The organism is Caulobacter sp. FWC2, from assembly GCF_002742625.1.
GTDB lineage: Bacteria > Pseudomonadota > Alphaproteobacteria > Caulobacterales > Caulobacteraceae > Caulobacter.
The window spans coordinates 1,845,448-1,958,062 of record NZ_PEBF01000001.1; the positions used below are offsets into that span (position 1 = coordinate 1,845,448).

Here is a 112,615-nt window from a genome sequence, read left to right on the forward strand (position 1 = left end):
GCCCGAGGGCTCCCAAGCCTGGCACGCGGCGTCTTGGCCGTACCAGAGGATGGCGCGGTTCTGCAGCAGGTCGAAGAAGCCCTGGTTGTCGGTCATCACCGCGTACTCGGTGGCCAGGACCAGCGCGAAAGCTGTGTTGAAGTGCGTTCCGGTGCGGACCGGGTAGTCGGCGATGGGCAGGAAGCTCTCGAACCGCTGGCGGAAGGCGGCGGCCAGGGGCGTGTGCGTGGCGGCCCAGGGGCGATCCTTGTGGCGCAGCAGTTCGGCCTGCAGCATCAGGCTCCAGGCCCAGCCGTAAGGACGCTCGAAGCCGCGGCTTTCGGGGCGGGCCAGATAGGCGGTCTCGACCTCGACCTTCTCGGACGTGAAGGCGTCGTCGAACAGGGCGATGATGGTCTCGGCCTCGGGCATCTCCGGGCGCAGGCGCAGCAGCGTCGCCAGCAGCCAGTAGCCGTGCACGCACGAGTGCCAGTCGAAACTGCCGTAGAAGATCGGGTGCAGATCGCGCGGCGAGCGGACATCGCCGGCGTCCGCCATCACGTGGTCCAGCTTGTTCGGATACTCGCGGGTCAGGTGGCCCAGGGCGATCTTGGCGAAGCGCGAGGCGGTGGAGCGGGCGAGGCTCATTTATGCCAATTCTCAAGCATGGAAGGCCAGGGCGTTCATCAGGACCACATTGACGATCAGCATCAGGATCGCGGTCGGCGCCTGGGCGCGGATCACGGCGTAGCGGTCCTTCAACTGCAGCAGCGCGGCTGGCACAAGGTTGAAATTGGCGGCCAGCGGCGTCAGCAACGTGCCGCAGAAGCCCGACAGCATCCCGATGGCGCAGACCACGGCCGGATCGCCGCCGAAACGGCCGATGACCAGGGGCAGGGCGATGCCGCCCGTCATCACCGGAAAGGCTGCGAAGGCGTTGCCCATCATCACGGTGAACACGGCCATGCCCAGGCAATAGGCGGCGATGGCGGCGAAGCGGCTGTCGACGGGGGTGATCATCACCGCCAGCTCGCCGATCGTCTTGCCGACCCCGGCCAGGGCGAAGACCGCGCCGAGAGCAGCCAGCATCTGCGGGAGCAGGGCGGCCCAGCCGACCAGGTCCATCAGTCGCCGGCCCTCCTGCAGAGGCGCGGAGGCCGGCTGGCGGAACATCACCTGGGCCAGGATCGCCGCGACCACGGCGGCCAGGGCCAGCGAGACCAGGGTCGCCTGCTTGGGATCGACCAGCGGCGCGCCGTGCAGGGTCAGGCGTTTGAAGGCCAGGGTTCCGACGAGAACCAGGACCGGGATGACCAGGGCGGGGATGAACAGACGCGCGCCATAGGTCGCCGCCAGGCCCTCGCGTTCGGCGGGCGAGGTCGTCCTGGGCGCGCCGACGCCGAGTTGGCCGGTCCCGGCGATCAGGGCCAGGGCCAGCGCCAGGAAGCCGTTGCCCAGGTCGCCGAAGTGATCGCCGAACAGGAAGCTCAGCGCGAACAGGCCCCAGAAGGCGGCGTTGCCGAAGCGTTTGCGGTTCTCGCGGTCGAGGGCGCTCAGCACCGCGAAGGCGCCGAACATCAGGCCGGCCAGCAGATAGACAAGCGGCAGGCCGATCATCGCCCGGCCTCCGGCTTGGCAAGTTTGCGGTCGAACAGCAGCAGCCGGGCGCCATGGACGAAGAAGGCGGCGATGGCCGACGGGATGGCCCACATGGAGAGGTGCAGGGGCTCGACCGTGATGCCGCTCTGATCCAGGAAGCCGACGATCAGAAGGATCGAGCCGATGGCCAGGAAGATGTCCTCGCCGAAGAACAGGCCGACATTGTCGGTGGCCGCGCTCATGGCTTTGACGTCCTCGCGCCGCTGATCGGAAAGCGGTTCCGACGCCGCCTCCGCCATAGGGGCGAGCAGCGGGCGAACGGTCTGGGCCTGGCCGGCGATCGACACCAGGCCAAGGGCGGCGCTCAACTGGCGCAGGATCAGGTAGACCAGCAGGATCCGCCCGGCGCTGGCGGCGCGGATCGAGCGGATCGTGGCGCGGGCCTTCTCCTGCAGGCCGGCCCGCTCCAGCAGGCCGATGGCGGGCAGCACCAGCCAGGCGACGGTGACATAGCGGTTGGTGTTGAACGCCTTGCCGAAGGCGGCCAGCACCTCGAGCGGCGGCAGACCGGCCGCCAGCCCCGAGGTCAGGGCGGCGGCGATGACGACCAGCAGCGGATTGAAGCGCAGGGCGAAGCCCAGCACGATCACCGCCACGCCCAGCAGCGTCAGCATTTCGTCTCGATTCCCCCGCGTTCGCGGGGACGGTCCGACGCCGGCGTGCGATTGGCAAGCGATGAGGCCTGCAAAGCGCCTCTTGACGCTGGAACGCCCCGGCGCGACGCTAACTCAACAACGATAACTTACGGGAGGCTACCCATGGCCGATGGCGCTCTGCCGATTTCATCCTTGAAGGGCAAGGTCAGCGAAGCCGAATGGCAGGCGCGCGTCGATCTGGCCGCCCTCTATCGTCTCGTGGCCCTGCATGGCTGGGACGACATGATCTTCACCCACATCTCGGCGCGCGTTCCGGGGCCCGAGCATCACTTCCTGATCAATCCCTACGGCATGTTCTTCGGCGAGATGACCGCCTCGTGCCTGGTCAAGGTCGACCTGGACGGCAATGTCGTCGACAAGACGCCGTACTTCATCAATCCGGCGGGCTTCACGATCCACTCGGCCATCCACGCCGCGCGCGAGGACGCCCATTTCGTGATGCACCTGCACAGCGACCAGGGCGTCGCCGTCTCGGCCCACGCCGAAGGCCTGCTGCCGCTGAGCCAGCACGCACTAATCGTCTTGCCTCAACTCGCCTATCACGACTATGAAGGCATTGCTCTCAACTTGGACGAGCGGGAACGGCTGGTGGCCGACCTAGGCGAGACCAAGAGGCTGATGATGCTGCGCAACCACGGCACGCTGTCGGTGGGCGGCACCGCGGCCGAGTGCTGGTTGGGGATGTTCTTCCTGGAGCGGGCGTGCGCGCAGCAGGTGATGGCTCTGTCGATCGGACGCGACAACGTCCTCTTGGCGCCCGAGGCGGCCCAGGCGGAGGTCCGCAAGCAGACCGGCATGGGCATGGGCATGATCGGCGGTCTGGCCTGGCCGGGCTGCCTGCGAAAGCTGGACCGCGAGCTGCCGGGCTACGCGGACTAGGCGCCTATTCCGTCGTCACGAGAGCCGTCGCGATCCCGGTGATCGCGGCGGCTTTTTCGTGTCTGGCGACCAACGCCGCTCGGGCCGGAGCCTGGCCGATGGCGCCCGGCCGCACCCAGGTGATCGCCAAGTACGAAAGGTCGGACGCCAAGCAAGGTTACGATCCGGCTACAGTCCTGGTCGACATCGACCCGCGCCGCGACGAGAGCCTGTCGGTGTTCGTCGAGCACGGCCTGACGCCGCGCCTGACCCTGCAGGCCAAGGCTGGCGTCACGCGGGGCCATGACCGTTGGGCGGACTATTCCGGGCGCGGACCGATCGAGCTGGGCGTGCGCTGGGCGGCCTATCGCGACGACCGCTCGTCCCTGGCCGTCTATGTCGGCGCGGGCGAGGCGGGGGGCGGCCGCAACGCCGGCTATGCCGCGCCGGGGCAGGGGAGCCTGGACCTGGAGGCGCGCGTGCTTTACGGCCGCTCGGCCTTGTGGAAGGGGCGCGAGGTGTTCATCGACCTCGAGGCCGCGCGGCTGAAGCGCCAGGGCCTTGCCGACGAAACGCGCATCGACGCCACCCTTGGGGTCAGGCCCGCCAAGAAGTGGCTGATCCTGGCCCAGACCTATGCCGGCCAGGCCGACCGCAGCCCTGTCCGCTCGCGCTGGGTAAAGAGCGAGTTGTCCATCGTCCGGGCGTTCGGAGCCTGGAGCGTGCAGGCCGGCTGGCGCGATACGCCCATGGGACGAGAGACCACCCGAGATCGCGGCTACGTCCTCGGTCTGTGGCGGAACTTATAGCTTGTTTCAGGATTGCAACATTCGGTCATCCGGCTGTCACTGGACGCCGCTTTAGGCTGCGGTCATATCTTCGCCGAATTCCGCCGACTCCTCCCGGCGTGCTGGAGCCGTTTTCTTGATCCGTAGGCACTTCTTCCTCGTGGTGGCCCTGGTCGCCGTTGTCCTGATGCTGGTCGTCGGGGGGCTGAAGCTGGCCTTCGGCAAACAGGACGCCAGCAAGGCTGGCGGCGGCGGTCGTGCGACCAACGTCTCGCAGATGGTGGTCGGCGAGCGTCCGTTCACCGATCGCATCGAGGTGCTGGGCGCGGCCAAGGGACGGCAGTCGGTGACGATCACCTCCAACACGCCCGAGCTGATCACCGCCGTGCACTTCACGGACGGCGAGACGGTGCGCAAGGGCCAGGTGCTGGTCGAGCTGAAGGCTGACCAGGAAGACGCCGGGATCTCGGAAGCCAAGGCGCGCCTGGCCCAGGCCGAGCGCGACTACGCCCGGTGGAAGACCTTGGCCGACAAAGGCATCGCCCCGCGCGCCACGGCCGAGCAGTATCTGTCGGCCCTGGACGTCGCCAAGGCCTCGGTCGGCACGGCGCAGGCCCAGAAGCTGGACCGCGTGCTGCGCGCGCCGTTCTCGGGTCGCGTCGGCATTTCGGACGTCGCGCCGGGCATGCTGATCGCCGCCGGCACCCCGATCGTCAGCCTGGACGACGCCTCGATCATCCGCGTCGATTTCTCGGTGCCGGACCGCTATCTGCAGACCATCCGCATCGGCCTTCCGATCGCCGCGCGCCCCGACGCCCTGCCGGGCGAGACCTTCCAGGGCAAGATCGCCCAGATCGACACCCGCATCGATCCTGCCACCCGCGCCATCAAGGCCCGCGCCGAATTCCCGAACGCCGGCGGCCGCCTGAAGCCGGGCATGCTGGTCAAGGTCTCCATCGACCAAGGCGAGCGCACCGGCGTCGCCGTGCCGGAAGCGGCGGTTCAGTTCGAAGGCACCCAGGCCTCGGTCTACCGCATCGCCAAGGGTCCGAAGGGCATGGTCGCCCGCCGCACCGATGTCGACACCGGCATCAGCGAAGGCGGCTTCGTCGAGATCCGCGCCGGGCTGAAGAAGGGCGACAGGATCGTCGCCGATGGCCTCAACCGCATCCAGGACGGCGCCCCGATCGGCGGCGGCAAGGGCAAGCCCGGCGACAAAAAGGGCGACAAGGCCGGCGAAAAGGGCGGCGCTGACCGCAAGGCCGGCTGATGCTGTCCGACCTTTCCGTCCGTCGCCCCGTCTTCGCCGCCGTCGCGGCGATCATCCTCTGCGTCATCGGCCTGGCGGCCTATACCTCGCTGCCGATCCGTGAGCTGCCCAGTGTCGATCCGCCCGTGGTGTCGGTCTCGACCACCTATCGCGGCGCCTCGGCCGAAGTCATCGAAGAGCGCATCACCCAGGTGATCGAGCGCCAGGTGGCCGGCATCCAGGGCATCGATCGCGTGAACTCCAGCAGCCGTGACGGCCGCTCGCAGATCACCATCACCTTCAATCTCGACCGCGACCTCGACGCGGCCGCCAACGACGTGCGCGACGCCGTCAGCCGGGTGACGGCTAACCTGCCCGACCAGGCCGACCCGCCGCAGATCGCCAAGGCCAACGCCGACGCCTCGCCGATCATCATCCTGAACCTGACCTCGACCACGCTGGATCCGCTGCAGCTGGCGGACTACGCCGACCGCTATCTGGTCGAGCGGATGTCGACCATCGACGGCGTGGCCCAGGCCAACCTGTTCGGGGCCAAGATCTACGCCATGCGGATCTGGCTGGACGCCAGCCAGATGGCCGCCCGCGGCGTCTCGGTCGACGACGTCGAGAACGCCCTGAACGCCCAGAACCTGGAACTGCCGGCCGGCTCGCTGGAGAGCATGTCCAAGGACTTCACGATCCGCGTGGCCCGCAGCTACGCCAAGCCCGAGGACTTCGCGCGCCTGCCGCTGCGGCCGGCCGACGCCTCCGGCTTCGTGCTGCGCCTGGGCGACGTGGCCCGCATCGAGGAAGGCGCCGACGAGCGCCGGCGCCTGTTCCGAGGCAATGGCATCGACCAGGTCGGCATCGGCCTGACCCGTCAGTCGCAGGCCAATGACGTCGCGATTTCCGAGGCCGTCCGCAAGGAAGTCGCCACGATCAACGAGAGCCTGCCGCCCGGCACCAAGATGGTCGTGGCCGTGGACAACTCGGTGTTCACCGCCGAAGCCATCCACGAGGTCTGGATCACCATGGCCATGTCGATCGGCCTGGTCGTGCTGGTCAACCTGATCTTCCTGGGCAGCTGGCGGTCGGCGATGATCCCCTCGATCGTCGCGCCGATCTGCATCCTGTCGACCTTCATCGTGTTGGCCCCGTTGGGCTTCTCGCTGAACCTGCTGACCCTGCTGGCCCTGGTGCTGGCCGTCGGCCTGGTCGTCGACGACGCCATCGTCGTGGTCGAGAACATCCAGCGACGCGTGGACGAGGGCGAGCCCGCCCTGGTCGCCGCCGAGCGCGGCACCCGCCAGGTGTTCTTCGCCGTCGTGGCGACCACCATCGTGCTGATCTCGGTGTTTGCGCCGCTGATGTTCCTGCCCGGCTATATCGGTCGCCTGTTCGTCGAGCTGGCCGTGGCTATCGCCGCCGCCGTCGGCTTCTCGGCCCTGCTGGCCCTGACTCTGTCGCCGATGATGGCGTCCAAGCTGCTGCGGCCCGCGCATGGCGAAGGCTGGCTGGCCAAGCGCGTCGACCGGGCCATGGACGCCCTGAAGAACTCGTACCGCGCCTCGCTGGAAAGCATCCTGGGCGGCTGGTCGGCGGCCATCGCCGGCGTGATGGTCGTCGTGCTGGCGGCCTTCGCGGGGCTGCTGTTCGTCAGCCTGCCGAAGGAGCTGGTGCCGCCGGAAGACCGCGGCCGGGTCGACGTATCCATCAGCGGCCCCGAAGGCGCCGGCTACGACTACACCCTGGGCATCGGCCTGAAGGTCGAGAAGATCGTCGACCGCTACCGCCAGGAAGGCGTCGCCGAGCGCATCCTGCTGACGATCCCGCGTTTCGGCGGCAACTCGTTCAACAGCGGCAACAGCGTCGTCGTGATGAAGCCGTGGGGCGAGCGCAAGAAGACCGCCGACCAGGTCGCGGCCGAGCTCAACAAGGACCTCTCGAAGATCACCAGCGTGCGGGCCATCGCCAGCGTGCGCGGGCCGTTCCAGCGCGGCGGCGGTGGTGGCGGGGGCGGCGGCACCAATGTCGACCTGATCGCCGTCGGCAACGACTACGTCCAGCTGGCCGAGTGGCTGAAGCCGATCCTGGTCGACGCCCAGGGCAATCCGGGCTTCGCGCGTCCGCGCCTCGACTACGAGCCGACCTCGCCGCGCCTGTCGGTGCAGATCGACCAGGACAAGGCCGCCACGCTGGGCGTCTCCGCTCAGTCGATCGGCCGGGCGCTGGAGACCATGTTCGGCTCGCGCAAGGCCACGACCTACATCAAGAACGGCCAGGAATACGACGTCATCCTGCAGACCAACCTGGACCAGCGCCGCAGCGTCGCGGACCTGAACCAGCTGCAGGTGCGCACCAGTTCCGGCGCGTTGGTGCCGTTGGCCACGGTGGTGACCACGCAGTTGCGCGGCGACACCCCCGATCGTCCGCGCGTCGATCGCCTGCGCTCCGTCACCCTGACCATGCAACTGAACCCCGGCTATACGGTCGAGGACGCCGTGCGCTTCCTCAAGGACGAGGCCGACCAGCGCCCGACGCCCGGGATCAGCATCAAGTGGGGCGGCCAGGCCAAGGACTATCTGGAAGGCTCGGGCGGCATCGCCGTCGCCTTCGGCCTGGCCCTGCTGCTGGTGTTCCTGGTGCTGGCGGCGCAGTTCGAAAGCTGGATCCACCCGGCCGTGATCATGCTGACCGTGCCGCTGGCGGCGCTGGGCGGCCTGTTCGGCCTGTTGGTGATGGGCTCGACCATCAACACCTACAGCCAGATCGGCCTGATCATCCTGATCGGCATCGCCACCAAGAACGGCATCCTGATCGTGGAGTTCGCCAACCAGCTGCGCGACGAGGGCCTGACCGTGCGCGAGGCGGTGATCGAGGCGGCGGCCCTGCGCCTGCGTCCGATCATCATGACCTCGATCTCGGCGGCCATGGGCGCTCTGCCGCTGATGCTGTGGGCCGGCGCCGGCGCGGGAAGCCGCAAGACCATCGGGTCGGTGATCTTCACCGGCTCGATCTTCGCGACCCTGCTGACGCTGTTCATCGTTCCGGTGTTCTATGACCTCCTGGCGCGCTTCACGAAGTCGCCGGAGTGGACGGCCCGGCAGATCGAAGAGTATGAAGCCCGGGAAAAGAGCGGTGAGGGGCAAACCTCACCGGTGTAGACGGGTGAGGAAGCATGGCTGACGGCTCTCTGACGGCCAGGCGGCAGGAAATCGCTCTGCTGCGCCGTCTCGAGGAACGGATTCTCTGGTTGGCGGCGTGGACGATCCACAACGCCAACCATATCCGTGAAAGCCGCGACGGCCTGAAGGTCGGCGGCCACCAAGCGTCCAGCGCCTCGTGCGCCACGATCATGACCGCCCTCTACATGAAGGCGCTGCGGCCGCAGGACCGCGTCGCGGTCAAGCCGCACGCCAGTCCGATCTTCCACGCCATCCAGCACCTGTTCGGCCGCCAGAGCCTTGAGAACCTTCAGCGCTTTCGGGCGCTGGGCGGGGCCCAGTCCTACCCCTCGCGCACCAAGGACGTGGACGACGTCGACTTCTCCACCGGCTCGGTGGGCCTGGGCGTGGCCATGACCGCCTTCGCCTCGCTGGCCCAGGACTATCTGGCGGCGCGCGGCTCGGTGAAGCCGGAGAAGATGGGCCGGATGATCTCGCTGCTTGGCGACGCCGAGCTGGACGAGGGCAACATCTACGAGGCCCTGATCGAGGCCTGCAAGCACGACATCCGCAACACCTGGTGGATCGTCGACTACAATCGCCAGAGCCTGGACGCGACCACCCAGGACCGGATGTTCACCCGCTATGGCGAGATCTTCGAGGCCGCCGGCTGGGCGGTCGAGACGCTGAAATGGTCCAAGCGCCAGCGCGAAGCCTTCGCCAAGCCGGGCGGTGAGGCGCTGCACGACTGGATCGAGACCGCGCCCAACGACCTGTTCGCGGCGCTCAGCTACCAGGGCGGAGCGGCCTGGCGCGAACGCCTGAACGCCGATCTCGCCGACAGCCCCGAGACCCTGGCCCTGATCGCCGCGTACAAGGACGTCGATCTGGCCGAGCTGATGACCGAGCTGGGCGGCCACTGCCTGGAGACCTTGCTGGAGGCCTTCGAGAAGGCGGGGCAGGACGACCGTCCGCGCTTCTTCATCGCCTATACCGTCAAGGGCCTGCGCCTGCCGTTCCAGGGCCACAAGGACAACCATGCCGGCCTGATGACCCCGGCCCAGATCGCCGAGCTGCGGGCGCGCCTCGGTGTCGTGGAGGGCGAGGAGTGGGACGCGCTGTCGGGCCTGTCGGCCGCCGAGCGCACGGCGTTGAAGGGCCTCGTCGCCCGCGCTCCGTTCGCCGCCGAGGTCGAGCGCAACCACGTCGCCCCGACCATCCAGACCCCGACCGCCGACGAGCTGCTGGCGGCCGTAACGAGCGGCAAGACCGATGGGGAGCAATCGACTCAGGCCGCGTTCGGCAAGGTGATGTTCGAGATCGCCGCCCGCAAGGACGAGTTCGCCGGCCACGTGGTCACCACCTCGCCGGATGTGACCGTCTCGACCAACCTCGGCGGCTTCGTGAACCGTCGCGGCGTCTTCCAGCGCCGCGCCCACGAGGACGTCTTCAAGCGCCGCCGCATTCCTTCGGCCCAGGTCTGGTCCAAGGGCGAGACTGGCCAGCATGTCGAGTTGGGCATCGCCGAGAACAACCTGTTCATCGCCCTGGCGGCCCTGGGCCTGACCGGCCCGCTGTTCGGCGAGCGCCTGTTCCCGGTCGGCACGCTGTACGACCCCTTCATCGCCCGGGGCCTCGATGCCCTGAACTACGCCTGTTACCAGGACGCCCGCTTCCTGCTGGTCGCCACGCCGTCGGGCCTGACGCTGGCGCCGGAGGGCGGCGCCCACCAGTCGATCAATGCGCCGGTCATCGGCATGGCCCAGCCGGGGCTGGACACCTATGAGCCGGCCTTCGCCGACGAGACGGCGGTGCTGATGGCCCACGCTTTCGAGCGGATCCAGGCCAAGGACGGCTGCTCGACCTATCTGCGCCTGTCGACCCGCGCCATCGCCCAGCCCGAACGGACCGACGACGCCTGGCGCCAGGGCGTGGTCGATGGCGCCTACTGGCTGAAGCCTCCGGCGCCCGGCGCGAAGCTCGCCCTGGTCTATAGCGGCGCGCTTGCCCCCGAGGCCCTGGCGGCGTTCGAGGCGCTGGCCGAGGACATGCCCGAAGCCGGTCTGCTGGCCGTCACCTCGGCCGACGTGCTGCATCGCGACTGGACCGCCTCAGGCCGGGCGCGCTGGACGGGGGAGGGGCGGGGGACCTCGACCATCGGGACCCTGCTGGCGCCGCTGGACCGCGACGCGGGCTTGGTGACCCTGACCGACGGCGCGCCGCTGGCCCTGTCCTGGCTGGGCTCGGTGCGCGGCCAGCGCGTGAGGGCCCTGGGCCTGGAGGCCTTCGGCCAGTCGGGTGATCTCCCGGACCTCTACGGCAAGTACCGATTGGACGCCGAGGCGATCCTCGACGCCTGCGCCGATCTGCTCACCTAGAGCATCGCGCGGAAAAGTGGCCGCCGGTTTTCCACAAAAGCGATGCGAAAACAAAGGCTAGAGCAAGCCGTGCGATTCTCGCATCGCGCGGCTTGCGCTAGAAACGAGCGACCTAGAACCCGCCCACGATCGTCATCCCGCTCAGCAGCCCGTCCTTGAAGTGATAGGTCAGGGAGGCGCGGGTGTCGGTCCAGACGTGGCCATCGGGACTTTCGACCGAGTACTGGGCCTCGACCGCCAGGCTGTCCGGAGTCTCTTCGAGGATCCGGATCAGGTGAATGTTGGCCAGGATGGTCGCGAACATGCGGGCGAAGTGGCCGATGACGGCTTCCTTGCCGACGATCGCCTGCTCGGCGTTATCCAGGGTGTCCGGCCAGACCACGTCGTCGTGGAACAGCGGGCGCAGGCGCGCCAGGTCGTGGGCGTTGAAGGCCTCGAAGGCTTCGTCCAGCACCGCCTCAAGCGCGCGCGGCTTGGCGATGCGATCCTCGTCCGGCGTCATGGGCCTGGATCCGCGTTCCCCGGGGAAGCGATATCCATGCGCCAGATCAGGCCGTCGCGAAGCGTGTAACAATGCCGCACGCAGATGTCCGACCACAGCGCGCCGGAGCGGTTCCAGATCACCTGGTTGGCGTCGACCACGATGCGACCGTCGTCGGTGACGTAAACCTCGACCGGGGTGATCTCCACCCGGATCGAGGCGTCGTTATAGGTCCAGTAGTCGCGTATCTGCTCTGGCGTGGTCAGCCAGCCGCCGCGCGTCACGTCCGGCCACTCCAGTCGAGGCGCGACAAGGGCGCGGAACGCCTCGAAGTCGCGTCGTCCGTTGGCGTCGTAGAGGCGCTGGATCAACGCCTCCACTTCTGGAGAGGCCGGGCGCATCCCTACGGCGCGGGCTTGTAGCCCGTCTCGACCTTCAGATACGCGATCAGGTCGATACGGTCCTTGGGATCGTGAATGCCCGCGAAGGTCATCTTGGTGCCCGGCAGGAAGCCGCGCGGGTCGGTCAGCCACTTGTCCAGGTGCTCGGCGTCCCAGGTAAAGCCGGCGTTCTGAAGCGCCTGCGAGTAGGCATAGCCCGGCTTCGAGCCGGCCTTGCGGCCGAATACGCCGTAGAGGTTGGGGCCGGTCAGGTCCGGACCGCCTTCGGTGGCGGTGTGGCACGAGCGGCAGAAGGCGAACTTGCTCTGGCCGTTCGACAGATCGCCGGTGTTGTAGGGCGCGGGGAGGGCGGCCAGGGCCGCGGCCTTGGCGGCGTCGGTTGGCGGAGCGGCGGCGGCAGGAGCATCAGCCGGAGCCGAGGCCGGCGCCTCGCCGGAACCGCCGCCGTCCTTCGAGCAGGCCGAGACGACGCAGAGAGCCGCGATGGCGGCCAGTTTCACGATACGCATGATGATCCCCGACTGACGTTTCGCCGCAGGTCCTGCGACGGCGCGACGCATTCCAAACCCTTATAAAATCAGGGTCGCAGCCCTGTCACGGAACAATGTTCCTTAAGGCTAGCTTGAGCAGGCCCCTGCGACAATCGTTGGTATCTACGTGATTCTTTTCGCAAAAAGTGAAATCGCAAACCGTGGGTCTGCACATAAACGTTTGACGCGCGTTAACCATAAAATCTACCAATTTCCTCACGGAGCGGGCTGGCTCCGGGCTGGGCTGGGAACACGATCATGGACTGGAGCGAAGAGCGCACCGCGACGCTGAAGAAGCTTTGGCTGGAGGGCCTCAGCGCCAGCCAGGTAGCGCGCCACCTGGGCGGCGTCAGCCGCAGCGCGGTGATCGGCAAGGTGCATCGCCTCGGCATCACCGTCCGCGAAATCCCCGTCCGTCAACGGGCCGGTGGGGTCCGCGCCCCGTCGCGGATCGCGGTCCGCCAGCGTCCGGTTCGCGAGACCACGGCCGCGCCCCACGTCGCCCCGCGCTACGAGCGCACCGAGGAAGACCTGCTGCCGACCTCAAGCATCCTGGAACTGGGGGCCCACTCTTGCCGCTGGCCGATCGGCAATCCGGAAGGCGACGATTTCGGCTTCTGCGGCCGTCCGAAGATGACCATGCGCGGCGCCTACTGCGAGCAGCACACCGCCGGCGCCTTCCGCCGCCTGGGCAATGGCCAGGCCGTTGAGGCCTGGGCTCTCAAGGGCCTCAAGGAACGCGTCCAGCCAAGCCAGGTCTAAGCCCGGCTTCGCCTGCTTCCTCCAACCGATTTTCCTTCTCCCTCGATATCCCCGAGCAGAACCCCATGAACATGGTCCTCATCGAGAACACCGCCGGCAGCAGCCAGGTCATCACCATCATCGAGGAGTTCGCCGGCCACTCGGTGTCGCGCGATCTGAACCCCGGCGACCACGCCAGCATCCCGGTCACCCAGTTCAAGTCGATCACCGTGCGCGAGACCTATCCCGACGATTGGTTGAGCCGCGGCCTGAGCCGAAATCGTGCCGCAGCGGCCTGAAGTTCCCGTTCAGATTGAAAGAGATGACCCCGCGAAGCCTTTCGCGGGGTTTTTCGTTTCTCCACAGGCTCCGTAGATTGCATGGCTGTTAACCGTGTGAGACACAGAGCGCCGTTTTGTGGGGGCGGAAAGCGACGATGTACCAGGGGGATGAGCGCGCCGACGTGGTCCAGGACCATGCGCTGCCGCTGCCGAGTTACCTGAGCTATCTACTCTATCAGACCGAACAGCATCGCCGCGCCATGGCGACCGATCTCCTGGCCCGGCACGGCCTGACGTTCGCCAAGTGGGTGGCGATGATCTCGCTGCGCCGGTTCGGCAATCTCTCCATGACCCGGCTGGCCAAGCTGGCGGCCACCGACCGCACGACCCTGACACGGTCCATCGACGGCCTGATCACCGACGGCCTGGTGGCGCGCCAGGCCTCGCCCGCCGACCGCCGGATCGTGGTCATCTGCCTGACCGACACCGGGCGCGCGCTGCTGGAAGCGATCCGCGCCGAAATCCGTCCACTGAACCGCGACATCTGCTCCAATCTGACCACGGAAGAACAGGCGGCCATGACCCGCTACCTGCAGAAGATGCTGTCGGGCCTGATCGTCGAGCCGGACTGGAAGCAGGACGTGATCGCGTTCTCGGCCCCGGCCCCGCCGGAGACGGTTTAGGATACGGCAACCTCGCCCTTCGACAGGCTCAGGGTGAGGTTTACCACCTGGGCCGCAAAAGTATCCTCATCCTGAGCTTGTCGAAGGACGAGGACGGTCCCTCAGTCGTCGAACTTCACCCGTCCGCGCCCGGATTTCACCGTCCCGCGCTTGGCCTTGCCGTCCAGCCGCTTGAGCTTGCTGGAATAGGTCGGCTTGGTCGGCCTGCGAGGCTTGGGCTTTTCGGTCGCGCGGCGGATCAGGTCGACGAGGCGCTCCTGGGCGTCCTGGCGGTTCATCTCCTGCGAGCGCGAGCCCTGCGAGAACAGGATCAGCACCCCGTCCTGGGTGAGGCGGCTGCCGGCCAGGGTCTCCAGCCGCGCCTTGACGTCTTCGGGCAGGGCCGGGGAGTTCCGAACGTCGAACCGCAGCTCGATCGCCGTCGAGGTCTTGTTGACGTGCTGGCCGCCGGGGCCGGAGGCGCGGGTGGCCTTCCAGACCAGTTCGTCCTCGTCGATCCGCAGCCAGGACGTGATCTCGATCATTTCGGGACCACACGCTTGGCCTTGACCACCAACTGATCCAAGGCCTGCAGGAACCGCGAGCGGTCGGCGTTGGCGAAGGCGGCGGGACCCTTGGTGACCTCGCCCATCGAGCGCAGGTGCTCGCCGATCGAGCGCGAGGCCAGGGCCACGCCGATCGTGTCATGGGTAAACACTCGCCCGTTCGGCGCGACGGCCGCGCCGCCGGCCTTCAGCACGCGATCCGCCAAGGGGATGTCGTTGGTCACCACCACGTCGCCCGGGCCGCAGCGCTCGGCGATCCAGTCGTCGGCGACGTCCGGACCGGCGTCGACCACGATCTGCTCGATGACCGGCGTCAGCGGCACGCGAATCCAGCTGTTGGACACCACGAAGGTCTTGAAGCCGTGGCGAGCGGCGACCTTGTAGGCCTCGTCCTTCACGGGGCAGGCGTCGGCGTCGATGAAGAGGATGGCGGTCATCGCGCGGGGCCTGAAGAGAAGAAAGACCTGAGGAAACTGGTGCCGGCGGAGAGGATCGAACTCCCGACCTTCGGTTTACAAAACCGCTGCACTACCGCTGTGCTACGCCGGCATGGGCCTGTGACCCGAGGTGAGGGCTTATGCCGTCTGCGAGGGCGGACGGCAAGGGCGCGCTAAAGATCGAACCGCACCCCCTGGGCCAGCGGCAGGGCGCCGGAGTAGTTCACCGTCGCCGTCTGCCGGCGCATGTACTGCTTCCAGCTGTCCGAGCCGCTCTCGCGACCACCGCCGGTCTCCTTCTCGCCGCCGAACGCGCCGCCGATCTCGGCGCCGGACGGACCGATATTGACGTTGGCGATGCCGCAGTCGCTGCCGGCGGCCGACAGGAAGCCCTCGGCCTCGCGGACGTCGTTGGTCATGACGCAGGACGACAGCCCCTGGGGGACGTCGTTCTGGATCGCGATGGCTTCGTCGAAATCCCCATAGGGCACGACGTGCAGCAGCGGGGCGAAGGTCTCGCGCTGCATGCAGGCGGTCGCGGCCGGCAGGCGCGCCAGGGCCGGGCGGACATAGTAGGCGTCCGGGTGCTCATCGATCAGCAGGCGCTCGCCGCCGGCGATGGTCCCGCCCTCGGCGCGGACCTGGTTCATGGCTTCGACGAAGGCGTCATAGGCGGCCTTGTCGATCAGCGGGCCGAGCAGCGTCGCAGGCTGGCGCGGATCGCCGACCGGCAGGCGCTGGAAGGCGGTCTCGACCGCGTCGGCGACCTTGTCGACCAGGCTCTCGTGGACGATCAGGCGACGCAGGGACGTGCAGCGCTGGCCCGCCGTGCCCGCCGCCGAGAAGACGATGGCGCGCAGGGCCAGCGACAGGTCGGCCGAAGGCGTGACGATCATGGCGTTGTTGCCGCCCAGCTCCAGGATCGAGCGGCCGAACCGCTCGGCCACCATCGGGGCCACGGCGCGGCCCATGCGGGTCGAGCCGGTGGCGCTGACCAGGGCGATGCGCGGGTCGCGGGCCAGGCGCTCGCCGGCGTCGCGGCCGCCCTGGATGACGGCGCAGAGACCGTCGGGGGCGTCCTCGAACCGGGCCAGGGCGCGCTGCAGGATGGCGTGGGTGGCGAGCGCGGTCAGCGGCGTCTTCTCGGACGGTTTCCAGATCACCGGATCGCCGCAGACCAGGGCCAGGCAGGCGTTCCACGCCCAGACGGCGACCGGGAAGTTGAAGGCGCTGATCACCGCCACCGGACCCAGCGGATGCCAGGTCTCGCGCATGGCGTGGCCGGGACGCTCCGAAGCGATGGTTAGGCCGTGCAGCTGGCGCGACAGGCCCACGGCGAAGTCGCAGATGTCGATCATCTCCTGGACCTCGCCGGCCGCCTCTGAGGCGATCTTGCCGGCTTCCAGGGTGACCAGGGCGGCAAGGTCCGCCTTGGCGGCGCGCAGTTCCTCACCGAACAGCCGGACCAGCTCGCCGCGACGCGGGGCGGGGACGACGCGCCAGGCGGCGAAGGCGCGGCAGGCCGCCGAGACCTTGGCCCCGATCTCGCGGGCGTCGTCGAAGGTGACCTGGGTCAGGACCTGGCCGTCGATCGGGCTGCGCGCCGCGTGACCGGCGTCGGCGGGCAGGGCTGGCACGCCGAGCCTGGCCAGCAGTTCGCGGGCATGGGCGGCGGGAGTCGGAAAAGACTGGGTCATGGCCTGAGCACACGCCGGGGCCGAACCTGGGTCAACCCCTCGACATTGCGAGTCTCGCCGCCAGCGTTTAGGGACGGGCCAGGCAGGAGAAGCACCATGGCGCAGGGCAAACTCATCGACGGCAAGGCCTTCGCGGCGGATCTGCGGGCGAAGATCGCCGTAGAGGTCGCGCAGCTGAAGGCCCAGCACGGGCTGACGCCAGGTCTGGCCGTGGTGCTGGTTGGCGAAGATCCCGCCAGCCAGGTCTATGTCCGCAACAAGGGCGAGCAGACCGAGGCCGCCGGCATGTATTCCGAGACCCACCGCCTGCCGGCCAACACCTCGCAGGACGACCTGCTGGCCGTGGTCGCCAGGCTCAACGCCGATCCGAAGATTCACGGCGTGCTGGTCCAGTTCCCGGTGCCGGCCCACATCAGCCAGATGGACGTCGTGGCGGCCCTGTCGCCGGACAAGGACGTCGACGGCCTGACCGTGACCAATGCCGGCCGCCTGGCCAGCGGCCTGCCGGCCCTGGCGCCCTGCACGCCGACCGGCTGCATGATGCTGCTGAAGGACGTGATCGGGGATCTCTCGGGCAAGACCGCCGTGGTCATCGGCCGCTCGAACCTGATGGGCAAGCCGATGGCCCAACTGCTGCTGGCCGCCGACTGCACCGTGACCATCGCCCACTCGCGCTCCAAGGACCTGCCGTCGATCGTTCGCCAGGCCGACATCGTCGTCGCCGCCGTCGGCCGGGCCGAGATGGTCAAGGCCGATTGGGTTAAGCCGGGCGCGGTGGTGATCGACGTCGGCATCAGCCGCTTCCCGGCCCGCGATCCTGAAACCGCCGCGGCCGGCAAGACCCGGCTCGTCGGCGACGTCGCCTTCGACGAGGTTCGTGAGGTCGCCGGCGCGATCACGCCGGTCCCCGGGGGCGTTGGGCCCATGACCATCGCGTGCCTGCTGGCCAACACCGTGACCGCGGCGAAGCGCCTGTCGGGGATCGCCTGATGCGGGTGGCGTTGGTCGCCGCCGCCCTGATCCTGTCGGCTTGCGGGGCCAAGACACCGCCGCCGCCGACACCAGAGCAGGCCCTGGCCTTGCGCCCGGCCGACGCGCGCCTGTCGGGCCTGTACGAGACCTCCTGCCACGCCTGCCACGCCATCCCGGGCACGGGCGCGCCTCTGGTCCACGACCGCGCCGCCTGGGACCCGCGCTGGAAGCAGGGCGAGGCGATGCTGCTGGACCACGCCATTCAGGGCTACAACGCCATGCCGGCGACCGGTCAGTGCGCGACTTGCACCCCGGCCGATTTCCAGGCCCTCATACGATTCATGGCGGGGCGCGAAGACTCCGCGAAATAGAGGCGGGGAAGCCATGATCTCCAGGCGCGGAGCCCTGATCGCGGGCGGGACGGGCGCGGCGGTAGTCGCAGGCGGCGGTGTCGCCGCCTATAAGGTCGCCACCGGAGACAAGCCGGAACCGCCGTCGCCGCCCTCGGTCGACGCCCAGGGCAAGCTGCTGTGGCGCAACTGGTCCGGCGTCCAGCACGCCTATCCCGCCGCCCGCCTGGCGCCCAAGGACGAGGACGAGCTGGCCACCGCGCTGAAGGTCGCCCAGGCCCCGATCCGCCCCGTCGGCGCGGGACACTCCTTTACCGCCCTGGCGCCCACCAACGGCACGCTGATCTCGCTGGATGCGATCTCCGGGATCGTCGGCTGGGAAGGTGACGAGGCGATCGTCCGCACCGGCACGCGGCTGGGCGCCCTGGGTCCCATGCTGGCCGAGAAGGGCCGGGCGCTGCCCAACCTGCCGGACATCAACAAGCAGTCGCTGGGCGGCGCGCTGGGCACGGCCACTCATGGCACGGGCGCCAGGATCCAGGCCATGCACGGCAGCGTCACGGGCCTGCGGCTGGTCACGCCCTCGGGCAAGGTCATCGACGCCGACGCGACCAAGAACCCCGAGGTGTTCCAGGCCGCGCGCGTCTCGCTGGGCGCGCTGGGCGTCATCACCCAGGTTCGGATCAAGACCAGCGCCAACCGGCGCCTGCGCCGCCGCGTCTGGCTGGAGCCGTTCGAGGAGGCCCTCGCCAAGGCCGACGAACGCTGGGCCCAGCACCGCAACTTCGAGTTCTACGCCGTGCCGTTCACGGGATTGGCGGCCAATATCAGCCACGACGAGACCGACGATCCGGCCGAACCGCGCGGCCCGGACCAGGACACCGAGTTCCTGCAGGCGCTGCGGGGACTACGCAACCTGCTGGGGTTCGCCACGCCGCTACGCAAGGCCGCCGCCCACGCGCTGCTATCGACGGCCAAGCCGGAGACGGCGGTCGACGAGGGCTGGAAGCTGCTGTCGACCGAGCGCCCCGTGCGCTTCAACGAGATGGAGTTCCACCTTCCCGTTGAGAACCAATTGAAGGCGCTGGAGGAGGTGGTTGGCGCCATCGAGAAGGAGCGCCCGGACGTCTTCTTTCCGATCGAGGTGCGCCGCATCGCGCCGGATGACGCCTGGCTGTCGCCGTTCCAGGGCGGGCCGCGCGGCTCGGTGGCGGTGCACGCCTATTACCGCGACGACTTCACGTTCCTGTACACCTTGATCGAGCCGATCTTCCGCCGCTACGACGGCCGCCCGCACTGGGGCAAGCTGCACACGCTGAACGGCGGCCAGCTGGAGGCGATCTATCCGCGCTGGAAGGATTTCCTGGCGGTCCGGCAGGAATTGGATCCGGACGGCCGTATGCTCAATCCCTACCTGAAGGGCCTGTTCGGCCTTTGAGCGACTACGCCGCGCTGCCCAGATACTCGGTGACGCGGGTTTCCAGCTCGGTGACCAGCGCCTTGCCGACCGGGTGCGTGTCGACCTTGATGTCGTCGCGCACGCAGGCCTTGATCGCGTCGATGTGGGCGTCGACCAGGAACATCGGCGCCGACAGGCGGGTGTCCGGATCATCGATCAGCTTGCAGAGCGAGGCGGCCAGACGGGTGATCAGCGGGAATTCGTAGGTGGCGCCCAAGCCCTTCAGGTCGTGGGCGCGCAGATAGAGGGTCTCGACCGTCTGGGCGTTGAGGCCCGCGGTGCGGACGTCCTGGCGAGCGGCCTCCAGCTTGACGATCTCGTCGTTCAGCCATTGGGCGAAGTTGCCGGACAGGCTCTTCAGAGCCGCCTCGGCCTTGGCGATGGCCGCCATGTCGATGCCGCCACGCCCGCCCACCTTGAGCTTGAGCATGTTCGGCACCTGGATCACTTCAGCGGTCTTGTTCGTCACGGGCGCCTCCCCCAGCGGCGGATCGTTGGGTAACGGCTAACATAGCAGGCGTTAATATTAGATGAGACGCCGCTTTCTGCGACCCAACGTCTCACGTACCAGACTTAGGCAGAGAACTGCTCGGCCAGAACTCTTTCCTCGAGGCTGCGGCCGGCGTCGAAAAGCATCGATAGAGAAGTGCCGCGATCTTCGGAGATGTGCACCTCCAGCACGTCGCGAACCTCGAAGTTGTCGGCCACGGCGCTGACCGGGCGCTTGTCGGCTTCCAGGATCTCGAAAGTGACCCGCGAGGACTGCGGCAGCAGGGCGCCGCGCCAGCGGCGGGGACGGAAGGCGCTGATGGGCGTCAGGGCCAGGACCCGGCCATCGATCGGGATGATCGGGCCGTGGGCCGAGAGATTGTAGGCCGTCGATCCGGCCGGGGTGGCCAGCAGGGCGCCGTCGCAGACCAGTTCGCCCATCCGCACCTTGCCGTCGATCGAGATGCGCAGCTTGGCGGTCTGGCGCGTCTGGCGCAGGAGCGAGACCTCGTTGATGGCCAAGGCTCGGTGCTGCTTCCGATTCGAATCGATGGCGACCATGGCCAGCGGATGGATGACGGCGCGTTCGGCGGCGTTGATCCGCTCCAGCAGGCCGTCCTCCGAATATTCGTTCATCAGGAATCCGACCGAGCCGCGGTTCATGCCGTAGATCGGCGTCTGGCTGGCGATCGCCTCGTGCAGGGTCTCCAGCATGAAACCGTCGCCGCCCAGCGCCACGATGACCTGGGCGTTCTGGTCGCCGACATCGCCATAGCGGGCCATCAGCCGTTCCCGCGCTTCCTGGGCTTCGGGTCGGTCGCTGGCCTTGAAGGACAGGCGAGTCACGAAGGGTTGCGCTTGGTACATGCGGCCAAGTGGCGGGAAGCCTACCGGCTTGTCAAACGACCGATGAGGCCGTCGGATCAGGCCTGGCCGACGGCCTGGCGGAAAGCCATGCCGGCGATATCCGGCGTGAAGGGGCCAAAGGCGCTGGCGGCGCGGCGTACGCCCTCATCGCCGCCGCCCGGACGGCCGCCGTTCAGCTGGCGGACATGCTCCAGGATCGTCGGGAAGACGCTGCGGTCGATGCCCACGGCCGAGCAGGCCAAGGCCAGCAGCTCGGGACGGCCGCTGTCTATGGCGCGGCGGATCTGCACAGGCTCGAACTTGCCCAGGCGCGCCAGGGCCATGACGAACAGCTGCAGCCGGCCTTCGCGCAGCACGCGCAGCAGGTAGCCTGGACGCAGCTGGCCGGCGGAATCGAGCTTCTCGATCAGCGAGCGCTCCATCTCCTCGCGGTCCTCGTCGAGCTCGACCGGGCCGATCGCCTCGCTATTGGCGTCGCCGCGATGGGCCGCGTGCAGGGCGTCGTGGACGGCGGCCTGCATCTTGGACGGATCCAGCTGGAAACGCGCCGTCAGGGCGTCGCGCAGCGCGCGGCCGACCAGCAGATAGAGCTGCTCGGCCAGATCGGTGGAAAGCTTCGGATGCCGGGCCAGGGGCGAGCGCAGGGCGACAACCTCGCGCGAGCGATTCACCAGCCGGCCCATGGCGTCGGGCGAGATCTGGGCGGTGTCGTTCGAGGCCAGGGCGGTCAGTACGGCCGGTTCGTCGCGGCTGATGATCGCCTCGACCACCTGCGCCTGCAGGTGCGGGCGGCGGGCGATCTCGATCTGATGCTCCAGCGTCGCCTGGACCAGCAGGCGGATCAGGTCGTGATCCTGCAGCACCGGGCTGCGGGCGATGATCGGGCGGGCGATGTCGATCTCGTCCAGCGCCATGATGTTGATCAGGGCCGAGGGCGCCCAGTCGGCGTCGGCCAGGCGTTCGGACAGCCGGTGGCGAATGTCGCGCTCGGCCTCGACCACCAGGGTCATGAAGATGGAATTGAGCAGGGCCTGGACGTCGGGGTCGGTCGGCTCGCCGCTGGCCTGGCCGGCCTCGCAGAGATCGATGATCCCGGTGAGCAAACGTTCACGATCGCCAGGCTCGCGACTGCGGGCCAGCTTCATGAGCGATGCTATCTCGACGGCTTGGATGGCCCGCCTCCTTCGAATCCGGAAGACCCGATCAGGATGACCTTGCGGCCCCCAAATGAAAACATGCTTAAACAGGCCAAGAACACCGATGCGTCCTTGCGCGTCGAGATGTCGCGAGCGCAAGCGGAGGATATGTGACTCAAGACCTGATCCTGGCCCTGGACCAGGGCACGACCAGCACCCGGGCCATCCTGTTCGACCGCGCGGGCCAATCCCTGGGTGAGGCCTCGCGTCCGCTGCGCCAGAGCTATCCGCACGACGGCTGGGTCGAGCATGACGCCGAGGAGATCTACGCCGCCTGCGTGGCGGTGCTGCGTGAGGTGGCCGAAACCTCGGGCAGGGCGGACGCCATCGCCGCCATCGGCATCACCAACCAGCGCGAGACGGTGGTGGTCTGGGACCGCGCCACGGGCCGTCCGATCCATCCGGCCGTCGTCTGGCAGGACCGCCGCACGGCCGAGGTCTGCGCCACGCTGAAGACGGCGGGCCACGAGCCGCGCGTCACCGAGGTCACGGGCCTGCTGCTGGATCCCTACTTTTCGGCCACCAAGATCGCCTGGATCCTCGACAGGGTTCCCGGCGCGCGGGCTCGGGCCGAGGCGGGCGGCTTGCTGTGCGGCACCATGGACTGCTGGGTGATCTGGCGGCTGACGGGCGGGGCGGTGCACGCCACCGACGCCACCAACGCCTCGCGCACCCTGTTGTTCGACATCGCCGCCCAGGACTGGTCGGCCGAGATGCTGGACCTGTTCAAGGTCCCCGCGCCGCTGCTTCCCAGGGTGCTGGACTGTGTCGACGACTATGGAGAGACGAGCACCGAGTTGCTGGGGCGCCCCGTTCCGATCCGCGGCGTGGCCGGCGACCAGCAGGCGGCGCTTATGGGGCAGGGCTGCGTCGCGCCAGGCCAGATGAAGGCCACCTACGGCACCGGCTGCTTCATGCTGATCAACACGGGCGAGGCGCGTCCGATCTCGCGCTCGCGCCTGCTGACCACCGTGGCGGCGCGGGTCGGCGGCAAGACGACCTACGCCCTGGAAGGCTCGATCTTCGTGGCCGGGGCGGCGATCCAGTGGCTGGGCGAGGGGCTGGGCGTCACGGGCGGCCCGCGCGCGGCCGAGGCGCTGGCCCGGGCGGCCAAGGCCGACCACGGCGTCGTGGTGGTGCCGGCCTTCACCGGCCTGGGCGCGCCCTGGTGGGACGCCAAGGCGCGGGGCGGCATCTTCGGCCTGACCCGCGACGCCGGCTTGCCGGAGATCGCCGCAGCGACCTTCGACGCGTGCGCCTTGCAGAGCCGCGACCTGATCGAAGCCATGCGCGCCGACGCGCCCTCGGCTTTCGGGGAAGCCGCGCAGCTACGCATCGACGGCGGCATGTCCAAGAGCGTCTGGTTCTCGCAGCGACTGGCCGACCTGACCGGAATGTCGGTGCGCCGCGCCAGCTACCAGGAGACCACGGCCCTGGGCGCGGCGTTGTTCGCCGGGGTGGGCGCGGGGCTCTATGCCTCGGTCGAGGAAGCGGCCGAGGCCAGTCCCGCCGCCGAAACCCTGTCGCCGTCGATCAAGGACCACGAGCGCGAGGCCGCCTACGCGCGTTGGCTGGATGCGGTGCCGCGTGTGCGACTTTAGTTGAACCTTGGTTGCGGTAACATCGACGTCGCCTCATAACCCTCTGACAAAGAAGAAGCGGAGATCGCCATGACCACCCGTCGCGCCGTACTGGGCGCCGGAGCCGCCCTGATCGCTGGCGGACAGGCCCTGGCCGCTTCGCCGGCCTATCCGAAGATCGGCAAGATCCGCCGCCTCTCGCCGGCGCTGGACGCCATCCTCGACGCCCATGCGCCGATCGAGCAGATCGCCGATGGGATCACCTGGGCCGAGGGGCCGGCCTGGCACTGGGAAAGCAAGTCCCTGCTGTTCTCGGATGTGCCCGGCAACGTCATGTACCGCTGGACGCCCAAGACCGGGAAGACCGAGTTCCTCAAGCCCTCGGGCTATGACGGCCCGCCGACCAAGATCTTCCGCGAGGCCGGCTCGAACGGCGCGATCATCACCCTGGCCGGGGACCTGGTCATCGCCGACTGCGGCAATCGCGGCCTGGCCAAGGTCGACCTGGCGACCAAGAAGAAGACGGTTCTGGCCAGCGTCTACAAGGGCAAGAAGTTCAACAGCCCCAACGACCTGGTCGAGGTCCGCGACGGGCCGCTGAAGGGCTCGCTCTACTTCACCGATCCGCCCTACGGCCTGGACGGCGGCGACGCCTCGCCGGCCAAGGAACTGGCGTTCAACGGCGTCTACCTGCTGCGTCCCAATGGCGAGGTGGCGCTGGTCGACGACACGCTGTCATTCCCCAACGGCGTGGGCCTGTCGCCGGATGGCAAGCGGCTCTACGTCTCGATCTCGGACCCCAAGCGGCCGGTGATCATGGCCTATGATCTTGGCGCGGACGGCCTGCCCAAGTCGTCAAAGGTGTTCTTCGACGCTGCGGAACTGCTGAAGGCCGGCGGGCCCGGGCTTCCCGACGGCATGAAGGTCGACGCCAAGGGCAACCTGTTCGCCAGCGGGCCGGGCGGGATCATGATCCTGACGCCGGAGGCCAAGCTGCTGGGCGTCATCGAGACCGGCGGGCCGGCCGCCAACTGCGCGTTCGGCGAGGACGGCAAGACGCTGTTCCTGACCTCCAATCACATCGTGGCGCGGGTGCGGACCAAGACGTCTGGCCTGGCCTGGTAGGAGAGAGAAGCATGGACGAGATCAGCAAGCGGACATTCCTGGCGGCTGGTCTCGCCGCCACGCTGCCCCTGAGCGCCCCCTCTCTTGAGGCAAGGGCAGCAGAGCCCGGCCGCAAGCTGGGCTACGCGATCCTGGGCCTGGGCTACTACGCCACCAAGATCATCATGCCCCACTTCGCCGAGTGTGAGCACTCCAAGCTGGTGGCCCTGGTCAGCGGCACGCCCGAAAAGCTGAAGACGTTCGGCGAGCAGTACGGCATCCCGGAAAGCCACCGCTACAGCTACGAGACCTTCGACAGGATCGCCGACAATCCGGACGTCGACATCGTCTACGTCATCACGCCCAACAGCCTGCACCGGGTGTTCACCGAGCGGGCCGCAAAGGCCGGCAAGCACGTGATGTGCGAGAAGCCGATGGCGACCACCTCGGCCGACGCCGAGGCGATGATCGCCGCCTGCAAGAAGGCCGGCCGCAAGCTGATGATCGGCTATCGCAGCCGCTTCCAGGCCCACAATATCGAGGCGATCAAGCTTTCACGTGACGGGGCCTTCGGGCCGGTGCGGACGGTGACGACCGACCACGGCTTCACGATCGGTAACCCGGAGCAATGGCGGCTGAAGCGGGCGCTGTCCGGCGGCGGCAGCCTGATGGACATCGGCATCTACAGCCTGAACGCCGCCCGCTACCTGACCGGCGAGGAGCCCGTGGCCGTCAACGCCATGGAGTCCACCGACCACGCCGATATCCGCTTCAAGGAGGTGGAAGACATCATCAGCTTCCAGCTGCTGTTCCCCTCCGGCGCGGTGGCCAACTGCTTTTCCACCTACAGCACCAACTTCAACCACTACCGCGTCAGCGGACCCAAGGGCTGGGTCGAGCTGGAGCCGGCCACCAGCTATCAGGGCCAGACGATGCGGGCGCAACTGAACGGCCAGACCGCCCCGCGCGAGCCGGCAGCCCAGCCGAAGAACCAGTTCTCGGCCCAGCTGGACCACCTGTCCGAGTGCATCCTCACCGACCGCGAGCCGATCGTCCCCGGCGAGGAGGGCCTCAAGGACATGCGCCTGATCGAGGCCATCTACCGCGCGGCGCGCGAAGGGCGGACGGTGAAGGTTTAAGCGGTTTCGTCCAGATAGGCCTTAACCCGCGCGAACAGGTCCTCGAACATCGGCGTGGTCAGGCGGCCGGTGTTCGTGTTCAGGCGCGAGCAGTGGTAGCTGTTGAAGATCCGATAGGGGCCAGCCTGGAACTCCGAGCCGTGGCCGGGAACCCCCGCCGAGGCCTTGAGGCCCAGGGCCTTCAGCACATTGCGCCGCGAGACGTCGCCCAGGGTGACGATGGCCTTCAGGTTCGGGAACATCTCCAGCCGCGCGGTGAGGAACGGGCGGCAGTTGTTCTCTTCGGACGTTTCGGGCTTGTTGCCGGGCGGGGCGCAGCGGACGGCGTTGGTCACCGCCGCGCCGACCAGCCGCAGCGAGTCATCGGGCCGCGCCTCGAACTTGCCGGTGGCGAAGCCGAACTTGATCATCGTGTCGTAGAGCAGCGTCCCGGCATAGTCGCCGGTGAACGGCCGGCCCGTGCGGTTGGCGCCCTTGCGGCCAGGGGCCAGGCCCGCGACCAGCAGGCGCGCGTCCTTGTCGCCGAACGAGGGGGCGGGGCCGTTGAACCAGTCCGGATAGAGCGCCTGGTTCTCGCGGCGATAGGCCACGAGGCGCGGGCACAGCGGGCAGTCGCGCGGCGGCTCGGCGGGGTTGGGCACGACTTCGCCGACGATGTTGGAGGTCTGGCTCATCTCAATACTCGTCGTCGGCTTCACGTTCGGCCAGGGTGCGGGTGTCTGCCGCCGGGCGTGGCTGGACGCGCTGCGGGCGGCCGATGATGTTCCCGAGATCGGCGAGGTCGACGAAGTTGTCGGCCTGACGGCGCAGATCGTCGCTGGTCATCGGCGGCTGGCTCTTCATGGTCGAGACCACGGTGACGCGGCGGCCCTTGCGCTGGACGGCCTCGACCACGGCGCGGAAGTCCCCGTCGCCGGAGAACAACACCAGGTGGTCGGCGGTCTCGGCGATCTGCAGCATGTCGACGGCGATCTCGATGTCCATGTCGCCGCGCCAGCGCTTGCGGCCCTGGCTGTCGGTGAACTCGCGGGCGGGCTTGGTCACCAGGGTGAAGCCGTTGTAGTCCAGCCAGTCCACGAGGGGGCGGATCGGCGAATAATCGTCGTTTTCAGCGATCGCGGTATAGTAGTAGGCCCGGATCAGGACGCCGCGCTTTTTGAACTCGTCGAGCAGCTTGCGGTAGTCGATGTCGAAGCCCAGGGACTTGGCGGCGGAATAGAGATTGGCGCCGTCGATGAACAGGGCCAGACGGTCGGTCGGATAGAAGGTCACGGTAATCCCTTGAAAAATCAGGTCGCTCGAAATGACTTGGACGAGGCCGTGATCGTGGCGCTCGGCAGCAATCTGCCCGGACCCTATACGAGTCGCGAGGCGCTGTTGGAAGCTGCCCTGACGGCTCTGCCGGACGTGGGACTGACTCTGACGACCCGCTCGACCTGGTGGAGCTCGGCGGCGTGGCCCGACCCCGCCGGTCCCGAATATCTGAACGGCGTGGCCCTCGTGACCACCGACCTGTCGCCCGTCGAGACCCTGGCGGCGCTTCACACGATCGAGGCGCGCTTCGGAAGGGCGAGGGGCGAGGCCAACGCGCCGCGCACCCTGGATCTTGATCTCATCGCCCATGGCCGGACGGTGCTGGATGGCGACCTGGTCTTGCCGCACCCGCGCGCCCACGATCGGTTGTTCGTGATGGGGCCGCTGGCCGAGCTGGCCTCGGCCTGGGTCCACCCCGTCAACGGCGAGCCGGCCTTCCGGCTGGCGGCAAACGCCAGCGTCGGTCGCGACGCGCGCTCCATTGCCAAGGTTTAATTTCCGGTCGGATGAAGCGGCGCCCATAGTCCGGCCAAATTTCGGCGCCCCATTCCCTGCAAAGCGTCCCGCACGCTCATCTGGACCACGCACATGACCCTGACCCGTTCGCTGCTCGCCTGCGCCGCCGCGTGCGCGCTGCTGACCGCCGCGCCCGCCGCCTTCGCCCAGGCCCAAATGGCGGCCAGGAGCGGCGTCGACCTGACCTCGATCGAGAAATCCATCAAGCCGGGCGACGACTTCTGGACCTACGCCAACGACAGGTGGGTCAAGGCCCACCCGATCCCGGCCGACCGCAGCAGCTACGGCATCACCGCGGTGATGGTCGATGAGGCCAACAAGCGCACGGTCGACCTGATCCAGGACGCCGCCAAGGGCGGGGCCGGCGACGGCAAGAAGGTCGGCGACTACTACGCCAGCTACATGGACGAGGCCGGCATCGAGACCAAGGGCCTGACGCCGCTGAAGGCCGACCTGGCCCGCATCGCCGCCATCAAGGACAAGACGCAGCTGGCCAAGGTGCTGGGCGGCAATATCCGCGCCGACGTCGACGCCCTGAACGCCACCGACTTCTATACCGACAACGTGCTGGGGCTGTGGGTCTCGCCGTCGTTCGACGACACCAGCAAGTACGCGCCGTTCCTGTTGCAGGGCGGCCTCGGTATGCCCGACCGCGAATACTACGTCTCCGACAAGGCCTCGATGGTCGAGGCGCGCGCCAAGTACCTGGCCCATGTCGAGAAGATCCTGACCCTGGGCGGCGTCGCCAACGCGGCGGCCAAGGCCAAGGCGATCGTGGCGCTGGAGACCCAGCTGGCCCAGGCCTCGGGCACGCGCGCCGACAGCGCCGACGTCCAGAAGGCCAACAACAGCTGGACCCCGGCCGACTTCGCGGCCAAGGCCCCTGGCCTGGACTGGACGGCCTTCTTCGCCGCCGCCAAGCTGTCGAGCCAGCCGCGCTTCATCGTCTGGCATCCGACCATGGTCACGGGCCTGGGGAAGGCCGTCGCCGGCGTCTCGCTGGAGACCTGGAAGGACTACCTCACCTTCCACCTGATGGACCACTACAGCAACGTCCTGCCCAAGGCCTTCGTCGACGAGCGCTTCGCTTTCTACGGCCAGGGCCTGCAGGGCACGCCGCAGCTGTCGCCGCGCTGGAAGCGGGCCGTCGGCTCGACCAACGCCGTGCTCGGCGAGGCGGTCGGCAAGCTCTATGCCGACAAGTACTTCTCGGCCCAGGCGAAAGCCGAAGTGACGGCCATGGTCGACAACATGAAGGTCGCCTTCGAGAAGCGCATCGACGGGCTGGACTGGATGGACCCGGCGACCAAGGCCGAGGCCCGCAGGAAGGTGGCGGTGCTGAAGGTCGGCGTCGGCTATCCGGATGCGTGGCGCGACTATTCCGCCTATGCGGTGGTGCGCGGCGACGCCTATGGCAACCTGCAGCGGGCGGAAGCCTTCGACTACGCCACCGACCTCGCCAAGCTGGGCCAGCCGGTCGATCGCGGCGAGTGGGTGATGACGCCGCAGACGGTCAACGCCGTGAACCTGCCGATGCTGAACGCCCTGAACTTCCCGGCCGCCATCCTGGCCCCGCCGAACTTCGACCTGGCCAATGACGCCGCCGCCAACTACGGCGCGACCGGGGCCACGATCGGCCACGAGATCAGCCACAGCTTCGACGACCAGGGCGCGCAGTTCGACAGCCAGGGGCGCCTGCGCAACTGGTGGACGCCGGCCGACTTCGACCACTTCCAGAAGGCCGGCGCGGCGCTTGCCGACCAGTTCGATACGTACAAGCCGTTCCCCGACCTGGCGGTGAACGGCAAGCAGACTCTGAGCGAGAATATCGCCGACGTCGCCGGCCTGGGCGCGGCGCTGGACGCCTATCACGCCTCGCTGGGCGGCAAGCCCGCGCCGGTGATCGACGGCATGACCGGCGACCAGCGCTTCTTCCTGGCCTTCGCCCAGAGCTGGCTCGGCTACGACCGTCCGGCGGCGCTTCGCCAGCAACTGATCACCGACGGCCACGCCCCGGACCAGTACCGCGCCTCGACGGTGCGCAACCTGGATGACTGGTACGCCGCGTTCGGCGTCAAGCCGGGCGACGCCCTCTACCTGCCGCCGGAAAAGCGCGTGAAGGTCTGGTAGGCCGCGCGCGCGGGTTCAGGCGAAGTGTCAGCGGTTCGCCGCCCGGAACCCGCGCCAAGCGAGAAACATGGATGGATCGTCTGGACGATCCGTCCATGGGTAGACATTGACTCGCGAAGGGGGCATAAGCGCCCCCTCGCGAAAGCAGGATAATCGTGCGCGGCGTTGCGTGTCGCCGCACACAAGCCTATTTTGCGATTGCTAATCGGCAGCCCGAGGAACTCATGGCCCGCGTCACCGTCGAAGATTGCGTCGAGAAGGTTCCGAACCGCTTCTCGCTGGTTCTGCTCTCCGCGCACCGCGCCCGCGCCATCTCGGCCGGCGCCGCCCTGATGGTCGACCGTGACAACGACAAGAACCCGGTCGTCGCCCTGCGCGAGATCGCGGACGATGTCATCGACCACGAAGGCCTGAAGGAACACCTCATCAGCACGCTGCAACGCGTCGATGAGCACACCGAAGCCGAGGAAGAGGCCGAGACCCTGGCCCTGCTGGCCGATCCGAGCCACATGCAGATGAGCGAACTGGAACTGGTTCGCGCCCTGCAGAGCGACCGCGACGGCGGTCAGGAGGAGCGGTACTGAGCCCCGAAGGCACAGACCCTCTGACCCTGCGAGCGGCCACTTCGACCGCTCTTTCCGAACGCGCGCCCGACGCCCCATCTTCTGGAGGGGATTCGGGCGCGTCTTCGTCTGTGGCTCCCGCCGCAGCGACGACGACCGAGGCCCCGAAGCCTCGCCCAAAATTCCTTCGCCAATATGAGCTGATCGAGCGGGTCCACGCCTACGACCCGACGGCCGACGAGGCCCTGCTCAATCGCGCCTATGTCTACGCCATGCGCATGCACGGCTCGCAGACCCGGGCCAGCGGCGACCCCTACTATGCCCACCCGATCGAGGTGGCCGGCATCCTGACCGAGTACCGGCTGGACACCGCGACCATCGTCACGGCCTTGCTGCACGACGTGATCGAGGACACCCCGGTCACCAAGGAAGAGATCGCCAAGCTGTTCGGCGACGAGATCGCCGAGCTGGTCGAGGGCGTCACCAAGCTCAGCAAGCTCGAGCTGCAGGCCGAGCACATGCGCCAGGCCGAGAACCTGCGCAAATTCATCCTGGCCATCTCCAAGGACGTGCGCGTCCTGCTGGTCAAGCTGGCCGACCGTCTGCACAACATGCGGACGCTGCACTTCATCAAGAACCAGGCGAAACGCGAGCGGATCGCCCGCGAGACGCGCGACATCTACGCGCCGCTGGCCCGCAACATCGGCTGTCACCGCATCTGTATCGAGCTGGAGGAACTCAGCTTCCAGCACACCAACCCGGTCGCCCGCGACGCCATCCTGCGCCGGCTGGACACCCTACGCGAAGAGCAGGGTGGGGCGGTCGCCCTGGTCAGCCAGGAAATCGCCGCGCGCCTGGAGTCCTCGACCCTGCCGGCCCGCGTCTTCGGGCGTGAGAAGTCGCCCTATTCGATCTGGCGCAAGCTGCAGCGCAAGTCGATCGGCTTCTCGCAGATGTCGGACATCTATGCGTTCCGCGTGATCGTCGACAGCGAGGAAGACTGCTACCGCGCCCTGGGCGTGGTGCACCGGGCCTGGTCCAGCGTGCCCGACCGCTTCAAGGACTACATCTCGACGCCGAAGCGGAACAACTACCGCTCGCTGCACACCACGGTCGTGGGTCCGCGCGGCATGCGCATCGAGATGCAGATCCGCACCGAGAGCATGGACCGCGTCAACGAAGAGGGCGTCGCCGCCCACTTCCGCTACAAGGACGCCTCGTACGGCCTCGACCTTGAAGGCATGGAGGCCGCCGGCGGCCGCGATCCGCTGGCCAACCTGCGCCAGCTGGTCCAGGTGCTGGAGCATGGCGGCGACAGCGAAGAACTGGTCGAGCACGCGAAGCTCGAGATGTTCCTCGACCAGGTGTTCGTCTTCACCCCCAAGGGCAAGCTGGTCAGCCTGCCGCGGGGCGCGATGCCGCTGGACTTCGCCTATGCCGTTCACACCAGCGTCGGCGACACCTGCATCGGCGTGAAGATCAATGGCGAGCTGAAGCCGCTGCGCACGCCGCTCGTGAACGGCGACGTGGTCGAGGTGGTGCGGGGCTCCAAGCCCGTGGTGCCGCCGGACTGGCGGTCGCTGACGGTGACGGGCCGGGCGCGCTCGGCCATCCGCCGTCACATCCGCCAGACCGAGAAGGAAGAGTTCCTGCGCTTGGGCCGCGCCTCGCTGGAGCAGGTCTTCGAGCGCGCCGGCAAGAAGCTGAAGGATGTTTCGCTGCGGCCGATCCTGGAGCGCTTCGCCCTGGAGAACGACGAGACGCTGTTCGACGCCGTCGGACGTGGCCGCGTCTCGCCCAGCCAGGTGCTGGAAACCGCCTATCCGGGCATGAAGGATTCCGAACGCGAGGCCGCCACGGCCCGCCGCAAGATCGAAGGCGGACGCGACGCGACGCTCTATGTGGGCGGCGGCGGCCTGACCCCCGGCGTCTCGCTGCACTTCGCTCACTGCTGCAGCCCGGTGCCGGGCGACCGCATCGTCGGCATCCTGCGCGAGGATGGTGAGGGCCTGGACGTCCACACCATCGACTGTCCGCGTTTGGCCGAATACGAGGACCGCGAGGAACTCTGGCGCGACCTGAACTGGACGCCCGAGGCCGAGCGCTCGACCATCTCGCTGACCCGCCTGCACGCCACCATCCAGAACGCGCCCGGTGTGCTGGGCCTGGTCTGCACGATCATCGGTGAGGCCGGCGGCAACATCGTCAATCTGCGCATGCACCACCGGCAGAGCGACTTCTTCGACACCGACATTGATGTCGAGGTCCGCGACGCCAAGCACCTGACCAACATCCAGGCCGCCTTGCGGGCGTGTCCGTCGGTCGAGACCGTGGACCGGACCCGGGGCTAGATGAGCGCGCTGAACAAGGACGATCTAGAGCTGGTCGAGGCGTGCCTGGAGATCGAGCCGGAGAACGACTTCGAGCTCGACGAGGATCCCTGGCAGCATCTGTCGGAACTGGTCGAGGAAGACTCGGCGCGCGGTTTCGCGGTGGTCTCCGAGATCGCAAGGCGCAGCAGCGACCTGACGACGATGTCGGGCCTGGGCGAAGGGCCGCTGGAGATCCTGCTCGAGGTCAATCCAGCCATGGTCGATGCGGTGATCGAGGAGGCGCGACGCACGCCGAGCCTGCGGATCGCGCTGGGCTTCGCCTGGACCGGCGGACTTGATCGGGCCGGGCAGTTGAAGCTGAATCAGCTGCTGAAAAACTAGAGCGCCGCCACCGCGTCGCGCGTCGCGGCCGTCAGCGGCGAGGGCAGGGCGTCCAGCGGGAACCAGCCCCATTCGTGGAGGGCGTGGGCTTCCTGGATCGCCGGCTCGCCCGCGAAGCTTTCGACCGCATAGGTGATGGCCACCCAGTGATAGTCGGGCGCGACCATGTCGGTGACGGCCAGGACGCGGCCGGCCTTGATGGTGACGCCCAGTTCCTCGTGGATCTCGCGCTCGGCGCAGGTCCTGGCGGCCTCGCCCCAGTCCAGCTTGCCGCCGGGCACGCCCCAGTGGTCGGCCTCGGGGTTCTTGACCCGCTTGACCAGCAGCAGCCGGCCTTGATCGTCGAGGATGGCCGCGCCGCAGCCGACGCGAGGACGTTGAACTTCTTCGGTCATGAGGGGCGGTAAAGCCTGAAACGCCCTTGCCAGGCAAGCCGGCGCTTGAAGACTCAGGCGTCTGAGCTATACGCAGCGCTCATGACCAACGATGACGTCCTCGACGAATTCCGCGCCGCAGGGGCCCTGCGCGAAGGCCACTTCGTGCTGTCCAGCGGCCTGCACAGCCCGGTCTTCCTGCAGAAGAACCTGGTGTTCATGCGCCCCGAGCGCTGCGAGCGGCTCTGCAAGGCCCTGGCGGAGAAGATCATCGCCACGGTCGGCGCGGTCGACGTCGCCGTCTCGCCGGCCGTCGGCGGCATCATCCCCGGCTACGAGACCGCCCGTCACCTGAACGTGCCGTCGATCTATGTCGAGCGCGAGGGCGGCAGCTTCAAGTTCCGGCGCGGCTTCCACATCGAGCCCGGCCAGAAGGTCGTGATGGTCGAGGACATCGTCACCACCGGCCTGTCGTCGCGCGAATGCATCCAGGCCATCCAGGAGGCCGGCGGCGACGTCGTGGCCGCCGCCTGCATCGTCGACCGCTCGGGCGGCAAGGTCGATGTCGGCGTGCCGCTGGTCTCGCTGTGCAGCCTGGAAGTCCCGGCCTATCCCGCCGACGCCCTGCCGCCGGAGCTGGCCGCGATCCCCATCGAGGATCCCGGCAGCCGCCGGCTGCGCTGAGGGGTCGAAACCTCGCCCTTCGACAAGCTCAGGGTGAGGTTTCTACTCGGGCCGCTGCAATCGTCCTCATCCTGAGCTTGTCGAAGGACGAGGACGACGCATATCGCACTAGTTTCCAGCCGGCGGCGTCAGCTGCTTGACCGGCCAGGCGATGCCCAGCTGCTCCAGATAGGTCCCGTACTTGTCGGGGTCGTAGTAGTACTTCTTCATCTCGGGCCGGAAGGTCGCCATGATGTTGGCGTTGATCTGGGTCTGCGGCTTGTCGGTCGCGGCCAGCATCGGCACGTACTTCTGCGTCTTGGTCTGGACGTCGGTGAAGTAGGTCTTGGCCTCGGCCAGCAGCTTGGGCTGGGTCAGCAGGTCCAGCGCCGTCATCGCCACCACCTTCGAGCCGGCGACCACGCCCTTGTGGGCTATCGGCGTGGCCATCGAGATGGCATTGGCCCAGTGGTGGCCGGGCAGGTCGGGGATGTTCGACGGATAGTTGATGGTGATCGTGGGCATGATCCACGAGATGTCGCCGATGTCGTCCGAACCGCCGCTTTCCGGCTTCTCCTCCGGGGGCTTCAGGCCCTTCAGCTTGACGTCGAGGCCTTCCTGCTTGGTCGAGCCGACGTTCTTCTGCACCGCCTTGGCGAAGGCCTGCTCGTCGTCGGTCCATTTGGGCAGGCCGACGGCGTCGATGTTCTTCTGGGCGGCCTCGGCGATCGGCTTGTTGAAGTGGCGCGGGGCGGCCGTGCCGACGATGGCGTAGTCAACCTTGGTGTCGGTCATGTCGGCCGCCGCCTTGGCGATCTTGTTGCCGATGTCCCAGTTCTTCTTGATGGCGTCGAAGGTCTGCTCGCGGAAATAGTACCAGACGGTCGCCTCGGACGGCACGACATTGGGCTGGTCGCCGCCGTCGGTGATCACATAGTGCGAGCGCTGCTCGGGCTTGAGGTGCTCGCGGCGCATGTTCCAGCCCATGTCCATCAGCTCGACGGCGTCCAGGGCGCTGCGGCCACGCCACGGCGCGCCGGCGGAGTGGGCGGACTCGCCATGGAAATTGTACTTGATGGAAACGAGGCCCGTGCCCGAGGGCTGGCCCCAGCTGGTCTGCAGGTTCGCGCCGACGTGGGTGAAGATGGTGGCGTCGATGCCGTTGAACACCCCGTCGCGGACCATATAGGCCTTGCCGGCGACCAATTCCTCGGCGACGCCCGGCCAAAGGACCAGCGTCCCGGCGATGTTCTGCTTAGTCATCACGTCCTTGACCGCCAGGGCGGCGACGACGTTCAGGGCCTGGCCGGAGTTGTGGCCTTCGCCGTGGCCAGGCGCGCCGGGAACGATCGGATCGTGCCAGGGCACGCCCGGCTTCTGCGAGGCCTTGGGGATGCAGTCGATGTCGCTGCCGAAGGCGATGGTGGGGCCGCCGGTCCCGTGGGTCCAGGTCGCGGTCCAGGCCGTTGGAATGCCCGAGACGCCGCGCTTGATGGTGAAGCCGTTCTGCTCCAGCACCTTGGTGATGTAGGCCGAGGTCTCGACCTCCTGGAAGCCCAGCTCGCCGAACGAGAAGATCTCGTCGTTCATCACCTGGGCCAGCTTGGCCCGGCTCTCGACGCCGGCCACGGCCTCGGCCTTCAGGCTCTTGAGCTTGCCGGCCGAGACGTCGGCGGCGCTCGCCCCAGTGGCCAGCGAGCTCGCCAAGGTGATCGCCAGTACGCCCGCCGTCGCGGCGAGCCAGGTCTTGTTCGAAATCATCACGCCCCTCCCAAAGGTAGAGCGTATACGATTGGGCGCCGGCGCGGCTTTGTCCATGCGTGAGCACTGGCGCCGGCCCGCGAAATTCCCACCTGCACAGGCGGGCGGCTGGGCTTATAGCTTTCGCCTCGAGTCCTTGAGTCCTTGGGTTTCAGCGGGAAGAGCGGATGAGCTTGCGACTGGGCGTCAATATCGACCACGTGGCCACGATCCGGAACGCGCGCGGTTCGTCCTACCCCGAGCCCGTGCGGGCGGCGGAGCTGGCCCTGGCGGCCGGGGCCGACGGCATCACCGCCCACCTGCGCGAGGATCGCCGCCACATCAGCGACGCCGACATCGCCGTGCTGACCGACCTCTGCCACAAGCGCGGCAAGCCGCTGAACTTCGAGATGGCCGTCACTGACGAGATGGTCGCCATCGCCATCGGGGCGCGCCCGCACGCCGCCTGCCTGGTGCCCGAGCGGCGCGAGGAGGTGACCACCGAGGGCGGCCTCGACGTGATCAAGGGCCAGAACCGCATCACCGACGCCACCGCTCGCCTGCGCACCGTCGGGGCGCGGGTGTCGCTGTTCATCGAAGCCGATCCTGAGCAGATCCGCGCCTCGGCCGCCGCCGGCGCCCAGGTCATCGAACTGCACACCGGCGCCTATTGCGACGCCTATCGCGAGGGCCACCTTGAACGCGCCGAGGCCATCCTCGAACGCTTGAAGGCGGGGGCGATCCAGGCCGCGAGCCTCGGCCTCGAAGTCCACGCCGGCCACGGCATCGACTACGCCACCGTCAAGCCGATCGCCGCGATCCCGGAAATCGCCGAGTTGAATATCGGACACTTCCTGATCGGCGAGGCGATCTTCGTCGGCCTGCCGCAGGCGATCCAGCGTATGCGCCTGCTGATGGATGCGGCGCGTTTGGAGCAGGCCGCGTGATCATCGGCATCGGCTCGGACCTCTGTGACATCCGCCGGATCGAGAAGTCGCTGGAGCGCTTCGGCGAGCGCTTCACCCACAAGGTCTTCACCGAGATCGAGCGCAAGCGGTCCGAGCGCAAGCCGGACCGGGCCTCCAGCTACGCCAAGCGTTTTGCCGCCAAGGAAGCCTGTTCGAAGGCCCTGGGCACTGGCCTCAAGCGCGGCGTGCATCTGGCCGGCATGGGCGTGGTCAATCTGCCGTCGGGCAAGCCGACCATGGCCCTGACCGGCGGCGCGCTGGAACAGCTGAAGGCCATGACCCCGGAGGGCATGGAGGCGGTGATCCACCTGTCCCTGACCGACGACCACCCCTACGCCCAGGCCTTCGTGATCATCGAGGCCCTGCCAAAGGCATCTTAAAGCCGATCATCCTCGCTTTCGCGGGGATGAGCGGATAGGGGGAAGCTAAAGCTCGGTATTGATCTGAGCTGGGTCCAACCTTCGCCTTAAAGCCAAGCTAACGCGCCGCACTTGCCCGGCAGGCCAAGCCCGTCTAGCAAAGCCGAACCGGTTCGCCGGCAAATCATCTTCGAAGAGCTCCGCGCCCGCATGACCGACGCCGCCGACGACCTCACGCCGCCCGAAGAGAAGGGCGTCGTCGCCGAGTTCATCGAGATCATCAAGACCGTCGCCTACGCCCTGGGCATCGCCCTGGTGCTACGGGTGCTGCTGTTTCAGCCCTTCACGATCCCGTCGGCCTCGATGGAGCCCAACCTCTATCAGGGCGACTACATCATCGTGTCGAAGTTCAGCTACGGCTGGAGCAAGCACTCGATCCCGTTCAGCCCGCCGATCATCAAGGGCCGTATCCTGGGCCACGCGCCGACGCGCGGCGACATCATCGTCTTCAAGCTGCCGCGCGATAACCGCACCGACTACATCAAGCGCCTGATCGGCCTGCCGGGCGACAAGGTCCAGGTCCGCGGCGGTCAGGTGTTCATCAACGGCAAGGCCTTGCCGCGCAAGGAGCAGGCTCCGGCCCTGGTCGACACCGGCTACGGCTTCACCCAGCAGGTCCAGCGCTTCCAGGAGACCAACCCGGAAGGCCGCCAGTACAACACCCAGGACTTCGGTCCCGACAGCCGCGGCGACAACACCGGCGTCTACACCGTGCCCGCCGGCTGCTACTTCTTCATGGGCGACAACCGCGACAACTCGGCCGACAGCCGCTTCGACCCGGGCGTCTCGCCCTATGCGGAGAGCGCCTGCAAGTGGGACTACGAGCTGGACCAATATATCGGTGACGAGGTCGGGGTCGGCTTCGTGCCCGCGGAAAACCTGGTCGGCCGCGCCCAGATCATCCTGCTGTCGTGGAACGCCGAGGCCAGCCTGTTCAAGCCGTGGACCTGGTTCCTGAACGCCCGTCCCAGCCGCTTCTTCCACGTGCTGAAGTGACCGCGAACCATGGATAGACGGGGCGCCGCCGTCGGCGACCTCGAGCGCCGGATCGGCCACAGGTTCAACGACCGCGAACTGCTTGAACGCGCCCTGACCCACGCCAGCGTCGGGGACGGGGCCAAGAAGGTCCGCGACAACGAGGTGCTGGAGTTCATCGGCGACCGCGTGCTGGGCCTGCTGGCCGCCGAAGCCTTGGCGGACCGCTTCCCGAAGGCCAAGGAAGGCGAACTGGCCCCGCGCCTGAACGCCATTGTCAGCCGCGAGACCTGCGCCCGCGTCGCCCGCAAGGCCGAGCTGGGGCCGGCCCTGCGCCTGTCGGCCTCGTCCAGCAAGATCGGCGGCCGCGAGACCGACTCGATCCTGGCCGGCGCCACCGAAGCCCTGATGGCCGCCCTCTATCAGGACGGCGGGCTGGACGCCGCGCGCAAGGTGTTCCTCGACCTGTGGGCCGACGAGTTCGACAAGGCCGGCGAGGGCCGTCCGCGCGACTCCAAGACCGCGCTGCAGGAATGGGCCCAGGGCAAGGGCCGTCCGCTGCCGACCTACCGCGTGCTGGACCGCACCGGCCCCGACCATGCGCCGGTGTTCACGGTCGAGGTCGCGGTCATCGGCGTCGATCCCGCCATCGCCAAGGGCAAGTCGCGCCAGGAAGCCGAAAAGGCAGCCGCGAAAGCCCTGCTGGAGCGCGAAGGCGCGGAGTAGGGGGGCAGAGATGCTCCCCCGCATCGCTGGGCAGTTGTCGCTGCGCGTCGTCCTTGAGTGACCTGGACAACCCGGCGATCGTCTCGCCGTGGGATGTAAGGGAGGGGGCTTCCGGGGCGGAAGGCGGCTTGGACGGGAAGAGGGGCGCGCACGCCAGATGCTCCCCCGCGATGCGGGGGAGCTGCCGCGGAGCGGCTGAGGGGGCTAACACGGCGTTCGCCCAGCTGGCCCCCTCCGGCCCTCTGGGCCACCTCCCCCGCATCGCGGGGGAGGATCTACGGGGATTGAGCCCGCTCCATCCCCGGCGTTCGCTCCGCCGAACCCCACGAAATCAACCGCTTCTCACTTTTTCGCGCCCCTGGATCATCGGCGTTCAACACCGCCGCATACTCAGAGCTGTCCCCGTCGCGGGGGAGGGCGTTTGGATCCGGCCCAAGACGGCGGCGGGGGTAGGTTGAGCGGGGCCGCTGGCGGTTCCCGGCGGAGCCATCGCGCCACGTCGCTTACTCTTTAGGAGCGCACGCGGGTGACGGCGCCGTCCGGGATCAAAACCATCAGCGGAGCGACAGGGCGGTGATCGTACAAGCCGCCTATCGTGGATCGTCGGGGTCGAGACGGATGTAGCCGATCGACTTGGTCCGCGCCCGTCCGGGGGCAAATGGGGTCCCGAGCTGAAATACGCTCACGCCCCCCATCCTCACGGGCAAGAACAACCTGGCGGAGCGGTCTGCGAGCCGAAACACAACAAACCATTACGGTCCCCGGGTTCGCCCGGCCGCTCCGTCGCCTCCCCAACCCACTCGCAGCCGCACGGCGCGAGGCAGCATAGTCACGTTCCCTCCCCCTCGATGGGGGAGGGGCAGGGGTGGGGGTGACTACGGCGGTCGATGCCGCGCATGGCGGCCGGCTCAGCAGTCACCCCCATCCCCGACCCTTTCCCCATCCAGGGGGACGGGGGCGACTTGACCGTGGTTTGGCTGCCCCCTCTCATGCTGTTTCGCGTCCGCGATTCCCGGAGAACTTTCCCCATGCGCCGTCTCGCCGTCGCCCTGCTGATGACCCTGACCCTGACCGCCTGCAACAAGGGCCAGTCCTTCCAGGCGTTGCCCGACGACATGAGCCTGGGAAACAAGGACGCCAAGATCACGGTCGTTGAATATGCCTCGGTCGGCTGCCCGGTCTGCGCGAAGTGGCAGGCAGAGGTCTATCCGGCCTTCAAGGCCAAGTACGTGGATAGCGGCAAGGTCCACTACGTGTTCCGCGAGATGCTGGTGGGCGGCGACGCGGAGGTCACGGTGGCCTCGGCCGGCTTCCTGATGGCCCGTTGCGCGGGCAAGGACAAGTATTTCCAGATCAATGACGCGGTCTTCGCCGCCCAGCCGGGCGTGTTCTATTCGCCCCGCGACACCTTGCTGGACATCGCCAAGTCGGCGGGCCTGAACGAAGAGCAGTTCGACAAGTGCGTTCGCGACGAGACCCAGGTCAAGGCGCTGAACGACCGCGTGACGCGGAACGCCAAGGAACACGATGTCGGCTCGACGCCGACCTTCGAGATCAATGGCCGCAAGATGGAGCCTGGCTACCATTCGCTGGCCGAGATCGACGCGGCGATTGAGAATGCGGGCAAGTGATCGCCCGTTAGGTCATGCGCGGCGCACAGGGGGAGGCATTCTGGCCTTGCTGTGCTACACGCACGCGCAATGACTGACACCACCTCCCAAACACCCGCCCAAACTCGCGCCGGTTTCGCGGCGATCATCGGCGCGCCGAACGCCGGCAAGTCCACCCTGGTCAACCGCATGGTCGGGGCCAAGGTCTCGATCGTCACCCAAAAGGTCCAGACCACCCGCTTCCCCGTGCGCGGCGTCGCCATCGAGGGGAATGCCCAGATCGTCCTGGTCGACACCCCCGGGATCTTCAGCCCGCGCCGTCGCCTGGACCGCGCCATGGTCCGCGCGGCCTGGGCCGGCTCGGAAGACGCCGAGGCCACCGTCCACCTGGTCGACGTGCAGGCCGAACTGGCCAGCCGCGAAGACAAGGCCACGCCCGGCGAATACCGCTCGGTCCAGGATGTCCAGACCATCATCGAGGGCCTGAAGGCCGCCGGTCGCAAGGTCATCCTGGCCCTGAACAAGATCGACGGCGTCAAGCGCGACACCCTGCTGCTGGTGGCCAAGGAGTTCTTCGACACGGGCGTCTATTCCGACGTCTTCATGATCAGCGCCTCGACCGGCGCCGGCGTCGAAGACCTGACCGCCAAGCTGGTCTCGATGATGCCGGAAGGGCCGTGGCTCTATCCTGAAGACCAGACCGCCGACCTGCCGGCGCGCCTGCTGGCCTCAGAGATCACCCGCGAGAAGGTCTATCTGCGCGTCCACGAAGAGCTGCCCTACGCCGCCATGGTCGAGACCACGGCGTTCGAAGAGCGCAAGGATGGCTCGGTGCGCATCGAGCAGACCATCCTGGTCGAGCGCGAGGGCCAGCGGATCATCGTGATCGGCAAGGGCGGCCAGACCCTGAAGTGGATCGGCCAGGCCTCGCGCGAGGAGCTGTGCGACATCCTCGACCGCAAGGTTCACCTGTTCCTTCACGTGAAGGTCAAGGAGAACTGGGCCGAGGAGCGCGGTCTGTTCAGCGATATCGGCCTCGATTTCGATGTTTGACGCGCCCGCGCTGACCGTCGATCTGGACGCGTACTTCGCGCGCATCGGCTATGACGGTCCGCGCGAGCCGACCCTGGCGGTGCTGCGCGCCCTCACGCTGAAGCATCCGGACGCCATTCCGTTCGAGAACCTCGACGTGCTGCTGGGCCGTGGGATCAGCATCGTCCCGGCCGACATCGACGCCAAGCTGATCGGCGCCGGGCGGGGCGGCTACTGCTACGAGCAGAACGGTCTGCTGAAGCGCGTGCTGACGGCCCTGGGCTTCCAGGTCGAGGGCCTGATGGCGCGCGTGCAGTGGATGGCCCCGGAAGGCGCGCCGGCGCGTCCGCGCTCGCACATGGTGCTGGGCGTGACGCTGGAGGGCGAGACCTGGCTGGCCGACAGCGGCTTTGGCGGCTGTGTGCTGACCGGTCCGCTGCGGCTGTTCTCGAACGACATCCAGGACACGCCGCACGGTGCGTTCCGGATCGTCGATGTCGAGCACGGCGGGGTGGCCGAGCGCCAGGTGCAGGCCAATCTCTCGGGCAGGTGGGCGCCGCTCTACCAGGTGGCCCAGGGCGCGTGGGCTGACATCGACTACGAGCAGGTCAATTTCTACACCTACACCCACCCCAGCTCGCACTTCACCTGGAGCATGACGGTGGGGCGCACGACGCCGACCGCCCGCTACGCCCTGAAGAACAACCGCTTCACCCATCGTGACGTCACCGGCGCGGTGGTCGAGCAGCGGGATCTCTCGGCCGACGAGCTGGAAGCGACCCTGCGCGACGTGATCGGTCTGCCGGTCGAGCCGGAATGGCGCGACGTGCTGGAGAAGGTTGTCGCCTGGGGTACGCCTTCGTGACTACCGAATGGGAGGACGAAGCCTACGTCCTCGCGGCCCGCTCGCACGGCGAGACGGGGGCCATCGTCGAACTACTGACGGAAGGTCACGGCAAGTTCGCCGCCCACGTGGCCGGCGCGGCCTCGCGACGGATGAAGCCGTTCCTGCAGCCCGGCGCGCGGGTCATCGCCCGCTATCGCGCCCGGGTCGAGGGGCAGCTGGGCTCGGCCACCCTGGAGCCGATGGGCGAGGGGCCTTCCAGCCTGTTCGACGACAGCCTGGCGCTGGCGGGACTGTCGTCCGCCGCCTCGATCGCCGCCTCGGCCCTGCCGGAGCGCGAGCCCCATCCCGGCGCCTTCCACGCGCTTGAGGCCCTGATCCGCGTGCTGGAAATCCCCGACATCTGGCCGGCCGTCTATGTGCGTTACGAGGCGGGCTTGTTGCAGGAACTTGGCTTTGGCCTCGACCTGTCCAAATGCGCGGCGACCGGCAGCTTCGATGACCTCGTCTATGTCAGCCCGCGCACCGGCCGCGCGGTCAGCCGAGGGGCGGGCGCGCCCTATCACGACAAGCTGCTGCCCTTGCCGCCGTTCCTGCTGTCCGCCCAAGGCGGCTTGGCGGAGGGCGACGTGAAGGCTGGCCTGGACATCACTGGCCACTTTCTCGAGCAGTTCGTCTTCGGCCCTCTGAACCGGCCGCTGCCCGCGCCGCGCATGTGGCTGATCGACCGGCTGACGGAGGCGGGGCGGCTTTAGCGGTCTCGTCGCCCGTGAAATGGGCGCTGAAGGCCCGAAAACCGGGGATCGTTCCAGCGTAACCGGTCGAATCGTCGGGGAGATTTCTGCTAGAGTCCCGACCCGGAGTACGAATCCCCTCGATGAACAAGCCTGTCCTTCCTCCCGGTGGTCCCGACGATGGCGACCGCATCCTCGACGAGCCGCTGACGGAAGCCCTGTCGCGGCGCTATCTGGCCTATGCGCTGTCGACCATCGGCTCGCGGGCGCTGCCCGACGTGCGCGATGGCCTCAAGCCCGTGCACCGTCGCGTGCTGTACGCGATGAGCAACATGCGCCTCAATCCCGACGCCGCGGCGCGCAAGTGCGCCAAGGTGGTCGGCGAGGTGATGGGTAACTTCCACCCCCACGGCGACCAGTCGATCTACGACGCCCTGGTCCGCCTGGCCCAGGAGTTCAGCCAGCGCATTCCACTGGTCGAAGGACAGGGCAACTTCGGCAATATCGACGGCGATAGCGCCGCGGCCATGCGCTACACCGAGTGCAAGATGACGGAAGCGGCGACGCTTCTGCTGGACGGCATCGACGAGGACGCGGTCGACTTCAAGCCGACCTATGACGGCCAGGACGAGGAACCTTACGTTCTGCCGTCGGGCTTCCCGAACCTGCTGGCCAACGGCTCGTCGGGCATCGCGGTCGGCATGGCCACCTCGATCCCGCCGCACAACGCCGCCGAGCTGATCGACGCCTGCCACCTGCTGCTGGCCAATCCCGACGCGACGACGGAAGACATTCTGGAGAAGGTCCCCGGACCGGACTTCCCGACCGGCGGCGTCATCGTCGAGCCGCGCGCCTCCCTGCTGGAGACCTACGAGACCGGTCGTGGCGGCGTGCGCATCCGCGCCAAGTGGGAGAAGGAAGACACCGGTCGCGGCACGTACCAGATCGTCGTCACCGAGATCCCGTACCAGGTGAAGAAGTCGGATCTGGTCGAGCAACTGGCCGACCTGATCGACAGCAAGAAGGCCGCCCTGCTGGGCGACGTCCGCGACGAGAGCGCCGAGGACATCCGTCTCGTTCTCGAGCCCAAGTCCAAGAACGTCGAGCCCGAAGTGCTGATGGAGAGCCTGTTCAAGCTCTCGGCGCTGGAGGCCCGCTTCCCGGTCAATATCAACGTGTTGGACGCACGCGGCACGCCGGGCGTGATGGGCATCAAGCAGGCCCTGATGGCCTTCCTAGCCCACCGCCGCGAGGTGCTGACCCGCCGGGCCCGTCACCGCCTGGCCAAGATCGAAGCCCGCCTGCACATCCTGGACGGGCTGCTGATCGCCTACCTCAATCTCGACGAGGTCATTCGGATCGTCCGCTACGAGGACAAGCCGAAGGAAAAGCTGATCGAGACCTTCGGGCTCTCGGACATCCAGGCCGACGCCATCCTCAACACCCGCCTGCGCCAACTGGCCAAGCTGGAAGAGATGGAGATCCGCCGCGAGCACGCCGAACTGGTCGAGGAGCGCGACGGCATTCTCGCCATGCTGGCCAGCGACGCCAAGCAGTGGAAGCTGGTCGGTAAGGGCCTGTCGGATGTCCGCGCCACCCTGCTGAAGATCAAGCACCCGCTGGACAAGGCCGGCCGTGCGACGGGCGTCATCGGCCGCTCGATCTTCGCTGATGCGCCGGTCGTCGACGCCGACGCCGCCATCGAGGCGCTGATCGTCCGGGAACCGATCACCATCATCCTGTCTGAGCGTGGCTGGATCCGCGCCGCCAAGGGCAAGGTCGAGGATCCGTCCGAACTGAAGTTCAAAGACGGCGACAAGCTGGGTTTCCTGGTCCCGGCCGAGACCACCGACAAGCTGCTGATCTTCTCCAGCGACGGCCGCTTCTTCACCCTGGGCTGCGACAAGCTGCCCAGCGCGCGGGGTCATGGCGAGCCGGTGCGGATGATGATCGAGCTGGACGACAAGGTGAAGATCATCGACGTCTTCCCGTTCAAGGCTGGCCGCAAGCGTATTCTGGCCTCGAAGCAAGGCTACGGCTTCCTGATGCCCGAGGAAGAAGCGCTCGCGAACCGCAAGGCCGGCAAGCAGGTCCTGAATGTCGACGCCGCTGGCGCGGCCTTCTGCCTGGAGGCCGTGGGCGACCAGTTCGCTGTGATCGGCGACAACGCCAAGATCCTGATCTTCCCGATCGAGGAGCTGCCGGAAATGCCGCGCGGCAAGGGCGTCAAGCTGCAGTCCTACCGCGAGGGCGGCCTGCGCGACGGCCTGTCGTTCAACGCCGAGACCGGGGCCTATTGGATCGACACCGCCGGACGCCGTCGCGACTGGGCGGAGTGGAAGGAATGGGTCGGCCGCCGGGCCGGGGCTGGGAAACTGGCGCCCAAGGGCTTCGCGACCAACAAGCGGTTCAAGCCGAAATGAGCGTGATCCAGTGAGTGGGGGACGGCTGCGTCGCCGCGCGCTGAGCTTGATGGCCGGCGTCTTCGGCTGCGCGGCCGTCGCCGCGACTCCGGCCCTGGCCCTGCCCAAGGGCAAGCCGGAGGAGCAGGGCTTCAGCGCCGAACGGCTCAGGAAGCTGGACGACCACATGCAGGCGATGGTCGACCGCGGCCAGATCGCCGGCGGCGTGACCCTGCTGGCCCGTCACGGCCGCATCGTCCACGCCAAGGCCTTCGGCCGAAAGGCCCTGGGCGGCGAGCCGATGCCGCTCAACGCCATCTTCCGCATCCGCTCGGAGACCAAGCCGGTCACCGGCGTGGCGATGATGATCCTGTACGAGCAGGGCCTGTGGAAGCTGGACGATCCGATCAGCAAGTTCGTCCCGGAATTCGCCAATCTCCGGATTGTCACGGGCGTCGACGCGGCCGGCCAGCCCATCCTGACGCCGGTCACCCGCGCCCCAACCATGCGCGAGCTGATGACCCATACGGCCGGCTTCGCCTATGGCATCGCCGACGATCCCAACAGTCCGGCCGACCAGGCCTACTATCGCGCCGGCGTGCTGCAGTCGGGATCGCTGAACGAGCTGGTCCAGAAGGTCTCGGGCCTGCCGATGTTCTCCGAGCCGGGGCAACTGTGGCGCTACAGCGTGGCGGCCGACATCCAGGGCTACATCGTTGAGAAGTTGTCGGGCGAGAGCCTGCCCGTCTTCATGGAAGAGCACATCTTCGCGCCATTGGGGATGAAGGACACCGCCTTCTATGTGCCGGCTCAGAAGCAGCCGCGCCTGGCCGCGCTCTATGACGGCGATCCGGCGACAGGCGCCCTGGTCCCGGCCATGGAAGGGGCCTGGCGTGATGTCAGCAAGCCGCCCGCCGCGCCGCTGGGCGGGGGCGGCCTCGTCTCGACGGCCGGCGACTTCGCGCGCTTCGCCCAGATGATCCTGAACAAGGGCGCGCTGGATGGCGTGCGGATTCTCAAGCCCGAGACCGTGGCCCTGATGACCCAGAACCACCTGCCGTCGGGCTTCGTGGTCACGACCAACGGCACGACGGGCGTTCTGAACCCGGGGCCGAAGCCGTTCCCGTTCGCGGCTGGCATGGGCTACGGCCTCGACATGGCGGTGGCCGTCGATCCCGCCGCCTCGGGCGCGCCGGTGGGGCCTGGGACGGTCAGCTGGGGCGGCAGCGCCGGTACCTGGTTCTGGATCGACCCGGTCAACGACCTGTTCTTCGTCGGCATGATCCAGCGTCTAGGCGGGGTTGGGCCGGGCCTGGACGCCCAGTCGCGGGCCCTGGTCTATCAAGCGATCGAGCGGCCGCCGCTCGTCGCCGCGCCAACCGGCCAGCCGCCGGCCAAGGCGCCGCTCAAGACGACCGCCGCGCGCTAGGTCCGAAAAGAAAACTCCCCCCGCCGTCCGGCGAGGGGAGCTCGATCACGACCTGGGGGGCTGATTTCCTAGGCCGCGAACAGGATGTCGGCGACCTGGCTGGTCTTGCCGACGCTCAGGCCGGTGACGCCGGCCAGCTTGATCAGGCCGTCGCCGGCGTCCAGCCCGGCCACGCCGTTCTGGTGGAAGACATAGGTGTCGCCGTGCCACTCGAAGACCGTGTTGTTGTTGGCGGCGGTCAGGCCGGCATAGGCGGTCAGGGCGTCGTCGAAGGTGGCCGTGGCGACGAAGGCGATCTGGCGCTTCTCGCCGACCCCGAGCACGCCGGCGAAGGTCAAGGCGTCGAAGCCTTTCTGGAAGTCGTCGATCACGGGGATGTTTGTGGCCTTGCCGTTGGCCAGATGCAGGCCGGCGAAGGCGCCGATGTCGATGTTGTCGTGACCCGCGCCCGTTGTGATGCGGCCATCGAACTGTTCGACGAAGATCGAGTCGTTTCCCGTTCCGGTGTCGATCTGGCCGCGCATCGGGCCGTTGTCGACGAAGATGGTGTCGTTGCCGCCGCCGGTGCGGATGTAGCGCCCGGCGTCAAGGCCGCCCTGGTTGGCGATCAAGGGCCTGAGAACGTCGTTTCCCTCGGTGGCCAGGACATGCGTGTCGTCGGCCGCGCCTTGCTGGCGGACGTCGACGTTCCAATCGTGGGCGAAGCGCGCGGTCTCGCCCGGCAGGCCCGGATCGCTGCCGCCGCCCGACGCGTAGTCGCCGCCCGGGCCGTAGAGCGAGATAAACGCGGGTGTGGGCGTGGCCTTGCCGTCGATCGCGACATCGGCGAGGTAGGCGCGCATGGCCTCGACATAGGGGCCCTTGTTCTCCTGCACCGCCACGGCCATCAGCCAGCCGACCATGGCCGCGCGCGTACCGATACCGAACGAGCCGTCTCCGCCGATCGCCTCGAAATAGGCGAAGCGGCCGTAGGTTCCGCCGAGGCCGTTCGGCACGGGCTCGGCGAACAGGGCCAGCACCTCATCCAGGCTCTTCTCGACGCCGAACAGTTTGAAATAGGTCCTCTGGAAGGTGTTGATCGGCGAACCGTTCTCACCGTAGGCGGCGATGAAGGCGTCGCGCCCTTCGCCGTTCTTGATCAGGTTCACCGCGAAATTGATGTAGCGGTTGGTCGTGTCGAAACTGGCGTAGTAGGCGCTGTTCAGATTGTTAGGATTGGGGCCGCTGGCCGAGACGAGATAGTCGAGCCCAGCCGTGCCGAGGCTGAGGTTGGCCAGGAAGCCATAGGACATCACCGCCACTTCGGTCGTGGCCTTGGCGCTGTCCTGGATCCAGCGCACGGCGGAGGCATAGCTCCAGAGGTCGCCGACCATGCCGGCTCTCTCGGCGTCGATGCCCTGCGCCATCAGCGTCAGTTGGGTCGAAGCAGAAAGGGGGAGTTCCACCTGTGCCGGCACGCGGTGGATGTTGCGATAGATGGTGATCAGGTTGTCCAGGGTGGCCATGGCCAGCGCCGCCTATATGAATAATTCGTAATCCCTCGTGCAGTAAAAAATATACATGAACCCGGTTCGGGCAACCCTGTTCTTCATGAAATAACCTTAACCTTGGGCGTGACGGATCGCTCGTCATCCGGACGTTGAAAAAGCGGGTTTCAACGGCGATGCGCCCGCTCTAAGGTCGGGTCAAACATCTGTTCGGGAGGGCGACTTGGCGTTTCGGAAGTTCATCGCGGCCGCGCTGGCCGCGACGCTGCTCTGCGGCGGCTCGACCGCGGCCCTGGCCGCGTCCAATAAGCCCGCCATCATCGCTGCGGCGCCGGAAAGCGTCGGCTTCTCGGCCGAGGGGCTGAAGAAACTGGACGCCCACATGCAGAGCCTGGTCGACACCGGCCACCTGCCGGGCGTCACCACCATGCTGGTCCGGCACGGCAAGATCGTGAACTACGAGGTTCATGGCAAGAAGGGCTTCGACGGCCCGCCTATGACCAAGGACACGATCTTCCGCATCTATTCCCAGACCAAGCCGGTCACGGGCGTGGCCATGATGATCCTCTACGAAGAGGGCAAGTGGAAGCTGGACGACCCGGTCAGCAAGTACATCCCCGAGTTCGCCAGCTTGCGCGTCTTCAAGGGCGTCAATGCCGACGGCTCGTTCGACACCGTGCCGGCCGACCGGCCGCCGACCCTGCGCGAGATCATGAGCCACTCGGGCGGCTTCGCCTACGGCCTGGTCCCCGACAACCCCATCGACAAGGCCTATGTCTCGACCGGCGTGCTTGGCGCCAAGTCCAGCCAGGAGTTTGTCCAGAAAGTCGCCGCCCTGCCGCTGGTCGCTCAGCCGGGGACACGCTGGAAGTACAGCGTTTCGGTCGATATCCAGGGCCTGCTGATCGAAAAGCTTTCGGGCATGTCGCTGGGCGACTTCATGCAGAAGCGGATCTTCACACCGCTGAACATGACCGACACCGGCTTCTGGCTGCCGGCCCAGAAGATGGACCGCCTGGCTTCCCTTTATCTGTGGGGGCCGAAGCAGCAGAAGCTGATCCCCGCCGAAGGCTTCATGGTCCTGGACATCACCAAGCCGCCGGCGTTGCCCTCGGGCGGCGGCGGCCTGGTCTCGACCAATGCCGACTACGCGCGCTTCGCCCAGATGCTGCTGAACGGCGGCGAGCTGGAAGGCCACCGGATCCTGAAGCCCGAGACCGTGAAGCTGATGCGGACCAACGTGCTCAGCGATGCGATCATGAATTCCAACGATCCGCCGTTCAACACCGCTGCGGGCAAGGGCTTCGGTCTGGATTTCGCGGTGGTGCTGGATAGCGCCAAGGCCAGACCGTACGGGCAGGGGACCTTCAGCTGGGGCGGCGCGGCCGGCACCTGGTTCTGGATCGACCCGACCAACGACCTGTTCTTCCTGGGCATGATCCACATCCTCAATAAGGGCGGCGATCCGGCCATCAAGGACATCGACGACGACAGCGCCAAGCTGGTCTACGGCGCTCTGATCGACGCCAAGAAATAGCGCTCTTTCAAGAGCCAAGAACAAAAACAGGGAGTAACGCCATGAAGGCCGCCGTCTATTATGAGACCGGGGCGCCGGACGTCCTTCGCTACGAGGACGTCGCCGACCCCGTCTGCCATGCCCAGGGCGTGGTCATCCGCGTCGAGGCGGTCAGCATCGAGGGCGGGGACACCCTCAATCGCGGCGGCGGCCAGATGGCGGGAAGCCCGCACATCGTCGGCTACCAGGCCGCCGGCGAGATTGTCGAGGTCGGGGCCGAGGTCACCCACCTGAAGGTCGGGACGAGGGTCGTCACCGTGAACGCGTTCGGTTCGCACGCCGAGCTGCGCGCTGTTCCAGCCCGCAACGCCTGGCCGATCCCCGATGGCTTCGACATCCACAAGGCCTCGGCCATTCCGGTGCCGTTCGGCACGGCCCACGAGTGCCTGTTCGGCGCGGGCCACCTGAAAGCCGGCGAGACGGTGCTGGTGCAGGCCGGGGCGGGGGCCGTAGGCCTGGCCGCCATCCAACTGGCCAAGCAGGCGGGCGCCACGGTGCTGGCCTCGGCCTCCAGCGACGAGCGACTGGAGCGCCTGAAGGCGTTCGGCATGGATCACGGGATCAACTATGGCCGCGACGACCTGGTCGAGCAGGTGATGAAGCTGACCGGCGGCAAGGGCGTCGATCTGGTCGTCGATCCGGTCGGCGGCGCCACCTTGCAAAGCAGCCTCGGCGCCCTGGGCTATCGCGGCCGGATCTCGCTGGTCGGCAATGCCGGGCGCGAGCCGATGAAGGTGGACGTGTCTTCGCTGATGGGCGGAAACCGCTCGCTGACCGGCGTCTTCCTGGGCGCCGAGATCATGACCGACCGAGTCCACGACATGATCCAGGAAATGATCGACCGGGCCGCCAAGGGTGAGCTGGAGGTCGTGATCGACAAGACCTTCCCGCTGTCCGAAGCCGCCGCCGCCCATGCCTATATCGAAAGCCGCCAGGCTGTCGGGCGGGTGCTGCTGATCCCATGACCAACCGTGTCCTGGCCCACACGGGCGCGAAATACCCGATCATCCAGGCTCCGATGGGCTGGATCGCTCGCTATCCGCTGGCCTCGGCGGTCTCAAGAGCCGGCGGGCTCGGGATTATCGAGACGTCCTCCGGTGAGACCGAGGCTTGCAAGGCCGAGATCACCAAGATGGCGGCCAGCGGACTGCCGTTCGGGGTGAACTTGCCGATCATGTTCCTGCGCGACGACGCAATGCTGCGTTTCGTCTGCGAAAGCGGGGTCAAGTTCGTCACGACGTCGGCCGGCAGCCCGGCCAAGTTCGTCGGACCGCTGAAGGACGCTGGCATCGTCGTCTATCACGCCGTGCCCACCGTCGACGCGGCGGTCAAGTGCGTCGAGGCCGGCGTTGACGGCCTGGTGGTCGAGGGCGCTGAAGGCGGCGGCTTCAAGAACCCGGAAGAGGTCTCGACCCTCGTCCTGCTGCAGGCGATCCGCGCGCGGGTCGACGTGCCCATCGTCGCCGCCGGCGGCATCTGCGACGGGCGCGGCATGGCGGCGGCGTTCGCTCTGGGCGCCGAAGCGGTCCAGATGGGCACCCGCTTCGTCAGTTCGGCCGAAACCCCGGTCCACGCCAACTACAAGGCCGCGATCACTGGCGCGAAAGAGACCGGAACCTGGGTGCTGAACAAGAAGGCCAGCCCCTGCATCCGGGCCATCAAGTCCGAGCTGACCAAGGAAATCCACGACGCCGGGATCATGCCGCCTGACGTGCTGAAGAACATCCTCGGCGTCTATTTCGGCGGCGACATGGAGGCCGCTCCGGCGCTTGCGGGGCAGACCGTCGGCCTGATCGACGAGGTCAAGACCGCCCAGCAGATCATCGACGAGACCGTCGCCCAGTTCCACGACATCACCGGACGCCTCGGCGTCCTGGCCGCCGCGCGCGGCTTCTAGGAGTATCGACATGCAAGACCTGTTCTCCCTCGAGGGCCGCGTGGCCCTGGTCACCGGCGGTTCGCGCGGCATCGGCGCGATGATCGCCAAGGGCTTCCTCGTGTACGGCGCCAAGCGGGTCTACATCACCGCCCGCAAGGCCGCCGCCTGTGACGCCGCCGCCGAAGAGCTCTCCCAGTACGGCGAGTGCGTCTCGCTGCCGGGCGACATCTCGACCATGGAAGGCATCGAGGGTCTGGCCAAGCGGATCGCCGAGCGCGAGGACAAGCTGGACATCCTGGTCAACAACGCCGGCGCCGCCTGGGGCGCGGCCTTCGACGAGTTCCCCGAGGCCGGCTGGGACAAGACCGTCGACCTCAACATGAAGACGCCGTTCTTCTTGACCCAGGCCCTGATCGGCCCGCTGCGCGCGGCCGCACAGGATCGCGTCGCCAAGGTCATCAACATCTGCTCGATCGACGGCCAGTCGGTGACCAAGGACGAGACCTATCCCTACGGCGCCTCCAAGGCTGGCCTGCTGCACATGACCAAGCGCATGGCCTTGCGCCTGGCGGCCGACAACATCGCCGTCAGCGCCATCGCGCCCGGCGCCTTCGCCTCGGACATGAACAAGGTCGCCCGCGACCACGCCGACGCGGTGTCGAAGGCCATCCCGGCCGGCCGTATCGGTTCGGAAGAAGACATGGCCGGCGCGGCCATCTACCTGGCCTCGCGGGCCGGCGACTATGTGATGGGCGGTGCGGTCACCGTGGACGGCGGCGTCAGCTTCGCGCGCTGATCCTGGAAGCTAGCCGAGGTCTTCGATCTCGGCTGGCTCCGCATCGCTCAGCGGCAGGTCGCACGGATCCTTGGAGCCGTCGCGCATGCTGGGCGGACGAGCGCCGCGCTCGCGGGACGACATCAGCGACCAGCCGCCGGGCTTGAGGATCTCCAGAGGCGAGAAGCGCGCCTTGTAGGCCATCTTCTCGCTGCCCGGGACCCAGTAGCCCAGATAGACATAGGGCAGGCCGCTCTGCTGGGCCTGGACGATGTGGTCCAGGATGACGAACGAGCCCAGGCTGCGACGGTCCAGGTCGGGATTGTAGAAGCTGTAGACTAGCGAAAGGCCGTCGGCGAGCACGTCCACCAGCACACAGGCGATCAAATCGCCCGGCCCGCGGTCCTCCGACTTGCGGCGATATTCGATCAGGTGGGTGCGGACCGCGGTATCCTCGACCATGGCCACGTAGTCGGGCCACGTCATCTCGGCCATGCCGCCGTCGGCGTGACGGGCAAGGAGGTAGCGGCGCAGCAGTTCGAACTGCTCCAGCGTGGCTTCGGCTTCGACCAGGTGACGCTTGAGGTCGTCGTTGCGGTTCAGAACCTTGCGTTCCGAGCGCGACAGCACGTAGTCGGCGGCCGGCGCGCGCGCCGACTGGCAGGCGCGGCAGGTCTCGCAGGCGGGCCGGTAGGCGATGTTCTGCGAGCGACGGAAGCCGACCTGGGTCAGGCTGTCATTGACTGTCGGGCCGTCGGACAAGGGGAGGTGAGCGAACACCTTCCGCTCCTCGCGGCCGGGCAGGTACGGGCAAGGCGTGGGCGCCGTCAGAAAGAACCGAAGCTGTCGCGTCGGAAAATGCTGCGTCACTTTTTTGGCCCCGTCCCCTTCAGCATGTCTGCCGCCCTCAACGGATTAGGGGGCATAGCGTTCAGTTGCGCAAGCTTCACGAAGCGCTCGCGCGGCGAACGGTCACAGGTTGTCCGGAAGGACCGGCTTCTCGCGCAGCAGAATGATCGAGATGCGGCGGTTGCCCGCCAGGGTCGGGTCGTCGGCGTAGAGGGGTTCGGAATTGGCCTTGCCCGACACCTGGTAGATCCGGTCGTCATCGACCCCGGCGCCGCGCAGCACCACGCGCGAGGCGTCGGCGCGCTCGGCCGAGAGGGCCCAGTCGCCGTCCTGCTTCTTGCCATAGGCGTTGGCGCTGGTGTGGCCCGAGATGGTCACGCGGTTGGGCAACTGGTTGATGACCTTGGCCACGGCCCGCAGCAGGATCCTGGCGCGGTCGTTCGGTTCGCGGGAGTTCTCCTTGAACATGGTCCGCCCTTCCTGGTCGACCAGCTGAATGCGCAGGCCTTCCGGGGTTTGGTCGATCATGATCTGCTTCGACAGCTCGGCCAGTTCGGGCATGTCCTGCAGAGACTGACGCAGGGACTGGGCGGCCGAGGCGAAGGCGTCCTGCTCCTTCTTGGCCAGGGCGTCGCGCAAGGCCTGCTCGCTGGCGGAGTCGAGGCTGGCGGTGTTGGTGCTCTGACCGTCCTTGGTGACGCTGTCGGGCGCTTCGGGCGCCATCTGCTGGATGACCGACATCTTGCCGTCGGCCTTGGCGCCGTCGTCGCCCAGCGAGGTGCCGCCCAGGATGCCGCCCGACCCGCTGGTCGTGGACGAGATCGAGGCCGGCGCGAAATAGTCGGCGATGCCCTGCTTCTGCTCGGGGCTGGTCGTGTTCAGCAGCCACATCAGCAGGAAGAAGGCCATCATGGCCGTCACGAAGTCGGCATAGGCGACCTTCCAGGCGCCGCCGTGGTGTCCGTGACCGCCGCCCTTCTTGATCTTCTTGATGATGATCGGCTGTTCGCTGTTGACCGCCATCGTGCTTAAGCCTGCTTAACCATGCGCCGCAACGTGCCCAAAGGACGTTAAGATGGGGTTGCCGAACTCGCCGTCTGGCGCGTAATCCCGACCTCTCTAGAGGGAGCAGCGGCATGAAGACGGCGTTTATCGGCCTGGGCGTGATGGGCTTTCCGATGGCGGGCCACCTGAAGGCCGCTGGCCACGAGGTGAACGTCTACAACCGCACCGCCGAGAAAGCCCGTCGCTGGGCTGAAAAGCACGGCGGAACAGTTTTCGAGAGCATTTCCGAGGCCGTGGCCGGCGCCGAGATCGTGCTGCTCTGCGTCGGCAATGACGACGACCTCCGCGACGTCTTGGCGCAGGCCCTTCCAGCGCTGGAAAAGGGCGTAACGGTCGTTGACCACACGACCACCTCGGCCAAGGTCGCCCGTGAGATGGCCGAGCTGCTGGCCGCGAATGGCTGCGCCTTCGTCGATGCTCCGGTCTCGGGCGGTCAGGCCGGGGCCGAGAACGGTCAGCTGACCATCATGGTCGGCGCCGACCAGGCGTCTTATGACCGTGTGCTGCCGGTGATCGAGGTCTACGCCAAGGCCGTCCGTCGGATGGGCGAGGTCGGGTCCGGCCAACTGACCAAGATGTGCAACCAGATCGCCATCGCCGGCGTCGTCCAGGGCGTGGCCGAGGCGCTGCACTTCGCCAAGCGCTCGGGCCTGCCGACCGACGACGTGCTGGCGGCGATCTCCAAGGGCGCGGCGCAGTCGTGGCAGATGGAGAACCGCTGGCCGACCATGTCCGAGGGCAAGTTCGACTTCGGCTTCGCGGTCGACTGGATGCGCAAGGACCTCGGCATCGCCCTGGACGAGGCCCGTTCGAACGGCGCCCAGCTGCCGGCCACGGCCCTGATCGACCAGTTCTACGCCGAGGTGCAGGCCATGGGCGGCAACCGCTGGGATACGTCCAGCCTCGTGGCGCGGCTAGAGAAGTAGGTCGGCGAGTTCGGCCGCGCTCCAGTCCGGATCACGCGGTGCGACGACGATGGGCGTCTGGCGCTCGAAGGTCCTCAGCATCTCTACGGTCTGGTCGAGGTTCGGCGCGTCGAGGCTTTCGCTGACCACGATCCCAACCACCTTGAGCCCCCGCGCCCGCAGCACCTCCAGCGCGGTCAGCAGGTGGCTGGCCGTGCCGAGATAGCTGCCGGCGACCAGCAGGACCGGCAGGGCGAGCGTGGCCATCAGGTCGAGATTGGTGGCGTCGTCGGTCATCGGCGACATGACCCCGCCAGCGCCTTCCACGAGGGCGAAGTCGGTGTCGCGGCCGTCCAGCCACGTCCGGCAATCGGCGATCAGGTCCGCCATGGCCAGGGTGTGGCCCTCCAGTCGCGCCGCCAGGTTCGGAGCCAGCGGCGCGCGGTAGCGGCGTGGCGAGATTTCCGCCCAGGCGTTCGGGCGTCCCATGGCGGCGGCGAGGCGGGCCGGGTCGCTGGTTTCGGGCGCTTCGGGATCGAAGCCGCTGACGACGGGCTTGAAGGCGTCGACACAGAGACCCCGCGCCTGAGCGGCGCGGAGCAGGGCGCAGGCGACATGGGTCTTGCCGAGGTCGGTTCCCGTTCCGGCGACGAAGAGAGCTTTCATCGCAGCGCCGCCACAGCGTTGGCCAGGCGGATCACGTCGGCGTCGCCGTGCTGGGCGCTGAAGGCCAGGCGCAGGCGGGCCGTGCCCTCGGGCACCGTCGGCGGGCGGATAGCGACGACCAGGAAGCCCTGAGCCTCCAGCGCGGCCGAGGCGGCGAGGGCGGCCTCGGCGCCGCCCATGATCACCGGCACGATCGGGCTCTGGGCGTCGGGCAGGCCGAGATGGCGGGTGAACAGACGCGCCTTGGCCAGCGGCGCCTCGGTCAGTTCGGGCTCGGATTCTATGATGTCCAGCGCCGCCAGGGCCGCGGCGGCCGAGGCTGGCGGCAGGCCGGTGGCGTAGACCAGGGTGCGGGCGCGGGTCTTCAGCAGGTCGATCACCGCCTGCGAGCCGCAGACATAGCCGCCGTACGACCCGAGCGCCTTGGACAGGGTGCCCATCTGCAAGGGGATGTCGGCATCCGGGAACAGGGCCGCCGAGCCCCGGCCTTGCGCCAGCACCCCGACTCCGTGGGCGTCGTCGCTGAGCAGCCAGGCGTCATGCTCGGCGCAGAGCGCGGACAGCCGATCGAGCGGCGCGATGTCGCCGTCCATCGAGAACACGCCGTCGGTGGCCACCAGGGCGCGGCGGGCCAGCGGGCGCTCGGCTTTCAGCAGGCGCGCCAGGTCCTCGACGTCGTTGTGGGCGAACTTGACGATCCTGGCGCCGGACAGCTGCGCGCCGCTCCAGATGCAGGCGTGGGCCAGGGCGTCGACGAAGACCGCGTCGCCGGGACCAACCAGGGTCGGGATCGTGCCTGTATTGGCCAGATAGCCCGAGCCGAAGACGCAGGCGGCCTCCGTTCCCTTCAGGCGGGCCAGGCGCTTTTCCAGATCACTCAGCAGCGGATGATCGCCGGTCACCAGGCGTGAGGCCGCCGCGCCGGCGCCGTAGTTCAGCGCCGCTTCGGCCGCCGCCGCGCGAACGAGGTGATGGTGGGACAGGCCCAGATAGTCGTTGCACGAGAACGAGATCAGCCGCTTGCCATCGCGCTCGACCACGGCGCCGTCGTGGCGGCGGGTGGGCTTGAGGCGGCGGCGCAGGCTCTTGGCGTCCAGGGCGGCCAGCTTCTCGCCGGCGAAGGCGTCGAGGCTCTGCATGTCGTTTCCCTTTGCCGTGGCTGGTGGGCGGGAATAGGCAAGGCGCCCCGAGTCCGCAAACGGAAAGCGCCGTCATGTCCGATCCAGCCTGGCTGACCGCTGGCGCGCCGCACGTCTGGCGTCCGTATTGCCAGATGAAGACCGCGCGTCCGCCGCTGCCGGTGGTGGCCACGCGGGGCTCGCGGCTGGTGCTGGCCGATGGGCGCGAGCTGGTCGACGGCCTGGCGTCCTGGTGGACGGCCTGCCACGGCTACAACCATCCGCACATCGCCGACGCCTTGCGGGCGCAGATCGAGGCCATGCCGCACGTGATGTTCGGAGGCCTGGCGCATGAGCCGGCCTATCGCCTGGCGGCGCGGTTGGCCGGGCTGCTGCCGGGCGACCTGAACCACGTGTTCTTCGCCGAGAGCGGCTCGGTCTCGGTCGAGATCGCCATGAAGATGGCGCTGCAATTCCAGATCAATCGGGGCGTTCGAGGTCGCACCAAGTTCCTGGCCTTCCGAGGCGGCTATCACGGCGACACCCTGGCGACGATGACGGTCTGCGACCCGGAGGAGGGGATGCACAGCCTGTTCGCCGGCGTCATGCCCGAACAGGTGATCGCCGACCTGCCGCGCGACGCTGCGAGCGAGGCGGCGCTCGACGCGTTGCTGACCGAGCGCGGCCACGAGATCGGGGCGATCCTGGTCGAGCCGTTGGTCCAGGGCGCTGGCGGCATGCTGCTGCATTCGCCAGACGTGCTGCGGACTCTGCGCCGCCTGGCCGACAAGCACGGCGTGCTGCTGATCTTCGACGAGATCTTCACGGGCTTCGGTCGCACGGGAACCCTATTCGCCATGCAGGCGGCGGGGATCGAGCCGGACATCGTCACCCTGTCCAAGGCCCTGACCGGCGGGACCCTGCCGCTGTCGGCGGCGGTTGCCTCGCGCAAGGTGTTCGAGGCCTTCTGGTCCGACGATCCGGGCGCGGCCCTGATGCACGGACCGACCTACATGGCCAATCCGCTGGCCTGCGCGGCGGCCAACGCCTCGCTGGACCTGTTCGAGGATGGAACCTGGGCGGTGGACGTCGCGCGGGTCTCGGCCGTGCTCTCCGAAGGGCTGGCGCCATGCCGGGCCGGCAGGGGCGTCGTCGATGTCCGAACACTCGGCGCGATCAGCGTCGTCGAATTCGATGCCCCTGTGGCTGTCAGCGACCTCTGCGCGCGTTTCGCCGAGTTGGGCGTGTGGATACGACCGATGGGCAAGGTCGTCTATCTGACCCCGGCCTTCACGACACCGGACGCGGACCTTGATCTGCTGACGGCCGCCGTCCGGAACGTGGTTGGCGTCCCCTGAAGCTTCATTGACCCGAGGGGCTCGGGATGGTCCAAGCCCCGTCATGTCGTCCAAGTCATCCCCTCTGACGGTCGTGGAGTATCTCGCCATCCTGGCGATCATCCTGACCTGGGGGATCAACAACGCCGCCGCCAAGGTGGCGACGCATTACCTGCCGCCGATGCTGATGGGCGGCCTGCGGTTTGGCGCGGCGCTGGTTTTCCTGTTCCCGTTCGTCAAGCCACCGTTTCCCGAGCCCAGGAAGCTGCTGACCATCGTGCTGATGACAGGGCCGATCCATTTCGGCGTGATCTATGTCGCCTTCAGCATGGCCGACGCTCTGAGCCCGCTGGTCGTGGCCAGCCAGCTATGGATCCCGTTCACGGCCATCTTCGCCTGGCGGATGCTGGGCGAGACGATGCGCGCGCCGGCGGTGGTCGGGCTGATGGTCGCCTTCGTCGGCGTGGCCTGGATGAGCCTGGATCCGCACGGGGCGGGTGACCTGCCGGCGATCCTGCTGATCGTCTTCTCCAGCGCTTGCTGGGCCGTGGCCACGGTCCTGGTGCGCAAGACGCCTGGGATCAAGCCGCTGAAGCTGCAGGGCATGACGGCGATGGTCGCCGCACCGGCGCTGCTTATCCTCTCGGCCCTGTTCGAGACCGGCCAAGTCGAGCGAATGAAGGCCGCCCCGCCGATCGCCTGGCTGTGCGTGCTGTTCGCCGGGGTGGTCTCGACCATCGGAGCCAGCGCGCTGCTGTTCTGGCTGGTCCAGCGCCGCGAGGCCGGGCGGGTGACGCCCTACTTCCTGCTGACGCCGCTGGTCTCGTGCACGATCGGCGTGCTCTTCCTGGGCGACAAGCTGACGACCCAGCTGCTGATCGGCGGCGGCGCGACCATGGTCGGCGTCGCTTTGGTGGCCCTGACCGAGAAGCGCGCTAAGGCCACCGAGGCCCTGGTCGAAAGCGCTAACCCTTAGGCGGCGGGCATTCGGCGGCGGGCTCGCGCTTCAGCAGCGCCGAGGTCGCTGCGATCTCGCTCTGACCACCGTCATCGGCATAGACGCCCGTGAGCAGCTTGCCGCTGACGCCAAGCGCCTCGCCAGGGTGAGTCTTGATCAGGAAGAGGCCGTCGAGGTCGTCCAGATGCTCGACGTCCACGAAACCGGCGCCGACCGTCGCATAGCCTTTGATCGCCGCGCCCGATCCCTCGACGATCCAGCCGGGCGGTTTGTTGCAGACGGAGGCGATCTCTGCGCCCGTCAGCTGAAGTTCGAAGGACTGGAGGTTCTGGTCGCCGCTCGTCGGCCTCCAGGCCAGCGAGACGAGCTCTGTCGATGGCGAGGGCGTGGCGGCGACCGCTTTTTCCGGCGGCTTGGCGTCCTTGGACGTCTTGGAGTCGTGGCAGGCGGCCGTCGCGGCCAGCAAAACGGCGAGAAGCGACAGCCGCCAGATACGCATGGGATCTCCCGCCACGAATAGAACCGTGGCGGAAGCCTAGAGCCTTACTTGAACACGCCGCAAGCCGCGCGCGCGCCGGCGCCGCCGATCGGCTGGCTCTTGTGGTCGTCTGGGTTGGCGTGGACGACGATCGACGAGCCGTCGGCGTCCAACAGGGCGGGGCGGCCGCCGGCTCCCTTCAGCGACACCAGGGTGGAATAGGCCTCGGCCGTGGCCGAGCCGTCGGCGTTGGCGAAGACGTTCGGCAGGTCGCCGCTGTCGTTGGCGTCCGGGTTCAGCAGGCCGTGGATCGTGGTGGCGGACGTGTGGACGTGGGCGCCGGCCGACTTGAAGTCCGGCGCGCCGCAGTCGCCCTTTTCGTGGAAGTGCACCGCGTGCCAGCCCGGCGTCAGGCCCTTCAATTCCAGCTTGAGCAGCACGCCGTGCGGCGCCTCGGTCAGCGTGACCACGCCGGCGTCCTCGCCGTCACCGGTCTTCACCACGGCGGTCGCGGCGGTCTGGGCCCAAGCGGCGCCGACGCCGGACGAAGCGGCGATCATGGCGGCGAGGGCGAGCGTGGTCGCAGCGGGGAAGCGGATCATGCGTTTTTCCTTCGAATTCAAGCCAACAGAGGGGATGCAGCGGCCGGAAAGGTGGCGCCTTCCCCAACCCAATGCTAACTGTTTTCAACGGTTCCGTGTCCGATTCTGACGGCGATAAATCCCCTTGAGCGACGACCAAAAAACTCTCCCCCCTGATGCTTCGGGCGGGGACGTAGCGCCCATCAACATCGAGGACGAACTGCGTCGTTCGTATCTCGACTATGCAATGAGCGTGATTGTCAGCCGCGCCCTGCCGGACGCGCGCGACGGTCTGAAACCGGTGCACCGCCGCGTGCTGTTCTCGATGCACGAGCAGGGCCAGACGCCGGAACGTCCGTACGTCAAGTCGGCCCGCGTGGTCGGTGACGTGATGGGTAAATATCACCCGCACGGCGACGCCTCGATCTATTTCACTCTGGTCCGCATGACCCAGTCGTTCTCGATGGGCCTGGTGCTGATCGACGGCCAGGGCAACTTCGGTTCGGTCGACGGCGATATGCCGGCCGCCATGCGCTATACGGAATGCCGCATGGCCCCGCCGGCCATGTCGCTGCTGGCCGACCTGGACAAGGACACGGTCGACTTCGCCGACAACTACGACGGCAAGGAACAGGAACCGACCGTCCTGCCGGCGCGGATCCCGAACCTGCTGGTCAATGGCGCGGGCGGCATCGCCGTCGGCATGGCCACCAACATCCCGCCGCACAACCTCGGCGAAATCATCGACGCCTGCCTGCTGCTGATCGACGAGCCCGACGTCACCACCGACCAGCTGCTGGACCTGGTGCCGGGCCCCGACTTCCCGACCGGCGGCGAGATCATCGGTCGCGCGGGTCCGCGCCAGGCGCTGCTGACGGGCCGTGGCTCGGTCATCATGCGCGGCGTGGCCAGCGTCGAAGAGATCCGTGCGGGCCGAGAAGCCATCATCGTCACCGAAATTCCGTATCAGGTGAACAAGGCCAATCTGGTCGAACACATCGCCGAGCTGGTCCGCGAGAAGCGCCTGGAAGGCATCTCCGACATCCGCGACGAGTCGAACCGCGACGGCATGCGCATCGTCATCGAGCTGAAGCGCGACGCTTCGGGCGAGGTGATCCTGAACCAGCTGTACCGCTTCACGGCGCTGCAGAGCTCGTTCGGCGTCAACATGCTGGCGCTGAACCGCGGTCGCCCGGAACAGATGGGCCTGCACAAGCTGCTGCAGCTGTTCGTCACCTTCCGCGAGGAAGTCGTCGTCCGCCGGACGAAGTTCGAACTGGGCAAGGCCCGCGATCGCGGCCACGTGCTGGTCGGCCTGACCATCGCCGTCGCCAATATCGACGAGTTCATTCACATCATCCGTTCGTCCAAGGACCCGACCGAGGCGCGCGAACGCCTGGTGGCCAAGGCCTGGCCAGCCGGCGACATGCTGCCGCTGGTCGAGCTGATCGCCGATCCGCGCACGCTCAAGGAAGAGGGCGACCTGATCCGCCTGACCGACGAGCAGGCCCGCGCCATCCTGGCCCTGACGCTGTCGCGCCTGACCGGCCTGGGCCGCGAGGAAATCGGCAACGAAGCCACGGCCCTGGCCGACGCCATCCGCGGCTATCTCGACCTGCTGTCCGACCGCGCCAACATCATGGCCGTGGTCCGCGAGGAACTGGTCGAGGTCCGCGAGCGGTTCGCCATCCCGCGCCGCAGCCAGCTGGTCGACGGCGACGCCGACATGGAAGACGAGGACCTGATCGTCCGTGAGGACATGGTCATCACCGTCACCATGAGCGGCTACGTAAAGCGCACGCCGCTGGCCAACTACCGCACCCAGCACCGGGGCGGTAAAGGCAAGTCGGGCATGGCCACCAAGACCGAGGACGCCGTCACCCGCGTGTTCTCGGCCTCGACCCACGCGCCGTTGCTGTTCTTCACCTCGGGCGGCAAGGTCTACAAGATGAAGGTGTGGCGCCTGCCGCAAGGCGCCGCCAACTCGCGCGGCAAGGCGTTCGTCAACCTGCTGCCGATCGAGCCGGGCGAGACGATCACCTCGATCCTGACCCTGCCGGAGGACGAAGCCACCTGGGGCGGCCTGGACGTGATGTTCGCCACCCGCTCGGGCAGCGTCCGGCGCAACAAGCTCAGCGACTTCGTGGACGTCCGCCGCAACGGCAAGATCGCCATGAAGCTGGACGAAGGCGACGGCATTGTCGGCGTCTCGGTCTGCAACAGCGACCAGGACGTGCTGCTGACCACGGCGGCCGGCCGCTGCATCCGCTTCTCGGTCGACGAGGTGCGCGTGTTCGCCAGCCGCGATTCGACCGGCGTGCGCGGTGTGAAGCTGGCGGGCGACGACACCGTCATCTCGATGGCCGTCCTGCGCAGCGTCGACGCCACCCCGGCCGAACGCGCCGCCTATCTCAAGCACCAGCGCGCCATGCTGCGCGCCGCCGGCGAAGAGGGCGATGATGCCCCCGTCACGGCGGAAGAGGGCGAAGAGGACGGCGACGAAACCACCCTGACGCCAGAACGCATCGCCGAACTGGGCGCGGCCGAGGAAATCCTGCTGACCGTGTCGTCGGAAGGCTTCGGCAAGCGCACCAGCGCCTATGACTTCCGCCGCACGGGTCGTGGCGGCCAGGGCTTGGCCGCTCAGGATCTCAGCAAGCGTGGCGGCCGTCTGGTGGGCTCGTTCCCGATCGACGACAGCGACCAGATCCTGCTGGTGACCGACCAGGGGCAGCTCATCCGAGTGCCCGTCTCGCAAATTCGTGTTGCGGCGCGGAATACTCAGGGCGTAACCATCTTCCGCACCGCGCAGGACGAGCATGTCGTCAGCGTCGAGCGCCTCGCCGATTCCGGCGGAGACGACAACCAGGGCGAGGACAGCGGGGCGGACGAGACCCCGTAAACCCTCGAACCCTTAGACGAAGGGGGCTGCATGCGGGTTGGGCTTTATCCGGGGACCTTCGATCCGGTCACCAATGGTCACCTCGACATCATCGGTCGGGCCGTGAAACTGGTCGATAAGCTGGTGATCGGGGTAGCGGTGAACATCGGCAAGGGGCCGCTGTTCTCGCTGGATGAACGGGTCGCCATCCTGGAAAAGGAAACGGCGCACCTGACCAAGATCGCTCAGATCGAGGTCCGCCCGTTCGAGAGCCTGCTGATGCACTTCGCCCGCGAGGTGGAGGCCCAGATGATCGTGCGCGGCCTGCGGGCCGTGGCCGACTTCGAATACGAATTCCAGATGACGGCGATGAACCAGCAGCTGGATCGCGAGATCGAGACCGTCTTCCTGATGGCCGACCCGCGCCACCAGGCGATCGCCTCGCGCCTGGTCAAGGAGATCGCGGCCCTGGGCGGCGACATCACCAAGTTCGTGCCGGCCGGCGTGGCCGAGCAACTCCTGGCCAAGGTCGGCAGGGCCTGATCGACGAATTGACCGGGCGGTGTCGGAACGCCGCCCGGTCGTTCGTTCCTCGGGACAGGCACAGCCCGGAGGCCGCCTCTTGAGCCCTACCATCACCGCCTTCAAGGAATCTCCCGATCGCGGCCGAGGTCTGGCGCGCGACATGGCAGTCCGCTGGGCGCTGGAGGAAGTGGGCCAGTCCTACGACGTCCGCCTGGTCACTTTCCCGGAGATGAAGGCGCCCGCTCACCTGGCTGTGCAGCCGTTCGGTCAGATCCCGACCTATGAGGACGGCGACCTGGTCATGTTCGAGTCCGGCGCCATCGTCTTCCACATCGCCGAGCGTCATCCTGGCCTGCTGCCGGATCACCCAAACGCCAGGGCGCGGGCTCTAACCTGGATCTTCGCCGCCGTCAGCACCGTGCAACCGCCGATCGTCGAGTTCGGCATGGCCGCCATGCTGGAGCGCGACAAGCCCTGGTTCGAGGCGCGCCAGCCCTTGCTGGAACAGGCTGTCCGCACGCGTCTGGACCAGCTCGCCCATCGTCTCGGCGAGGCCGATTGGCTGGACGGTGACTTCAGCGCCGGAGACCTGATGATGGTAGTGGTGCTGCGCCGGCTGGGCGCATCCGGGATGCTGAACGACTATCCGAGCCTTTTGGCCTACGTCGCGCGGGCCGAGGCCCGTCCCGCCTTTCAACGCGCCTTCGACGACCAGTTAGCGGTCTACAGGGCGGTGTCGGAAGCGTAGCCGCCGCCCCGTTCCGGCCGGAATCGTGCGGTTGAACGGTCGCCGCACTTGTCGGGGCGGCCTTGGCGTTCTACGCCGACCCCCGACTATTCTGTTCGGGGATTTCGATGAAGCTCGCCATGACCGCCGCCGCCCTGGCGCTTGTCGCTACGACGGCCTCTGTTTCGGCGGCCGCGGCCCAGACGAGTGACTGGCGCACGCCTGATCCGAACAACGTCATCGTCGTCGAGACCAACAAGGGCCGGATCATCGCCGAACTCGATCCGGTCGCCGCGCCGAACCATATCCAGCGCGTTCGGGGCCTGGTGAAGAGCGGCTTCTATGACGGACTGACCTTCTTCCGCGTGATCAGCGACTTCATGGCCCAGACGGGCGATCCCAAGAACACCGGCGAGGGCGGTTCGGACCAGCCCAACCTGACGGCCGAGTTCACCTTCCGTCGTGGCATGGACCTGCCGCTGGGCGCGGGCTCCAAGGTCGGCAGCGCCGAACTCGGCTGGATCGGCGCGCTGCCGGTGTCGAGCCAGAACTCGGCCCTGGCCGTGATGACCGCCGATCGCAAGGTGGCCAGCTGGGGCAACTTCTGCTCGGGCGTCCTGGGCATGGCCCGCGCCGGCGATCCTGACAGCGCCAACAGCCAGTTCTTCTTCATGCGCCAGCCCAACGCCTCGCTGGACAAGACCTACACCGCCTTCGGCCGCGTGCTGTCGGGTCTGGACGTCGTGCGCAACATCAAGACCGGTGAACCCGTGCCGAATCCGCAGGACAAGATGATCAGCGTGAAGATGCTGGCCGACCTGCCGGCCGACAAGCGTCCCTCGGTCCAGGTGATGGACACCCGTTCGGCCGCCTTCAAGGCGCTGGTGACCAAGCGCCAGGCCGAGATGGGCCCCAGCTTCACCAATTGCGACGTCGACGTCCCCGTGCAAATTAAGTGACATGATCTTCTCGCGCACGCTCCTGGCTGGGATCTGCCTGGCGACGATGACCGGTTCGGCCCAGGCGGCGACGCTATCGGCCCCGGCCAAGCCCAGCGAGTCTGATTTGCGCACGCCGGCTCCGGACACGGTGATGGTGATCGACACCAACAAGGGGCGCGTGCTGGTCGAACTTGTTCCGGATGTCGCGCCCAACCACGTGGCGCGCCTGCAAGAACTGACCCGCGCGGGCGTCTATGACGGCCGCACCTTCTTCAGGGTCATCGACAGGTTCATGGCCCAGACGGGCGATCCGACCAATACGGGCGAGGGCGGCAGCGACAAGCCGAACCTCAAGGCCGAGTTCACCTTCCGCCGCAGCGCCGAGACGCCGTTCGTGGCCATGGCCGCGCCGGCCGGCCTGGAGGTCGGCTACCTGAAGTCGCTGCCCGTCGTCAGCCAGGCCTGGACCTGGAGCGACATGACCGCCGACAAGAAGGTCGCGGCCTGGGGAACCTACTGCCCAGGCGTGATCGGCATGGCTCGCGACGAGGACAACAACTCGGCCAACAGCCAGTTCTTCCTGATGCGCCAGCCGTATCCGTCGCTGGACAAGCGCTACACCGCTTTCGGTCGCGTGATCAGCGGCCTGGACGCGGTGCGCGCCATCAAGACCGGCGAGCCGGTTCCCGCTCCGCAGGACCAGATGCAGAAGGTTCGTCTGCTGTCGGATATCCCTGAGAGCGAGCGTCCGAAGGTGCGGGTGATCGACCCCAAGGGCGCCTGGTTCGCCGCCGAGACCAAGCGTCTTCGCGCGCTGAAAGGCGCGGATTTCTCGGTGTGCGATATCGATCTTCCGGCCGAGGTTCGCTGAGACCTTACCGGTTTCCGGCTTCAACTTGGTTCACATCGGGGCGTGAACCGCGCTAGAAGCGCGTTCACAACACTTGTCATCCAAGGGAAGACCATGTCGGCCGATCTCGAAAACACCCTGATCCTGACCCTCGAGAGCGGTCCGGTCACGATCAAGCTTCGTCCCGACCTAGCGCCGGGCCACGTCGAGCGGATCAAGGAACTGGTGCGCGAAGGTTTCTATGACGGCGTCGTCTTCCACCGCGTGATCCCGGGCTTCATGGCCCAGGGCGGCGATCCTTCCGGCACCGGCCGCGGCGGTTCGGACAAGCCGGACATCAAGGCCGAGTTCAGCGACGAGCCGCACGTGCGCGGCGTCTGCTCGATGGCCCGCACGCCGGATCCGAACTCGGCCAACAGCCAGTTCTTCATCGTGTTCGACGACGCCACCTTCTTGGACAAGCAGTACACCGTCTGGGGTCAAGTGGTTGAAGGCATGGAACATGTCGACGCCCTGCCGAAGGGCGAACCGCCCCGCGCCCCGGGCAAGATCGTCAGCGCCAAGATCGCCGCCGACGCCTAAGGCTCTCGGTCTCAAAGCTGAAGGAACGGCCTCGGACCTCGTCCGGGGCCGTTTCTAGTTTGGGTTGCGGCGCAGGGTGATAACGACCGGCCGGTGGTCCGAGCCCACGGCGGGGCCGCGCTCGACGTTCACCGCGTACCACTCGCTGCCGGCATAGACATGGTCGATCGGCAGGAACGGGGCGGGGGCGACCATGACCCGCGAGAACTTGCTGGCCGGCCACGAAGGCATGGCGCGGGTCCAGCGACGCAGGCCCAGGGCCTTGTCCTGGCGCCTCAGGGTGAAGGACCAAGGCGTCGAGTTGAAGTCGCCCGTAACGATCGTGCTCTTCCTGTCGAACCCGCTGGCGAACTTGACCAGCTTTCGGCTTTGCGCCTGCTGCAGGCCGGGCGGCACAGGCCAGGTGTAGTGAACGCCCATGATGGTGAAGGGGCCCTTGGCGTCGGCCAGGGTCGCCCACGCGCCGGAGAGGTAAGGCCGATCGAGAGGCATGCCGCCGCGCGCGATCATCTTCTTGCGTGAGAAGATCCAGGTCTCACACTTGGCGGCCTTGTCGCAGGAAGAGAACGGATAGGCGGTCCTCAGAGCCCTGATGGCCGACCAAGCGTCACCGCCGCCTTCCTCAAGGATCACCACGTCGGCGTCCTGAGCCAGGATCCAACCGAGGCTTTTCTCCGGCGTCCGGTTTTCGTGCCAGATGTTGAACTGCACGATCTTGAGGTCGCTGGCCGCCGGCGTCGACGGCTTGAAGCGCCACGAAGCCCACAGTTCGGGAAGCATCAGCACCGAGCAGGCCAGCAGCGTGGCGACGCCCAGTCCGACCATCACCCAGCGCTCGCCGCCACGCGCGAAGACGCCGCCCAGCACGACCGCGCCGATCCCCATCGCCAGCCACAGCGGCGCGGCGTGGGTGAAGGCGTCCAACTTGTCGCTGAAGGCGCCGCCCAGGCAAACGGCCGCCATGCCGAGACCCACTAGGCCCAGCATTAAGGCCGTGCCGCGGACAAGAAGGCTTGAGAGCTGAACGATCAGACGCATGGATCGCCCATAGCACGGCTCCGCTGCCGATGCTTCGCTCTACCCGCTGGAGGATAGGAGAACCCGCGTTCGAAACGGCCTATGTCTTGACCTTGTCGATCCATCGTGCGCTTGAAGCCCGCCCATGCGCCTTTCCGACTTCGATTTCGACCTGCCCGAAGACCATATCGCCCTGCGTCCGGCCGAGCCGCGCGACGCCGCGCGCCTGCTGGTGGTCCGCCCGGGCGAGGACTTCGCCGACCACGTCGTCCGCGAGCTGCCAGACTTCCTGCGTCCGGGCGACGCCCTGGTGTTCAACGACACCCGCGTGATCCCCGCGCGCCTGTCCGGCCTGCGCGAGGGCCGCACGACCGGTGGAGCCGACGGCACGCCCGTGGCCGTCGAAGCGACCCTGCACCGCCGCGTTTCGCCGAACCGCTGGAGCGCCTTCATGCGCCCTGGCAAACGGCTGAAGGTCGGTGACCGCGTGGCGTTTGGCGCGAATGAGGATCGCGCCTGCGAAGGCGATCGCCTGGACGCCGTCGTCGCTGAAAAGCATGAGGGTGGGGAGGTCGTGCTAGCCTTCGACGTCTCCGGTCCCAATCTCGATATCGGCATCGCCAAGCACGGAGACATGCCGCTGCCGCCCTACATTGCCGCCAAGCGGGGCGAGGACGAGCGGGATCGCGCCGACTACCAGACCGTCTACGCCCGCGAGGACGGTTCGGTCGCCGCCCCCACCGCAGGCTTGCACTTTACCCCGCAACTGCTCGAGGCTCTGAAGGCCAAGGGCGTCTCCCTGCACTTCGTGACCCTGCATGTGGGGGCCGGCACCTTCCTGCCCGTCAAGACCGACGACGTCTCCGAGCACAAGATGCACGCCGAGTTTGGCGAGGTGACGGCGCAGGTCGCCGACGCTTTGAATGCCGTCCACGCCGCCGGCGGCCGCATCGTCTGCGTTGGCACCACCTCGCTGCGCCTGCTGGAGAGCGCTACGGGCGAAGACGGAATTGTGCGGCCGTTCGCCGACGAGACGGCCATCTTCATCACGCCCGGCTACCGCTTCCGCGCCGCCGACGTACTGATGACCAACTTCCACCTGCCCAAGTCGACCCTGTTCATGCTGGTCAGCGCCTTCGCCGGATCGGCGACCATGCGCGCGGCCTACGAACACGCCATATCGACGGGCTATCGCTTCTATTCCTACGGGGATGGCAGCCTGCTGTTCAGGAACGAGACTTGAGCATGGCGTTTCCCTTCGAGATCAACGCCACCGACGGTAAGGCGCGCACCGGCGTCCTGAAGACGCCGCGTGGCGACATCCGCACGCCGGCCTTCATGCCGGTGGGCACCGCCGCGACCGTCAAGGCCATGACCGTCGATCAGGTCAAGGACACCGGGGCCGACATCATCCTAGGCAACACCTATCACCTGATGCTGCGGCCCTCGGCCGAGCGGGTGGCGCGCCTGGGCGGCCTGCACAAGTTCATGCGCTGGGACAAGCCGATCCTGACCGACAGCGGCGGCTTCCAGGTCATGAGCCTGTCGGGGATCAGCAAGCTGACCGAGGAGGCGGTGACCTTCTCCAGCCACGTCGACGGGTCCAAGCACGTGCTGACCCCCGAGCGCTCGATCGAGATCCAGGCCGACCTGCTGGGCAGCGACATCGTCATGCAGTTGGACGAGTGCGTCGCCTGGCCGGCCGAGGAGGCCAGGGCGCGCAAGGGCATGGAGCTGTCTGCCCGCTGGGCCCAGCGCTCCAAGGACGCCTTCGGGTCCCGCAACAGCCAGGTGCTGTTCGGCATCCAGCAGGGCTCGACCTTCGAAAACCTGCGCCGCGAGTCGTCGGACCGCCTGCGCGAGATCGGCTTCGACGGCTACGCGATCGGTGGACTCGCCGTGGGCGAAGGGCACGAGGCCATGTGCGAGGTGCTGGACTACGCGCCCGGCCTGTTGCCGCAGGATCGTCCGCGCTACCTGATGGGCGTCGGCAAGCCGATCGACCTGGTCGAGGCTGTGGCGCGCGGCGTGGACATGTTCGACTGCGTGCTGCCCACCCGCTCGGGCCGGCATGGTCAGGCCTGGACCTGGGATGGCGCCATCAACCTGAAGAACGCCAAGTTCGCCGAGGACGAGTCGCCGCTCGACCCGAACAGCGACTGCCCGGCCAGCCGGGACTATTCGAAAGCCTATCTGCGCCACCTTTTCAAGGCCGAGGAGATCCTGGGTCAGGTGCTGCTGTCCTGGCACAACATCGCGTTCTTCCAGGCGCTGACGGCGGCCATGCGCGCCGCGATCGCCGAAGCGCGCTTCGAACAGTTCCGCCGCGACTTCCGCGCCCGCCACCTGAGCGAAGGCTAGCCGCCCGGTTCAGGCTCTGAAGCCTAGTCTCTGGGGCCTTGCGGAACCGTGGGCGCCTCTTCCTTGACGATCGGGAACCGGGGCTTGCGCGGGCCGTAGGGATCCCGCGGCGGCGGCATGCCAGGATCGACGACTACGGGCGCGGCCGGTGGCTTGTGCTGTGGCGTGGCTGGCGGATTGCAGCCGCGCGCTTCGCCCAGGCCCTTCAGATAGGCTCGACGCACGGCGCCCGAGGCCACGGCGCTCTGCACCAGACGGTCATGGCGCTCGGCTCCGGACAATTTCCGCACCCAGCCGCGCATTGGAATCATGTCCTGAGCCGCGCTGGCCACCGCGCCCAGGGCCGCGCCGCCGGCCGCCTTGCGCCCGCGATCCATCAGGTCCTCGTTCTCGGTGGGCGGATTGCGGTCGATGTCCTCGCCCAGGGCGACGTCCAACGGTTGGACCAGACTGATCAGGCTGGCGCAGTCGGCTCTGGCGGGGCGCTGGTAGGGATCGTCCATCGCCTCAAGCAGCACGCGCGGAATCTTGGTGCGGACGATATTCACGTCACGCAGCGGCGCGCTCATGGCGCCGGTGATTCCGTCGCGGTTGGCTTCCGAGGTCGATCTGATTCGTCCGTCGTCGGTCGGCTCGACGGGCGAGTCCTGGGATGAGGGCGGGGCGCCCAGCAGTGGCGGCGCCTCTTGTCGCTGACGCGCATTGGCCGTTCCAGCCAGCGCCGCGCCGCAAAAGACCGCCAAAAGCAAGGTTGCACGCATGACTCACCCTAACCCGCCCACAGCTTTGCCGTCATCCATCGGAAAAACGGCGAAACCATGCTTGCGACACGGAAGTCCCCCGCCTATGGTCCGCGCCGCTTCCAACCGGCTCCCGCCGGACGTTAGCGGGCCGGTAGCTCAGTGGTAGAGCATTCGACTTTTAATCGAATGGTCGTGGGTTCGAACCCCACCCGGCCTACCATTTCCAAGCCTCTGATCCCGCAGAGGTCTTCGGCGTTGAACGCGCCGATCACCGACCACTGTAGGACTCGTGCGGTTGTAGATCTTGAGATCTCGACGCGAGCGCCCTTGCGGATGTTGCGCCAGTTTTTCTGCGCCCCAAACCGGGGTTTCTCGTTTGCCCCACGATTGAGGTAGAGATTTAAGCGGCTCAGTTTCAACGACGCCGCCGGACCCCGACGTGGCTCCGCGCGTTCAGCCTTTGCCTAGAGCCATGTGGCGAGCCCGGACCCTGGACGACGATCAGACGATGACCGCCGAGACCGCCGCCCGCCGGCTACCCGCGCCGCAGAACCGGCGATCGCTTTTCCGTCGGCGGTCCGCCATTCCGGGCTTTGGCCTGACGATGGGCGTGACGCTGACTGTGCTGTCGCTGATCGTCCTGATTCCTCTTAGCGCAGTCGTCCTGAAGGCCGCGCAACAGTCGCCCGCCGAGTTCTGGGCGGTGGCGACGTCGCAGCGATCGTTGGCCGCCTACCGTCTGAGCTTCGGCGCGGCGTTCGTAGCAGCCGTGGTCAACGGCGTGTTCGGCGTACTGACCGCCTGGGCGCTGGTGCGCTACGACTTTCCCGGCAAGACCCTGGTCAACGCCCTGGTCGACCTGCCGTTCGCCCTGCCGACAGCCGTGGCGGGCATCGCCCTGGCGACGCTCTATTCGCCCAATGGCTGGGTCGGGCAGTTCCTGACGCCGCTGGGCGTCAAGGCGGCCTATAACCCTGTCGGCGTGACCATCGCCCTGATCTTCATCGGCCTGCCATTCGTGGTCCGCACCATCGAGCCGGTGTTGCGCGATGCGGCCGAGGACGTCGAGGAGGCGGCCGCCAGTCTGGGCGCGAACCGGATCGACACCATCCTGAGGATCGTCCTTCCGGCCCTGGCGCCCGCGTGGCTGACCGGTTTCGCCATGGCCTTCGCGCGCGGGGTCGGGGAGTACGGCTCGGTGATCTTCATCGCCGGCAACATGCCCTACAAGTCCGAGATCGCGCCGCTGCTGATCATCATCCAACTTGAGCAGTTCGAATATGCGCGCGCCGCCACCATCGCGGTGGTGATGCTGACGGTCTCGTTCACGATGCTGCTGGTCATCAACGCCATCCAGGCCTGGGCGCGGAGGTTCGACTGATGAGCGCCGTGAAGCACCGCAAGGCGACGGACGATCCTCTCTGGGCCAAGGTCCTGGTGATCGGGACGGTCATGGCCTTCCTGGCGCTGGTCCTGATCCTGCCGCTGGCCGCCGTGTTCGCCGAGGCGCTGCGCAAGGGCCTCGACGCCGCGCTGCTGGCGATCAACAACGCCGACGCTCTGGCGGCCGTGAAGCTGACGCTGATCACCGCGGCGATCGCGGTGCCGTTCAATGCGGCCTTCGGGCTCTGCGCGAGTTGGGCGATCGCCAAGCACGACTTCAGGGGCAAGGCGCTGCTGATCACGCTGATCGACCTGCCGTTTTCGGTTTCGCCGGTGGTGGCGGGCTTGATCTACGTGCTGATCTTCGGTCTGCAGGGCTGGTTCGGCGACTATCTGGTCGACAACGACATCAAGATCATCTTCGCCGTGCCCGGCATCGTGCTGGCGACCGTCTTCGTGACCTTTCCGTTCGTGGCCCGCGAGCTGATCCCGCTGATGCAGGAGCAAGGGACCGCCGAGGAGGAGGCCGCGGTTTCGATGGGGGCGGGCGGCCTGACGACCTTCTGGCGGGTGACCGCGCCCAACGTGCGCTGGGGCCTGATGTACGGCGTGCTGCTGTGCAACGCCCGCGCCATGGGTGAGTTCGGCGCGGTCTCGGTGGTCAGCGGCCACATTCGCGGCCTGACCAACACCATGCCGCTGCACGTCGAGATCCTCTACAACGAGTATGACTTCGTCGGCGCCTTCGCCGTCGCGGCCTTGCTTTGCCTGCTGGCCGTGGTGACCCTGGTGCTGAAGACGGCGGTCGAGGCCGCGCAGCCCGGCGTGCGCCGCCGCGGCGGACACTGAACGGACCAACGGCCACATGACCATCTCCATCCGCTCCGTCGACAAGCAGTTCGGACGTTATCCGGCGCTCAGCAAGGTCGATCTCGAGATCGCCGACGGCGAACTCCTCGCCCTGCTGGGGCCTTCGGGCTCGGGCAAGACGACGCTGCTCCGCACGATCGCGGGCCTCGAATTCCCCGACGCTGGCCAGGTGCTGTTCGATGGCGCGGACGTGACCTTCGCCTCGGCCGCCGATCGTCGCGTGGGCTTCGTCTTCCAGCAGTACGCGCTGTTCAAGCACATGACCGTGGCCAAGAATATCGCGTTCGGCCTCGACGTCCGGAAGGGCAAGGACAGGCCCTCCAAGGACGAAATCGCGCGTCGCGTCGAAGAGCTGCTGAAGTTGGTCGAGCTGGATGGCCTGGGCGGGCGCTACCCTTCGCAGCTGTCGGGCGGCCAGCGTCAACGCGTGGCCTTGTCGCGGGCGCTGGCGGTACAGCCCAGCGTGCTGCTGCTGGACGAGCCGTTCGGCGCTCTGGACGCCACGGTCCGCAAGTCGCTGCGCAAGGAGCTGCGCCGCGTGCATGACGCCACGGGTGTGACCACCATCTTCGTCACCCACGACCAGGAAGAGGCCCTCGAGCTGGCGGATCGCGTGGCCATCCTGAACAAAGGTTCGATCGAACAGATCGGCACGCCCGACCAGGTCCACGACCAGCCCGAGACCGCCTTCGTCTGCGGCTTCGTCGGCGAGGCCAACTGCTTCGAGGGGCAGGTTGGCGGCGGGCAGTTCAATGCGGGCGTGCTGAGCCTGCCGGCCGGAGGCGTCCGCGAGGGCTCGGCGACGGCCTATGTCCGGCCGCACGACTTCGTGCTGGACGATGCTGGCTTCGAGGTGCGGGTCGAGCGCGCCCACGTGCAGGGGGCCCTGACCACGGTCAACGCCACCGCTCTCGATGGTCGGCCGATCGAGATCAGCGCCTCGCGCGCCGAGGCGTCCCGGTTCCAGGGCACGGTAAAGATCACCGCCCGCAAGGCTCACGTTTACGCTGCCTAAGTTTCTGCCCGTTAGACCGAGATCGGATGAACGGCGTTCAACGCTGGCGCGTGGCGCCGTCGTCTGCGCTAAGGTCGTCGACGACTCGACGGGAGTTCTAAGGTTGCATGGTCATGGTCGAGCCCTCGGGCGCTGAGCGCCGCGCACATGCCCGGATGCCCGCGGCGCGCAAGATCTACATCGTCGATGATCCGCGCTCGTGGAAGTGCTCGTTGCTGGACGTGGCTGAAAAAGGCGCGCGCCTGTCGACCGCCGGCATCGCCTCACCGCCTGACAAGTTTGTCTTCGTCGACGCGGGCGGCCGCCGAGTGCATCTGGCCCATGTCGTCTGGCGATCGGGCGCCGAGATCGGCGTGCAGTTCCTGCAGACCGAACGCATGGGTCCCCGCGCTGGGGGCGCGGCGGGCGCACTGGATATCGCCCGCCGTTTCGCGGCCAACCTGCCGCCCGAAAACCTTCAGTAGATCACTGCTGCTGTTGCTGCTGCTGGTGCAGCTCCTGCTTCAGCACGGCGTCCGGACGGCGGCGACCGCCGGCGAAGCTTGGGCGGGCCATGCGCAGGAACTCCGGCTCGGCCAGGGCGGCGCGGGCGCGGCGGACGGTGACACCCACGGCCAACTGACTTTCCGCATCGCCCTTGTAGACCCCGCGTGACGGCGTGACGTCGGCATAGTCGCGGCCGACCGCGACGCCGACGTGGCGCTCGCTGGTCATCATGTTGTTGGTCGGGTCCAGGCCGACCCAGCGCAGGCTGGGCAGAAAAACCTCGACCCAGGCGTGGGTGGCGTCCGGGTCCGAGCGGTCGCCCGCGTCGCGGTCGGTGAACAGGTAGCCCGACACGTAGCGGGCCGGGACGCCCCACTCGCGGCAGATGGCCAGCATGATGTGGGCGAAGTCCTGGCAGACCCCGCGTCCGGCGCTCAGGGCCAGATCGATCGGGCTGTCGGCGTCGGTCACGCCAGGCTGGTATTCGAACGCGCGGTAGATGGTTTCCGACAGCGTGCGAACAGCCGTCAGCGGATCCTTGCGCCGGAGGGCGTCCAGGTCGTTCTCGGCGATGAAGGTCCGCAGGGCGTCGGTGGTTTGCACGAAGCCGTGCGGACGCAGGAAATCGAAGCACTCGCCACGCACGAATTCACTGCGCAGGCGGTCCCACTCGCCCATGTCCAGGTGGTCGGGCCGGTCGCCCGTCGGCTCGGTCTCGACCGCCGAGCGGGCGACGATGGTCAGCTTGTCGTGCGGCTGGGGCACGTCGAAGTGGTAGACGGCGTTGCCGAAACTGTCGGCGTAGGAGAACACCTGGGCTGCCGGCTCCAGGTCCAGTTCGAAGCTGACGAGCCGCTGGCGGGCGGTCTTCTGGGGCTGCATCCACAGCTCCATCAGGCTTTCCCGGACAGGCTTCTCGTAGTGGTACTGGGTGACGTGACGGATTTCGAGCAGCACGGAAAAAGTCCTTACTTGGTCGCGTGACGGGCGCCGAAACCGCTGACACTTTCGGCTGTCACGCTCAGAATCCTAGGCCGGAAGGCGCGTTTCGAGCGGATAGGCCACGAAGGTCTCGTAGATCGCTTCGTGGATGCGCGCGCACTCGTTGACGACGGTGGTCAGCAGCGGGCCGGCCCCGACAGCCTCCAGCTCGTCGACATCGGCAAACTGAAGGCGGGCCTTGAGGCGACCGGCCAGGCGTTCCGGGCCGGGGCGCTCGCCGGTGAAGGCGTTGCGGGCCATGGCCGAAAGGTGCTGCTCGATCTGGGCGGTGGCGAAGCGGATCGAGCGGGGGAAGTCCTCGTCGAAAACCAGGAATTCCAGGATGTGCCGCGGCTCGATCTCGGCGGTGTAGACCCGCAGGTATGGCTCCAGGGCGCAGGCCATGCGCAGCACGCTGACCAGGGCCACGTGGTCGTCGACATGGCCGTGGACGGGGCTCTCGGCGAAACACACCTCCAGAAGGCGCGAGACCAGCTGGGCGCGCTCCATGTAGATGCCCAGCATCATGAACCGCCAGCTTTCGCCGTGGCTCATGGTGGTGTCGGCCGCGCCCTTGAACAGGTGCAGGTCGGCGATGACGTCGTGCAGGAAGTTGGCCGAGCCGTCCGAGAACTCCTTGCCGGCGTTCACGTCGGTGACCTTCAGATAGAGCAGGTTCAGCCGCTCCCAGGTCTCGGTGGTGATCTGGTCGCGGACCTGGCGGGCGTTCTCGCGGGCCCGGGCCAGGGACGAGACGACTGAATTGGTGTCGCTGCGATCCAGAACGAGCGCTTCGGCGGCTTCGAACGAGCCGATGTCCACGCCGTCGGCGGGATCGCCCACGGCGGCCATGGCGATCCGCACCGCGTGCGCGCCGGAGTCGGTCTGGTCCAGGGTCGCGTTCATCATGACGCTGGACAGGCGCGAGAGGTGCTCGGCCCGTTCGATATATCGGCCCAGCCAGTAGAGGCTGTCGGCGACGCGAGCCAACATCATGGGCGGACGCTCCCATTGCCGGCGCCATTGGTGTGGGCGTTCTCCTCGGCCAGCACCCAGGTGTCCTTGGAGCCGCCGCCCTGGCTGGAATTGACCACCAGCGAGCCGCGCTTCAGCGCCACGCGGGTCAGAGCGCCCGGCGTGACGATGGTCTTCTCGCCGGACAGGATGAAGGGGCGCAAGTCGACGTGACGCGGCTCGATGCGGCCGTCGACCAGGCAGGGCGCGGTCGACAGCTGGATGGTCGGCTGGGCGATATAGTTGTCCGGATCGGCCTTGATCGCCTGAGCGAAGGCGTCCCGTTCCTTCTGGCTGGCGTGCGGGCCAACCAGCATGCCGTAGCCGCCTGAGGCCCCGACGGCCTTGACCACGTACTTGTCCAGATTTTCGAGCACGTGGCCCATCTGCCGGGGTTCGCGGCAGAGGAAGGTCTCGATGTTCGGCAGGATGGCGTCCTCGCCCAGATAGTAGCGGATGATCTCGGGGACGTAGGCGTAGACGGCCTTGTCGTCGGCGACGCCGGTGCCGGGGGCGTTACAGATCACCACGTTGCCCGCACGATAGGCGTTGAACAGGCCGGCCGCGCCCAACGAACTGTCGCGCCGGAAGGTGAGGGGATCGATGAAGTCGTCGTCTACCCGGCGATAGATCACATCCACGCGGCGGATGCCGGTCGTGGTGCGCATGTAGACCATGTTCTCGTGGACCACGAGGTCGCGGCCCTCGACCAGCGGCACGCCCATCAGACGGGCCAGATAGGCATGCTCGTAATAGGCGCTGTTGTAGACGCCCGGCGTCAGCACCACGACCTGGGGGTCGCCGCGCCAGTCTGCGGCCATGCTCTTCAGAGTGGCCAGCAAAAGGTCGGGATAGCGCTCGACCGGCCGGACGCCCGCGGCGCGATAGGTGCCGGGGAAGGTGCGCTTAGCCGCGTCGCGATTGGCCAGCATGTAAGACACACCGGATGGGACGCGCAGATTGTCCTCCAGCACCGCGAACTGGCCGTCCTGGCAGCGGATCAGGTCGCTGCCGCAGACATTGGCGTAGGCCTTGTGCGGCACATAGACGTGCTGCATCTCGCGACGATAAGACGGCGCGCCCAGCACCAGTTCGCGCGGCACGACGCCGTCCATCAGGATCTGCTGGTCGCCATAGATGTCGGCCAGGAACAGGTTCAGCGCCTGCAGCCTCTGGGCCAGGCCTGCCTCGATCCGCTTCCACTCGTCAGCGGGGATGATGCGCGGGAAGAGGTCGGTCGGCATCACCCGCTCGGTGGTGTTGTCCGCGCCGTAGACCGTAAAGGTGATGCCCTGCAGCAGGAACGAGCGCTCCAGCGTCCGCTGGCGGCCCGCCAGCTCCTCCGCGCCCAGGGTCGACATGCGCCCATGCAGCGGATCGTAGTGCGGCCGGACCTCGCCCTCGGGCGTGAACATCTCGTCGTAGGCGATCCCCGGCAGGTAAGCCGCCTCCGTCATGGGCAGGGTCGGTGCATCATCGAGGGTCTGGGTCTTCGCCGCCACGCTTTTGTCCACGTTTCTCATAACCTTGGGCGCGGACCGGTGAGATCGCGCCATCTCCGACTCTAGAGTGTCGCGACCACCATGCGCGCCGGATTCGACGTCCGCCACGTGGATGCGCATGACTGCTTATCATTTGGGCGCCATTCGCCTGATTTGAGAAGCGCCGCTCGCACCATGTCGTTGCATTTCCTGTCGTGACACAGGCGCGACCCCGGACTACAGCAGGGCCGGGGGCGCTTCGCGCGGGGAACGTGATTTGGTGCTTGGGCGGACTACCCTGGCGTTGACGGCGGTGACTTGGCTGATCGCCTCGGCCGCGCTTGCCGATGAGCCGATGGCCCAGATCCAAGGCGTCGAAGACAAATATTTGCGCGACGCGATCCAGCGCGCCCTGACCCAATCCAAGACTTCCGCCCAAAGCCGGGCCGAAGCGCGTCGCCGCGCCCGTCAGGCCGGCGAGGATTCCATCGCCGTTCTGCGCGCCGAGGGCTACTACGGCTACACCGTCGAGCCCGACGTGCTGGACGGCGATCCGCCGCGCGCGGTGGTCAAGATCACGCCCGGTCCCGTCTTCCTGATCGCCGACCCGCGCATCGACTGGTCCGGCGCGCCGCCCGACGAAGGCACCCGTCAGCGCGCCGCCACGGCCATGCGCCTGACCGAGGGCGAGCCTGGCCGTTCCGCCGATGTCGTGGGCGCCGAAGGCCGTGTCGTCGCCCAAGTCGCCAAGCTGGGCTATGCCGACGCGGCCGCCGAGCCGCGCGAGGTCGTCGTCGACCACGCCGACCACACGGTCAGGCCGGCCTTCAAGATCGCGGCCGGCGAACTCGTGCATCTTGATGGCGTTCAGGTCGTGACCGAGGGGCGCACCAACCCCGCCTGGGTCAGCCGTCTGGCGCCATGGGCGTCCGGCGACGTCTATGATCCCGAGGACGTGGCCGAGCTGGAGCGTCGCCTGCGCGACACCAGCGTCTACGACTCGATCTCGGTGTCGCTGGCCGGAACCGACAAGGCCACGGCCGAGGGCTATCGGCCCGTTGTCGTCACCCTGGCCGATCGCAAGGCGCGGACCATAGAACTGGGCGCGGGCTACTCGACCAGCGAGGGCGCGGGCGTTGACGCGCGGTGGATCCGCTACAACCGCCTCAAGCGCGCCGACACCACGACCTACGCCCTGCGCTTCGCCAAGCTGGAACAGCGCTTGGGCGCGGAGTTGTCGCTGCCGCATTGGCGAAGGCCGCAGCAGACGTTGAAGCTGAACAGCGCAGTGTTCCGCAACGACACCGACGCCTACAACGAAACCGGCGCCACGGTGGGGGTGGACCTGACCAAGCGGCGGCAGACGACGGCCTATCGCACCTTCGGCGTCTCGCTGGATATCTCCCAGACCAAGGAGCAGGTGAACCGCGACGGGGCGGTGGCGGGCCGTAAGCTGAACCTGGCGACCTTCGCGGGTTTGGCGGCCTATGCCTGGGACTTCTCGGACAACATCCTCGACCCCAAGCGCGGTTGGCGCCTGGAGGCCCGAGGCGAGCCGACCTACGTGCTCGGCGACACCACCGTGCCCTATCTGAAGCTGACCACGCAGGGCTCGGCCTATATCCCGTTCGGGAAGCAGGCCAGCACCGTGCTGGCCGGTCGCTTGAAGCTGGGCGCGATCGTGGGCGGCGGCGTCCTGGATGTGCCGGCGTCGCGGCGCTTCTATGCGGGCGGCGGGGGTTCGGTGCGCGGCTACGCCTATCAGGCTATCGGCCCGCGCCTGGCGGATAACACGCCCCAGGGCGGCATCTCCCTTGTGGAGACATCCGTCGAGCTGCGCCAGAAGATCACCTCGAAGTGGAGCGGCGTGGCCTTTATCGACACCGGGGCGATCGGCACGCACAACACGCCGCAGCGCGAGGACTTCCGAGCCGGCGCCGGTCTGGGCGTTCGCTACGACCTTGGCTTTGGCCCGATCCGCGCCGACGTCGCCGTGCCCATGGGCCGGCGCAAGGGCGACCCCGCCTTCCAGGTCTATCTCAGCATCGGGCAAAGCTTTTGAGCGGCGAGCACGACAAGCCCGACCTGACGGAGACCGTCGTCCACGCCGCGGAGGCGACGGGCGAGGCCGCAGTGGAAGTCGCCAAAAAGATCGGCTGGGGCGGCGTCGTGCTGATCGCCGCGGCGATCCTGGCTGGAATCCTGATCGTCATGGCCGGTGGCCTGCGCCTGGCGCCCATCACCCCGCAGGGGCGGATGTTCCTGGAGGCCCGCGCCTCGGGGCTAAAACTGGGTCGTATCGGCAAGCTGCAAATCGAGGGCCTGTCGGGCGACATCTGGAAGAATTTCGGTGTTCGCCGCCTGACCATCTCCGATGAGAAGGGCGTCTGGCTGGAGGCGCACGACCTGCACGTGGCCTGGAGGCCGACCGAGCTGTTTGGGCGCCGCTTCCACGCCGAGAGCATCGATGCGCGGGATGTGGTCGTTCTGCGCCGCCCGACGATGGAGCCCAAGGGGCCGAAATCCGGCGCCGCGCCGGTGTCGGTCGATCTCGACGCCTTTAGATTCCGCCTTGTCACCCGTCCGGCCTTCAGCGGCAAGGACGGCGACTTCGACGTAGCCGGCGCCTATGAGATGGCGCGTCAGGGCGGGCAGAAGGGCAAACTGGGCGTCGCCTCGCGCCTGCACGTCGGCGATCACCTGAGCCTCGATTTCGACCTGGGCCGCTCCAAGAGCCTGCACCTGATCGCCGATGCGACCGAGGCCAATGGCGGCGCGATCGCGGGCGCGCTGGGCCTGCCAGCCAACCGCACCTTCGACTTGAAGGCCAAGGCCGACGGCACGACCAGCCGCGCGGCCTTCAAAGTCCTGGCGCGATCGGGCCAGACGACGCCCCTGCAGGCCGACGGGGCCTGGACCGAGCAGGGCGGTTCGGCGCAGGGCCGCGTGGACCTCACGGCCTCGACCCTGACCGAGCGTCTGGCCCACATGTTCGGGCCGGAAGCCAACTTCACGATCGATGGCAAGAAGACGGCTCAGGACGGGTTGTCGGACCTGAAACTAGCGATCACCGCCCAGAACCTGACTCTGCGGGGCCACGGCCTGGCGGATCTCGCCAAGAAGCGCACGGGTCCCGACGGTGTGGCCTTCAGCGCCCAGATCGAGGCGTTGAAAAGGATCGTCACCATTCCCCAGATGGGCCGAGGCCTGGTCGAAGGCGTCTTCCGGCTGGAGGAGGGCGGTTTCTCGGTCGAGGGCGATGTCGACGTCGCCGACTTGGAGCTGATGGGCTACCGACTCAAGCGCGCCAAGGGGCCGACCAGTGTCCGTTGGGCCAAGGGCGAACTCGATATCAAGGCCCAGGCGAGCGCGTCGGGCGGCGGCGGCACGGGGCTTCTCGCCCTGCTCGGCCCCAGCCCGAAGGCGTCGTTCGAGGGCGCGCGGGTGAAGGGTGGTCGGTTCCTGATCAAGTCAGCCCGGATCGACGCTCCGAACCTGATCGTCACCGGCAAGGGCGAGCGCGGACCGCTGGGCGGCCTGTCGTTCGACGGCGACATCAAGGTCGCCAGCATGGGTCCCGTGCGCCAGGGCGCGAAGGGTTCTGTCGCGACCAAGTGGACGGCCTCCAGCATCGCCAACCGCCCCTGGAGCTTCACGGTCGACGGCCGCGCGGCGGGGTTCGCCACAGGCTATCCCGAGATTGACCGCCTGCTGGGCGCGACGCCGCGTCTGAACGGCAAGGCCAGCTGGAACCAGGGCGTTCTGGCCATCGCCGACGCCAAGCTGGACGGCGCAAACGCCAGCCTGAGGTCCTCGGGCAAGATGACCGTCGCCAAGGCGTTGGAGCTGGACTTCAAGCTCGACTGGACCGCCACCGGGCCGTTCAATGCGGGTCCTGTCGAAGTCTCGGGCAAGGCGGCGGGCGATGGTCATGTCGGCGGCACGCTGGCCGCCCCGAAGGCCGAACTTAACGCCGACTTCGACAGCATCGATCTGCCAAGTCTGCCCCTGACCAAGGCGCGCCTGACCCTGACCTTTGCGCGCGGCCCGAACGCCACCGACGGTGTCGCGGCGCTACAGGCCGACAGCGGCTACGGCCCGGCGCGCGGACGGACGGCCTTCCGCTTCTCGCCGGGCGGTATCGAACTCAGCGAACTGGACGTCGACGCCGGCGGCGCCAAGGCCAAGGGGGCGATGAGCCTGCGCGACGGCCTGCCGGCTACGGCCGACCTGACCGTCGCCGTCGGTCCCGGCGCCTTCCTGCCCCAGGGCCAGGTCAAGGGCACGGCCAAGCTGGTCGATGCGCCCGGCGGCGGCGGGGCGCGCGCGACACTGGACCTGACGGCCGAGGACGTCGCCACCGGGGCGTGGAAGGTCCGTTCGGCGCGGGTCAAGGCGGACGGTCCGCTGGCCCGCCTGCCGCTGTCGATCGACGCGCGCGGCGAAGCGCCCGGCGGCCGCTGGCGCATCGGCGGCGCGGGCGCCTTGGCGCAGAATGGCAAGATCTACGACCTCAGCCTCGACGCGGCCGGCCGGATGGGCCGCACCGAGATCAAGACTCGCGAGACCGCCAAGGTTCGGTTCGGCGATGGTCCGACCCAGGCCCGCCTGCGCCTAGCCATCGACAAGGGGCGCGCCGATATCGACGCCGACCTGGGCGGCGCGACGGCCATGCTGAAGGCGGAACTGGCGGGCGTGGCCATCACGGCTTTCAACCCCGATCTCGACGGCGACATCGACGGCTCGTTCAACCTGCGCGGTCAGGGCGACAGCCTGGGCGGCGACTTCACCATGCGGCTGTCCAACGCCCGTGAGCGCGGCGCCAAGATCGATCAGTCGCTGAACGCCAAGATCCACGGCGACCTGACCGACAAGCATTTGACCATCGTCGCCGACGGCGACAACAGCCTGGGCCTGAAAGCAGACGCCAACCTCGTCCTGCCGGTCGAAGCCTCGGCTCGACCGCTGCGCCTGATGATCGACAAGACCCGCGGCGTGCAGGGGCAGTTCTCGGCCAAGGGCGAGATCAAGCCGCTGTGGAACCTGCTGATGGGAGCCGACCGCTCGCTCTCGGGTCGCATCAACCTGCAGGGCAGTATTGGCGGCACGCTCGCCGACCCGCGCCTGCTGGGCTCGGCCACCCTCGACAATGGCGGCTTCGAGGACGGCCAGACCGGCCTGCGTCTGCGCAATGTCGTCCTGCGAACGGCCCTGGCCGACAACGCTATCGATGTCAGCCAGGCCATCGGCGAGGATGGGCAGGGCGGCACGATCTCGGGTCTGGGGCGGATCAGCCTGGCGCGCGACGGCGTCGGCAACTTCAAGCTCGACATGAAAAGTTTCCGCCTGATCGACAACGATCTGGCCTCGGCGGTCGCCACCGGTCAGGCCTCGGTGAACCGTTCGGCCGACGGCAAGATCAAGCTGACGGGCACGGTGACCCTCGACCGCGCCGATGTCTCGGCCCAGAGCAAGACCCCGGCCGGCGTGGTGGCCATGGACGTGATCGAGCGCAATCGCCCGCAGGATTTCGACCAGGGCCTTCAGCGCCGGGCGACGACCGGCGGCATGATCCTCGACCTCGACCTCAAGGCGCCCCGCCGGGTCTTCGTGCGTGGCCGAGGCCTGGATGTCGAACTGTCCTTGGCCGCCCACGTCGGCGGCACCTCCCTGGCGCCGCAGCTTTCGGGTGTCGCCCGCATGGTCCGCGGCGAGTACGACTTCGCCGGCAAACGGTTTGAGTTCGACGACGATGGCGTGGTCTATCTGTCCAGCCAGCTGGATCGCATCCGCCTGGACCTTTCAGCGACGCGCGAGGACACCTCCCTGACAGCGGTGGTCAAGATCCAGGGCACGGCTGCCAAGCCGGAGATCACCCTGACCTCCAAGCCCGAGCTGCCCAGCGACGAGGTGCTTAGCCAGGTGCTGTTCGGCGCCTCGGCCGCGCAGCTGTCGCCGATCGAAGCGGCGCAACTGGCGTCGGCGCTGGCGTCGCTGGCGGGCGGCGGGGGCTTCGATGTCATCGGAAACCTGCGCAGCTTCGCGCGCCTGGACCGTCTGGCCTTCGCCGAAAGCGCCACGGGCATGACGGTGTCGGGCGGCAAGTACGTGACCGACGACGTCTATGTCGAGATCATCGGCGGCGGCCGCGAAGGTCCCGCCGCCCAGGTCGAGTGGCGCGTTCGTCGGACGCTGTCGCTGGTCTCGCGCATCGGCGGCCAGAACGACGCCAAGCTTTCCGTCCGCTGGCGAAAGGACTATTAAGCAGCAAGGCTGTTGCGCGGGTGACCGGTTTCCTCTGCGGAGGTGAGCACGATTTACCTGCGGCCCTTGGTTACCGTGACTGAGGGAGGACCGGCTTTTCATGCGACTCAATTCAGAAGATCGCGCGGTTCTGGATCACATCGCCCGCGATGGCGGCCTGATCATCGACCGCGCCGTGGACTGGTGCGCCATAAACTCCGGCAGCCGGCACCTAGTCGGACTGGAGCGTCAGCGGCAAGTTCTGCTCGACGCCGCCTCGCGTCTGCCGGCCGCGCCGATCGAGATGCCGCTGTCGCCCTCGCGCGAGATCACCGCCGATGGCCGCGAGACGGAATTCCACCATCCGCCGTCCCTGGCCGTGGTGGTGCGTCCTGAAGCGCCGGTCCAGGTCGTGCTGACTGGCCACTACGACACCGTCTATCCTGAGACGAGCCCGTTCCAGGTCGTCCGTACCCGCCCCGACGGCGCGCTGCACGGCCCGGGCATCGCCGACATGAAGGGCGGCATCTCGGTCATGCTGGCGGCGCTAGAGGGGTTCGAACTCCACCCGGCCTCACACAATGTCGGCTACCGCGTTCTGCTGTCGCCGGATGAGGAGATCGGCTCAATCGCCTCCGGGCCCGTGCTGGCGGACTTCGCGCGGCGCGGCCATGTCGGCCTGACCTACGAACCCGCCCTGGCCGACGGGGCCCTGGCCTCGGCGCGCAAGGGCTCGGGCAATTTCCATATCGTCATCCACGGCCGCGCGGCCCATGCCGGTCGTGACTTCGCCACAGGCCGCAACGCCATCATCGGCGCGGCGCGGGTTGCCGAAAAGCTGCACGGCCTGAACGGCCAGCGCGACGGCGTTACCGTCAATGTCGCCCGCATCGACGGCGGGGCGCCGCTGAACATGGTGCCGGACGTGGCGGTGGTCCGCTTCAATGTCCGTTTCCCCGAAGCGCAGGCCGCCGCCTGGTTCGAGGCCGAGGTCGCGCGGATCGTCAGCGAGATCGGCGACGACCTGCACGCCCACCTGCATGGCCTGATCACCCGCGCCGCCAAGCCGTTCAACGCCGCGCAACAGCGCCTTTTCGGCGCGGTGAAGGATGTCGGCGCGCTGCTGGGCCAGGACATCGCCTGGAAGCCCTCCGGCGGTGTCTGCGAGGGCAACAACCTGTTCGCCTCGGGCCTGCCGAACGTCGACACCCTGGGCGTGCGCGGCGGCGACATCCACAGCGAGGCCGAGCACGCCTGGCCCGAAAGCTTCGTCGAGCGCGCCCAGCTCTCGGCCCTGATCCTGATGAAACTGGCCAGCGGCGAGATCGACGCCAGAGCGATTCGCGCGGCCATGGATAGCCTTGGGGAGCCGAACTGAATGCTTGTCGTCCGTCCCGCCGGCTCCGCCGACTTCGACGCCCTGATGGAGCTGGCCGTGCTGTCCGGGCGCGGCTTCACCAGCCTGCCCGAGGACGAGCCGACCTTGCGCGCGCGTCTGGCTTTGTCCGAGGCCAGCTTCCAGTCCGGCGTCGCGCCGCCCGAGGCCTGGTACACCCTGATGCTGGAGGACCTGGAGGCCAACGATGTGATCGGCGTCGCCGGGGTCAAGGCGGGTGTGGGCCTTAAGCGGCCGCACTTCTCGTTCCGGGTGGTCACCCTGGCCCAGTCGTCGCCGACTCTGGAAAAGCGCTTCGACCATCGGGCACTGGTGCTGGTCAACGAGTGCGCCGGTTGGTCGGAGGTGGGGTCGCTGTTCCTGCGCCCCGAGCGGCGCATGGGCGGGGCGGGGCGCCTACTGGCCCAGTCGCGCTACATGCTGATCGGCCTGGAGCCCCAGCGTTTCGCCGAGATGGTGCTGGCCGAACTGCGCGGCTGGTTCGATGAGGATGGCGGCTGCCCGTTCTGGGATCACGTGGCCAGCAAGTTCTTCCGCCTGGAGTTCGACGAAGCCGACATGATGAGCGCCTCGACAGACGGTCAGTTCATCCTCGACCTGGCGCCCCGGCATCCGATCTATGCCGAGCTTCTGCCCGATGCGGCCAGCGCGGTGCTAGGCCGCGTTCACCGCGAAGGCGAGGCGGCGCGGGCCATGCTGGAGACCGAGGGCTTCCGTTACCAAGGCCTGATCGACATCTTCGACGCCGGGCCGACGGTGGCCGCGCGCCGCGACGACATCAAGACGGTGCGCGATGCGCGCAGCCTGCGGGTGAAGATCGGGGAGGACGCCTTCGGCGAGGAGGCCCTGGTCTCCACCGGCGCCTTGGCCCGCTTCCGGGCCGTGCGCGCGCCGGTGCTGGTCGACGGCGACAGCGCGATCCTGGGGCGAGAGGCAGCCTGGGCCCTCGGCGTGCATGAAGGCGACATGGTGCGGGTGAAGGCATGAGCGGGCTCTATATCGACGGCACGTGGCGCTCGGGGCGTGGCCCGGAGCTGGTCTCGACCGATCCGGCGACCGGCGAGGCAGTGTGGCGCGAGGCGACGGCGAACCAAGCCGACGTCGCCGAAGCGGTGGACGCCGCCCGCCGAGCCTTCCCGGCCTGGGCCGATCGCCCTCGCGACGAGCGGATCGCCATCCTGCGCCGCTACAAGGAGATCCTGGTCGAGCGCGCGGCCGCCTTCGCCGAGGCCCTGAGCCGCGAGACGGGCAAGGCGCTGTGGGAGACCAAGGCCGAGCTGGGCTCGATGGCCGGCAAGGTCGACCTCTCGATCCGCGCCTATGACGAGCGCACGGGCGTCACCGAGAACGCCATGCCGTTCGGTCGCGCCGTGCTGCGCCATCGCGCGCATGGGGTCATGGCGGTGCTGGGACCGTTTAACTTCCCGGGCCATCTGCCCAACGGTCATATCGTGCCGGCCCTGCTGGCGGGCGACACCGTGGTGTTCAAGCCCTCGGAAGAGACGCCCCTGGCTGGCCAAGTGATGGTCGAGGCGCTGGAAGCGGCCGGCGTGCCGGCGGGCGTGGTCAATCTGGTCCAGGGCGGCCGAGAGACCGGCCAGGCGTTGATCAACCAGGAGATCGACGGCCTGCTGTTCACCGGCTCGGCCGCCGCCGGGACCTTCTTCCGTCGTCACTTCGCCGATCGGCCGGACGTGATCCTGGCCCTGGAGCTGGGCGGCAACAATCCCCTGATCGTCTGGGACGCCGATGACGCCGAGGCCGTGGCGGCGCTGGTCGTGCAGTCGGCCTTCATCACCACGGGCCAGCGCTGCTCGTGCGCCCGGCGGCTGATCTTGCCTGACGACGCCTTTGGCCGAAAGGTGATCGAGGCGACGGCGACGCTTGCCGACCGACTGTCGATTGGACCGTGGAATGGGGAGGGGGAGGCCTTCATGGGGCCGCTGATCTCTGCCCGCGCCGCTACGGCCGCCCGCGCGATCGCCGACACGATGGGCGGGGAGCGCATCCGCGCGCTGGGGCCGGTCGAGGGGCTCAGCGAGGCCTTCGTGACGCCGGGGATCGTCGATGTCACCGGCGTCGACACGCCCGACGAGGAGCTGTTCGCCCCGTGGCTGCAGGTGCGCCGCGTGTCCAGCTTCGACGATGCGCTGAAGGCCGCCAACGCCACGCGCTACGGCTTGTCGGCGGGGCTTATCTCAAATCACTCAAAGCGTTGGGATCAGTTCCTGAACCGCATCCGCGCGGGCGTGGTGAACTGGAACCGCCCGACGACAGGCGCGGCGGGGTCTATGCCCTTTGGCGGGCTCGGGGCTTCGGGCAACCACAGGCCCAGCGCCTACTACGCCGCCGACTACTGCGCCTATCCGGTCGCCAGTTTCGAGGCGCCGGCGATCACCGACACCCTGAGGGACATCAAGGGGCTGCGCGGATGAGCCTGGCGGTCGAGGCCAATTGCGATGGTCTGGTCGGGCCGACCCACAGCTATGTCGGCCTATCGCCCGGCAACCTAGCCAGCCAGAGGAACGCCGGCGAGCTCTCGAACCCGCGCGGCGCGGCGCTGGAAGGCCTTTCGAAAATGCGCCGGTTGTCGGACATGGGTCTCCCGCAATTTGTGCTGCCGCCGCATCAGCGGCCCGCTGTAAGCCTGCTGAAGTCGCTCGGCTTTTCCGGCTCGGACGCGGCGGTGATCGAACGGGCCTGGAAGGACGCGCCAGCCTTGGCCGCCGCCGCCTGCTCGGCCTCGCCGATGTGGGCCGCCAACGCCGCGACCGTGACGCCCAGCGCCGATGCCGCCGACGATCGCGTTCACTTCACGCCGGCCAACCTGCTGACCAATCTGCATCGCAGCCTGGAAGGGCCGCAGACCACCCGCGCCCTGCGCCGCCTGTTCCCCGACGAAGCCCGCTTCGCCGTTCACGACCCGCTGCCGGCCCAGCCCCACTTCGCCGACGAAGGCGCGGCCAATCATGTCCGCCTCTGCGCCGAGCATGGCGCGCCGGGCGTCAACCTTTTCGTCTGGGGGCGCGAGGCCTGGGGCCATTGGGACGGCAAGTTCCCGGCCCGCCAGACTCGCGAGGCCTTCGAGGCCGTTCAGCGCCGCCACGGCGCGGCGCGGGCCGTTTTCCCGCAACAGGGCAGGGCGGCGATCGAGGGCGGGGCGTTCCACAACGACGTGGTCTGCGTCGGCACACGCGAGTGCCTGTTCTTCCATGAGCTGGCTTTCGAGGACCGCAGCGGGATGGAGCGCCAGGTTCGCGCCGCCGCCGAGGGGCTGTTCGAGCCGGCTTTCGTCGAGATTTCGGAAGCCGACCTTCCGATGGCCGATCTGGTCGCCAGCTATCTGTTCAATTCACAGCTGCTCGTCATCCCAGGCGAGGATCGCCTGGTGTTGTTGGCGCCAGCCGAGACGCGCGACAACCCGCGCGCCTTCGCCGTGGCCCAGAGCCTGGCCTCGTCCAACGGTCCGATCGGGCGCGTGGAGTATGTCGATGTCCGCCAGAGCATGCGCAACGGTGGCGGTCCGGCCTGCCTGCGTCTGCGGGTGGTGCTGACCGAAGCCGAGCTGGACGCGGCCAATCCGGCGCAACGCTTCGCGCCGGGTCTGCACACGACGCTCGCCGACTGGATCACCCGCCGCTATCGCGACCGCCTGGCCCCAGCGGACCTGGCCGATCCCGACCTGTTGATCGAATGTCGGGAGGCTCTGGACGAACTCAGCCAGATCCTGGACCTTGGCGGAGACTTCTATCCATTCCAGAGGGCGTCATGAGCATCACCATCCGGCAGGCGAGCCTCGACGACGCTTCCGGGATCCTGGCCACGCACAGAGCCGCGGCGGTTCTGCCAGGGCGATTGGCGCGCACGCCCGACGAAATCACGGAAGCCTATGTTCGCGGCGTGATCGAAACGCCGGGCGGGGTTTGCCTCGTGGCGGTCGATCAAGAAGGGCTCGTCTGCGGCGAGATCCACGCGCGCCGTGAGCATATCGCGCTCTTCTCCCATGTGCTGGGCGGCGTGACGGTGGCGGTCCTGCCGGATCACCAAGGGCGGGGCATCGGCTTCAAGCTTTTCATGGCCTTGATCGCCGAGGCTCGCACCATGAGCCCCCCGGTGCTGCGCATCGAGCTCGCGGCCGGGGCGGGCAATCCGGACGCCATCCGGCTCTACGAGCGTCTGGGCTTTCAGCAGGAGGGGCGGCAGGTCGCGCGCGGCCGGTTTCCGGACGGTCGGTTCGAGGATGACATCCTGATGGGGATGTTGCTCTAGCTCTTCAAAGCCGCCAGGGCCTCGGGATAGCGCCGCGAAAGCGGGACCTCCAGGGCGCCCAGCTCCACGGCATAGTCGCCGGAGCCCTCGGGCTTCAGCCCCGTGACCCGCGCGCTATTGACCAGCCAGGACTTGTGGCAGCGCACGAAGCCGTGCGGCGAGAGACCGTCGAGCACCGCGCTCAGCGACGAACGCATCAGAGGCCGGCGCTCGTCAGCCAGGACGAACTCCACGTAGTTGCCGGCGGAGCGCACGGCGACGATGTCGGCGATGGGTACGCGGATCAGCCGCGCGCCATCCTGGATGTCGAACGTAGCGGGCAGGGCGGGGGTGTGAGCGCGTTGCGGCCCCTGCGCGCTGCGCTGCAGGGCCAGCCAATAGATGATCGTGGCCAAGCCGTAGGCCACCATGTCCTTGCGAAACTCGTACGGAAATTCGGTCGAGAGCGGTCCGAAGTCGTAACCCTCGTGCAGGAGCACGGCGTGGCCGATCTTCCGCAGGGCCACGAAGCTTGAGACGTGCAGGACGGAATAGGCAAACACGGCGACCAGGTGCGCCGGGACGGCTTGCCACCAGCGCGGTTGCTTCCGCACCATCCAGAGAGCCATGGCGGCCGGAATGCCGAAGATGACCATGGTGACCAGCGCGCTGCTGACCTCCCAGATCGCGGGCCGGATCACGCCCAGTCGCGGCGCGTCGTGCTGGATGGTCAGGACGTTGACCACCGTGATCGCGGCGATCAGGCAGGCTCCGAGAATCCAGGCGCGGGTGAGCCACAGGCGCTCCTCGCCGGTCATCCCGAAAAGCCCGCCGCTGGTCCCTGGAGCTTTTCCGCTTGTCCCAGCCAGCGACCGCTGATCCCCGGACACTTGGCCGGACGGGGCGCGCTGGGTCAGGTCCTTGGCATCGCTTTTCAAGCCGGACGCCTCTTCATGACCACGACTACCTTACCCCTCGACCGGCGCTACGACCTCGACTGGATCCGGGTCGGCGCATTCTTCCTGCTGATCCTCTACCACACCGGCATGTTCTACGTGCCTTGGGAATGGCACGTGAAGTCGCCGCATATCGTCGAGGGCCTGATGCCCTACATGCTGCTGACCAATCCGTGGCGCCTGACCCTGTTATTTCTGGTCTCGGGCGCCGCGACGCGGTTCATGGCCGACAAGACGCCCGTCGGGAAACTCACCTGGGCCCGGATCGCCCGTCTGCTGCCGCCGTTGCTGTTCGCGATGTTCGTGATCGTGCCGCCGCAGTCCTACTACCAGGTGGTCGAGTTCATGGCCCTGCATCCGAACAGCGGCCTGTCGGTCGACAATTTCTGGGTCCGCTACGTCACCGCATCGGGGCGCTGGTGCGGGATGAACGGAGAGTGCCTGACCACCCCGACCTGGAACCACATGTGGTTCGTGGCTTATCTATTGTTCTACACCCTGGTCCTGGCCGTCATGCTGCTGGTCTGGAAGAAGGCTGGTCAGCACATCCAGAAGGCCGCCGAGTGGACGTTCAAGGGCGTTGGTCTGTTCGCCTGGCCGATCCTGTTCCTGGCGATGCTGCGCGCCACGCTCTACGCCAAGTATGGCGAGACCCATGCGCTGGTCGGCGACCACTATGTCCACGCCGTCTCGTTCAGCGCCTTCCTGCTGGGGTTCGGCCTGGCCAAGTCCGAGGTGCTGCGCGACCGCCTGACCGCCATGCGCTGGCCGGCCCTGATCATTGCGATCGCCGCGTGGGCGGGCTGGAGTGTCTATGTCTGGACCTATCGCAGCGACAGCGCCGTCCCGCCACCGCAGCTGAAGCTGCTGATGCGCTTCGTCTTCGCCACCGACACCTGGTGCGCCATCATCGCGATCCTGGGCTTCGGGGCCAAGCATCTGGCCAACAAGGGCGGCCCGGCGCTGCGCTACCTGACCCTGGGCGTCTTCCCGTTTTACCTGGTGCACCAGACCATCACCGTGGTCCTGGCCCACCACCTGGCCAAGCTGGGCCTGCCTCAAGGCCTGGAAGGCGCGATCCTAGTCGTGGCGACCTTCACCGGTTGCTTCGCAACCTACGAGATCGTGCGGCGCATCCCGGGTGTGCGGATCCTGTTCGGCCTGAAGGGTCAGCCCTCTGGGGTCGAAGCCAAGCGCCCGCCGGCCCTCGCATAGGCCTGGGTGCCGCGCGTTATGACGGTGTCGCTGGGAAGGATCTCGGCGACACCGATCTCTCCCGCGCCAGCCAGCCGCTCATAGAGCCCGCTGAAGTCACGCAGTGTCACCGCCTGCAAGGTCTGGATCGAGTCGATCACGAAATAGGCCTGCTGGAAGTCGTCGATCCGGTAGTTGGTGCGCATGACCCGCTCCAGGTCGAAGCCGATGCGGTTGGGCGAGGGATCATCGAGCGCGAAGATCGACTCCGCCCGCGACGAAACGATACCGGCCCCATAGATCCGCAGGCCCGCGGGCGTGTTCATCAGGCCGAACTCAACCGTGTACCAGTAGAGGCGGGCGAGGTTGGTCAGGCGCCCCAGGCCCAGCGCCCGCTGGCCGCCCTGGCCATAGGCCTGCATGTAATCGGCGAACACCGGGTCGGTCAGCATCGGCACGTGGCCGAAGACATCGTGGAAGATGTCCGGCTCCTGCAGATAGTCCAGTTCGTGCGGCTTGCGGATGAACTGGCCGGCCGGGAAACGGCGATTGGCCAGGTGATCGAAGAACACGTCGTCGGGCACCAGGCCCGGCACGGCGACCACGCTCCAGCCGGTCAGGCGCTGGAGTTCCTCGTTGATGCGCTTGAAGTCGGGAATGCCGGTGCGGTGCAGGTCCAGAGCGTCGAGGCCGCGCATGAACGCGTCACAGGCCCGGCCGTGCAGCATGTCGGCCTGGCGTTCGTACAGGGTGATCCAGACGTCGTGCTCGGCCTGGGAATAGGTTTCCCAGCCCTGGTCGATCGTCCAGTCGGGACGCGCGCCCGGGGGCGGTCCGTTGCTAAAGCCATCTCCGCTCATGCGGCGACGCTACGCCCCGGATCTGGCAAATGCTGTTCGGAGTTTGCCATAAAAACGCTGTTCGGCGGAGAAGCGTGCCGCCTAGTGGGAAATTCGAGGCCGAAGCTTGTAAAGCCCATGATCGAACGACTCGAATATCACCGCGGTCTGCGGGTGGCCGACGGGCTCGCCGCTGTCGTCGGGCAGCAGGTTCTGCTCCGACACATAGGCGACGTAGCTGTTGTCCTCGTTCTCGGCCAGCAGGTGGTAGAACGGCTGGTCCTTGGTCGGCCGGATATCCTCGGGGATGGACTCCCACCACTCGTCGGTATTGGCGAACACAGGGTCGACGTCGAACACCACGCCCCGGAACGGGAAGATGCGGTGCCTGACGACCTGTCCGATCGCGAATTTGGCGAGTCTCGAGTTCATGGGTTTAGGAATAGCCGGGCGGACCTGACTGAATCCTGAACGTAGAGGTCAGCACGCGGAACACAAGCGGGCGCCTTCCAGTGGGCGAGTCCCATGTTATGGTCGAGTCGAAGTGAGGTTTCGCGACCGTTCGCGAACACCTGCGAGACAGGTAGTAGAGACCATGTCGGAGGCGCCGCGTGCGCCCGGCGCGCCACAAGGCCGGCGCCGGAGGTCTCAGGAGGAGTCCGTCGCTTGTTACGCGGCGCTCGACCTGGGGACCAACAACTGCCGCCTTCTGGTGGCCACGCCCACGCCGCGCGGGTTCCGCGTCGTCGAGGCCTATTCCCGTATCGTGCGTCTGGGGGAGGGTCTGTCGCAGACCGGTCAGCTGTCAGAGGCCGCCATGGAGCGTTCGCTGGCGGCCCTGAAGGTCTGCGCCGAGAAGATTCGCCGCCGCAAGGCCATCCGCGTGAAAGCCGTGGCGACCCAGGCCTGTCGGGGTGCGACCAATGGCCCCGACTTCGTCAGGCGCGTGCAGGAAGAAACCGGCCTCAAGCTGCAGATCATCAGCCCGCGCGAGGAAGCCCAGCTGTCGGTCGCCGGCTGTATGAGCCTGTTCGACCGCGAGCAGGACGCGGCCCTGGTGGTCGATGTCGGCGGGGGCTCGACCGAACTCTCCTGGGTCGACCTGAAGGCGGGCGGGCTGGACGCCAAGCCGCGTCAGTTCGCCGCCTGGAAGCTGCCGATCAAGGCCTGGCTGTCGATTCCGGTGGGCGTCGTCACCCTGGCCGAGCGCTTCCCCGAGGGCGAGCGCGCCGACGAAGGCTGGTTCCGGGCCATGGTCGACGATGTGAAGGCTCGCATCGAGGCGTTCCCGCACGCCGAGCCGATGCGCGAGATCTTCGCCGAGGGCAGGGCGCACCTGATAGGCACCTCTGGCGCCATCACCAGCCTGGCGGGCCTTCACCTGGGCCTGCCGCGCTATGACCGCAACATCGTCGACGGTCTCTGGATGGACCGCGCCGACTGCGATGCGGCGTCCGAGCGGCTGCAGGGCCTGACCGCCGCCGAGCGGGCGCTGGAGCCGTGCATCGGCGCGGATCGAGCCGATCTTGTGCTCGCGGGGGCGGCTATTCTGCAGGCCGTTCAGGAGCTGTGGCCATGTTCGCGCGTGCGTGTCGCCGACCGAGGCCTTAGAGAGGGCCTTCTGATGTCCCTGATGTCCGACCAGCAGAAGCGCCCGCGTCGGCGTCGTCGCGGCGGATCGTCCAAGAAGCCGGTAGCCGCATGAGCGATGAAGAGCCCCCCCGCAAGCGCATGGTCAAGCCGCCGGCCGGCGGCACCGAAGGCGGCCGCGCCAAGCCCGCGCGCCTGAAGACGGCCTATGGCCGCACGCCCAGCCAGCAGGCTTGGCTGGAGCGCCAGATCAACGATCCGTTCTCGGCCAAGGCCCGCGCTTTAGGCTATCGCAGCCGCGCGGCGTTCAAGATCAGCGAGATCGACGACAAGTTCCGCTTCTTCCACAAGGGCGCCAAGGTCATCGACCTGGGCTGCGCGCCGGGCGGCTGGCTGCAGATCGCCGTCGAGCGCGGCGTGACCCAACTGGCCGGCATCGATCTTCTGCCCGTCGATCCGGTGGCGCCTGCCCACCTGCTGGAAATGGATTTCACCGCCGACGACGCGCCCGGCAAGCTCCTGGAGCTTCTGGACGGCGCGCCGGACGTCGTGCTGTCCGACATGGCGCCCAATACCGTCGGGCACCGCGAGACAGACCACCTGCGCATCGTCGGCCTGATCGAGATCGCCGCCGAGTTCGCCATCGACGTCCTGAAGCCGGGCGGCGCCTTTGTCGCCAAGGCCTTCCAGGGCGGCGAAACCGCCGAGGTCATCGGGCGTCTCAAGCGCCACTTCGACAAGGTCCAGCACTTCAAGCCCAAGGCCAGCCGCGCCGACAGCTCGGAGGTCTTCCTGGTCGCGACGGGGTTTAAGGGGCGGTGAGCCGACCGGGGGGCGCGATCGGGGCGCTGGTCGCCCGGCCGTTCCGCAATCTGGCGATCTCGGTCGCTTTCGTTCTTCTGGTCGGTCTCTTCGCCATCGTCGGCTATCTGAGCGCCGGCTGGTCGTTCGACGACGCCATCTACATGGTCACTCTGACCATTTTCACGGTAGGCTACGGCGAAGTCAGGCCGATCGACACCGGCTACTTGCACCTTATCACCATGGCCACGATGGTGTTCGGGTGCACAGGGGTGATCGTGGTCACCGGTTCGCTGGTTCAGGCGCTGACCCAGTCTCAACTCGAACAGTTCTTCGGAAAGCGCGTGGAACGCGACATCGACCGGCTCGAGGGCCACATCATCATCTGCGGCTTTGGCCGCATCGGGCTGATGCTGGCCGGCGAGCTGGCCTCGGCGGGCGAGACGTTCGTGGTCGTGGAGCGCGACGAGGCGCGCTGTCAGGAAGCGCGGGATCTCGGCTATCTCTGCCGTCACGCCGATGCGACCGACGAGGACGTCCTGCGCGCGATGCGTGTCGAGAGGGCCAAGGTTCTTGCCACGGTCCTGCCAGACGACGCGGCCAACGTGTTCATCACCCTGTCGGCCCGCAGCCTCAATCCCAAGCTCGAGATCATCGCCCGCGGCGAGCGCCCGACGACCGAGCGCAAGCTGATCCAGGCCGGCGCTGACAAGGTGGTCATGCCCACCCATATCGGCGCGGAACGGATCGCCGAGATCATCCTCTACCCGAGGCTGGCCAGCTTTCTGCGTGGAGCCCATTCCGACACGGGTAAGCAGGAGACGCACTTGGCCGCCCTGGGCCTGGATCTCGGCGTGGTGACCGCGCCCGCGTCCTTCGCGGGGCGGCGCGTGACCGTCGGGGAGTTCGAGCGTCGTGGCGGTGGGCTGCTCGTGGTTCGAATCGACCGCGTCGATGGGCGCGTGGTCGACGCCCCAAAGCCGGATGATCTCATCCATGCCGGCGACGGTGTCTCGATCGTCTCGAAGCTGGGCCGTGTGGGTCTTTCGGCCCTCGCCGACTGAAGTCGCTATCGCCTGGATTGCGAATGTCGCGAAAGCAATCTTAAATGACTGAATAAACAGGGAAATTTACAATTCTCCCTCTTGTCAGCGGTCGGCCTCCGCACGAGCGTCTGAAATGCGCGTTTCGCGTCCATCAAGAGGCTACCCATGTTGAAGTCCCTGAGCATCGTCGCCGCCTTTGCCATCGCCCTGTCGGGCGCCAGCGTGGCCTCCGCCGCCCCCTGCAAGGACGCCAAGGGTAAGTTCACCAAGTGCCCGGCCGCCGCGCCGGCCAAGCCGACCAAGTGCAAGGACGCCAAGGGCAAGTTCGCCAAGTGCGGCACGCCGGGCGCCAAGCCGGTCTAGAATTCGGAGCGGCGGCGTTCCTGACGTCGCCGCCCTTCCTGCATGGATATCGGCATCATTCGATGCTAAATTTCGTGCCGCAAGGAGGTGCGGCATGAGGACGACATTGGCGCTCGACGACGATCTGCTGGAACGGGCGATGGCCCTGACCGGGATCGAGGAAAAGACGGCTCTTGTGCGTGAAGCACTCAAGGCTCTGGTCGAACGGGAGAGCGCGCGCCGCCTGGCTTTGCTCGGCGGCAGTGAACCCGACCTGAAGGACATTCCGCGTCGGCGTCTCGAACCGGCGTGATCCTGGTCGACACATCCATTTGGGTCGACCACCTGCGAACCACGAATGCAGCGCTGGTGCGGCTGCTAGGTGAAGCAGGGGTTCTGGCTCATCCCTTTGTTGTTGGCGAACTGGCGCTAGGCAATCTGCGCAACCGGCCCGTGGTGCTCGAGTCATTGCGACAAATGCCGCGCGCCGTGCTCGCGACCGACGACGAGGTTCTGGGCTTCATCGAAGCCAACGGTCTTCCTGGCCTTGGAGTCGGCTATATCGATGTCCATTTGCTGGCCAGCGCCAGGCTGACTGCGGGCGCCAAGGTCTGGACTCGCGACCAGCGCCTGGCCGCCGTCGCCGAGCGCCTCGACCTGCGCGCGGACCCCGCAGCCTGACGCAGCGCACAATTTGCCGAAGAAGGCGCGCTCAACGGGTCGACAACCGGCGGCCTCGCGGCTACATACGCGCCGCAAAATGGAGACTCCGATGGAGATTCGCGAAGGGCTCACCTTCGACGACGTTTTGCTCGAACCCGGCCCGTCCGACGTCATGCCTACCCAGGTGACGACCGAGACCCGGTTCACGCGTGAAATCAGTCTGAACATACCGCTCGTGTCCGCCGCCATGGACACGGTGACCGAAAGCCGACTCGCCATCGCCATGGCGCAGGCCGGCGGCATGGGCATCCTGCACCGCAACCTCACCAACGAGGAGCAGGCCGACCAGGTGCGCGAGGTCAAGCGTTACGAAAGCGGCATGGTCATCAATCCGCTGACCATCAACCCCGACACCACCCTGGCCGAGATCCGCGAGATCACGGCCCGCCGCAAGATCTCGGGCTTCCCGGTGGTCGAACGCGGCACTGGCAAGCTGGTCGGCATCGTCACCAACCGCGACATGCGCTTCGAAGGCGACGCCAATGTTCCGGCCTCGGCGATCATGACCCGCGAGGGCCTGATCACGGTCGGCGAGGGTGTCGACCAGGCGGAAGCTCGCGAGCTGCTCCGCAAGCACAAGATCGAACGCCTGATCGTCGTCGACGAGGCCTATCGCGCCGTCGGCCTGATCACGGTGAAGGATATCGAGAAGGCCCAGGCTCACCCGCTGGCCGCCAAGGACGACAAGGGTCGCCTGCTGGTCGGCGCGGCCTCGACCGTCGGCGACGCCGGCTTTGAGCGCTCGATGGGGCTGGTGGACGCTGGCGTCGACGTCGTCGTCATCGACACCGCCCACGGCCACTCGAGCCAGGTCGCCCAGGCCGTCTCGCGCCTCAAGCGCGAGGCTAACCGCGTCCAGATCGTGGCCGGCAACATCGCCACCTACGACGCCGCCCGCGCCCTGATCGACGCCGGCGCCGACGCGGTGAAGGTGGGCATCGGTCCGGGCTCGATCTGCACCACCCGCATCGTCGCGGGCGTGGGCGTGCCGCAGCTGACCGCGATCATGGAAGCCGTGCGCGCCGGCCGCGAGAGCAACACCCCGATCATCGCAGACGGCGGCATCAAGTACTCGGGCGACCTGGCCAAGGCCATCGCCGCCGGGGCCTCGACCGCCATGATGGGCTCGATGTTCGCCGGCACCGAAGAGGCGCCGGGCGAGGTGTTCCTGTACCAGGGGCGCTCGTACAAGAGCTATCGCGGCATGGGCTCGGTGGGCGCCATGGCCCGGGGCTCGGCGGATCGCTATTTCCAGAAGGAAGTGACGGACAGCTTCAAGCTCGTGCCGGAAGGCATCGAGGGTCAGACCCCGTTCAAGGGACCGATCTCGCCGGTGCTGCACCAACTGGTCGGCGGTCTCCGCGCAGCCATGGGCTATGTCGGCGCGCCGACCATCCCCGAGCTGCAGAAGCGCGCCAAGTTCGTGCGCATCACGGGCGCGGGCCTGCGTGAAAGCCACGTCCACGACGTGATGATCACCCGCGAAGCCCCGAACTATCCGAGCGCGGTCTAGGCGATGCGGATGGCCTTCGAGCTGCAGATGCTGGCGGCGGCGGTCCTGATCGGGATCGTCCACCTGCTGTGGGCGGCCGCGGCCGCCCAGCCCCAGCGTGGCCTGAAGTGGAATGCGGGCCCCCGCGACGAGCCGGTCGTGCTGACCGGCGTCGCGGGGCGCCTGGAACGCGCCTTCGCCAATTTCCGCGAGACCTTCCCGTTCTTCGCGGCCCTGGTGCTGGTCGACTATCTCGGCGGTCGCCTGGGCGAGCTCACCTCGCTGGGCGCGCTGATCTATGTGGCGGCGCGCGCCGTCTATATCCCGCTCTATGCCTTCGGCGTGCCCTATGTGCGCAGCCTGACCTGGGTCGCCTCGATGGTCGGGATCTTGATGCTGCTCGCGGCCCTGGTGGTCTGATGCGCGACGGCGGACGGGTTTCGGCAGCGATCGAGGTTTTGACCGAGATCGAGACGCGGCATTTTCCCTCGAAGATGGCCTTGAAGCGTTGGGGTGAGACCGCGCGCTACGCAGGCTCAAAGGATCGCGCCTTCGTGTCGGGTCTTGTCCTGGACGCCCTGCGCCGCAAGCGTTCGCTGGGCTGGATGATGGGTGATGCGGCCGCCCGCGGCGTCGTGCTGGGCGTCCTGGCCATCACCTGGAAATGGACGCCTGAGCGGATCTCCGAGGCGGCCTCGGAAGAACACGGCTTCGGCGCCCTGACCGACGGCGAGCGTGAGCGCCTGGCGAGCCCGATCACGCTGGACGCTGCTCCGCCCCCGGTGGCGGGCGACTATCCCGACTGGCTGGAAGAGCGCCTGGTCAGGGCTTTCGGCGCCGATCAGGCGGTCGAGATGCAGGCGCTGTCCGAGCGCGCACCGGTCGACCTGCGGGTCAACACTCTGAAGACCGACCCAGAGCGCGCCGCCAAGGCCCTGGCGCCGATCCATGCCGCGCCGGCGGGGATCCTGCCCAACGCCTTCCGCATCCCCGCGCCCGCCGCCGCCGACCGCACGCCGTCGGTCGAAGCGGTGCCGGCGTTCTCCAAGGGCTGGTTCGAGGTCCAGGACCTGGGCTCCCAGATCGCCGCCGCCGTGGCCGGCGAGGTCAAGGGCAAGCAGGTGCTGGACTTCTGCGCTGGCGGCGGCGGCAAGACCCTCGCGCTCGCCGCGGCCATGGGCAATACCGGCCAGATATTCGCCCACGACAGCGACGCCCGCCGCCTGGCCGACTGCATCCGGCGCGGCCAGAGGGCAGGGGTCCGCAACCTGCAGATCCGCTCGCCGATCGAGGCCACGCCCTTGAAGGGGCTGGAAGGCAAGATCGATGTGGTCTTTGTCGACGCGCCCTGCACCGGCTCGGGCACCTGGCGCCGCCATCCCGACGCCAAGTGGCGGCTGTCGCCCGACCAACTGGCCAAGCGCCAGATCGAGCAGGACAGCGTGCTGGAAGACGCCTCGACCTTCGTGAAGGCGGGCGGACGCATGGTTTATGTGACCTGCTCGCTGCTGGTCGACGAGAACGAGGATCGCGTCGCCGGCTTCCTCGATCGCCACCCAGAATTCACCGTGAAGCCGATCGCCCTGGAAGGCGTCGACCACGTCACGCCCGAAGGCTATCTGCGCCTGACCCCTCACCGCGCCGGAACGGACGGCTTCTTCGCCGCCGTGCTGGAGCGATCGTCCTATACGCCCTGACCTGACGCCCCGATTGAAACGAAGACCGCTGGAGACTTGCCGATGACCACCGAAACCGAACACCAGCGCGTCCTGATCGTCGACTTCGGCAGCCAGGTGACCCAACTGATCGCGCGCCGGGTGCGCGAGGCCGGCGTCTATTGCGAGATTCATCCGTTCGACAAGGCCGAAGCGCTTGTCGACGAATACAAGCCCTCGGCCATCATCCTGTCGGGCGGCCCCGCCAGCGTGCTGGAGGACGACAGCCCCCGCATCGGCCGTAAGCTGTTCGACCTCGGTCTGCCGATGCTGGCTATCTGCTACGGCCAGCAGCTGCTGTGCGACGTGCTGGGCGGCAAGGTCGAGGGCGGCCACGCCGGCGAGTTCGGCCGCGCCGAACTGACCATCGGCAAGACCAGCCCGCTGTTCGACGGCTTGGCCGGCGTCGGCGAGCTGGAAACTGTCTGGATGAGCCACGGCGACCGCGTCACCGCCATCCCCGAGGGCTTCGAAGTCATCGCCACCTCGACCGGCGCCCCGTTCGCGGCCATCGCCAATGACGAGAAGAAGATCTACGCCGTCCAGTTCCACCCCGAGGTGGTTCACACGGTCAATGGCAGCAAGATCTACAAGAACTTCCTGGCCCTGGCCGGCCTGAAGGGCGACTGGACCATGGCGGCGTTCCGCCAGGAGATGGTCACGAGGATCCGCGACCAGGTCGGCGACGGCAAGGTGATCTGCGGCCTGTCGGGCGGTGTAGACAGCTCGGTGGCCGCCGTCCTGATCCACGAGGCGATCGGCGACCAGCTGACCTGCGTGTTCGTCGACACCGGCCTGCTGCGCAAGAACGAGGCCGACCAGGTCGTGACCCTGTTCCGCGACCACTACAACATCCCGCTGGTTCACGTGGACGCCGGCGACATGTTCCTGGGCGAGCTGGCCGGCGTCAGCGACCCGGAGACCAAGCGCAAGACCATCGGCCGCCTGTTCATCGAGGTCTTCGACAAGGAAGCCGCCAAGATCGACGGGGCCGAGTTCCTCGCCCAGGGCACGCTGTATCCGGACGTCGTCGAGAGCGTCTCGGCGCGTGGCGGTCCCTCGGCGGTGATCAAGAGCCACCACAATGTCGGCGGCCTGCCGGACTACATGAAGCTGAAGCTGGTCGAGCCGCTGCGCGAGCTCTTCAAGGACGAGGTTCGCGCCCTGGGCGTCGAGCTGGGCCTGGCGCCGGCCTTCGTCGGCCGCCACCCGTTCCCCGGCCCGGGCCTGGCCATCCGCATCCCGGGCGAGATCACGCCCGAGAAGGTCAAGGTCCTGCAGGAAGCCGACGCCATCTATCTGGAAGAGATCCGCAACGCCGGCCTCTACGACCAGATCTGGCAAGCTTTCGCCGTGCTGCTGCCGGTCAAAACCGTCGGCGTGATGGGCGACGCCCGCACCTACGAGAACGTCCTGGCCCTGCGCGCGGTGACCTCGACCGACGGCATGACCGCCGACTTCTTCGAGTTCCCCTGGCCGATCCTGGGCAAGACCGCCACGCGCATCATCAATGAAGTGCGCGGCGTCAATCGCGTCGTTTACGACGTCACCAGCAAGCCGCCCGGCACCATCGAGTGGGAATAGTCTGGCGTCGTTTGGGCGCTCCAGAGCTATTGTTGGTTCATATAAGTCATTGAAGTGAAAAGTGAACTGACTCATCAATGATCGTCGCCGATCATTGATGGGCCTGCTCACTTTTCGTTTGATTGTCGGCTTCGTCGCGACCTTGCTCGCGAGGTCGAGCGGCTGGCGCCTCGACATACCCCTGATCGGCCTTAGCAGCGGCGGCCGCCAAGCGCCGGGCCGTGCGGCGTATCGCGCCGGGCGGGATCGACATGCCTGTCCCGCCCGGACCCATGACCGTGACCTCGTCGGCGGCTCCAATCCGCATCGATAGAGCGGAAGATGCCTCCGAAACGCGTAGGGGCCTGGTATGCCAAGGCGAAAAAGAGATTTACTGAGAGTTTAGCCAGGCGATCGGCTACCAGCGATATGGTGCGACACCATGACGCGTGAAATGTACCTTGAAACTCAAATGAAGTTCATTTTCAGAGGGTCTTTATCTGCAATATAAGAGATCTATACCTTTCTGTAATTGTAATTCGTGTTCCTAAGCTGGTTGTTGGCTAATTAAAGCGCCGCCTCAGCTCCGGAGGCCTTGTGGCCCAAGTTCTGACTGTCGACGCCGTCACCGACATCCGCCAGGCGATAGAAATCGCCCCGAGCGCCAAAGGTTAAGGAAGAAGTCAGATGTCGATGTTCACGCAATTCAAAGCGTCTTCCCAGCCCCAGGCCGCGATCCTGGAAGTCCGGCGCCTGGCCCAGGCCATGAAGAATGGCGACTATGCTGATCGGGCAAATCTTCAGGCCGCCACGGGGGAAGCTCGTGAAATCCTTCTCGCGGTCAATGCTCTCCTCGATGAGGGACTGCAGCCTGTCCGGGCGCTGGGCGAAAGCCTGAGGTTCATGTCGGTCGAGCACGACCGGGGCGACATCGACGTCCAGGTGCCCGTCGCCCAGTTCAAGGGCGAACTCGCGACGATGGCGAGCGACGTCAACTCGCTGGTGAATGCGCACATCGCGGCAAAGAAGAAGGCCATGGCCTGCGTCAAGGCATTCGGTGATGGAGACTTCGAAGCGGCCCTGGAGTCTTTCCCGGGCAAGAAGGCCTTTATCAACGAGACCATCGAGACGCTGCGGGCCAATCTCAAGGGCCTGATCGCCGAGATGAACCACATGTCCGACGAGCATGATCGCGGCGATATCGACGTCTTCGTGCCGGTCGAGAAGTTCAAGGGGGACTTCGCGGCCATGGCCCGTGGCGTCAACACCATGGTGGCGGGGCACATCGCCGTCAAAAAGAAGGCCATGGCCTGCATCAAGGAGTTCGGCGACGGGAACTTCAGCGCGCCTCTAGAGCAGTTCCCCGGCAAGAAGGCCTTCATCAACGACACGGTCGAGACGCTGCGCGGCAACCTCACCGCGATCACCGTCGAGATCCAGAAGCTGATTGCCGTGTCCATGGCGGGGGAGCTCAGCAAGCGCGGAGAGCCCGGCCGCTTCGTGGGCGATTTCGCCCAGCTCGTGATGGGCATCAATGGCATGCTGGATGCGATCCTGCTGCCGATCGCCGAAGGCAACCGGGTTCTCGAGAAAGTCAGCGGTGGCGACCTGACCGAGCGGGTCGAGATCGAGTGCGAAGGTGACCATCGTCGGATGCGAGACGCCATCAACGGCTTGGTCGACAGTCTCACCAAGTTCGCGGGGGATGTTTCCAGCGCCGCCGACCAGGTGGCGGCCGGCAGCCAGGAACTCTCCGCCAGCGCCGATCAGATGAGCCAAGGCACGACCGAACAGGCTTCCGCGGCCGAGCAGGCGTCGGCCTCGATGGAAGAGATGGCTTCCAACATCAAGCAGAACGCCGACAACGCCGCCCAGACCGAGAAGATCGCCCGCCAGTCCGCCGCGGACGCCGAAACCTCGGGGCAGGCGGTGAACAAGGCGGTCGAAGCCATGCAGACCATCGCCGACAAGATCGCCATCGTGCAGGAGATCGCGCGCCAGACCGATCTCCTGGCCCTGAACGCGGCCGTCGAGGCCGCCCGCGCCGGCGAGTATGGCCGCGGCTTCGCGGTGGTCGCATCGGAAGTGCGCAAGCTGGCTGAGCGCTCGCAAAGCGCCGCCACGGAAATCAGCGCGGTCTCGTCCGATACGGTGAAGGCTGCCCGATCGGCCGGTGAGATGCTGACCACTCTCGTGCCCAACATCCGAAAGACCGCCGAGCTGGTTTTCGAAATCAGCGCCGCCTGCCGCGAGCAGGACATCGGAGCCTCGCAGGTCAACGAAGCCATCCAGCAACTGGACAAGGTCATCCAGCAGAACGCCTCGGCCGCCGAACAGATGTCCGCCACCTCCGAGGAACTGGCCGCCCAGGCCGAGGAACTGCAGGGCTCGATGGCCTATTTCCATCTCAGCGAATCCCCGGACGCCGTTCGGAGGCAGGGCTTCGGGAGCAGCATCAGGGCGCGAACCGGCGCCAGGGCGGAAACGCATGGACGAGCCGGGAGGTCGCTTGCCAAGGGCGTCATCGGACGCTCTTCCGTGGCCGCCCAGCAGTCCCAGGTCACCGGGTTCGTCTTGGACCTGCAGCAAGGCCGTCCCGACGCGGAGGACACCCATTTCAAAAGCTACGGCGCCTGACGCGGACTGTCGAAGTCTAGGCCTGGGGCTGGCGCCGCCTGCGCATCAAAGGTGCCGAACCTCAGCGCGCGTCAAATTCCCCTGGCGCTGTTCCAAGCCAGGAACTTGGCCTCGATCTGCTCGAACAGCGCTGATCGCGCGGCGTGGGGATTGTTGTCGCCAGCGCAGCTAAACCACACCGCCGCCAGAAGGCGGGCCAGCACGCTGGCGTGCAGAACGAGATTGTCGCCGGAAAGACCGAACACCCGGCCAAGGCTGTCGCGCAGCGTTCCGCCGTACGAAAACCGGATCACCCCGCCCGCCGGGGCAAGTTCGCGACGACGCACCGTCGCCAAGAACAGGCGGCGGCGGCGGATTACGGCCGGCGAGGGCGCCTCGGCCGTGACATGCAGGCGCAAAGCCGCGAACAGCGCCTCGGGGGTCAGGATGCCTTCGACGGAGGGCGGGCCATCATTCCGGGCGGCGGCTTCATCGGTCATTGTCTGGACCTGGCCACGGATGGCGCCGGCGACGAGATCCTCGATCGAGCGGAAATGGTGGGTGACCGAGCCCGTGGTTACGCCCGCGCGCGTGGCCACCGCGCGGTGGGTCAGGCCCGAAAGGCCCTTGTCCTCGACGACTTCGGCGGCGGCCTGGGCGATGCGCATGGCCGCCGGCTGCACGGAGCCGAAAGGCCGGGTCCCCGCTGTGCGTTCGGCCAAGGGCGTCGCGCCCCGCATCGGGCGGATCGAGGCCCCCAGCCAAAGGGTGGCGAAATGCTCCGCCATCTCGGTGAGGGCGGCGCTTTCGAGCGCTGGGGACCAGGCCGATAGGCTGTAGAGCGCCTCGTGCTCGAAGAAGGCGTGCAGAATCCGCCCGTCGATCGGCGCAAGGCCGAAGCGCTCGGCGGCCTCGATCCAGAAGTCTCGCCACAGACCAGTCCATACCGCCGCGATCCCCTGTCCAGGCGCGGCGGTGACGGCTTCCTGGTAGATCAGCGCCAGGCGACGGCCATCGCTCGCCCAGGCCTGGATCACGTGCAGCAGCGCCAGAGCCGCGCCGTCCGGCGAGCGGGGCAGGGCGGCGATCTCCCGCGCGCGACCTTCCTGCCAGGCGCGGGTCTCTTCCAGGCCTTGCTTGAACACGGCCAGTAACAAACGTTCTAAGTTGCCGAAGTTGTAGTTGATCGCGCTGGCCGAGGTTCCGGCCAGGGCGGCGATGGCGCGCGCCGAGGCGGCGGCAATTCCCCCTTCGGCGACCAGGGTCGCGGCGGCTGCGATCAGGCGCTGGCGCGTGTTGTCCTGCAGCTCCGGGCTTCCGAAGTGTGAGGGCATCGCGGGCGACGCTGAGGTTGTGGCAAGGGGTGGGTGAGTGGGCATGAGGCATATTCCCTACCCGGATGAGCGGAGCAAGTCAGGCGCTTATCGGGCTGTGACCTTCGTGCAATTGAAACATAACATTCGTTCTAATGTCACGCGCTACGCCTAGATGCGCCCCAGCCCGGCTGGTCAGCCGGAAGGTAAAGGGGACTCACGATGAAACGGCCTATCGAGATGTCGGCGCTGCGCGTCGGCCTGCTGACGAGCGCGGCGGCCCTGGCCCTGTGCGGCGCGGCCCGCGCGGCGGACAACGCCGCCGCCTCAGGAGACAGCGCGACCAGCCTCGAGGAGGTCGTGGTCACCGCCCAGAAGCGCAAGACCAACCTGCAGGACACGCCGATCGCTATCTCGGCCATGGACAGCGAGGCCCTGAAGGCCCGTCACGTCCAGTCGGTGGAAGATCTGGGCGACGGCTCGATCCCATCGCTGCGCGTGGCCCCGTTCTTCGCCCGCAAGTCTGCGCTGACGATCGGCATGCGCGGCATCGGCGCCCTGGGCGACGCCAACCAGCCGGCTCGCGACCAAGCCGTCGGCGTCTATGTCAACGGCGTCTATCTGGGCCGCGCCCAAGGCCTGGGCTCGGCGCTGTATGATGTCGAGCGCATCGAGGTACTGAAGGGCCCGCAGGGCACGCTGTTCGGCCGCAACACCGAAGGTGGCGCGGTCAGCATCGTCACCAAGGCCCCGACGGGGGTGTTCGGCATGAACACCACGCTCGGCTACGGCAACTACAACGCCTACAAGCTGGAGACGCACATCGACCTGCCGGCGTACAACGGCTTCAGCTTCAAGGTCGACGCCCTGCTCAGCAAGCGCGACGGCACGACAACCAATCCGACCACCACGGGCCAGCCCGACTTCAACAGCTACGACAAGCGTGGCGTGAACCTGGAGTTCGCCTGGCGTCCGTCGGAGACCTTCACCGCAGACTACGCCTACGACCTCTCATATGACGGCTCGACCCCGTACTATGTGCAGCTGGAAAAGAAGGGCGCCCTGGCCCTGGCCCCGTTGGCGCCGGCCCAGCCGGACCGCGCCGATCGCGCGAACGTCGGCGTACCGCTGCAGATGAGCGAGGGCGACACCTGGGGGCACCGCCTGAACCTGACCTGGAAACTGGGTGACAACCTGGACCTCAAGTCGATCAGCTCGTACCGCAAGCTGACCCAGACCCAGTTCGACAACGGCGCGGCGGCCCTGTCGGTGTTCGCGCCGAACGGCACCTTCGCTCGCTACAGTGTGGCCCGCGTCTGGCAGGACCAGGTCAGCCAGGAGCTGCAGCTGGTCGGCAAGACCGACCGCATCGAATATGTCGGCGGCGTCTTCTATTTCCGCGAGAAGGTCCGGGACAACGCCCAGACCCCGAACTCGCTGCAGTGGAACGCGAACGGAACGGCCTATACGACCCTGTCGCTGGACTTCAACACGATATCGCTGGACCGGGCCAGCCACGTGACGACGACCAGCTACGGCGCCTTTGGCCAGGCCGCCTGGACGCCGGCGGTCCTCGACGACAAGCTGCACGTCACCGTCGGCGGCCGCTATACCAAGGACGCCAAGAAGGGCGACCTCGATACCGTCAACGGCGCGACGCCGTCCTATGTCGACGCCAACAAGAACACGGTCGTCGGCAAGATCCCGCTGGACGAGTCCTGGAGCCACTTCGACCCGCTCGTCAGCGTGGCCTATGAGGTGACCCCGGACATCAATGTCTATGGCCGGTGGGCCACGGGCTACAAGGCCGGCGGCGCCAACTCGCGCTCGCTGACCTACCGCGCCTATGACCCGGAAAAAGGTCGAGATGTTCGAGGTCGGGGCCAAGACCGAGTTCTGGAACCGCCGCGCCCGCCTGAATGTCGCGGTCTTCACCGGGGACATCAAGGACGCCCAGGTCGACTTCAACGTGCTGATCCTCAACAACAACCGCGGCACGCTGGAGACCACCAACGCCGCCACGGGCAAGACCAAGGGCTTCGAGCTGGACTTCGCGCTGGTCCCGGTCGAGGGCCTGACCCTGTCGGGCGCCTACGCCTATACCGACATCAAGCTGTCCAAGGCGTTCAACCCGTTCACCAACGCCCAGTCGAGCATCTATCCGCTGTACAGCCCCAAGAACGCTGGCAGCATGGCCGTGGACTATGTCCGCCCGGCCTTCGGCGCGACGTTCAAGGCCCACCTGGACGCCAACTTCGCCGATGCCCAGATGACCAGCACCACGGACCCGACCTTGAGCGACAAGTCGTTCACGGTGAATGGCCGTCTAGCCCTGGCCGACATCAGGCTGTCCGAGGGCGCTCCGGCCCTGCAGCTGTCGGTCTGGTCGCGCAACCTTACCAACGAGTCCTACGCCTTCCTGCGCAACACCAACGCCGCCCTGGGCACGTACGCGATCTACAACGAGCCGCGCACCTTCGGCGTCGAAGCCAACGTGAAGTTCTAGGGGATGGGAGCCTCGAACATGGATCGTCGTCTGTTCCTCACGGCCGCTGGCGCGCTGGCGCTGGCGCCCGCCGCCCGCGCCGCGACCCTGCTGGACTCCAAGGCCGAACGCACCGCACCCGGCGTCGTCCGCCTCGACTGGACCGGCGCACAGGCCGTCTCTGTCCTGGTCTCGGGCGACCCCGACGCCCGGAAGGGGGTCATGCGTCCCCTGAAGACGGCGGCCGGGAGCTCGGCCAGCGTGGACGCTCCGGTCTCGCCGCGTCCGTACTTCCTTGTGACGGCCGCCGACGGCCGCCAGACCCGGGTGGCCGAGCGTCTGCTGCCGCTGCAGGGCGGCCGAAACTTCCGTGACCTTGGCGGCTGGCGCGCCGCCGACGGCCGGCAGGTCAAGTGGGGCAAGATCTATCGCTCGGGCGTGATGGCCAACCTGACCCTGACCGACCTTGAGTACCTGAAGGCGCTCGGCATCCTGACCATCTGCGACCTACGCAGCCCGCAAGAACGCGCCAGTGAGCCGAGCCCCTTCCTGAAGACGCCGGGTCCCAAGGTCGTGGCCACCGACTACGACATGAGCGCTTCGATGGCGGCCTTCATGACGATGAAGACCCGCGAGGACGCGATCCAGGGCTTCGCCGACGCCTATGTCGGTTTCCTGGACATGCTGACCCCGCACTACACCGACCTGTTCGCGCGGCTCGTGGCCAACGAGGGGCCGCTGGCCTTCAACTGCAGCGCCGGCAAGGACCGCACGGGGATGGCTTCGGCCCTGATCCTGTCGGTGCTGGGGGCGTCGCGCGAGACGGTGCTGACCGACTACGGCCTGACTCAGGTCTACACGCCGCCGTCCTACTACGCGAAGATGGCCCAAAGCGGTGCCGGCGCCAGCGTGACAGCCCAGCAGATGCAGGCCCTGTCCAAGCTGCCGCCGGAGGTGTTGCAGGTGATCATGGGCTCGGATCCCGAGGTCATGCGCCGGGCTCTGGCGAGCATCGACGCCAAGTACGGCGGGCCGGTCGCCCTGACCAAGGCGCGCTTTGGCCTCACCGACGCCAAGATCGCCAAGCTGCGCGCCGCCTACCTGGTTTAGTCGAAAACGCCAGCTTCTCTCGCGGTCCTACGCCCCGGCTCACGCTCTGCGCCGGGGCGTAGGCTTTCCGCCGAAGAGTCCTCCTGTTCGATAGGAGGTGTGACCCCGTGCTCGCGCAGCAGGATCTCCCAGCCCCGGATCATGCTGGTCGCCGCCTGCGCATGGCCCAGGCCGCGGAAGCTCACGCCCGCTCCCTCGAGAAGCATCAGCAGTCCGCCGACCAGCAGATCGGGCGCCTCGACGCCGGCCTGTTCGGCGGCTTCCAGGAGATGGGTGCGCAGCCGCGTCCTGTAGAGCTCGCAGACCCTTCGGATCACGTGATGATCTTCGTGGATCTCGACCTCGAGGTTCGACAGAAGCCAGCCGCGATAGGCGGGGTGTTCGATCTTGGCCGCCGCCGCCGCTACGATCGCGTGAAACTGCGCCATGGGCGTGACCGAGAGCCGCTTGGCGATGGTCGCGAGTTCTTCCAGGTCATCGAGCGCCAACGTGCTGAGACAGGCCGCGGCTAGATCGTCCTTGGACTGGAAATAGCGATAGAAGGTGGACTTGGTCAGGCCGCTGCGGGCGGCGATGTCGTTGACCGAGACGGCGCGAAAGCCGTGTTCATAGAAGAGGGCGGTCGCCGCCTCGATGAGACGGTCATTCGGCGTGTCCAGTGTCGGGATCTTGGCGCTCACGAGCAAAATCCTTGAAAGAGACGGTGAGGTCGCCCCGGCGGTTAGGCGCGCGGCGAGGTAGGGCGTTCAGTGAACCGCCGAGGTGTCGACGATGCGGGTCGGCTTCGGGGCCAGCCAGATGATCAAGGCCGAGGCGACGAACAGGATCGCCATGGCCAGGAACACCTGGTTGGTCGCCAGCATGACGCTCTGGCCCTGGACCAGCTGGTCGATGTTCCCCAGGGCCTGCTCGGACGACATGCCGCTCGCGCCCATCTGGTCCATCACGCCCTGAGGATCGTTGAGAGTCCCCGCCAGGGCGGCGTGGTTGCGGCTGGCGTTGTCGGCCCAGACGGTCGTGACGACCGAGGTGGCGATAGCGCCCGACAGGGTTCGGCAGAAGTTCATCAGGCCAGCGGCGCTGGCGGTCTCCTTCTCGTCGACGCAGGCCAGGGCCAGGCCCGTCAGCGGCACGAAGAACAGCGGCATGCCGAAGCCCTGCAGCAGCAGCCAGTGGCCGATGTCGAAGAAGCCCATCTGCGAAGTGGCCAGGCTGCGCATGAAGGTGATCGCGCCCATCCAGACCAGGCCGATGAACACCAGGCGGCGCGGATCGACCTTGGTCGACATGCCGGCCGCGAAGGGCGCCATCAGCACGGCCGTCACGCCCAGCAGAGCCGTGACGTAACCGGCGTCCGTGGCGGTGTAGCCCATGTTCTGCTGCAGCCACAGCGGCGTCAGGACGTTGATCCCGAAGAACGCGCCGAAGGCGACGCTCAGGGTGACGACGCTGGCGCTATAGCCGCGATGACGGAAGACGCGGAGATCGACGATCGGATCGGCGGCGGTCAGCTCCCAGATCAGGAAGGCCAGGAAACCCAGCAGGGCGACGATGGCGAGACCCGTGATCAGCGGCGAGGCGAACCACTCGTGCTCCTTGCCCAGGTCCACCATGATCTGCAGCGCGCCGACCCAGACGACCAGCAAGCCCAGGCCCACCAGATCGACCTTCGCATGGGCGAGCGGCGTTTCGTGTTGGCGCAGCAGCTTCCAGGCGAACCAGCCGCAGATGGCGGCGACGGGCACGTTGATCCAGAAGATAAAGGCCCAGCCCGCATTGTCGCACAGGGTGCCGCCCAGGATCGGCCCCAGGATCGGTGCGACCAGGGTTGTCATGGCCCACAGGCCCGTGGCGGCCGCGGCGTATTTCTTGGGGAAGACGCGCAACAGCAGGGTTTGGGACAGCGGCATCAACGGGCCGCCACAAGCGCCCTGCAGGACGCGGAACAGCACCAGCAGGCTCAGCGACGGGGCCAGGCCGCACAGGAACGAGAAGAAGCCAAAGCCGACCATGCCGGCGACGAACACCTTCACCGCCCCGAACCGGGCCGACAGCCAGCCGGTCAGCGGCACCACGACCGCCTCGGCGACCGCGTAGGAGGTGATGACCCAGGTGCCCTGGCTGGGCGAGACGCCCAGGGCGCCGGCGATGTTCGACACCGAGACGTTGGCGATGGTGGTGTCCAGCACCACCAGGAAGTTCGCGGCGGCCAGCACCAGGCCGGCGAAGATCATCGCCGGACCGGATAGCGCCGGCGCGGCGGGGGAGGAAGCCTGGGCCATGACGGCGGTCCCTTGGAGCTGGGCTTAGCGACGGGTGTCGATAGCGGCGGTCATCGACAGGCCGACGCGCAGCGGGTTGGCCTTCAGCTCGGCCGGGTCGAGGGCGATGCGGACGGGCAGGCGCTGAACGACCTTGATCCAGTTGCCGGTGGCGTTCTGGGCCGGGATCAGGGCGAAGGCCGAGCCCGTGCCGCCCGACAGGCCCACGACCTTGCCGTGATAGGTCACCGAGCCGCCATAGAGGTCGGCCTTCAGTTCGACGGGCTGGCCGATCGCCACCTTGCGCAACTGGCC

Annotated in this window: 105 protein-coding genes, 2 tRNA genes and 2 pseudogenes (2 of these 109 running past the window's edge); 72 read left to right on the forward strand and 37 right to left on the reverse strand. The window is 67.5% G+C overall.

Annotated elements, in window-relative coordinates; genetic code table 11:
- The 3 genes in view from CSW62_RS08990 to CSW62_RS09000 are tightly spaced (at most 12 nt apart) and all read right to left on the reverse strand, a layout consistent with a single transcriptional unit that may run on beyond the window.
- Positions 1–627 carry the 5' portion of a DUF2891 domain-containing protein gene (locus tag CSW62_RS08990; RefSeq protein WP_099576988.1) on the reverse strand. 372 nt of this gene lie to the left of the window's left edge, so 627 of the gene's 999 nt are visible here — the first part of the coding sequence; the start codon lies at positions 625–627; the stop codon falls past the left edge of the window.
- A gap of 12 nt (positions 628–639) precedes the next feature.
- Entirely contained in the window at positions 640–1,596 is a 957-nt protein-coding gene (locus CSW62_RS08995) for a DUF979 domain-containing protein (protein ID WP_099576990.1), read from the reverse strand.
- A complete protein-coding gene (locus CSW62_RS09000; RefSeq protein ID WP_099576992.1) occupies positions 1,593–2,252 on the reverse strand; it encodes a DUF969 domain-containing protein in 660 nt (219 codons plus the stop codon). The genes CSW62_RS08995 and CSW62_RS09000 overlap by 4 nt, the downstream gene beginning before the upstream one ends.
- Positions 2,253–2,396: 144 nt before the next feature.
- On the opposite strand from CSW62_RS09000, the gene CSW62_RS09005 reads away from it, so the two are divergent.
- From CSW62_RS09005 to CSW62_RS09025, 5 genes are all read left to right on the forward strand, one after another.
- Entirely contained in the window at positions 2,397–3,173 is a 777-nt protein-coding gene (locus CSW62_RS09005) for a class II aldolase/adducin family protein (protein WP_099576994.1), read from the forward strand.
- A gap of 98 nt (positions 3,174–3,271) precedes the next feature.
- Positions 3,272–3,961, forward strand: a complete 690-nt coding sequence (locus tag CSW62_RS09010; protein WP_233206640.1) for a hypothetical protein — start codon at positions 3,272–3,274, stop codon at positions 3,959–3,961.
- A gap of 115 nt (positions 3,962–4,076) precedes the next feature.
- Positions 4,077–5,210, forward strand: a complete 1,134-nt coding sequence (locus CSW62_RS09015; RefSeq protein ID WP_143324362.1) for an efflux RND transporter periplasmic adaptor subunit — start codon at positions 4,077–4,079, stop codon at positions 5,208–5,210.
- A complete protein-coding gene (locus CSW62_RS09020) occupies positions 5,210–8,353 on the forward strand; it encodes an efflux RND transporter permease subunit (protein ID WP_099576998.1) in 3,144 nt (1,047 codons plus the stop codon). Before CSW62_RS09015 ends, CSW62_RS09020 begins: the two co-directional genes overlap by 1 nt.
- A gap of 14 nt (positions 8,354–8,367) precedes the next feature.
- Complete coding sequence (locus tag CSW62_RS09025) at positions 8,368–10,731, forward strand: transketolase (RefSeq protein ID WP_099577000.1); 2,364 nt, start codon at positions 8,368–8,370, stop codon at positions 10,729–10,731.
- A gap of 112 nt (positions 10,732–10,843) precedes the next feature.
- On the opposite strand, the gene CSW62_RS09030 is transcribed toward CSW62_RS09025, so the two are convergent.
- Genes CSW62_RS09030 through CSW62_RS09040 form a run of 3 tightly spaced genes read right to left on the reverse strand, consistent with a single transcriptional unit; the run spans position 10,844 to position 12,122 of the window.
- Positions 10,844–11,233 (reverse strand): nuclear transport factor 2 family protein, encoded by a 390-nt coding sequence (locus CSW62_RS09030; protein ID WP_099577002.1) that lies wholly within the window; start codon positions 11,231–11,233, stop codon positions 10,844–10,846.
- Positions 11,230–11,583: a nuclear transport factor 2 family protein gene (locus CSW62_RS09035; protein WP_158235412.1), complete on the reverse strand. Its 354-nt coding sequence runs from the start codon at positions 11,581–11,583 to the stop codon at positions 11,230–11,232. The genes CSW62_RS09030 and CSW62_RS09035 overlap by 4 nt, the downstream gene beginning before the upstream one ends.
- Positions 11,584–11,615: 32 nt before the next feature.
- Complete coding sequence (locus CSW62_RS09040) at positions 11,616–12,122, reverse strand: cytochrome c family protein (protein ID WP_099577006.1); 507 nt, start codon at positions 12,120–12,122, stop codon at positions 11,616–11,618.
- A gap of 279 nt (positions 12,123–12,401) precedes the next feature.
- Here CSW62_RS09040 and CSW62_RS09045 point away from each other — a divergent pair, with 279 nt between their 5' ends.
- From CSW62_RS09045 to CSW62_RS09055, 3 genes are all read left to right on the forward strand, one after another.
- The gene (locus tag CSW62_RS09045; RefSeq protein ID WP_099577009.1) at positions 12,402–12,905 is read left to right on the forward strand and encodes a GcrA family cell cycle regulator; all 504 of its coding nucleotides are present in this window, start codon (positions 12,402–12,404) and stop codon (positions 12,903–12,905) included.
- 65 nt (positions 12,906–12,970) lie between these two features.
- The gene (locus tag CSW62_RS09050; RefSeq protein WP_099577011.1) at positions 12,971–13,183 is read left to right on the forward strand and encodes a hypothetical protein; all 213 of its coding nucleotides are present in this window, start codon (positions 12,971–12,973) and stop codon (positions 13,181–13,183) included.
- Between the two features lie 137 nt (positions 13,184–13,320).
- Positions 13,321–13,848, forward strand: coding sequence for a MarR family winged helix-turn-helix transcriptional regulator (locus CSW62_RS09055; RefSeq protein WP_099577013.1), 528 nt, complete (start codon positions 13,321–13,323; stop codon positions 13,846–13,848).
- A gap of 101 nt (positions 13,849–13,949) precedes the next feature.
- On the opposite strand, the gene arfB is transcribed toward CSW62_RS09055, so the two are convergent.
- The 4 genes from arfB to CSW62_RS09075 all read right to left on the reverse strand — a co-directional run bounded on the left by arfB (position 13,950) and on the right by CSW62_RS09075 (position 16,527).
- Positions 13,950–14,372, reverse strand: coding sequence for an alternative ribosome rescue aminoacyl-tRNA hydrolase ArfB (arfB, locus tag CSW62_RS09060; RefSeq protein ID WP_099577015.1), 423 nt, complete (start codon positions 14,370–14,372; stop codon positions 13,950–13,952).
- Positions 14,369–14,830 (reverse strand): YaiI/YqxD family protein, encoded by a 462-nt coding sequence (locus CSW62_RS09065; RefSeq protein WP_099577017.1) that lies wholly within the window; start codon positions 14,828–14,830, stop codon positions 14,369–14,371. The genes arfB and CSW62_RS09065 overlap by 4 nt, the downstream gene beginning before the upstream one ends.
- A 37-nt stretch (positions 14,831–14,867) precedes the next feature.
- A tRNA-Thr gene (locus CSW62_RS09070) sits at positions 14,868–14,942 on the reverse strand.
- Positions 14,943–15,003: 61 nt separating this feature from the next.
- Positions 15,004–16,527 carry an aldehyde dehydrogenase family protein gene (locus tag CSW62_RS09075; RefSeq protein WP_099577019.1) on the reverse strand — a complete coding sequence of 508 codons (1,524 nt, stop codon included), beginning with the start codon at positions 16,525–16,527 and terminating at the stop codon, positions 15,004–15,006.
- Positions 16,528–16,623: 96 nt separating this feature from the next.
- On the opposite strand from CSW62_RS09075, the gene folD reads away from it, so the two are divergent.
- The 3 genes from folD to CSW62_RS09090 are packed head-to-tail and all read left to right on the forward strand — an operon-like array spanning position 16,624 to position 19,287.
- Entirely contained in the window at positions 16,624–17,517 is an 894-nt protein-coding gene (folD, locus tag CSW62_RS09080; RefSeq protein WP_099577021.1) for a bifunctional methylenetetrahydrofolate dehydrogenase/methenyltetrahydrofolate cyclohydrolase FolD, read from the forward strand.
- On the forward strand, positions 17,517–17,870 hold the full coding sequence (locus CSW62_RS09085) for a cytochrome c5 family protein (protein ID WP_099577024.1): 354 nt from the start codon (positions 17,517–17,519) through the stop codon (positions 17,868–17,870). The genes folD and CSW62_RS09085 overlap by 1 nt, the downstream gene beginning before the upstream one ends.
- 13 nt (positions 17,871–17,883) lie before the next feature.
- Entirely contained in the window at positions 17,884–19,287 is a 1,404-nt protein-coding gene (locus CSW62_RS09090; RefSeq protein ID WP_099577026.1) for a D-arabinono-1,4-lactone oxidase, read from the forward strand.
- A gap of 4 nt (positions 19,288–19,291) precedes the next feature.
- On the opposite strand, the gene CSW62_RS09095 is transcribed toward CSW62_RS09090, so the two are convergent.
- The 3 genes from CSW62_RS09095 to CSW62_RS09105 form a co-directional block, all read right to left on the reverse strand.
- Positions 19,292–19,777 (reverse strand): Hpt domain-containing protein, encoded by a 486-nt coding sequence (locus CSW62_RS09095; RefSeq protein WP_099577028.1) that lies wholly within the window; start codon positions 19,775–19,777, stop codon positions 19,292–19,294.
- 104 nt (positions 19,778–19,881) lie between these two features.
- Positions 19,882–20,664, reverse strand: a complete 783-nt coding sequence (locus CSW62_RS09100; protein ID WP_099577030.1) for an NAD kinase — start codon at positions 20,662–20,664, stop codon at positions 19,882–19,884.
- 56 nt (positions 20,665–20,720) lie between these two features.
- Positions 20,721–21,809 (reverse strand): DUF2336 domain-containing protein, encoded by a 1,089-nt coding sequence (locus CSW62_RS09105; RefSeq protein ID WP_099577032.1) that lies wholly within the window; start codon positions 21,807–21,809, stop codon positions 20,721–20,723.
- A gap of 161 nt (positions 21,810–21,970) precedes the next feature.
- On the opposite strand from CSW62_RS09105, the gene glpK reads away from it, so the two are divergent.
- From glpK to CSW62_RS09120, 3 genes are all read left to right on the forward strand, one after another.
- Positions 21,971–23,461, forward strand: a complete 1,491-nt coding sequence (gene glpK, locus CSW62_RS09110; protein WP_099577034.1) for a glycerol kinase GlpK — start codon at positions 21,971–21,973, stop codon at positions 23,459–23,461.
- A 69-nt stretch (positions 23,462–23,530) separates the two neighbouring features.
- The gene (locus CSW62_RS09115; RefSeq protein WP_099577036.1) at positions 23,531–24,565 is read left to right on the forward strand and encodes an SMP-30/gluconolactonase/LRE family protein; all 1,035 of its coding nucleotides are present in this window, start codon (positions 23,531–23,533) and stop codon (positions 24,563–24,565) included.
- Positions 24,472–25,683, forward strand: coding sequence for a Gfo/Idh/MocA family protein (locus CSW62_RS09120; RefSeq protein ID WP_199170714.1), 1,212 nt, complete (start codon positions 24,472–24,474; stop codon positions 25,681–25,683). The genes CSW62_RS09115 and CSW62_RS09120 overlap by 94 nt, the downstream gene beginning before the upstream one ends.
- Here CSW62_RS09120 and CSW62_RS09125 read toward each other — a convergent pair.
- Both CSW62_RS09125 and CSW62_RS09130 read right to left on the reverse strand, forming a co-directional pair.
- The gene (locus CSW62_RS09125; protein ID WP_099577040.1) at positions 25,680–26,357 is read right to left on the reverse strand and encodes a uracil-DNA glycosylase; all 678 of its coding nucleotides are present in this window, start codon (positions 26,355–26,357) and stop codon (positions 25,680–25,682) included. The two genes, CSW62_RS09120 and CSW62_RS09125, sit on opposite strands and share 4 nt — an antisense overlap.
- A gap of 1 nt (position 26,358) precedes the next feature.
- Positions 26,359–26,955: an NYN domain-containing protein gene (locus CSW62_RS09130; protein ID WP_099577043.1), complete on the reverse strand. Its 597-nt coding sequence runs from the start codon at positions 26,953–26,955 to the stop codon at positions 26,359–26,361.
- Between the two features lie 48 nt (positions 26,956–27,003).
- On the opposite strand from CSW62_RS09130, the gene folK reads away from it, so the two are divergent.
- From folK to CSW62_RS09155, 5 genes are all read left to right on the forward strand, one after another.
- A complete protein-coding gene (folK, locus tag CSW62_RS09135) occupies positions 27,004–27,492 on the forward strand; it encodes a 2-amino-4-hydroxy-6-hydroxymethyldihydropteridine diphosphokinase (RefSeq protein WP_199170715.1) in 489 nt (162 codons plus the stop codon).
- A 93-nt stretch (positions 27,493–27,585) separates the two neighbouring features.
- A complete protein-coding gene (locus CSW62_RS09140) occupies positions 27,586–29,643 on the forward strand; it encodes a M13 family metallopeptidase (RefSeq protein WP_099577047.1) in 2,058 nt (685 codons plus the stop codon).
- A 224-nt stretch (positions 29,644–29,867) separates the two neighbouring features.
- On the forward strand, positions 29,868–30,227 hold the full coding sequence (gene rpoZ, locus CSW62_RS09145) for a DNA-directed RNA polymerase subunit omega (protein ID WP_099577049.1): 360 nt from the start codon (positions 29,868–29,870) through the stop codon (positions 30,225–30,227).
- Positions 30,228–30,337: 110 nt separating this feature from the next.
- A complete protein-coding gene (locus CSW62_RS09150) occupies positions 30,338–32,557 on the forward strand; it encodes a bifunctional (p)ppGpp synthetase/guanosine-3',5'-bis(diphosphate) 3'-pyrophosphohydrolase (protein ID WP_099577051.1) in 2,220 nt (739 codons plus the stop codon).
- Complete coding sequence (locus CSW62_RS09155) at positions 32,558–32,920, forward strand: hypothetical protein (protein ID WP_099577053.1); 363 nt, start codon at positions 32,558–32,560, stop codon at positions 32,918–32,920.
- Here the strand turns inward: CSW62_RS09155 and CSW62_RS09160 are convergent.
- Positions 32,917–33,315, reverse strand: coding sequence for an NUDIX domain-containing protein (locus tag CSW62_RS09160; protein WP_099577055.1), 399 nt, complete (start codon positions 33,313–33,315; stop codon positions 32,917–32,919). The genes CSW62_RS09155 and CSW62_RS09160 overlap by 4 nt on opposite strands.
- Before the next feature lie 81 nt (positions 33,316–33,396).
- Between CSW62_RS09160 and pyrE the strand changes: the two genes are divergently transcribed.
- Positions 33,397–33,978, forward strand: coding sequence for an orotate phosphoribosyltransferase (pyrE, locus tag CSW62_RS09165; RefSeq protein WP_099577057.1), 582 nt, complete (start codon positions 33,397–33,399; stop codon positions 33,976–33,978).
- A 9-nt stretch (positions 33,979–33,987) separates the two neighbouring features.
- Here pyrE and CSW62_RS27425 read toward each other — a convergent pair.
- A pseudogene (locus CSW62_RS27425) lies at positions 33,988–34,097 on the reverse strand (hypothetical protein); the annotation flags it as partial.
- The gene (locus tag CSW62_RS09170; protein WP_199170716.1) at positions 34,087–35,715 is read right to left on the reverse strand and encodes a M20 family metallopeptidase; all 1,629 of its coding nucleotides are present in this window, start codon (positions 35,713–35,715) and stop codon (positions 34,087–34,089) included. The pseudogene CSW62_RS27425 and the gene CSW62_RS09170, both read right to left, overlap by 11 nt.
- A 170-nt stretch (positions 35,716–35,885) precedes the next feature.
- Between CSW62_RS09170 and CSW62_RS09175 the strand changes: the two genes are divergently transcribed.
- The 10 genes from CSW62_RS09175 to CSW62_RS09235 all read left to right on the forward strand — a co-directional run bounded on the left by CSW62_RS09175 (position 35,886) and on the right by CSW62_RS09235 (position 46,836).
- On the forward strand, positions 35,886–36,644 hold the full coding sequence (locus tag CSW62_RS09175) for a pyridoxine 5'-phosphate synthase (RefSeq protein ID WP_099577061.1): 759 nt from the start codon (positions 35,886–35,888) through the stop codon (positions 36,642–36,644).
- Entirely contained in the window at positions 36,641–37,045 is a 405-nt protein-coding gene (gene acpS / locus CSW62_RS09180; protein WP_099577063.1) for a holo-ACP synthase, read from the forward strand. Before CSW62_RS09175 ends, acpS begins: the two co-directional genes overlap by 4 nt.
- 189 nt (positions 37,046–37,234) lie before the next feature.
- Positions 37,235–38,080: a signal peptidase I gene (lepB, locus tag CSW62_RS09185; protein ID WP_099577066.1), complete on the forward strand. Its 846-nt coding sequence runs from the start codon at positions 37,235–37,237 to the stop codon at positions 38,078–38,080.
- Between the two features lie 9 nt (positions 38,081–38,089).
- Complete coding sequence (gene rnc, locus CSW62_RS09190) at positions 38,090–38,785, forward strand: ribonuclease III (protein ID WP_099577068.1); 696 nt, start codon at positions 38,090–38,092, stop codon at positions 38,783–38,785.
- Positions 38,786–39,813: 1,028 nt separating this feature from the next.
- A complete protein-coding gene (locus CSW62_RS09210) occupies positions 39,814–40,416 on the forward strand; it encodes a DsbA family protein (RefSeq protein ID WP_099577070.1) in 603 nt (200 codons plus the stop codon).
- Between the two features lie 69 nt (positions 40,417–40,485).
- Entirely contained in the window at positions 40,486–41,448 is a 963-nt protein-coding gene (gene era, locus CSW62_RS09215) for a GTPase Era (RefSeq protein ID WP_099577072.1), read from the forward strand.
- Positions 41,441–42,292, forward strand: a complete 852-nt coding sequence (locus CSW62_RS09220) for an arylamine N-acetyltransferase (RefSeq protein WP_099577074.1) — start codon at positions 41,441–41,443, stop codon at positions 42,290–42,292. The genes era and CSW62_RS09220 overlap by 8 nt, the downstream gene beginning before the upstream one ends.
- The gene (recO, locus tag CSW62_RS09225) at positions 42,244–43,026 is read left to right on the forward strand and encodes a DNA repair protein RecO (RefSeq protein ID WP_099577076.1); all 783 of its coding nucleotides are present in this window, start codon (positions 42,244–42,246) and stop codon (positions 43,024–43,026) included. The genes CSW62_RS09220 and recO overlap by 49 nt, the downstream gene beginning before the upstream one ends.
- A gap of 122 nt (positions 43,027–43,148) precedes the next feature.
- Positions 43,149–45,428, forward strand: coding sequence for a DNA topoisomerase IV subunit A (parC, locus tag CSW62_RS09230; protein ID WP_099577078.1), 2,280 nt, complete (start codon positions 43,149–43,151; stop codon positions 45,426–45,428).
- Between the two features lie 49 nt (positions 45,429–45,477).
- Positions 45,478–46,836, forward strand: a complete 1,359-nt coding sequence (locus CSW62_RS09235; protein WP_369827445.1) for a serine hydrolase domain-containing protein — start codon at positions 45,478–45,480, stop codon at positions 46,834–46,836.
- Positions 46,837–46,904: 68 nt separating this feature from the next.
- Here CSW62_RS09235 and CSW62_RS26570 read toward each other — a convergent pair whose 3' ends face one another.
- Entirely contained in the window at positions 46,905–48,341 is a 1,437-nt protein-coding gene (locus tag CSW62_RS26570) for a hypothetical protein (RefSeq protein ID WP_199170553.1), read from the reverse strand.
- 205 nt (positions 48,342–48,546) lie between these two features.
- On the opposite strand from CSW62_RS26570, the gene CSW62_RS09245 reads away from it, so the two are divergent.
- Genes CSW62_RS09245 through CSW62_RS09260 form a run of 4 tightly spaced genes read left to right on the forward strand, consistent with a single transcriptional unit; the run spans position 48,547 to position 52,574 of the window.
- Positions 48,547–49,860: a serine hydrolase gene (locus tag CSW62_RS09245; protein ID WP_099577082.1), complete on the forward strand. Its 1,314-nt coding sequence runs from the start codon at positions 48,547–48,549 to the stop codon at positions 49,858–49,860.
- Positions 49,861–49,901: 41 nt separating this feature from the next.
- On the forward strand, positions 49,902–50,864 hold the full coding sequence (locus CSW62_RS09250; RefSeq protein WP_099577084.1) for a zinc-binding alcohol dehydrogenase family protein: 963 nt from the start codon (positions 49,902–49,904) through the stop codon (positions 50,862–50,864).
- Complete coding sequence (locus CSW62_RS09255) at positions 50,861–51,796, forward strand: nitronate monooxygenase family protein (RefSeq protein ID WP_099577086.1); 936 nt, start codon at positions 50,861–50,863, stop codon at positions 51,794–51,796. The genes CSW62_RS09250 and CSW62_RS09255 overlap by 4 nt, the downstream gene beginning before the upstream one ends.
- Positions 51,797–51,806: 10 nt before the next feature.
- A complete protein-coding gene (locus CSW62_RS09260; protein ID WP_099577088.1) occupies positions 51,807–52,574 on the forward strand; it encodes an SDR family NAD(P)-dependent oxidoreductase in 768 nt (255 codons plus the stop codon).
- A gap of 9 nt (positions 52,575–52,583) precedes the next feature.
- On the opposite strand, the gene CSW62_RS09265 is transcribed toward CSW62_RS09260, so the two are convergent.
- Positions 52,584–53,423, reverse strand: a complete 840-nt coding sequence (locus CSW62_RS09265) for an arginyltransferase (RefSeq protein WP_099577090.1) — start codon at positions 53,421–53,423, stop codon at positions 52,584–52,586.
- A gap of 102 nt (positions 53,424–53,525) precedes the next feature.
- Positions 53,526–54,425, reverse strand: a complete 900-nt coding sequence (locus CSW62_RS09270; protein WP_099577092.1) for a flagellar motor protein MotB — start codon at positions 54,423–54,425, stop codon at positions 53,526–53,528.
- Between the two features lie 11 nt (positions 54,426–54,436).
- Between CSW62_RS09270 and CSW62_RS09275 the strand changes: the two genes are divergently transcribed.
- Complete coding sequence (locus CSW62_RS09275; RefSeq protein ID WP_255408391.1) at positions 54,437–55,393, forward strand: NAD(P)-dependent oxidoreductase; 957 nt, start codon at positions 54,437–54,439, stop codon at positions 55,391–55,393.
- Here the strand turns inward: CSW62_RS09275 and bioD are convergent.
- Both bioD and bioF read right to left on the reverse strand, forming a co-directional pair.
- Positions 55,382–56,038 carry a dethiobiotin synthase gene (gene bioD / locus CSW62_RS09280; RefSeq protein ID WP_099577097.1) on the reverse strand — a complete coding sequence of 219 codons (657 nt, stop codon included), beginning with the start codon at positions 56,036–56,038 and terminating at the stop codon, positions 55,382–55,384. The genes CSW62_RS09275 and bioD overlap by 12 nt on opposite strands.
- Complete coding sequence (bioF, locus tag CSW62_RS09285) at positions 56,035–57,177, reverse strand: 8-amino-7-oxononanoate synthase (protein ID WP_099577099.1); 1,143 nt, start codon at positions 57,175–57,177, stop codon at positions 56,035–56,037. The genes bioD and bioF overlap by 4 nt, the downstream gene beginning before the upstream one ends.
- A gap of 74 nt (positions 57,178–57,251) precedes the next feature.
- Between bioF and CSW62_RS09290 the strand changes: the two genes are divergently transcribed.
- Complete coding sequence (locus CSW62_RS09290; protein ID WP_099577101.1) at positions 57,252–58,514, forward strand: adenosylmethionine--8-amino-7-oxononanoate transaminase; 1,263 nt, start codon at positions 57,252–57,254, stop codon at positions 58,512–58,514.
- Positions 58,515–58,557: 43 nt separating this feature from the next.
- Positions 58,558–59,469, forward strand: a complete 912-nt coding sequence (locus CSW62_RS09295; protein WP_099577104.1) for a DMT family transporter — start codon at positions 58,558–58,560, stop codon at positions 59,467–59,469.
- Here the strand turns inward: CSW62_RS09295 and CSW62_RS09300 are convergent.
- On the reverse strand, positions 59,459–59,950 hold the full coding sequence (locus tag CSW62_RS09300) for a hypothetical protein (protein WP_099577106.1): 492 nt from the start codon (positions 59,948–59,950) through the stop codon (positions 59,459–59,461). The two genes, CSW62_RS09295 and CSW62_RS09300, sit on opposite strands and share 11 nt — an antisense overlap.
- Positions 59,951–59,994: 44 nt before the next feature.
- Positions 59,995–60,531: a superoxide dismutase family protein gene (locus CSW62_RS09305; RefSeq protein WP_099577108.1), complete on the reverse strand. Its 537-nt coding sequence runs from the start codon at positions 60,529–60,531 to the stop codon at positions 59,995–59,997.
- A 124-nt stretch (positions 60,532–60,655) separates the two neighbouring features.
- Here CSW62_RS09305 and gyrA point away from each other — a divergent pair, with 124 nt between their 5' ends.
- The 6 genes from gyrA (at position 60,656) to CSW62_RS09335 (ending at position 67,016) form a co-directional block, all read left to right on the forward strand.
- Positions 60,656–63,412: a DNA gyrase subunit A gene (gene gyrA, locus CSW62_RS09310; RefSeq protein ID WP_099577110.1), complete on the forward strand. Its 2,757-nt coding sequence runs from the start codon at positions 60,656–60,658 to the stop codon at positions 63,410–63,412.
- Positions 63,413–63,442: 30 nt separating this feature from the next.
- Positions 63,443–63,934 (forward strand): pantetheine-phosphate adenylyltransferase, encoded by a 492-nt coding sequence (coaD, locus tag CSW62_RS09315; RefSeq protein WP_099577112.1) that lies wholly within the window; start codon positions 63,443–63,445, stop codon positions 63,932–63,934.
- A 79-nt stretch (positions 63,935–64,013) separates the two neighbouring features.
- The gene (locus tag CSW62_RS09320; protein WP_099577115.1) at positions 64,014–64,664 is read left to right on the forward strand and encodes a glutathione S-transferase family protein; all 651 of its coding nucleotides are present in this window, start codon (positions 64,014–64,016) and stop codon (positions 64,662–64,664) included.
- Positions 64,665–64,771: 107 nt separating this feature from the next.
- Entirely contained in the window at positions 64,772–65,602 is an 831-nt protein-coding gene (locus tag CSW62_RS09325; protein WP_099577117.1) for a peptidylprolyl isomerase, read from the forward strand.
- 1 nt (position 65,603) lies between these two features.
- Entirely contained in the window at positions 65,604–66,455 is an 852-nt protein-coding gene (locus tag CSW62_RS09330; RefSeq protein ID WP_099577119.1) for a peptidylprolyl isomerase, read from the forward strand.
- Positions 66,456–66,548: 93 nt separating this feature from the next.
- Positions 66,549–67,016, forward strand: a complete 468-nt coding sequence (locus tag CSW62_RS09335; RefSeq protein WP_099577121.1) for a peptidylprolyl isomerase — start codon at positions 66,549–66,551, stop codon at positions 67,014–67,016.
- 54 nt (positions 67,017–67,070) lie between these two features.
- Here the strand turns inward: CSW62_RS09335 and CSW62_RS09340 are convergent, their stop codons facing one another.
- Entirely contained in the window at positions 67,071–68,054 is a 984-nt protein-coding gene (locus CSW62_RS09340; RefSeq protein ID WP_099577124.1) for an endonuclease/exonuclease/phosphatase family protein, read from the reverse strand.
- 124 nt (positions 68,055–68,178) lie between these two features.
- Between CSW62_RS09340 and queA the strand changes: the two genes are divergently transcribed.
- Both queA and tgt read left to right on the forward strand, forming a co-directional pair.
- The gene (gene queA, locus CSW62_RS09345; protein ID WP_099577126.1) at positions 68,179–69,276 is read left to right on the forward strand and encodes a tRNA preQ1(34) S-adenosylmethionine ribosyltransferase-isomerase QueA; all 1,098 of its coding nucleotides are present in this window, start codon (positions 68,179–68,181) and stop codon (positions 69,274–69,276) included.
- Between the two features lie 2 nt (positions 69,277–69,278).
- Positions 69,279–70,394: a tRNA guanosine(34) transglycosylase Tgt gene (gene tgt / locus CSW62_RS09350; protein ID WP_099577128.1), complete on the forward strand. Its 1,116-nt coding sequence runs from the start codon at positions 69,279–69,281 to the stop codon at positions 70,392–70,394.
- A gap of 23 nt (positions 70,395–70,417) precedes the next feature.
- On the opposite strand, the gene CSW62_RS09355 is transcribed toward tgt, so the two are convergent.
- Complete coding sequence (locus tag CSW62_RS09355; RefSeq protein ID WP_099577130.1) at positions 70,418–71,155, reverse strand: hypothetical protein; 738 nt, start codon at positions 71,153–71,155, stop codon at positions 70,418–70,420.
- 127 nt (positions 71,156–71,282) lie between these two features.
- Between CSW62_RS09355 and CSW62_RS09360 the strand changes: the two genes are divergently transcribed.
- The 5 genes from CSW62_RS09360 to CSW62_RS09380 all read left to right on the forward strand — a co-directional run bounded on the left by CSW62_RS09360 (position 71,283) and on the right by CSW62_RS09380 (position 74,869).
- Positions 71,283–71,357 (forward strand) — tRNA-Lys (locus CSW62_RS09360).
- Between the two features lie 288 nt (positions 71,358–71,645).
- Complete coding sequence (cysT, locus tag CSW62_RS09365; protein WP_099582225.1) at positions 71,646–72,518, forward strand: sulfate ABC transporter permease subunit CysT; 873 nt, start codon at positions 71,646–71,648, stop codon at positions 72,516–72,518.
- Positions 72,518–73,369, forward strand: a complete 852-nt coding sequence (gene cysW, locus CSW62_RS09370) for a sulfate ABC transporter permease subunit CysW (RefSeq protein ID WP_099577132.1) — start codon at positions 72,518–72,520, stop codon at positions 73,367–73,369. The genes cysT and cysW overlap by 1 nt, the downstream gene beginning before the upstream one ends.
- A 16-nt stretch (positions 73,370–73,385) precedes the next feature.
- Entirely contained in the window at positions 73,386–74,405 is a 1,020-nt protein-coding gene (locus tag CSW62_RS09375; RefSeq protein ID WP_099577134.1) for a sulfate/molybdate ABC transporter ATP-binding protein, read from the forward strand.
- A 107-nt stretch (positions 74,406–74,512) separates the two neighbouring features.
- Positions 74,513–74,869, forward strand: a complete 357-nt coding sequence (locus tag CSW62_RS09380; protein ID WP_099577136.1) for a PilZ domain-containing protein — start codon at positions 74,513–74,515, stop codon at positions 74,867–74,869.
- A gap of 1 nt (position 74,870) precedes the next feature.
- Here the strand turns inward: CSW62_RS09380 and CSW62_RS09385 are convergent, their stop codons facing one another.
- The 3 genes from CSW62_RS09385 to CSW62_RS09395 all read right to left on the reverse strand — a co-directional run bounded on the left by CSW62_RS09385 (position 74,871) and on the right by CSW62_RS09395 (position 78,388).
- Positions 74,871–75,848, reverse strand: a complete 978-nt coding sequence (locus CSW62_RS09385) for a transglutaminase family protein (protein ID WP_099577138.1) — start codon at positions 75,846–75,848, stop codon at positions 74,871–74,873.
- A gap of 72 nt (positions 75,849–75,920) precedes the next feature.
- Positions 75,921–76,868, reverse strand: a complete 948-nt coding sequence (locus CSW62_RS09390) for an alpha-E domain-containing protein (protein ID WP_099577140.1) — start codon at positions 76,866–76,868, stop codon at positions 75,921–75,923.
- Positions 76,865–78,388, reverse strand: coding sequence for a circularly permuted type 2 ATP-grasp protein (locus tag CSW62_RS09395; RefSeq protein ID WP_099582226.1), 1,524 nt, complete (start codon positions 78,386–78,388; stop codon positions 76,865–76,867). The genes CSW62_RS09390 and CSW62_RS09395 overlap by 4 nt, the downstream gene beginning before the upstream one ends.
- A gap of 256 nt (positions 78,389–78,644) precedes the next feature.
- Here CSW62_RS09395 and CSW62_RS09400 point away from each other — a divergent pair, with 256 nt between their 5' ends.
- From CSW62_RS09400 to CSW62_RS09430, 7 genes are all read left to right on the forward strand, one after another.
- Positions 78,645–80,429, forward strand: coding sequence for an autotransporter assembly complex family protein (locus CSW62_RS09400; protein ID WP_099577142.1), 1,785 nt, complete (start codon positions 78,645–78,647; stop codon positions 80,427–80,429).
- 71 nt (positions 80,430–80,500) lie between these two features.
- Positions 80,501–84,631, forward strand: coding sequence for a translocation/assembly module TamB domain-containing protein (locus tag CSW62_RS09405; protein WP_199170717.1), 4,131 nt, complete (start codon positions 80,501–80,503; stop codon positions 84,629–84,631).
- Positions 84,632–84,731: 100 nt separating this feature from the next.
- Positions 84,732–85,988 carry a hydrolase gene (locus CSW62_RS09410; RefSeq protein WP_099577146.1) on the forward strand — a complete coding sequence of 419 codons (1,257 nt, stop codon included), beginning with the start codon at positions 84,732–84,734 and terminating at the stop codon, positions 85,986–85,988.
- Positions 85,989–86,993 (forward strand): arginine N-succinyltransferase, encoded by a 1,005-nt coding sequence (locus tag CSW62_RS09415; protein ID WP_099577148.1) that lies wholly within the window; start codon positions 85,989–85,991, stop codon positions 86,991–86,993.
- Positions 86,990–88,441 carry a succinylglutamate-semialdehyde dehydrogenase gene (gene astD / locus CSW62_RS09420; protein WP_099577150.1) on the forward strand — a complete coding sequence of 484 codons (1,452 nt, stop codon included), beginning with the start codon at positions 86,990–86,992 and terminating at the stop codon, positions 88,439–88,441. Before CSW62_RS09415 ends, astD begins: the two co-directional genes overlap by 4 nt.
- Positions 88,438–89,778 (forward strand): N-succinylarginine dihydrolase, encoded by a 1,341-nt coding sequence (astB, locus tag CSW62_RS09425; protein WP_099577152.1) that lies wholly within the window; start codon positions 88,438–88,440, stop codon positions 89,776–89,778. The genes astD and astB overlap by 4 nt, the downstream gene beginning before the upstream one ends.
- Positions 89,775–90,275, forward strand: a complete 501-nt coding sequence (locus CSW62_RS09430) for a GNAT family N-acetyltransferase (RefSeq protein WP_099577154.1) — start codon at positions 89,775–89,777, stop codon at positions 90,273–90,275. The genes astB and CSW62_RS09430 overlap by 4 nt, the downstream gene beginning before the upstream one ends.
- Here the strand turns inward: CSW62_RS09430 and CSW62_RS09435 are convergent.
- Positions 90,272–91,072 carry a LytTR family DNA-binding domain-containing protein gene (locus CSW62_RS09435; protein WP_233206641.1) on the reverse strand — a complete coding sequence of 267 codons (801 nt, stop codon included), beginning with the start codon at positions 91,070–91,072 and terminating at the stop codon, positions 90,272–90,274. The two genes, CSW62_RS09430 and CSW62_RS09435, sit on opposite strands and share 4 nt — an antisense overlap.
- A 135-nt stretch (positions 91,073–91,207) precedes the next feature.
- On the opposite strand from CSW62_RS09435, the gene CSW62_RS09440 reads away from it, so the two are divergent.
- On the forward strand, positions 91,208–92,425 hold the full coding sequence (locus tag CSW62_RS09440) for an acyltransferase family protein (protein ID WP_099577158.1): 1,218 nt from the start codon (positions 91,208–91,210) through the stop codon (positions 92,423–92,425).
- On the opposite strand, the gene phhA is transcribed toward CSW62_RS09440, so the two are convergent.
- A complete protein-coding gene (phhA, locus tag CSW62_RS09445) occupies positions 92,380–93,264 on the reverse strand; it encodes a phenylalanine 4-monooxygenase (protein ID WP_099577160.1) in 885 nt (294 codons plus the stop codon). The genes CSW62_RS09440 and phhA overlap by 46 nt on opposite strands.
- Before the next feature lie 81 nt (positions 93,265–93,345).
- Positions 93,346–93,675 (reverse strand): heat shock protein HspQ, encoded by a 330-nt coding sequence (gene hspQ, locus CSW62_RS09450; RefSeq protein ID WP_099577162.1) that lies wholly within the window; start codon positions 93,673–93,675, stop codon positions 93,346–93,348.
- A gap of 163 nt (positions 93,676–93,838) precedes the next feature.
- Here hspQ and CSW62_RS09455 point away from each other — a divergent pair, with 163 nt between their 5' ends.
- From CSW62_RS09455 to CSW62_RS09505, 11 genes are all read left to right on the forward strand, one after another.
- Complete coding sequence (locus CSW62_RS09455; protein ID WP_099577165.1) at positions 93,839–94,948, forward strand: Ppx/GppA phosphatase family protein; 1,110 nt, start codon at positions 93,839–93,841, stop codon at positions 94,946–94,948.
- The gene (locus CSW62_RS09460; protein WP_099577167.1) at positions 94,945–95,655 is read left to right on the forward strand and encodes an RlmE family RNA methyltransferase; all 711 of its coding nucleotides are present in this window, start codon (positions 94,945–94,947) and stop codon (positions 95,653–95,655) included. Before CSW62_RS09455 ends, CSW62_RS09460 begins: the two co-directional genes overlap by 4 nt.
- Positions 95,652–96,698, forward strand: a complete 1,047-nt coding sequence (locus CSW62_RS09465) for a TrkA family potassium uptake protein (RefSeq protein WP_099577169.1) — start codon at positions 95,652–95,654, stop codon at positions 96,696–96,698. The genes CSW62_RS09460 and CSW62_RS09465 overlap by 4 nt, the downstream gene beginning before the upstream one ends.
- Positions 96,699–96,845: 147 nt before the next feature.
- On the forward strand, positions 96,846–97,043 hold the full coding sequence (locus CSW62_RS09470) for a hypothetical protein (RefSeq protein WP_099577171.1): 198 nt from the start codon (positions 96,846–96,848) through the stop codon (positions 97,041–97,043).
- Between the two features lie 106 nt (positions 97,044–97,149).
- Positions 97,150–97,335, forward strand: a complete 186-nt coding sequence (locus tag CSW62_RS09475; RefSeq protein WP_233206642.1) for a type II toxin-antitoxin system VapB family antitoxin — start codon at positions 97,150–97,152, stop codon at positions 97,333–97,335.
- Positions 97,332–97,703: a type II toxin-antitoxin system VapC family toxin gene (locus CSW62_RS09480; RefSeq protein ID WP_099577175.1), complete on the forward strand. Its 372-nt coding sequence runs from the start codon at positions 97,332–97,334 to the stop codon at positions 97,701–97,703. Before CSW62_RS09475 ends, CSW62_RS09480 begins: the two co-directional genes overlap by 4 nt.
- A 91-nt stretch (positions 97,704–97,794) precedes the next feature.
- Entirely contained in the window at positions 97,795–99,258 is a 1,464-nt protein-coding gene (gene guaB / locus CSW62_RS09485) for an IMP dehydrogenase (protein ID WP_099577177.1), read from the forward strand.
- A gap of 3 nt (positions 99,259–99,261) precedes the next feature.
- Complete coding sequence (locus CSW62_RS09490; protein ID WP_099577179.1) at positions 99,262–99,657, forward strand: MAPEG family protein; 396 nt, start codon at positions 99,262–99,264, stop codon at positions 99,655–99,657.
- A complete protein-coding gene (locus CSW62_RS09495) occupies positions 99,657–100,934 on the forward strand; it encodes an RsmB/NOP family class I SAM-dependent RNA methyltransferase (protein ID WP_099577181.1) in 1,278 nt (425 codons plus the stop codon). The genes CSW62_RS09490 and CSW62_RS09495 overlap by 1 nt, the downstream gene beginning before the upstream one ends.
- Before the next feature lie 42 nt (positions 100,935–100,976).
- The gene (gene guaA / locus CSW62_RS09500) at positions 100,977–102,536 is read left to right on the forward strand and encodes a glutamine-hydrolyzing GMP synthase (RefSeq protein ID WP_099577183.1); all 1,560 of its coding nucleotides are present in this window, start codon (positions 100,977–100,979) and stop codon (positions 102,534–102,536) included.
- Between the two features lie 666 nt (positions 102,537–103,202).
- Positions 103,203–105,152: a methyl-accepting chemotaxis protein gene (locus tag CSW62_RS09505; RefSeq protein ID WP_199170554.1), complete on the forward strand. Its 1,950-nt coding sequence runs from the start codon at positions 103,203–103,205 to the stop codon at positions 105,150–105,152.
- 71 nt (positions 105,153–105,223) lie between these two features.
- Here the strand turns inward: CSW62_RS09505 and CSW62_RS09510 are convergent, their stop codons facing one another.
- On the reverse strand, positions 105,224–106,465 hold the full coding sequence (locus CSW62_RS09510) for a TetR family transcriptional regulator (protein WP_158235413.1): 1,242 nt from the start codon (positions 106,463–106,465) through the stop codon (positions 105,224–105,226).
- Between the two features lie 399 nt (positions 106,466–106,864).
- On the opposite strand from CSW62_RS09510, the pseudogene CSW62_RS27430 reads away from it, so the two are divergent.
- The 3 genes and pseudogenes from CSW62_RS27430 to CSW62_RS09520 all read left to right on the forward strand — a co-directional run.
- Positions 106,865–108,250, forward strand: a pseudogene (locus CSW62_RS27430) (TonB-dependent receptor); the annotation flags it as partial.
- A 40-nt stretch (positions 108,251–108,290) separates the two neighbouring features.
- The gene (locus CSW62_RS26875; RefSeq protein ID WP_233206643.1) at positions 108,291–108,950 is read left to right on the forward strand and encodes a TonB-dependent receptor; all 660 of its coding nucleotides are present in this window, start codon (positions 108,291–108,293) and stop codon (positions 108,948–108,950) included.
- A gap of 18 nt (positions 108,951–108,968) precedes the next feature.
- Complete coding sequence (locus CSW62_RS09520; protein ID WP_143324363.1) at positions 108,969–110,039, forward strand: tyrosine-protein phosphatase; 1,071 nt, start codon at positions 108,969–108,971, stop codon at positions 110,037–110,039.
- On the opposite strand, the gene CSW62_RS09525 is transcribed toward CSW62_RS09520, so the two are convergent.
- The 3 genes from CSW62_RS09525 to CSW62_RS09535 form a co-directional block, all read right to left on the reverse strand.
- Complete coding sequence (locus tag CSW62_RS09525) at positions 110,036–110,719, reverse strand: TetR/AcrR family transcriptional regulator (protein ID WP_233206644.1); 684 nt, start codon at positions 110,717–110,719, stop codon at positions 110,036–110,038. The two genes, CSW62_RS09520 and CSW62_RS09525, sit on opposite strands and share 4 nt — an antisense overlap.
- A gap of 66 nt (positions 110,720–110,785) precedes the next feature.
- A complete protein-coding gene (locus CSW62_RS09530) occupies positions 110,786–112,321 on the reverse strand; it encodes a DHA2 family efflux MFS transporter permease subunit (RefSeq protein ID WP_099577190.1) in 1,536 nt (511 codons plus the stop codon).
- A gap of 24 nt (positions 112,322–112,345) precedes the next feature.
- Positions 112,346–112,615: the end of an HlyD family efflux transporter periplasmic adaptor subunit gene (locus tag CSW62_RS09535; RefSeq protein WP_099577192.1), read on the reverse strand. It continues 894 nt past the right edge of the window; only the last 270 of its 1,164 coding nucleotides appear in the window; its start codon lies beyond the right edge, outside the window; the stop codon is at positions 112,346–112,348.

Excerpts from the sequence above, each read along its gene's own strand:
- CSW62_RS09040 (WP_099577006.1), bottom strand. The coding sequence starts at position 12,122 with ATGCGTATCGTGAAACTGGCCGCCATCGCGGCTCTCTGCGTCGTCTCG.
- bioD (WP_099577097.1), bottom strand. The coding sequence starts at position 56,038 with ATGAAAGCTCTCTTCGTCGCCGGAACGGGAACCGACCTCGGCAAGACC.
- CSW62_RS26570 (WP_199170553.1), bottom strand. The coding sequence starts at position 48,341 with ATGGCCACCCTGGACAACCTGATCACCATCTATCGCAACATCCACCGC.
- era (WP_099577072.1), top strand. The coding sequence starts at position 40,486 with ATGACTGACACCACCTCCCAAACACCCGCCCAAACTCGCGCCGGTTTC.
- CSW62_RS09520 (WP_143324363.1), top strand. The coding sequence starts at position 108,969 with ATGGATCGTCGTCTGTTCCTCACGGCCGCTGGCGCGCTGGCGCTGGCG.
- CSW62_RS09430 (WP_099577154.1), top strand. The coding sequence starts at position 89,775 with ATGAGCATCACCATCCGGCAGGCGAGCCTCGACGACGCTTCCGGGATC.
- astD (WP_099577150.1), top strand. The coding sequence starts at position 86,990 with ATGAGCGGGCTCTATATCGACGGCACGTGGCGCTCGGGGCGTGGCCCG.
- CSW62_RS09160 (WP_099577055.1), bottom strand. The coding sequence starts at position 33,315 with ATGACCGAAGAAGTTCAACGTCCTCGCGTCGGCTGCGGCGCGGCCATC.
- CSW62_RS09105 (WP_099577032.1), bottom strand. The coding sequence starts at position 21,809 with ATGAAGCTGGCCCGCAGTCGCGAGCCTGGCGATCGTGAACGTTTGCTC.
- CSW62_RS09175 (WP_099577061.1), top strand. The coding sequence starts at position 35,886 with ATGAGCTTGCGACTGGGCGTCAATATCGACCACGTGGCCACGATCCGG.
- rnc (WP_099577068.1), top strand. The coding sequence starts at position 38,090 with ATGGATAGACGGGGCGCCGCCGTCGGCGACCTCGAGCGCCGGATCGGC.
- CSW62_RS09055 (WP_099577013.1), top strand. The coding sequence starts at position 13,321 with ATGTACCAGGGGGATGAGCGCGCCGACGTGGTCCAGGACCATGCGCTG.
- astB (WP_099577152.1), top strand. The coding sequence starts at position 88,438 with ATGAGCCTGGCGGTCGAGGCCAATTGCGATGGTCTGGTCGGGCCGACC.
- folD (WP_099577021.1), top strand. The coding sequence starts at position 16,624 with ATGGCGCAGGGCAAACTCATCGACGGCAAGGCCTTCGCGGCGGATCTG.
- CSW62_RS09260 (WP_099577088.1), top strand. The coding sequence starts at position 51,807 with ATGCAAGACCTGTTCTCCCTCGAGGGCCGCGTGGCCCTGGTCACCGGC.
- parC (WP_099577078.1), top strand. The coding sequence starts at position 43,149 with ATGAACAAGCCTGTCCTTCCTCCCGGTGGTCCCGACGATGGCGACCGC.
- CSW62_RS09495 (WP_099577181.1), top strand. The coding sequence starts at position 99,657 with ATGCGCGACGGCGGACGGGTTTCGGCAGCGATCGAGGTTTTGACCGAG.
- CSW62_RS09510 (WP_158235413.1), bottom strand. The coding sequence starts at position 106,465 with ATGCCCTCACACTTCGGAAGCCCGGAGCTGCAGGACAACACGCGCCAG.
- CSW62_RS09460 (WP_099577167.1), top strand. The coding sequence starts at position 94,945 with ATGAGCGATGAAGAGCCCCCCCGCAAGCGCATGGTCAAGCCGCCGGCC.
- guaA (WP_099577183.1), top strand. The coding sequence starts at position 100,977 with ATGACCACCGAAACCGAACACCAGCGCGTCCTGATCGTCGACTTCGGC.
- CSW62_RS09470 (WP_099577171.1), top strand. The coding sequence starts at position 96,846 with ATGTTGAAGTCCCTGAGCATCGTCGCCGCCTTTGCCATCGCCCTGTCG.
- CSW62_RS09325 (WP_099577117.1), top strand. The coding sequence starts at position 64,772 with ATGAAGCTCGCCATGACCGCCGCCGCCCTGGCGCTTGTCGCTACGACG.
- CSW62_RS09415 (WP_099577148.1), top strand. The coding sequence starts at position 85,989 with ATGCTTGTCGTCCGTCCCGCCGGCTCCGCCGACTTCGACGCCCTGATG.
- recO (WP_099577076.1), top strand. The coding sequence starts at position 42,244 with ATGGCGCGACGTGCTGGAGAAGGTTGTCGCCTGGGGTACGCCTTCGTG.
- cysT (WP_099582225.1), top strand. The coding sequence starts at position 71,646 with ATGACCGCCGAGACCGCCGCCCGCCGGCTACCCGCGCCGCAGAACCGG.
- CSW62_RS09115 (WP_099577036.1), top strand. The coding sequence starts at position 23,531 with ATGACCACCCGTCGCGCCGTACTGGGCGCCGGAGCCGCCCTGATCGCT.
- CSW62_RS26875 (WP_233206643.1), top strand. The coding sequence starts at position 108,291 with ATGACCCGGAAAAAGGTCGAGATGTTCGAGGTCGGGGCCAAGACCGAG.
- CSW62_RS09050 (WP_099577011.1), top strand. The coding sequence starts at position 12,971 with ATGAACATGGTCCTCATCGAGAACACCGCCGGCAGCAGCCAGGTCATC.
- arfB (WP_099577015.1), bottom strand. The coding sequence starts at position 14,372 with ATGATCGAGATCACGTCCTGGCTGCGGATCGACGAGGACGAACTGGTC.
- hspQ (WP_099577162.1), bottom strand. The coding sequence starts at position 93,675 with ATGAACTCGAGACTCGCCAAATTCGCGATCGGACAGGTCGTCAGGCAC.
- guaB (WP_099577177.1), top strand. The coding sequence starts at position 97,795 with ATGGAGATTCGCGAAGGGCTCACCTTCGACGACGTTTTGCTCGAACCC.
- CSW62_RS09220 (WP_099577074.1), top strand. The coding sequence starts at position 41,441 with ATGTTTGACGCGCCCGCGCTGACCGTCGATCTGGACGCGTACTTCGCG.
- CSW62_RS09435 (WP_233206641.1), bottom strand. The coding sequence starts at position 91,072 with ATGACCGGCGAGGAGCGCCTGTGGCTCACCCGCGCCTGGATTCTCGGA.
- lepB (WP_099577066.1), top strand. The coding sequence starts at position 37,235 with ATGACCGACGCCGCCGACGACCTCACGCCGCCCGAAGAGAAGGGCGTC.
- CSW62_RS09210 (WP_099577070.1), top strand. The coding sequence starts at position 39,814 with ATGCGCCGTCTCGCCGTCGCCCTGCTGATGACCCTGACCCTGACCGCC.
- CSW62_RS09505 (WP_199170554.1), top strand. The coding sequence starts at position 103,203 with ATGTCGATGTTCACGCAATTCAAAGCGTCTTCCCAGCCCCAGGCCGCG.
- CSW62_RS09045 (WP_099577009.1), top strand. The coding sequence starts at position 12,402 with ATGGACTGGAGCGAAGAGCGCACCGCGACGCTGAAGAAGCTTTGGCTG.
- CSW62_RS09305 (WP_099577108.1), bottom strand. The coding sequence starts at position 60,531 with ATGATCCGCTTCCCCGCTGCGACCACGCTCGCCCTCGCCGCCATGATC.
- CSW62_RS09295 (WP_099577104.1), top strand. The coding sequence starts at position 58,558 with ATGTCGTCCAAGTCATCCCCTCTGACGGTCGTGGAGTATCTCGCCATC.
- CSW62_RS09490 (WP_099577179.1), top strand. The coding sequence starts at position 99,262 with ATGCGGATGGCCTTCGAGCTGCAGATGCTGGCGGCGGCGGTCCTGATC.
- CSW62_RS09235 (WP_369827445.1), top strand. The coding sequence starts at position 45,478 with ATGGCCGGCGTCTTCGGCTGCGCGGCCGTCGCCGCGACTCCGGCCCTG.
- CSW62_RS09455 (WP_099577165.1), top strand. The coding sequence starts at position 93,839 with ATGTCGGAGGCGCCGCGTGCGCCCGGCGCGCCACAAGGCCGGCGCCGG.
- CSW62_RS09005 (WP_099576994.1), top strand. The coding sequence starts at position 2,397 with ATGGCCGATGGCGCTCTGCCGATTTCATCCTTGAAGGGCAAGGTCAGC.
- CSW62_RS09290 (WP_099577101.1), top strand. The coding sequence starts at position 57,252 with ATGTCCGATCCAGCCTGGCTGACCGCTGGCGCGCCGCACGTCTGGCGT.
- CSW62_RS09355 (WP_099577130.1), bottom strand. The coding sequence starts at position 71,155 with ATGCGTGCAACCTTGCTTTTGGCGGTCTTTTGCGGCGCGGCGCTGGCT.
- CSW62_RS09270 (WP_099577092.1), bottom strand. The coding sequence starts at position 54,425 with ATGGCGGTCAACAGCGAACAGCCGATCATCATCAAGAAGATCAAGAAG.
- CSW62_RS09255 (WP_099577086.1), top strand. The coding sequence starts at position 50,861 with ATGACCAACCGTGTCCTGGCCCACACGGGCGCGAAATACCCGATCATC.
- CSW62_RS09000 (WP_099576992.1), bottom strand. The coding sequence starts at position 2,252 with ATGCTGACGCTGCTGGGCGTGGCGGTGATCGTGCTGGGCTTCGCCCTG.
- queA (WP_099577126.1), top strand. The coding sequence starts at position 68,179 with ATGCGCCTTTCCGACTTCGATTTCGACCTGCCCGAAGACCATATCGCC.
- cysW (WP_099577132.1), top strand. The coding sequence starts at position 72,518 with ATGAGCGCCGTGAAGCACCGCAAGGCGACGGACGATCCTCTCTGGGCC.
- rpoZ (WP_099577049.1), top strand. The coding sequence starts at position 29,868 with ATGGCCCGCGTCACCGTCGAAGATTGCGTCGAGAAGGTTCCGAACCGC.
- CSW62_RS09410 (WP_099577146.1), top strand. The coding sequence starts at position 84,732 with ATGCGACTCAATTCAGAAGATCGCGCGGTTCTGGATCACATCGCCCGC.
- tgt (WP_099577128.1), top strand. The coding sequence starts at position 69,279 with ATGGCGTTTCCCTTCGAGATCAACGCCACCGACGGTAAGGCGCGCACC.
- CSW62_RS09090 (WP_099577026.1), top strand. The coding sequence starts at position 17,884 with ATGATCTCCAGGCGCGGAGCCCTGATCGCGGGCGGGACGGGCGCGGCG.
- CSW62_RS09010 (WP_233206640.1), top strand. The coding sequence starts at position 3,272 with ATGGCGCCCGGCCGCACCCAGGTGATCGCCAAGTACGAAAGGTCGGAC.
- CSW62_RS09375 (WP_099577134.1), top strand. The coding sequence starts at position 73,386 with ATGACCATCTCCATCCGCTCCGTCGACAAGCAGTTCGGACGTTATCCG.
- CSW62_RS09530 (WP_099577190.1), bottom strand. The coding sequence starts at position 112,321 with ATGGCCCAGGCTTCCTCCCCCGCCGCGCCGGCGCTATCCGGTCCGGCG.
- CSW62_RS09380 (WP_099577136.1), top strand. The coding sequence starts at position 74,513 with ATGGTCATGGTCGAGCCCTCGGGCGCTGAGCGCCGCGCACATGCCCGG.
- CSW62_RS09140 (WP_099577047.1), top strand. The coding sequence starts at position 27,586 with ATGACCCTGACCCGTTCGCTGCTCGCCTGCGCCGCCGCGTGCGCGCTG.
- CSW62_RS09330 (WP_099577119.1), top strand. The coding sequence starts at position 65,604 with ATGATCTTCTCGCGCACGCTCCTGGCTGGGATCTGCCTGGCGACGATG.
- CSW62_RS09440 (WP_099577158.1), top strand. The coding sequence starts at position 91,208 with ATGACCACGACTACCTTACCCCTCGACCGGCGCTACGACCTCGACTGG.
- CSW62_RS09025 (WP_099577000.1), top strand. The coding sequence starts at position 8,368 with ATGGCTGACGGCTCTCTGACGGCCAGGCGGCAGGAAATCGCTCTGCTG.
- pyrE (WP_099577057.1), top strand. The coding sequence starts at position 33,397 with ATGACCAACGATGACGTCCTCGACGAATTCCGCGCCGCAGGGGCCCTG.
- bioF (WP_099577099.1), bottom strand. The coding sequence starts at position 57,177 with ATGCAGAGCCTCGACGCCTTCGCCGGCGAGAAGCTGGCCGCCCTGGAC.
- CSW62_RS08995 (WP_099576990.1), bottom strand. The coding sequence starts at position 1,596 with ATGATCGGCCTGCCGCTTGTCTATCTGCTGGCCGGCCTGATGTTCGGC.
- CSW62_RS09250 (WP_099577084.1), top strand. The coding sequence starts at position 49,902 with ATGAAGGCCGCCGTCTATTATGAGACCGGGGCGCCGGACGTCCTTCGC.
- CSW62_RS09065 (WP_099577017.1), bottom strand. The coding sequence starts at position 14,830 with ATGACCGCCATCCTCTTCATCGACGCCGACGCCTGCCCCGTGAAGGAC.
- CSW62_RS09155 (WP_099577053.1), top strand. The coding sequence starts at position 32,558 with ATGAGCGCGCTGAACAAGGACGATCTAGAGCTGGTCGAGGCGTGCCTG.
- CSW62_RS09390 (WP_099577140.1), bottom strand. The coding sequence starts at position 76,868 with ATGATGTTGGCTCGCGTCGCCGACAGCCTCTACTGGCTGGGCCGATAT.
- coaD (WP_099577112.1), top strand. The coding sequence starts at position 63,443 with ATGCGGGTTGGGCTTTATCCGGGGACCTTCGATCCGGTCACCAATGGT.
- CSW62_RS09340 (WP_099577124.1), bottom strand. The coding sequence starts at position 68,054 with ATGCGTCTGATCGTTCAGCTCTCAAGCCTTCTTGTCCGCGGCACGGCC.
- CSW62_RS09085 (WP_099577024.1), top strand. The coding sequence starts at position 17,517 with ATGCGGGTGGCGTTGGTCGCCGCCGCCCTGATCCTGTCGGCTTGCGGG.
- CSW62_RS09075 (WP_099577019.1), bottom strand. The coding sequence starts at position 16,527 with ATGACCCAGTCTTTTCCGACTCCCGCCGCCCATGCCCGCGAACTGCTG.
- CSW62_RS09335 (WP_099577121.1), top strand. The coding sequence starts at position 66,549 with ATGTCGGCCGATCTCGAAAACACCCTGATCCTGACCCTCGAGAGCGGT.
- CSW62_RS09125 (WP_099577040.1), bottom strand. The coding sequence starts at position 26,357 with ATGAGCCAGACCTCCAACATCGTCGGCGAAGTCGTGCCCAACCCCGCC.
- CSW62_RS09020 (WP_099576998.1), top strand. The coding sequence starts at position 5,210 with ATGCTGTCCGACCTTTCCGTCCGTCGCCCCGTCTTCGCCGCCGTCGCG.
- CSW62_RS09030 (WP_099577002.1), bottom strand. The coding sequence starts at position 11,233 with ATGACGCCGGACGAGGATCGCATCGCCAAGCCGCGCGCGCTTGAGGCG.
- phhA (WP_099577160.1), bottom strand. The coding sequence starts at position 93,264 with ATGAGCGGAGATGGCTTTAGCAACGGACCGCCCCCGGGCGCGCGTCCC.
- CSW62_RS09100 (WP_099577030.1), bottom strand. The coding sequence starts at position 20,664 with ATGTACCAAGCGCAACCCTTCGTGACTCGCCTGTCCTTCAAGGCCAGC.
- CSW62_RS09300 (WP_099577106.1), bottom strand. The coding sequence starts at position 59,950 with ATGCGTATCTGGCGGCTGTCGCTTCTCGCCGTTTTGCTGGCCGCGACG.